The organism is Pseudoalteromonas rhizosphaerae (assembly GCF_028885455.1).
In the GTDB taxonomy this organism is placed as follows: domain Bacteria; phylum Pseudomonadota; class Gammaproteobacteria; order Enterobacterales; family Alteromonadaceae; genus Pseudoalteromonas; species Pseudoalteromonas rhizosphaerae.
This window is the reverse complement of record NZ_CP118496.1, coordinates 4,786,323-4,901,665: the sequence shown is the minus strand read 5'-3', so window position 1 is coordinate 4,901,665 and position 115,343 is coordinate 4,786,323. Positions and strand designations below refer to the sequence as shown.

Here is a 115,343-nt window from a genome sequence, read left to right as displayed (position 1 = left end):
GTATGCGCCATGATGATGCCTACACGCCCGGTAATGTGGGTGGCAAGCGTCCTGATCGTGCGGTGATGATTTACTCACAACGATGCCGCGAAGCCTACAAAGGTGTGCCAATTGTAATAGGTGGTATCGAAGCCAGCTTACGTCGAATTGCCCATTATGATTACTGGCAAGAAAAAGTTCGCCGTAGTATTTTATTTGATGCCAAAGCCGATATTCTTATTTACGGTAATGCTGAGCGACCATTAATAGAAGTTGCTCATCGTATTGCCGCCGGCGAAACGATGGATACCATTCAAGATATCCGTGGTACGGCGGTTATTCGTAAAGAGCCATTACCGGGCTGGCGTGGTAGTGATTCTACCGCGATTGATAAAATTGGTAAAATTGACCCAATTCCAAACCCATATGGTGCGGATGATGTGGGTTGTAGCAAAAGCGAATTTAAAAAAGCGGGTATTGATTTACAAGCTGAAGCGGCAAAACCAATTACCATTCAGCCAGCGCGTCCTAAACCTTGGGAAAAAACCTACGTTAAGCTACCTGCGTTTGAGCAAGTGAGTGTTAATAAACCACTGTACGCTCATGCATCACGTATTTTACATCAAGAAACGAACCCAGGTTGTGCTCGAGCGTTATTCCAACGCCATGGCGATCGCTCTATTTGGGTTAACCCACCTGCGTATCCGCTTGAAACACATGAAATGGATGCGGTGTTTGGATTGCCTTATCAGCGAGTTCCGCATCCAAGTTATGGTACTGCAAAAATCCCCGCTTACGACATGATCAAAACCTCAGTTAATATTATGCGAGGTTGTTTTGGTGGCTGTAGTTTCTGTTCAATTACTGAGCATGAAGGACGGATAATTCAAAGTCGTTCACAAGAATCGATTATTGAAGAAATCGAACAAATTCGTGACAAAGTACCAGGGTTTACTGGGGTTATTTCGGACCTTGGTGGGCCAACTGCTAACATGTATAAACTGCGTTGTAAGAGCAAAAAAGCTGAGAGTACCTGCCGACGTTTATCGTGTGTATATCCTGATATTTGTAAGCATATGGATACCGACCATACACCGACTATCGAGTTGTATAAAAAGGCCCGTGAAGTTAAGGGGATTAAAAAAATCCTAATAGCCTCTGGTGTTCGCTACGATTTAGCTGTGCAAGACCCTCGTTACGTCAAAGAACTCGTAACCCATCATGTTGGTGGTTATTTAAAAATTGCGCCTGAGCATACCGAAGACGGGCCATTATCTAAGATGATGAAACCAGGCATGGGCGCATATGATCAGTTTAAAGAGCTTTTTGATAAATACTCAAAAGAAGCAGGGAAAAAGCAGTACCTGATCCCTTATTTTATTTCTGCGCATCCTGGCACTAAAGACGAAGACATGGTGAACATGGCGTTGTGGTTAAAGTCGAATGATTTTAAATTAGATCAAGTGCAAAATTTTTATCCGTCACCAATGGCTAATGCCACCACGATTTATCACACTGGGATGAACTCGCTGCGTAATATTAAAAATAATACCGAGCAAGTGCCGGTGCCAAAAGGCGCGCGTCAACGTCGTTTACATAAAGCGATATTGCGTTATCACGACCCAGCAGGTTGGCCGATGATCCGTGAAGCACTGCGTAGTATGGGCAAAGCCAAGTTGATTGGTAAAGGTCCAAACTGCTTAGTGCCAGAAGAAACCCGTGACGAAAAATCGCTTAAAGCAGGTAAAGGCGGGCGTCCAGCGCTTAGCCGCCACACCGGCTTTAGCCAGTTTAAAAAAGCCAATACCAAACCTAAGGTTGGCGGTAATCGTCAGCGGGCTAGGTAATTTTAGGTAAATAAAAAACGCCCAGCATTTGCTGGGCGTTTTAGTTTATGGCTGCTTATTCTTCAATGAAAGCTTCGCCTTCGTTCATCCACTTAGCGGCAGGCTTGCCTTTTAAGTAGTGATCAAAGTACTGCATCATCCGAATTGAAAAATCCACTTGGTTAGGGAATTTCTTTAAGTGGTGTGGTTCACCTTCATACTGCAAAAACGTCGCATCTTTGCCTGCACGGCGCAGCGCTAAATAATACTGTACGCCTTCGTGCCATGGTACAGCATCATCTTTATCGCCAAACATAATTAAGATTGGTGTATTTACTTTATCAGCGAAGAATACCGGTGAGTTTTCGATGTAAAGCTCTGGCGCTTCAAACAAGGTTTTACCAATACGGCTTTGCCCAGTTTCATATTGGAACTGACGCGCTAATCCTGATTTTAAGCGAATACCGCTGTAAGCGCTGGTCATGTTTGATACGGGCGCACCCGATACTACCGCTTTGAACATATCAGTTTGGGTGATCATAAAGGCACTTTGATAGCCCGCCCATGAATGCCCTTGTAAGCCAATTTTATCAGGGTCAGCGATACCTAAATCAATCAGCTTTTGGGTGGCGTTGATCATGGTTTGCGTTGATGATTTACCAGGGTGACCAATTTCAAAGCGAATATCAGGTAAGAAAATTGCGTAACCGTTCGAAGTAAACATTGGGAAGTTAGGGCGATGGTTTAATTCCATTTTAGGGAAATCAAACATGCGTTGACTCATATAACGGTAAAAATACACCACCACTGGCACTTTATCGCCCTTTTTATAGCCCGCAGGCTTTATCAATACGCCTTGCAAGTCTTCGCCATCAAAGCCTTTATAGTTAATTAGCTCCGGTTTTTGCCCCCACGCAAAGTCGTTAACTTGTGGGTTTAAGTTAGTAACGCGTTGTGGATTTTTAAAGCTAAAATCAGTTTGATAAAAATCAGGGAACTGCTGATAAGTTTGCTCAGTGAATAGGTATTTAGCGGCATTTTTAGCTTTTTTTACCACGTCAAAACGTTTTTTACCGCTTAATACTTTGCTGATCGAGTTATCAGCAAGATTGAGTTTTGTGATTTCAGTTTGCTTTTGCTGTAAGTTTGTAGCGCTAAGTAGTAAAGTTTCATCTTGTTTAAAGCCAACTTGGTCTTTATCAAGTTTGATGACTCGATATTGCGTGTTGTTTTCTTTGCCTTGTGTAAGGCGTGTGGCTTTGAGGGTTTTAACGTCAAATGCCCAGATATCGTATTTGCTATATACCAGCACTTGGCTGCTATCAGCTAACCAACCGGCAAAACCATAACCCGGTTGAGTTGAAGGGTAATCGTGCTGATCATCGGCGAACGTTGCTTTAATCGCTGTTGTTAAGGTACTGACTTTATTGTTACCTAAGTCTTTAAGCTGTACTTGGCTATTTTCAAAGTAAGCTGCAAATTGTCCACTGGGTGATAGGCTGGGTCTAAACGGATAATCACTGATAATTGCTTTACGCTCACCATTTTTCACATTGACTGCATAGTAGTCAGCAAAAAAACCGCCATACATAATACGTTTGAGATAAGGTAAATTTGAAGAACCAAGTAACGCAGTGCGATTGTTGGTATTGATTGCCAAATCTGGCATGTCAGTGTTACTTAGTTGCGCAACTTGTTTGCCATTAAGATGGTAAACGGCTTGATAATGGCGGTTTTTATTGATTTCTTTCCATTGTTGCTCTTCGCGGGGTTTAATTTCGGCATCGTTATTATGCCAAACGTGGAGGCCTTTTTGGTCGCGTATCGTATCGTAATCAAATAACGAGGCTTGATCGGTGTATTTCTTTTCTTTAATTTTTGCCGCTAACTTAGGGCGATTTTCAAAGTACAAGCGTTCACCGTCTTCAGACCAGCTCAATTTTGCTGTTTTACCAATAGTCCAATCTTTTTCAGGAGCAGCAATATTTGTAAGCTGTTCGTTTTGCCACAGTTTTAGCTGATGATCGCGACGGCGTACATCGTCATTCACATAATTACCCAGTGTGAATGCGGCAATGTTTTTAGTTGGATGCCACACTATTTTGTTTGCAACAACGCCTGGTTCATCAATTAATACACTCGTATCAAATGTTTGGTTTAATGTAATTAATGCTACTTGGTTATCGTTACCGTCAGGATAGCTTTGGCTGACAAGAAGCTCGCTGCCAAATGTATTGATTGCGTAACTAAATACGCTATTTACTGTATGAGTTGTTTTGTCTTTTAAATTTACAACAATGAGCTCAAACGCTTTGTCTTTCTTATCTGGTTTGATTTCACTGGTTTTAGCGGTGTTTTTTGTGTCATCAATATCTTTACTATCAGCGTCTTTATCTGCTTTTTCATCAAAGCGATAAGCTAACCAGTTACCATCATCAGAGAGCTGGTAATCTTTTACGTTCTCAAAAACTTGTTGTTCCCCCGTTATTGTATTAACGAGTACTAGATTGTTTTTTAAGGTGTCTTTCTTTTTTGTGGTTTCTTTTTCAAGCAAAGTAGGGACTTGGGTGAATGCTACCCAGTTAGCTGCTTTGTTGATCTGAGGTTTAGTGCCGCGCTCAATTTCTGCAAGTAATTTATTATTGTTTAAGGTATAGACTTGGCCTGTTGCATCGCCACGATATGGGGTTGCACTAAAGCTCAGTACTTCACCATTTTCAGATAATTGCGTTGTTTTAGCTGCTTTGAAATCGAATACATCTTTAAATTGTAGCGGCTCTTTTGCGGATGCCGTGGCACTACCAAGGCTTGCAACCAGTGCTACGCTGAGTAGGGAAAGTTGTGCTTTCATTGTTACTTCTCGTTTTGTTTCATCTGCATCATCATAACTAGTTTGTTCAACAATTCGAGTAGAAACGATAAGCGGTCGAAAATAAAGGTTGAAAGTAACATTTATAAAAAAACCTTGTAGGAAAACCGACAAGGTTAATAATTTTAGGAGCTAGGAGCTAAAGCCATATTTTTTGTAATTCTAACCACTGTTTTTCAAATTGCGCGCTAGGTTTTGCTTTAAAGTCACTGCGGACAAATTGGTTCATCTTGCCTTCAATGTAGGCAAGTAAAAAGTTGGCAATGGTTAACTCATCACTTTGAAAGGTTTTACCTTCGCGAAGTTTACGCTCGCGTAGTACTTGTTTTAGTTGTGTTTCAAGCTTTTCAAACAAGCTTTGTACACGCTCACGCAAGCGTTCTTGCTCTCCTTGCAAGGCGTCGCCGGTCAAAATACGAGTGATCCCCGGATTTTTCTCAGCAAATGCCAGTAGTAGCAATAAAATATTATAGATACGGCTTTGAGTTTCTTTTTCGTTTTCAAGAATGAGATTTATGCGCGACAACAAAGTGTCTTCAATAAACTCTATTAAGCCTTCAAACATCCGTGCTTTACTCGGGAAATGACGATAAAGCGCAGCTTCAGAAACACCTACCTCAGCAGCTAATTTTGCTGTGGTGATACGTTGACCTGGGCTGGTTTCTAACATTTGTGCGAGTGCTTGTAGTATTTGCTCTTTGCGATTACTTCTTTTTGTCGCAGGCATGAACATTCCTTTCTTTATAATTATTTACTTAGCTTTTGGCGGCTACTTATCACTCACTTTTTGAGCAAGCGATAAGGGCTATGTTAATGTTTTATTCAGTTTCTTTCCAGCCTTTTTACAATCGTTTAGCAAGCTCACTCATTACACTCAGTGCTAATGCGCTTTTGGTATCGACGGGCAGTTCTTTTTGTTCATTATGCCAGAACAGTGTTAAAGCATTATGATCTGAATTAAAACCAAGGCCCGTTTGTGATACATCGTTAGCGCAGATCATATCGAGGTTTTTATTGCTGAGTTTGCCTTTCGCATAGCTTGCGACATCTTGAGTTTCTGCGGCAAAGCCAACTGTATATGGGCGACCCTCTGTAAGGCTAGCAACTGCGGCAATTACATCTGGATTTTTAACTAAAGTGAGTGTCAGTTCATCGCCTTGTTTTTTCATTTTTTGCTCGGCAATCGCTGCGGCGCGATAATCGGCAACCGCGGCGCAACCAATAAAAGCATCCGACTTTGGAGCAAAAATAAGCGATTGTTCAAGTAGTTGCTCAGCGGTCTCAATGTTAATTAGGTTAACATCTGGTGGTGGCGCAATTGTTACCGGACCTGAAATCAGGTTAACCGTTGCTCCTAAACTAACTGCCGCATGTGCAAGCCCAAAGCCCATTTTCCCAGAGCTGTGATTAGATATAAAACGCACCGGATCAAGTGGCTCACGAGTTGGCCCTGCGGTGATTGTAATTGTTTTACCAGCTAGTAGTTGCGGTTGCGAAGGTTGCGTGCATAGTGCCACTAACTGATGTGGTTCAAGCATTCGCCCTGCACCTACATCACCACATGCTTGTTCACCCTTACCTGGGCCCCAAATTGCAATGCCACGCTGTTTTAAAGTTGCTAAGTTAGCTTGAGTTGCTGGGTGGGCATACATTTGTTGATTCATTGCAGGCGCCACTGCTACTTTTGCGGGTGTTGCCAGCAATAAAGTGGTGAGTAAATCATCTGCAATGCCGACTGCCATTTTTGCGATGATATTAGATGTGGCAGGAGCGACTAATATTAAATCAGCCCATTTAGCAAATTCAATATGGCCCATAGCGGCTTCAGCAGATGGATCGAGCAAAGAGTCTGAGACCATTTCACCACTTACGGCCTGCATGGTAAGCGGAGTAATAAAGTGCTTAGCTGACTCAGTCATCACCACTTTGACATCACAACCATGATCTTTTAAACGTCTAACAAGTTCGGCGCATTTGTAGGCGGCAATACCACCGCTGATACCAAGTACAATTTTTTTATTTACTAATTCTGTCGCTAAATTGGTCATTAACTTTGTCATACTCTGATAAAACTGTTTGTCGATATGCGCTAACGATAGCAAATCTTTGCCTTGGGGACGAAGTTTTAATATGGAATTTATTCGCAGTTTTACAGGCGAAATTTTATTTTTGCATTACAGTTAAATTATAAATCATTTTTCAGGGACGAAATAATGCAGCTCACCTCTTTACCAAGTAGCCAGCGACCACGCGAAAAGTTATTGGCGAAAGGGGCTAAGTCGTTAAGTGATGCCGAGTTATTAGCGATATTTTTGCGAACGGGTTTACCGGGCATGAATGTAGTTGAGTTAGCACAACATTTAATGACACAAAATCAAACACTGCATAACTTATTTAATGCATCAATCGATGATTTTTGTGCACAAAAAGGACTGGGCACAGCAAAATTTGTGCAACTTCAAGCAGTACTGGAATTAAGTCGTCGTTATATGATGGAGCAATGCCAGCGCGAAGCAGTATTTAATTCACCGCAATCAGTATATGACTATTTAACGATTGAGCTGCGAGGCTTGCAGCAAGAAGTGTTTATGGTGTTGTATTTAGATAGTCAGAATCGCTTAATTAAAGAAGAAACACTTTTTTATGGCACTATTAATGCAGCATCTGTTTACCCAAGAGAAGTCGTCAAAGCGGCTTTAAAAAATAACGCTGCGGCACTTATTCTGGCTCATAATCATCCATCAGGTATTGCTGAACCAAGCCAAGCTGATAAATTAATTACCGCTAAATTGCAGCAAGCTTTGCAATTAGTCGATATAAATATTTTAGATCACATCGTTGTTGGGGGAGATAATTGTGTTTCGTTTGCAGAACGAGGCTTGATTTAAGCGTATTCAAATCACTAAGCGTGTTAAAAATGAGCGGTTTAGTGCTTATTTGCAAATTAGTTTAATTTAAATGCAGTTTTTACTTTCCCTAAGGGCATTCGATCTTTATAATTAGCCGCTATCAAATTTACACATGAGCTGGTTGGATTAGATCAATCACTTGATCTTTGCCTGTATAAGCTGTATAAAGAGCGCCCTTCGATTTATCCCTGGGGCACAAAATACATAGCCTAGGGGACAAATTAAGCTCGAGCGAAGTTATTGGAGATATATAGACATGTCTAAAGTATGTCAAGTTACAGGTAAGCGTCCTGCGGTTGGTAATCACCGTTCACACGCGAGAAACGCGACTAGACGTCGTTTCCTACCTAACCTACAAACACACCGTTTTTGGGTTGAAAGTGAAAAACGTTTTGTAACATTACGCACTACTACTAAAGGTATGCGTATTATCGATAAAAAAGGCATCGACACGGTTCTTACTGAAATCCGTGCTCGCGGCGTAAAAGTTTAAGGACCTGAGTCATGCGTGATAAGATCCGTTTAGTTTCTACAGCTGGTACTGGTTTTTTCTACACTACCGACAAGAACAAGCGTAACATGCCGGAAAAAATGGAAATCAAAAAGTTTGATCCAAAAATCCGTAAACATGTTCTTTTCAAAGAAGCTAAAATCAAGTAATTTTAGTTTTCTATGAATATCAAAAACCCAGCTTAGGCTGGGTTTTTTGTTTTTGGAAAACAGTTAGCGAGAGTAAAGTTTTGCAGGTTAAAAATATAACCTTACCGATAAACCCATAAGGTTATATTTTTACAGCTTACAGCCTGTCTCTTGAGCACAAGTCGAATTCTTTCATCAGTGCATAGGACTCGACTAACAGTATCAATTTGAGCCATTCACCCCACATCGCTTTGCCCCGTTTGTTTGCAGTCATGTCATCCTTCATATCTCGCCATTGCATTGTAAGCCCATTTTCAAGAAGAGGCTTCGCTTGGAAGTAGTTTATCTGTAACTTTAAATAATAACTTCCACTTAATTTGTCTAAATAGGTTTCATACCAATCTGCCAAATTATGTGATCTAATTAGCACACTGATACTTATCTACTTTTACTAAATTGAACTTAGAAAAATCCAAGCAACTTTTAGCTTTATCACGTAAAGAGCCTAATGCAAGAAAGCGCATACGCCTGCTTGCTGTTTCATTATTCTTTGAGGGTGAAAACAGAACGAATATTGCTAAGCGCCTAAATACAGCGCGCGGCAGTCTCAATAAATGGGTTTCAAACTACCTTAACAATGGCGTTGCTGGCTTGAACAACAAACCGATTAAAGGTCGTCCAGCTAAATTAACCTCACAACAACTAAATACACTGTCAGATTATGTAAAACAGTCAGCAAGTTCTTCAGAAGGAGGCAGACTAATGGGGGAAGATATTGCTCAGTATATTTATGACCAGTTCAACATAAGATATCACACCGATCATATTTACAAACTGCTCAAGAAGCGTGGGTTTAGCTGGATCACAAGCCGTTCTAAGCACCCAAAGCAGTCAAAAGAAAGCCAAGAGGCTTTTAAAAAAGTTCCAAGTGGAAACGATCCTTCACACCCCAGGACATCTCCCTTTAGAGCGCATTGATGTTTGGTTTCAAGATGAAGCACGGTTTGGACAACAGAATCAAACAACACGCTTATGGGCTGAAACAGGCTCGAGGCCTCGCGCAACAAAACAACAGCAGTTTGAGTATGGATACTTATTTGGTGCAGTCTGCCCAAGTAATGGTAAAACAGAAGCGCTGATCAGCCCTATCGTCAATAAAGAGGTCATGACGCAACACATGGAATTAATATCAAAAGCCACGGAGGCAGGACGTCATGCGGTCGTGATCGTTGATGGCGCTGGTTGGCATACTATTGATACGGTACAACCATTCAATAATGTCACACTAATAAAACTTCCGCCTTACTCCCCGGAGTTAAATCCAATAGAGCAAGTATGGAGTTGGATACGGCAACACTGTCTATCTAATCGTGTGTTTAGTGGTTATGAAGAAATAGTCGAACAGGTTTCGCAAGCGTGGAATAAATTCATTTCCGTTCCTTCACTTTTACACATTTTATGGAATTGTTCTATCCGCCATTTAAGCTCTTAATATCGTTGAAGTAGTCCTAGCTTCTTATGTGTTAGTTACTTGCTCTGTTATATAAAAACCACTTTAGCTAACTGCTACTGCTATTATCTTGCTCTGTGCAAATCACGAAATTAATTGATAGTTCTTTTTCATCTTTTGCACGTTGCGGCTTTTTAAATATTCAATGTGTAGCTAATATTGGTTTCATATTGACCTGCTGAGCTGAGTGTCGATAAAACATTTTTTAATTGAGGAACATTTAACTTGGCTTTGCCAAAAGTAGTTCTGCCTATTCAGGCGTATCGGTTGTAAGCATATTTATAACCTAATTATTTACTATTAGATCATGAATAATATAGAAATGAAATTTGCATATAAGAGATAAGCTCACAGCTATCATTTTTTTTATAAATCCTTTAGCATAATCAACAAAGTGACATAACGGTTTTATAGTATGCAGATTGATGATGAGGGCAAAGTGCAGGGAGTCAATCAACGACCAAGTACGCATTTTGATGAGCGCCCACTAGGTGAGGAAATATCTTTATTAGTGATTCATAATATTTCCTTGCCTGCAGGGCAGTTTGCCACGCCGTTTGTGGATGATTTGTTTATGGGGTGTATTGATTGCCAAGCACACCCTAGCTTTGCTGATTTAAAGGGGTTGAGAGTTTCAGCACATTGCTTTATTAAACGCAGCGGTGAAATAGTTCAGTATGTGCCTTTTAGTAAACGTGCATGGCATGCTGGGCAGTCTGATTTTTTAGGACGTAGTCAGTGTAATGATTTTAGTATTGGTATTGAGCTTGAAGGTACAGATACAACGGCGTATACCCAAAATCAATATAATGCATTACAATCCTTAACTAAGACATTGATATATAAATACCCAGCTATCACACGCGAGCGTGTTGTTGGCCATTGTCACATTGCACCAGGGCGAAAAACAGACCCTGGAGACAGTTTTGATTGGAATCATTATTTTGCTGCTATATTTTAACTAGCGCCCATTTGGAAAGAGAAAAGTATGATCTTAATTTCTATAATAATAGCTCTGATATTAGAGCGTTTAGGTGCCCGATCTGATTATTGGCAAATAAGCTATTACGCGCAAGGCTATTTAACACGTTCAAAAAAACAGCTTGGCGAGCAAGGTCTATTCAATTCGCCTGCGGGATTTATTATTTGGTTGTGTTTGCCGGTATTACTTGTGGCGGTTATTTTTACCTTATCTGATTTTGTATTATGGCAGTTAGCTATTAATGTGGCTGTGCTGCTGGTTTGCTTTGGCTGTGCTAAACAACGTGCTTTATATAAGTCCTATTTAAATGCGCTAACCCGTGATGATCAGCAAGCGGCAACCTTATATGCACTGCAAATGGGGCAAAAGAAAACGGAAGAGCAAAAAGGCGGTGAAACCTTTGGACAAACGTTGGCTTGGGTAAACTTTCGTTTTTATTGTGCAGTTATTTTTTGGTTTGTAATATTAGGCGTACCTGGCGCGACCTTGTATGCATTAGTACGTACTTTTGCTGATTTAGTGCAGAACGACCATAAAGTTGTGTATGCCAAACGTTTTAAACTTATTCATTCATTATTATTTTGGCTTGATTGGTTACCAGCCAGAATCGCCAGCTTTGGTTATCTAGTAATAGGTAACTTTAATAAAGGCACTAGTTGCTGGCTGCATTATGTACTCGATTTTACGGTGAGTAACCGTAAAGTGGTTACTAATACCGCGCTTGCCGCAGAGCAGATAGAACAGCAACATTTTGGTTGCGCGTATGAAGCAACTTGTATGATGAAGCTTGTAAAACGAAATGTGTTATTTTACTTGGTGTTGATTGCCTTGTTTACTTTATTTGGTGGTTTAGCGTAAATAAACAGGTGCTAGGTTTTAGGGAAGTAACTAGGTGCTAGGGAAGTTATGGTTAAAACCTAGAACCTAGTACTTCGTCACACAAATTTTGACTAGTTGAGAGCACCGTAAGCTCTCTCTAGTTTTTCACGTGCTGAATCAACATTAAACATCCAATTTATACTGGCGCCTTCTTTATTTCGGCGCCATTCCCACGCCGTGAGCTCTGTCTTTAACTCTTCCATACTTGCTATGCGCCGATCTAAGCATTGCTTATTCATATTGCCAATTTCTATCTCGACCATATTCAACCAACTCGCATGTTTAGGTGTGTAATGGAACTCTATTTTATTTAAAATACGTCGTGCTTCTTGCGGTGAAAATGCTTTATATAACGCACCTTCCGTATGAGTCGATAAGTTATCTAGCACGACACGAATTTTATTCGCATGTGGGTAGTGTTCATCGACTAAGTCCTTCATACAGTGTGCAAAATCAACTTTCGTTTTCCTCTGTGTTGCTTTAACGTGCCGCCAACCCCGATGACGGTCAAAGAATACAAATAAGTTAGCCACGCCAACCCGTTTATATTCATAATCTAGGCGTTTTACCTGTCCCTTTTTCATCGGTTGTACTGGCCGTGTATCATCAACAAGTTGCTTCATCGCCTTATCAAAATTAATAATAGGATTGAGCTCATCCGCTGGCTCAGCATATAATTCAAGTACATGCTCCATTCTTGCAATATACTCAGCGTCCATTGTTGCCACACACCACATCTTTTTTGCCATGGCTTTAACGCATTTTCTTTAAGGCGTCTACGAACCGTTTCATATGAAATACTGTCTAAATCCGTTAATGTTATTAATCGCTCGCCAAGTAACGCTAATGTCCATCGGCAGTGTCCTGTTGGCGGCTCAGAACAGGCTGTGGCTATTAAAGTTACTTCATCTTTCGCGGAGGTTTTTCTCATAGCACTACTTCGTGCACCTTCATTTAAAGCGGCTTCTAAACCGTCTTCGACAAACTGACGTTTGACTCGAAATACAGTTGAAGAGCTCACTTGAACCGCTTCACATATTTGATCTGTTGTATATCGACAACGGTCCGCTTTTAATAAAATGGCGGCTCGTTTGTACTTTCGAACATTGACCATGCCTTTTTTGCAGTAGTTAACTAATTCGCATTTTTCTTCTGCTGATAATTCAACAATATACTTTCGGTTCATAACAATATTAAATGAGTAAATATGAGTTAAAGGATCGTCAATTAGGATAAAAGTTCATTATGAATAAAGAAGAGTTGCCGTCGTTCACTGTGAAACAAGGGCAGTATTTGGCATTTATTTATTACTACACAAAAGTGAATGGTGTTGCACCTGCTGAAAATGATTTTGAGCGTTATTTTGGAACTGCATCATCAAGTGTTCATGCAATGATTTTAACGCTTAAAAAGAAAGGGTTCATCACTTCAACTGCTGGAAAAAGCCGAACGATAAAGCTATTGATAGGAATAAATCAGTTGCCTGAATTTAAGTAAGGCAACTGATCAGAACTTCTGTGAACGAGTACTAGTACTTCGTCACACAAATTTTGACTAGTTGAGAGCACCGTAAGCTCTCTCTAGTTTTTCACGTGCTGAATCAACATTAAACATCCAATTTATACTGGCGCCTTCTTTATTTCGGCGCCATTCCCACGCCGTGAGCTCTGTCTTTAACTCTTCCATACTTGCTATGCGCCGATCTAAGCATTGCTTATTCATATTGCCAATTTCTATCTCGACCATATTCAACCAACTCGCATGTTTAGGTGTGTAATGGAACTCTATTTTATTTAAAATACGTCGTGCTTCTTGCGGTGAAAATGCTTTATATAACGCACCTTCCGTATGAGTCGATAAGTTATCTAGCACGACACGAATTTTATTCGCATGTGGGTAGTGTTCATCGACTAAGTCCTTCATACAGTGTGCAAAATCAACTTTCGTTTTCCTCTGTGTTGCTTTAACGTGTCGCCAACCCCGATGACGGTCAAAGAATACAAATAAGTTAGCCACGCCAACCCGTTTATATTCATAATCTAGGCGTTTTACCTGTCCCTTTTTCATCGGTTGTACTGGCCGTGTATCATCAACAAGTTGCTTCATCGCCTCATCAAAATTAATAATGGGATTGAGCTCATCCGCTGGCTCAGCATATAATTCAAGTACATGCTCCATTCTTGCAATATACTCAGCGTCCATTGTTGCCACACACCACATCTTTTTTTGCCATGGCTTTAACGCATTTTCTTTAAGGCGTCTACGAACCGTTTCATATGAAATACTGTCTAAATCCGTTAATGTTATTAATCGCTCGCCAAGTAACGCTAATGTCCATCGGCAGTGTCCTGTTGGCGGCTCAGAACAGGCTGTGGCTATTAAAGTTACTTCATCTTTCGCGGAGGTTTTTCTCATAGCACCACTTCGTGCACCTTCATTTAAAGCGGCTTCTAAACCGTCTTCGACAAACTGACGTTTGACTCGAAATACAGTTGAAGAGCTCACTTGAACCGCTTCACATATTTGATCTGTTGTATATCGACAACGGTCCGCTTTTAATAAAATGGCGGCTCGTTTGTACTTTCGAACATTGACCATGCCTTTTTTGCAGTAGTTAACTAATTCGCATTTTTCTTCTGCTGATAATTCAACAATATACTTTCGGTTCATAACAATATTAAATGAGTAAATATGAGTTAAAGGATCGTCAATTAGGATAAAAGTTCATTATGAATAAAGAAGAGTTGCCGTCGTTCACTGTGAAACAAGGGCAGTATTTGGCATTTATTTATTACTACACAAAAGTGAATGGTGTTGCACCTGCTGAAAATGATTTTGAGCGTTATTTTGGAACTGCATCATCAAGTGTTCATGCAATGATTTTAACGCTTAAAAAGAAAGGGTTCATCACTTCAACTGCTGGAAAAAGCCGAACGATAAAGCTATTGATAGGAATAAATCAGTTGCCTGAATTTAAGTAAGGCAACTGATCAGAACTTCTGTGAACGAGTACTAGGACCTAAAACTTAAAACTTAAAACTTAAAACCTCATCTCCCAACCATCTGGTCAGACCATTGTGTTTTTCTATAAAACTCCTTCCTAAACACAGGCTTTATCTCATACTGTTTGATCTTTGTGCAAAATACGTTAGGGTGTTTTTTAAGGTGCGTCGCAGCGAAATTGACAGCAAACTTGCTTTTTGATAACGTATGGCTCAAATTTGGTATGACCAATTTACCTTTTGGTCTAGTCTCTGGGCACAAACTTGGATTTTTCAGGTTACATTTCCACTACAATGCGGACGTTGATTAATGTCTTTAAAGATTAAAGCAGCAAAACTATCGGATGTTATTTTACAGCAACTTGAGAACATGATTCTTGAGGGCTCATTAGCACCGGGTGAGAAACTGCCGCCAGAGCGTGAATTAGCCAAACAATTTGAAGTGTCTCGCCCTTCATTACGTGAAGCCATTCAAAAGCTAGAGGCAAAAGGCTTAGTAACGCGACGTCAAGGTGGCGGGACGTTTGTAAAAAATCAGCTAGAAGAAGGGCTCACTGATCCGTTATTTGACTTGATCAGTAAACATCCTGAATCACAGTTTGATTTACTAGAGTTTCGTCATGCTCTCGAAGGGATTGCAGCTTATTATGCTGCGCTTCGTGGTACTAGCACTGACTTTGCTAAAGTTAAGCAAAGCTTTGAATGCATTGCATTGGCTCATGATGATTTACTACAAAAAGCCAAAGCAATTAACGCGTTTCACTTTAGTGTGGCAGAAGCCTCGCATAATGTGGTGTTACTGCATTTAGTGCGCGGTATGCGGGCATTGCTTGAGCAAAATGTTTTACAAAATTTAACGGTATTGTTAGAGAAGCCGCATATTAGTTCGCGCTTAGCTGAGCACCGCCGTTTATTGATGGATGCAGTGATTGAAGGGAATCCAGAGCAGGCGCGACTTGCCAGTAATGCTCACTTAGCTTTCATTGAAGAAGCGTTATTGGAAGCAGGTAAAGAGCATTCACGAATTGAGCGTAGTTTAAGACGCACAAAGCAAAATTAAGTAACAAAAAACTAAGTTAAAGATAAATAATTTAAGCAAGTGCTGTATATGGCAACACGATTACCACAGTGCTAATTAAGAACATTCGTATTTTAAACATAAGGAAACCTCCATATGTCTGAAGTCAATAAAATTGACGTAGACGCGCTAGAAACACAAGAGTGGTTACAAGCTCTTGAATCAGTTGTGCGTGAAGAAGGTGTTGAACGTGCTCAGTTTTTACTTGAGCAAGTATTAGAGCAAGCCCGTTTAGACGGTGTTGATATGCCAACAGGTATCAACACAAACTACGTTAATACGATCCCGGTAGATCAAGAACCTGCTTACCCAGGGGACGTAAACCTTGAGCGCCGTATTCGTTCTATTATTCGTTGGAACGCAATCATGATTGTATTGCGTGCTTCGAAAAAAGACCTCGACCTAGGCGGCCATATGGCGTCTTACCAGTCATCAGCGGCGTTTTATGAAGTATGTTTTAACCATTTCTTCAAAGCCCCAAATGATGTAGACGGCGGTGACTTAGTTTATTATCAAGGTCACATTTCTCCGGGTATTTATGCACGTGCATTTGTTGAAGGTCGTTTATCTGCTGCGCAGCTTGATAACTTCCGTCAAGAAGTTGATGGCGAAGGTTTACCATCTTACCCACACCCTAAATTAATGCCTGAATTCTGGCAGTTCCCTACGGTATCTATGGGTCTTGGTCCTATCGCGTCTATTTACCAAGCGCGCTTCTTAAAGTACCTAGATGGTCGTGGCTTAAAAGACACTAAAAACCAACGTGTATACGCGTTTTTAGGCGATGGCGAAATGGATGAGCCAGAATCACGTGGCGCTATTTCTTTTGCTGCTCGTGAAAAACTAGACAACCTTTGTTACTTAATTAACTGTAACTTACAGCGCCTGGATGGCCCTGTAATGGGTAATGGTAAAATCATTCAAGAGCTTGAAGGTCTATTCAAAGGCGCTGGCTGGAATGTGATCAAGCTAGTGTGGGGCAGCGGCTGGGATATCCTACTAGCTAAAGACACCACTGGTAAGTTATTGCAATTGATGAACGAAACAGTCGATGGCGATTACCAAACTTATAAAGCTAAAAATGGCGCGTACGTACGTGAACATTTCTTTGGTCGTTATCCTGAAACAGCAGCACTTGTTGCTGATATGACAGATGACGAAATCTTCGCGCTTAAGCGTGGTGGTCATGAACCATCAAAATTATTCGCTGCATTCAAAAAAGCAGAAGAGACCAAAGGTCGCCCAACAGTTATCCTAGCTAAAACTGTAAAAGGTTACGGCATGGGTGAAGCGGCTGAAGGTAAGAATATTGCTCACCAAGTGAAAAAAATGGACATGTCACATGTTGCCCATTTACGTTCACGTTTAGGTCTTGATGATTTAGTATCTGAAGAGCAACTTGCAGAACTTCCTTATTTAACACTTGAAGAAGGTTCGGCTGAGCACAAGTACTTACATGCTCGCCGTGATGCACTTAAAGGTTATACGCCAAAACGTATTCCTAACTTTACTGAAAAGTTAGTACTGCCAGAAGTAGAAGCATTCAAGCCACTACTTGAAGAGCAAAAGCGTGATATCTCTACCACTATGGGCTTTGTTCGTGCACTTAATATCTTATTGAAAGATAAAGGTATTGGTAAAAACATCGTACCAATTATTGCCGATGAAGCGCGTACGTTTGGTATGGAAGGTTTATTCCGTCAAATCGGTATTTATAACCCGCATGGCCAAAACTATACGCCGCAAGACCGTGATATCGTTTCTTACTACAAAGAAGCAACATCGGGTCAAGTATTGCAAGAAGGTATCAACGAGTTAGGTGCAATGTCATCGTGGGTTGCTGCGGCAACATCATACAGCACTAACGATTTACCAATGATCCCATTCTATATCTACTATTCAATGTTCGGTTTCCAACGTGTTGGCGACATGGCATGGATGGCGGGTGACCAACAAGCACGTGGTTTCTTATTAGGTGCTACTGCTGGTCGTACAACATTAAATGGTGAAGGTCTACAGCACGAAGATGGTCACAGCCATATTCTTGCTAACACAGTACCTAACTGTATCTCTTACGATCCAACATACGCTTACGAAGTAGCGGTTATTGTTCAAGATGGTATTCGTCGTATGTACGGTGAAGATCAAGAAAACATTTACTACTACCTAACGCTTATGAACGAAAACTATGCACAACCTGCTATGCCAGAAGGTGCTGAAGAAGGTATTCGCAAAGGTATCTACAAGCTAGAAAGCTACGCAGGCAAAAAAGCCAACGTACAGCTATTAAGCTCAGGTACTATCATGACTGAAGTGCGTAAAGCCGCCGCGATTTTAAGTGATGAGTACGGTATTGCATCTGATGTGTATTCAGTAACGTCGTTTAACGAATTAACTCGTGAAGGGCAAGATGTTGAGCGTTTCAATATGCTTAACCCTGAAAGCGAGCAGAAGACTGCCTACATCACCAGTGTATTAAATGACTCAGTGACTGTTGCCGCAACGGATTACATGAAAAACTACGCAGAACAAGCGCGTTCATTCATTCCAAGCAGCAACTACAAAGTATTAGGTACCGATGGTTACGGTCGTTCTGATAGCCGTGAAAACCTTCGTCGTCACTTTGAAGTTAACGCCAGCTACGTAGTAGTTGCGACGTTATCTGAACTTGCTAAACGTGGTGAAGTTGAGAAGTCAGTTGTGGTTGAAGCACTTAAAAAGTTCAACATCGACACTAACAAACTTAATCCACTGTACGCATAAGAGGTTTGCAATGAGTATTGAAATTAAAGTACCAGATATCGGTGGCGATGAAGTCGAAGTAACCGAAATTCTAGTGAGCGTTGGTGACAAAGTTGACGTTGACCAATCATTACTAACTGTTGAGGGTGATAAAGCCTCAATGGAAGTACCTGCGGCACAAGCCGGTACTGTAAAAGAAATCAAAGTAAACGTGGGCGACACGGTTACTACGGGTTCTTTAGTATTCTTGTTTGAAGGTGAAGAGCAAGCATCTAGCGAAGCGCCTGCAGAACCAGCAAAATCTGAAGCTGCAGCACCTGCTGCGTCTTCAGGTTCAACAACTAAAGAAGTCACGGTACCAGATATCGGCGATGATGAAGTTGAAGTAACGGAAATCATGGTTGCTGTTGGCGACACTGTTGAAGAAGAACAATCTATCTTAAACGTTGAAGGCGACAAAGCGGCAATGGAAGTACCAGCGCCGTTTGCAGGTACTGTTAAAGAAATTAAAGTTGCCGCTGGCGATAAAGTAAAAACAGGCTCTTTAGTGTTTGTTTTTGAAGTGGCTGGTAGTGAGCCAGCAGCTGCGAAAGCAGAAACAGCGCCAGCTCAAGAGTCTGCGCCGGCACAAAGTTCAGCGCCAAGCAGTAAAGAAGTAAACGTGCCTGATATCGGCGGTGATGAGGTTGAAGTCACTGAAGTGATGGTTGCAGTAGGCGATAAGGTTACTGAAGATCAGTCAATCTTAAACGTTGAAGGCGACAAAGCGGCAATGGAAGTACCAGCACCGTTTGCCGGTACTGTTAAAGAGATTAAAGTTGCTGCGGGCGATAAAGTATCGACCGGTTCACTTATCTTTGTATTTGAAGTGCAAGGCAGTGCACCTGCAGCTACCGCTGAAAAAGCGGCTTCTGAATCTGCACCAGCAGCGAAAGCAGAATCAGCTCCTGCTCCACAAGCAGCGCCTACAAAAGCGAGCAATGAAAGCTTTGAAAACAATAGTGCGTATGCTCATGCATCGCCAGTTGTTCGCCGCTTAGCACGTGAGTTTGGTATTAACCTTGCGAATGTAAAAGGCTCAGGTCGTAAAAATCGCGTTGTGAAAGAAGACGTGCAAGACTATGTGAAGAACTTAGTTAAGCAAGTTGAGTCAGGCCAATTAGCGACAGCTTCTGGCAATGCTGGCGGTAGTGAGCTTGGTTTAATTCCATGGCCAAAAGTTGATTTTGCTAAGTTTGGTGAAATCGAAGAGAAAAAACTATCTCGTATTCAAAAGCTATCGGGTAAAAACTTACACCGTAACTGGGTGCAAATTCCACATGTTACGCAGTTTGATGAAGCTGATATCACAACTCTTGAAGAGTTCCGTAAAGAGCAAAATGCCCTTAGCGAGAAGAAAAAGCTAGGTGTTAAAATCACCCCGCTGGTATTTGTAATGAAAGCAGCAGCGAAAGCACTTGCTGAGTTCCCTACATTTAACTCATCACTATCTAACGACGGTGAAAGCTTAATTCTTAAGAAGTACATCAATATCGGTGTTGCAGTTGATACGCCAAACGGTTTGGTTGTGCCAGTATTTAAAGATGTTGATAAGAAAGGCATCATTGAATTATCGCGTGAATTAATGGAAGTATCTGTTAAAGCGCGTGACGGCAAACTTACCTCGTCTGATATGCAAGGTGGTTGTTTTACAATTTCAAGCCTTGGTGGTATTGGCGGTACAGCCTTTACGCCAATCGTAAATGCCCCAGAAGTTGCTATTTTAGGTGTCTCTAAGTCTGAAATTAAACCTAAGTGGAATGGCAAAGAGTTTGAACCAAAACTAATGGTTCCACTTTCTATGTCTTACGACCATAGGGTGATTGACGGTGCACTAGCGGCACGCTTTACTGTAACTTTAGCAAGTTACATGAGCGATATTCGCCAATTAGTAATGTAAGCAATTGCTGAATGTAGCGAAATAAATAGAATCAAATCCCAGCCAGTTGTTTTTTGCTGGGATTTTTACCATTTGCAATGATACAATCTTTGTATATTTTGCATAAATTTTTGATCTGCTCTCCCTTTCTGCCTTGCAGAAACATGGCAGTTAAACTTTAGGGCAGTGTCCCGTTCAAACAATTAAGGTAAAAGCATGAGCAACGAATTAAAAACTCAAGTTGTTGTACTAGGCGGTGGTCCTGGTGGTTATTCTGCGGCTTTCCGTGCTGCTGACTTGGGCTTAGAAGTAACAGTAGTAGAATCTCGCGACACATTAGGCGGTGTATGTCTTAATGTTGGTTGTATTCCTTCGAAAGCACTTTTACACGTAGCTAAAGTAATTGATGATGCAGCAGAAATGTCATCTCATGGTGTTACTTTTGGCGCACCACAAATTGATTTAGATAAAATTCGTTCGTGGAAAGAGTCAGTTGTTAGCCAACTTACTGGTGGCCTAGACGGCATGGCTAAAATGCGTAAAGTTAAAGTGGTTTACGGTTACGGTAAATTCACAGGTAGCAACACGCTTGATGTTGAAGGCGCTGACGGTAAAACAACAATTACTTTTGATAACGCTATCATTGCTGCTGGTTCTAAACCGGTAAACTTACCTTTCATTCCTGAAGATGACCGCGTAATTGATTCAACCGGTGCACTAGAGCTTAAAGACATCCCTGAAAAGCTATTAGTATTAGGTGGTGGTATTATCGGTCTTGAAATGGGTACTGTGTATCGCGCACTAGGTTCTGCAATCGACGTAGTTGAATTTGCTGACCAACTAGTACCAGCTGCTGATAAAGACATCATCAAGATTTACCAAAAATACGTAAGTGATAAATTTAACGTTATGCTATCAACTAAAGTTGTTGGCGTAGAAGCGAAAGATGACGGCTTATACGTTACATTTGAAGGTAAAAACGCACCAGCTGAACCAGTACGTTATGACAAAGTATTAGTTGCTGTTGGTCGTACACCAAACGGTAACTTATTAGATGCTGACAAAGCGGGTGTTAATGTTGATGAGCGTGGCTTCATTAATGTTGATAAGCAACTTAAAACTAACGTTGACCACATCTTCGCGATTGGTGACTTAGTTGGTCAACCTATGCTTGCGCACAAAGCGGTTCATGAAGGTCACGTTGCTGCTGAAGTTATCTCTGGTCAAAAACATTACTTTGATCCGAAATGTATTCCTTCAATTGCCTATACTGACCCAGAAATCGCTTGGGTTGGCGTAACTGAGAAAGAAGCAAAAGAGCAAGGCTTAAGCATTGAAACAGCTGTATTCCCATGGGCTGCATCAGGTCGTGCAATTGCATCTTCTCGTACTGAAGGTTCTACTAAACTGATCTTTGATAAAGAAAGTGGCCGTATTATCGGTGGTGCTATGATTGGTATTAACGCAGGTGAAATGCTGGGCGAAATCGGTCTAGGTATCGAAATGGGCGCTGACGCTGAAGATTTAGCATTAACTATTCATGCTCACCCAACATTGAACGAATCAATCGGCCTTGCAGCTGAAATATTTGAAGGTTCAATCACTGATTTACCAAACAAAAAAGCAGTTAAAAAGAAGAAGTAAGTTCTTTTAGTTAATTGTTTAAAAACCCAAGCCACGGCTTGGGTTTTTTGTTTTGTAGGCGCGGGTGTGTAATACGTAATACCTTGTAGGCGCGGTTTTACCCCGCGCAATTAGATTAAAGTTCGTTTAGTGATTAATTCACCACCGAGAACACAGAGAAGAAATAAGTGATTTTTTACTTTGGTTTCTCTGTGTAGCGCGAAGCGCCTTTGTGCCCTCAGTGGTAAATAATGGGCTTTATCGCGAGGTAAACTCGCTGCTACGAATGGGCAATATCTCGTAGGCGCGGGTTTACCCCGCGCAAATGAATAGTGTAAGCTCGGGGGGAAATTAGCCGCGGAACAAGCTCTGTCGCGATATAAAATCGCTGCTACAAATGTGTTATAATACGCGCCGATCAAATTTAGGTACTATTTTAGGTAATAAACCACGTGAATAAACGCTCTTCTAATTCAGTACTTACTTTGCGTGCCCAGCAAATTAGTGAATCTCGCCGTGAGTTTAATGCTCGTGGCGGTAAAATGGATCGCTGTGAGCGATGCTTAATCGCGAAACATTACTGTATTTGTGACGGTGTGGAGCCGGCTGATAGTAAGGCGGCGGTATGCTTACTTATGTATCACAACGAGAGTTTTAAACCCTCTAATACAGGGCGATTAATTGCTGAAATTATTCCTGATAATCATGCTTTTCGTTGGGACAGGACTGATCCTGACGATAAACTATTAGCCTTATTAAATGACCCGCAATATCAACCTATGGTGATCTTTCCTGCTACAGATGTTGAAGATACCGCACGCGTTATTACTGATGTACAACACCAGTCTAATAAACGTCCCTTGTTTATCTTTTTAGATGGCACATGGCGTGAAGCGAAAAAAATGATCCGCAAAAGCCCGTATTTAGACGAGTTGCCAGTCCTCTCAATTACCGCAGAAAAACTGTCAGATTATCGCTTACGTGTAGCCCCTCACGCACACCAACTTGGCACCGCTGAAGTGGCCATTATGGTTTTAGCACTAGCTGGGGAGGTTGATGCAGCAACTAAGCTTGAACAGCATTTTATGAAGTTTCGCGACGCGTATTTATTAGGTAAGCGCAATAAAGGCAGACCTGAGTAATTTGGTTTCCCCATGTTGTACCTCGAAAAATCGCGATATAAAATCGCTGCTACGGGATGTGCAATATCTCGTAGGCGCGGGTTTACCCCGCGCAATTAGATTAAAGTTCGTTCAGTGATGAATTCACCACCGAGAACACAGAGAAGAAATAAGTGATTTTTTACTTTGGTTTCTCTGTGTAGCGCGAAGCGCCTTTGTGCCCTCAGTGGTAAATAATGGGCTTTATCGCGAGGTAAACTCGCTGCTACCAATATGTAGGCGTGGGTGGTTTACCCCGCGCAAATGAAAAGTGTAAGCTCGGGGTAAAATTAGCCGCGAAACAACTCCTGTCGCGATATAAAATCGCCAGGGCAGGATCATACTTTGTAAGCATTTATAGTTTATGATCTAATACTATAAATATCATCACTTTAGATTCCTTATGTCCTTATTCTCCCATTTAGAACTCGTAAAAGATAACCGCTCAACTATCAACCAGCATCATAACCTTGTCGATGTTCTTTTCCTTATTATTAGTGCAGTAACATCTGGATGCGAAGGATGGCAAGATATTGAAGTATATGGAGAAAGCAAGATGAACTGGTTGAAAAAGTTTCGTCCTTTCAATAATGGCATACCGACACGACACAGCATTGCTAGAATATTTCGAACGGTCGATACTGACTCATTGCTACTGAGCATGTACAGCTGGGTCAACCAACATCGTATTAAATCCAATCAACCTATCATTGCGTTTGACGGTAAAACGATTCGCGGGGCAAGCAATCATATGGCGGATAAGCTACATCTTGTTTCTGCATTCGACTGTGAAACAGGATTAACTTTATTTCATCAAACGGTAGGAAGTAAGACAAATGAAATACCCGCAGTAAGAGAGTTACTGCAAACCCTTGATATTAATGACACTCTCATCACGTTAGATGCTCTACATTGTCAAAAAGAGACATTGAAGCAATTAATCAGTCGAAATGCTGATTACCTTGTGCAGGTTAAAGGTAATCAAAAGAAGCTGTATAGCGCTATTAATGATTTATTTATGCAGCACTACGAGTCTGAAAATTCAGGCATTATAAGCCATGTAACAAAAAATAAAGGGCATGGGCGTCAAGAAGTAAGAACGGTGGACTGCCTTGATGCTTCATTTTTACCTGTTGAAATAAAAGAGAATTGGCCGTCAATTAAAACAATCATTGCGGTACAAAGGGAAAGGAAAAAAGGAGTTAGAACGAGTATTGACACTCATTTTTACCTAACATCAGTCACAGATAACGCGCTAATTAGTAAAGCGATTAGGCATCATTGGTTGATAGAAAACCAACAACACTGGATATTGGATGTCGTGTTTAAAGAAGATGCATCTCAAATACACGATCCGTTAAGTGCACAACATATGGCGTTATTTCGTCGAGTGGTTAGAAACATGGTAAAACAACATACGAAAAGTAAGAACTCAATAAGAAGTAAGTGCGTAAGAGCGTGTTATGACGATGATTTTAGAGAAGAATTGTTATTCGGTTAACATCGTTAACAAAGTGTGCTCGCGCCCTGATAAAATCGCTGCTACAAATTTGTAATATCTTGTAGGCGCGGGTTTACCGCGCGTAAATGCAAAGTGTAAATACGGGATAAAATTCAGCCTCGAAACAACCTCTGTCGCGATATAAAATCGCTGCTACGGCATGTGCAATATCTCGTAGGCGCGTGTTTATCCCGCGCAAATGCAAAGTGTAAGTACGGGATAACATTCAGCCTCGAAACAACCTCTGTCGTGATATAAAATCGCTGCTACGAATAGGCAATATCTTGTAGGCGTGGGTTTTCAGCGTAACATGTAATAAAAAAGCGCGCTGTAACTTAATACACCGCGCTTTTTTAAACTTAAAACTTACAGCTTATAACTTAAAGCTCAGCTCTCAAATCAATGTGATACCACAATTAAGCGAATGGCATCTAGTTGCAGCTGGGCTTTGCCAATATAAGTTGTTAGTTCAGTGCGTTGCTTGTCGTAGAAGGTAAGCTCTTCTTCACGAATATTTGGGTTTATCTGTTTTAAAGCAGCTAAACGCGCCTGCTCTTCACTGAGCGATTGTTGCATTTGCTCAAGCGCCGCAGTGCGAATGACTTCTAACTTAGTTTGCGCCATTTCTTGTGCTGTTTTAAGCATTGGGTGAATCGCACTTTGTAGTGCTCCAGCAAGTTTACTGGCTGTTTGACGGCCTACCGCAGAAAGCTGCTGATTAAAGCCATCAAAACCTACATTATCGCCTAGGTTATTACTGGCTTTGTCGAGCAAAATACGAATCGGCGTCGGCGGTAAAAAGCGGCCAACTTGCAGCGCTTTTGGTGCCATGGCTGCTGCTACGTAAATTAGCTCAACAAAAAAGGTGCCTGGTGGTAATTTTTTGTTTTTAAGTAATGCGACTGACGCAGTACCAAAGTCATCATCACAGATCATGTCTAAGGTGCCTTGCACCATAGGGTGATCCCAGCTGATGAAATGCACATCTTCTTGTGCAAGTGCAGTGTCACGGTCAAATGTGACTGTCATGCCGTCATCTTTTAAACTTGGGAATGACGGATTTAGCATATGCTCAGTTGGCTTTAAGATAATAGTATTTTCACCTTTGTCTTCTTGGCTAACGCCAAAGGTATCAAACACGTTGATCATATAACTTGGTAGTTCAAACTGGTTGTCTAGTTTTTCAATATCAACAACCAGCGAGTCTGCTGCACCTTGGCCTGATGAGTGTAACTCAAGCAAACGGTCACGGCCGCTTTCCATTTGTTTACGCAGGACTGCGTTTTGACCGGCTACTTGCTCTAGTAATGGCTCTAGCTCGTCTTCATCACAGTTATGGGCGGCAATAAACTCAAGTAGCTCATCTTTAAACTCTTTATACAAAAGTTGTCCGGTGCTTGAGGTGGTTTCAAAGGCATCTAAGCCTTCGTTATACCAACGCAGTAATACTTCTTGTGCGCTGTTTTCAAAGTACGGTACATGGATGTTGATATCTTGAGTTTGGCCAATACGGTCAAGGCGACCGATACGTTGCTCAAGTAAATCTGGGTTCAGTGGTAAATCAAATAACACTAAGTGATGAGCAAATTGGAAGTTACGACCTTCTGAACCAATTTCAGAGCACAATAATATTTGTGCATTGTCGTATTCATCAGCAAAGAATGCGGCGGCGCGATCTCGCTCAATAATTGTCATGCCTTCATGGAACACTGAGGCTTTAATCGCTTCGCGTTCACGCAGGATTTGCTCAAGGCTGATAGCGGTTTCGGCTTTAGCACAAATAAGCAGGACTTTTTCCCGTTTAAGGGTTTTTAGGGTGTCGATCAACCATTCTACGCGAGGATCAAATTGTCCCCAGCTAGCGCTTTCGCCTTCAAACTCTTGGAATATTTTTTCAGGGAATAGGGCGCGTTGCGCGCTAAGCTCTGCATTTTTAATGCCGCTCATATTGCCCAATACTGAAATTGCCGTTTTATATTGTTTCGGCATCGCCATCGGGTAGGCGTGTAGTTTGCGACTAGGGTAGCCGTCAATGCCGCTACGGCTATTTCTAAACAAAATACGGCCTGTGCCATGGCGATCTAATAACATCGCCAAAATCTCTTTACGGGCCGCTGCATCGCCATTTTGCGCTTGTTCAAGCACCTTACTGATGTCGGTTTCTTTTAACAGCTCAATTAGCGTGGCTTTGGCGTTGTCATCAAGGGCTTGCTGTTGTAATAATTGATTAGCAGCCTCTGCCACATGCTTATAGTTACTTTCTTCAGCAACAAAGGCATCGTAGTCATAAAAGCGATCAGGATCGAGTAACTGTAGGCGCGCAAAGTGGCTGCGGTGACCAAGTTGATCCGGTGTTGCTGTTAATAGTATCAGCCCTGGAATATCTTGGCTAAGCTCAGCCATACGTTGATATTCAGTGCTTGGTTTACCGTTGGTAATACTTAAATGATGCGCTTCATCAACAATCAGTAAATCCCAATCAGCCATTGTTGCTTGTTCAAACCAGCGTTTTTTCTTGGTTAAAAACTCAAGGCTAGTTAGTACTAACTGTTCAGTGTCGAATACATTTGGTGAGTCGGCAAATGCTTCATCGCAACGCTCTTCATCAAAAATTGAAAAGTGTAAATTAAAGCGACGCAGCATTTCAACTAACCACTGATGCTGCAAGTTCTCCGGCACTACGATGAGCACTCGGCTTGCGCGACCACTGATAATTTGTTGATGTAAAATCATCCCTGCTTCAATGGTTTTACCAAGGCCTACTTCATCAGACAATAATACTCGAGGAGCAAACCGTTTACCGACCTCTTGTGCAATATAAAGCTGATGCGGAATTAAGCTTGCGCGCTGACCAATCAAACCCTTAATAGGTGATTGTTGGCGTTCAAACTGGTGTTGCCATGTTTGATAGCGCAATGTATAGCGATCAAAACGGTCAACTTGACCGGCAAATAAGCGGTCTTGTGGTTTATTAAATTTGATGAAGTGATCTAAAAACGTTTCTTTTAATTTTGCTTTTTCACCGTTATCAATACGAGTGCCGTGATAACAAAGTAAATCACCGATAGGTTCAATTGACTCGACTTCAAGTTCCCATTCTTCAACGCTTTTGATCACATCACCAGGATTAAATGCCACACGGGTAACCGGTGCTTCTAGCATTGAGTAAACACGGTTTTCGCCACTGGCGGGAAATAAAATGCTGACCTGACGGCCCTCAAGGGCAACCACTGTGCCTAATCCTAAATCTGACTCTGTATCACTGATCCAACGCTGACCTAAGGAAAAATTCATGTATGTCTCGTCTATGAAGAAAAAGGCGGCTATGTTACCTGTTACCTAACACCACTGCAAGGCACGAACCAGCTGACTTTTAATTAATTTAATAACTGTGAATTATTCCTATTAAAGCTGCTGCAATAAGGATTAATTCAAAACAAAAAAAGGTTTGTCATAAAACAGACTTTTATGACATCTAAGCTAAACTTAGAATATACCTAGCAATTAAGTTTTTCAGGGTGAGCGTTCACCCGTTTTACTTGATTAGTTGTGTATAGCATAAAAATCATAAAACGTAAGGAAAGTGCTATGGAAAAAGCTTCGAACCTTGATAGTAAAATGTATGTGCTAGATACCAATGTATTACTTCACGAACCCCTCGCGTATTTATCATTCCAAGAACACGATGTTGTAATTCCCATGACAGTTTTAGAGGAACTGGATCATATAAAAGATCGTAAGCATGATGTCAGCCGTGATGCCCGTGTGGCCATTCGTGGTTTGGATGAAGTACTCAAAGATGCCACACCAGAACAAATGCTCAAAGGTGTCGCTCTACCTAGTAATAAAAAGGCCAAAGCATCTTCGGCTGGCACACTTATTATTGTTAATGATCATTTATTTGCCGATTCTATCTCAGGTTTACCTGGCAACGAAAATGACCACCGTATTATCAATTGTGCCGTGCACCTACAAAAACAACATCCTAATAGCAAAGTGGTGTTAGTTACCAAAGATATTAATATGCGTTTGAAGGCCAAAGGCGCAGGGCTTAAATTTGTTGAAGATTATCGTACCGATCAGCTGATTGATGATATTGCTTTGCTCTCCAGTGGTTATAAAAAAATTGCTGGCGATTTTTGGCAGCATGTGGGCGAATGTGAAACACAACAACATGGTCGTGATGCGTTTCATAAAGTGGCAAAAAGTTTGATCCCCGATGTATTTTGCAATGAATATTTACTTGATGACAGCGGTCAGTTTGCCGCACGAGTCAAATCTTATGATGAGCAGCATATTATGCTCAAAGATATCGGTGTTGAGCGTTTAATGCATCAGTCGGCATGGGGAGTAAAGCCAAAAAATATTTATCAAGGCATGGCAATGGATGCGTTACTCGATACCGGTATTGAATTAGTTATTTTAACAGGTCCTGCAGGATGCGGAAAAACATTACTAGCGCTTGCCTGTGCTTTGGAAATGGTGGTTGAAAAAGGTATTTACGATAAGGTAATTGTCACCCGAAATACTCCTGAAATTGCTGAGTCGATCGGTTTTTTACCAGGTACCGAAGAGGAAAAAATGGCACCATGGTTAGCTGCGATCACCGATACCTTAGAGGTATTACACAAAGGTGACGAAAATCCTATTTCAAGCCGTAACTATATTATGGAAAAGGCCAACATACAGTTTAAATCAGTTAACTTTATGCGTGGTCGCAGCATTCAAAATGCCGTGGTCATTTTACAACCCCGAATTGGAAAGATTTTAAAGTTTTTACCCCCTTGTTTTTATTGGCCTGTAGAAAAAGTAAAAAGAATTTCTCTAAACATGGATTTTTGTAACGACTTTAAGCATTCCCACAATAGCCAATCTTTACAGAGTATTTGTTATTTGGGATGTAAGTACAACACGCATTCTAGCAACGATGCAAACTTTTGGAGGGCTGCGTCATGAAAAGCTCTGTTGAAAACCGAAACCCTCGTGTTCTTGACACGTCTGCGTTGGTTCATGATCCAAAAAGTATCCTGTCATATCAAGATGATATTTACATCTGTCTAACAGTTCTAGAAGAATTAGATAACTTAAAAGAAAGAACTAACAAATCGGTTAGTGCTGATGCTCGTGTATGTATTCGTATGCTTGAAGATATAATAAATGGGCACAGTGCAGAAGAGATGGAAGCTGGTATTCCACTGCCTTCTACTGAAACAGCTAAACGAGGAAAACTGTTTATTGGAATTGATACCCAGCTCGATATGGCTAAAGAGTTAAAGCACGGTATTGGAAGTGACGCTGACAATAGAATAATTAACTATGCACTGTATCTTCAGAAGGACTTAGATAAAGACGTAGTAATTGTTAGCCGTGACATTAATATGCGCTTGAAAGCTCGAACCGTAGGGGTCATGGCAGAAGACGTTGCCGTAGATAATCAAATATCAGATATTGATCTTTTATACACAGGGGTACAAGCCTTTAAAGGAGATCTTTTTGATCGAATTAAATCAGACAAAGACTTCAAGGTTTCAGGAGAAGTTTATACTTTCCCAATAAGTCTATTTAATGATGAAGTTCAGCCAAACATGTATTGGTACGATGAAGCTGGACACATTGGGCGAATTTCAGAAGTAACAGATACTGAGGTATTCACAAAGTTATTGCCTCGTAAACAAGAAAAAGTATGGGGCATTTTGCCTAAAAATCAGCGTCAGGCAGTAGCTTTAAGCCAATTAACAGATCCATATTATGACTTAAATATCATCCTTGGCCCTGCTGGCTCCGGAAAAACTTTTTTAGCAGTTGCTTCGGCGCTGCATCAAGTATTGGAGTTAAAAAAGTACAAAAAAATCGTTGTGGTGCGCTCCAGAGACTTTATGGACGATGATCCGGGGTTTTTACCCGGTGACCTGACAGAGAAATCAATGCCGTTATTAGCAGGTATAACAGATGCGCTTATATCAATGCATTCAGGTGATAACAATGAAGGTAATATTAGTGCAACTGTTGAGCATGTGATCGAAAAAGCCAATATAGAATTTACTAGTATGGCTTACTTCCGAGGTCGTTCAATAGACGATGCTGTTTTAATCATTGATGAAGCTCAAAACATGACTAGAGCGCAAATTAAGGGCATGTTAAGCCGTGGTGGCAAAAATTGTCGCACAATCGTGTTGGGCAACTTAGCCCAGATTGATGATAAGTTTGTCACACCCGCATCTTCAGGTGCTAGCGCGGCTGTTAACGTGTATAGAAACTATGAAAAAGGCTCAGTATTGATATTTGATGAAGTAGAGCGTAGTAGCTTGGCTGAATTCACTGAAAAGAACATGTAGGCATCAAACTACAATTCACATTTCCTTATAATATTGCGACAATAGCCACTGCTTTTTGCAGTGGCTTTTCAGAGAAGCCCGTTCCCACGAAAACAGGACGAAATGGATTTACTCTGAACTAAAAGATTAAATATTCACAAAAACTGAGTGACATAGGTGCGTGGCCTAGCGTTGCCGTTTTTTGGTGTATTGATGTCTTTTAATAAAGAAGACCTGCTAGTAAATATAAAAAGGCAGGCAAAACGATTATCTAAATTATTAACTATTCCCCTTGGACAAGCCCAAGAAGCCCTAGCTATTTGTCTGTATGACTGTAACAGTTACAGCGATTTACTAGTAAAAATAAAAGCTGAATCCTTTGACAACCCATTGATAGCACTGTCTGCTCTCTCACCAAACTCGGAAATATTTTTAGTAAAAATATTAGCTAGCCACCTAGATAGCATCATTGGAAATTTTGAAAAAAAATTTCCCGGTTCCAATATAAATGAAGAATTAGTCATATCCCTTTTCGGACTTAGCTTTGATGAGTTCAAAGCCAAAATTTCTGACTGATTTTGTACAAATCCGTAAGTTGCCATTTAAAAATTTAGCGATATTATGAGTGAAAGGTTGTGCGGACAGCCTACGCCTACACATGTTTTTCGCCTTGAAAAACGTGAACAGTGAAGCGGAGCATCCGTAAAAATTTGGTTATTTGAACAATAAATAAAGCAATGTGTTGGTAGGCCATTGTTTATTGGAAAGTTGTTTGGAGAACTAAGTGATCTCACTTTATCAATTAAAGAATAAGCTCAATAAACAAGCAAAAGAGTTTGCTGAGTTATTAGAGTTTCCTGATCTTTACGCCCAAGGCCTGTGGGCTAGAGGTGTTTATAACTGCCCTCATTTTTCTGATACCCATAAATATCTCTCTGAAGTATTTGAAAAGAAAAAGCTGGACTCAATTCTAAAGCACGATTCCCTGAAATATTTAATGATCAACGAATACGATGATCAAGAAATTATTGAATCGCTTCATAAAGAAATTGAGTCAATGGCAAACCGTATTGAAAGCCTGATGCTGGTAGATATCGAAACATTAGAGTTAGTTTCAGTGATATACCAAGTTTTAGGGTTGCCTGAAAATGCCAAGTTTATTGTAAATACAGGTGCAGACTTCCGCTTAGAGTGGCGACCATACTTTGATGCCTTTGATGATCCGTTGATAGTTCAATATGCAGATTTAAAAGTTCATGGTTGTTATTTCAGGCTAATCGCTTGCAAGTTTCCGTTTGAAAAGCTTTCCTTGGATGACATTAGAAAATACATGTACATCAATCATGTAAACCATAATGGTGAGTTTGAAGGCTGTATTTCTGAAGGAAATACATTTTCTAAGCATGTGCACTGGCTGGTGTTGACACTTGAATTATTCAGTAGCGGCAAAGTAAATAAGGCTCAGTTCAATCCAACAACCTTCAAAATCGAAGGTATGCGCTATTTGGTATATGGCTTCCCATTGATTCCTTCCTTTGTATCTGATTGGCACAAACCTGATTTATGTCTACGAGTCAAAAATCTAGATGGCGATCAGAAGTTCATTGTTCGTATCGAACAGCAAGATCTTGTTTTTTATGCGAGGCGCGTTGATACCAACTTTTTTAACACAATCGATTATGAAAAATACATTTCGTTGTATCAATCTAGTGTTCTGTCACATTTTGATGCTGACAACAATTTGCTTAAAGTTGATGGGGTTAAATATCTAAGTTTTTTTCGTCCTTTTTCTGTAGAAGATATGAAAGGAGTTCAAGCATGAGACCTAGAGTAAAACTAACCAACGCAAAACTTATCTCAATTCAATCTGATACAGAGGAAAAAGTTGAACGGGTGCTTTACGGCACATTTGCTGACGAAAATGAAAATGGTAAAGAAGGAGATGCTTTATTCACGATAAAGGTTTTGGAAATCAATGGTCTAGAAAGTAAGTGCTTTGGTGTTGACTTTTATATCTTAGATGCTGAATCTAAAGAGTTTGATGTAAATGCATTTGAGTTTAATTTAATGCATGAGTGTATGTATTCTCCTAATGAGTTATTAGAGCTGCGAGATATGCTCCCGGCTAGTTATTAGTAAGGGAATACGTTGGATAGAATATATTTAAAGGATGCCTACATAGTATCTGTTTACGACTATAAAGAATTTGAAAAAATATTTCTTGGCGAGTTTTTATCAGGGGGGGTTATTGAAGATGAAACATTCAGGTTTCGGCCATTTCAGCAAATCGTGACTTCAAAGATTGTTAGCAAATCTGCTGATGAGGATAAGTTAGAAATATACACACATAGTGGGAGTTGTTATGTGATTGATGCTGACCATAAGTTAATTGATATTTCATTTGTTGAACTGGTTGTTATGAGAGCAGGAGCTTATTCGGCAGATCGAGTTTTAGAAATGAGAGAGCAACTTAAGTCTCAAAATAAAAGCCATTGAATAGCGAAGATAAGAAGTCTGATGAGATTATTATTTGTCACTTACCTCTTTGAAAAATTTGACGATAATCAAATATTCATAAATGTTTATACAGCATCAATTGACTTAGTCAAAAATTTGCATTAGTATTAGAGATGTATATTTGTAAGAGAATTTTATGTCTAAAGCATTTTCAAAAGTCTTAGTAATGACGCTTATGCTGGTTGCCTTTGTAGGGCAAGCATTTGCGTATTCTGCTATGCCTTGCGAAATGTCATCAGGTTCTCACGAATCACACATGAACATGAACATGAACATGGATCATGGTGATATGAATAAAAGCAGTAATGGTCAATCAGAAGATTGTTGTGACGTTGAATGTATTTGTCCTGCAAATGCTTGCTCATCTACGACAGTCCTAAATTCCAGTATTGATTCGACAGATATTCAAATATTCAGTGAATCTGTAGCTGCTCTGCAATCTAAACAACCTCATTCAATTTCCACTTCCCTTTATCGTCCACCAATTTTTGCCTAATACAGGATTAGTGCGTCCAAATTTCTCGCACATGTAATTAATTTTTCTGTTAGTCAATATAGCGTCGTAGCGCTATAGATATTTTCCAGCGATGTCTGGGGGCAAAAATGATCAATAAGTATTTAAAAATAGCAGTAGTAATGCTGCTTTCACCTGCGTTTGCAAACGCCAACGAACATAACCATGCACACAATAACGACGTAACACCTTTGGAGTTAATCGTTTATAAAACCCCTACTTGTGGGTGTTGTAAAAAATGGATAACTCATATTGAAGACAAAGGGATCGTTGCGCATTCCAAAGATTTCCGAAACATCGGCAACATCAAAACTAAGTATGGTATCAAACCTAATTACCGTTCATGCCACACGGCAGTGAGTAGAAATGGATTTGCCTTTGAAGGTCATATACCTGCTAAATTTATTCAGCAGTTCTTATCAGAAGAACATCCCAATGCGATTGGGCTTTCAGTTCCAGCAATGCCAGTTGGCTCTCCCGGTATGGAAGTCGATGACCGCTTTATGCCATACAACGTGTTAATTCTATTTAAAGATGGAACGAGCAAAGTCTATGCAAAAGTTAAGACATACGAGGAGCAATTCTAATGAAATTGAACTCTTCAAACCTTACTTCACTTTCAACTGCATTAATACTCGGCTTATCTGTATTCTCAGCTCAAGCTGAGAAAGTAGTGTCGCTTGAACAAGCTATCACCTTAGCTCAGCAAAATGATCCTTGGCTTCATGGTAGCCGATTGAAACAAAGTGCAGTTGAAAATAGAAGTATTGCTTCAGGTACTTTGCCTGATCCGAAAGTATCGCTAGGGATAATGAATTTACCAACAGATACTTGGGATTTAGATCAGGAAGGAATGACTCAGCTAAAGGTTGGCGTCTCTCAAATGTTTCCGAGAGGCGACAGTCTAGAGATCAAGAAAGACCAGTTACAAATTGAGTCCACGAAATTTCCACTGTTACGAGAGGATCGTAAAGCTAAGTTGAAAAGCCAAGTGTCACAACTTTGGTTAGATGCTTACTTAGCCCAACAAACTATTAAATTGATTGAAGATGATTGGTCTCTCTTTGAGCAGATGGCGGAAGTGGCTAAAGCTAGCTATTCAAACGTTGTTGGTAAAACTAGACAGCAAGATGTTATTCGTGCTCAGTTGGAAATCGTGCAGTTAGATGACAGATTAACTTCGCAAAAGCAGAAACTAGAAACGACAATCGCTCGTCTCAATGAGTGGCTTCATATTTACGATGCGGATCGTTTGAATGAATCATTCAACTTTGACGCGCAACCATTAGAGTTTAGCGTCTCAAAAGAATTGCCTTCGATTCAATTGAATAATCCAACAGTCCTAAAAGCATCTAATTACTCAAGAAATCTATTGGCTCAGGAGCTTTCGAATCACCCAGCCATACTTGCGATTGATATAAAACGCAAAGCTTCAGAAAAAGGAATTGAGTTAGCCAAACAGCAATATGAGCCGCAATGGGGTGTTAATGCTAGTTATGCCTATCGCGACAATATGCCCTCTGGTGATAGCCGAGCTGATTTATTTTCTGTTGGGGTAACGTTTGATTTACCCTTGTTTACCGAGAACAGACAAGATAAGCAAGTTGCAGCTTCTATTGCAGATTCAGAGACTATTAAAACCGAGAAACTATTACTGACAAAGCAAATGATCAGTGTTTTAGAAAAAGAACTAAGACAGCTTAAACGCTTATCAGATAGACAATCTATCTATCAAGAACAACTCCTTAAACAAACTCATGACCAAGCAGAAGCGTCATTGACAGCCTACACAAATGATGATGGCGATTTTGCCGAAGTTGTTCGAGCAAGAATTGCCGAATTAAATACCAGAATATCAGCTTTAAGAATTGATGTTGACGCACTTAAAACAGTTGCTCGTATCAACTATTTCTTTGCGCATTCTCAATCTAACTCAAATGCTGAACATAAGTCGATGCAAACTTCACACAAAACTAATCAGCACTTATCCAGTCAGCAATTTGGAGAAAAATAATGTCAACGAATACAAAAACAATTATTGCCATCATCATTGGGGCAGCACTTGGTGCTGGAGCATTGAGTTTATATCAAGGTACTGGCTCAAACAGTAATAGTAATGAAGCAACATCAGGAGAAAAAAAGCCTCTGTATTGGGTTGCACCGATGGATTCTAATTACCGCCGGGACAAGCCCGGTAAGTCGCCTATGGGGATGGATTTAATTCCAGTGTATGAGGAAGGATCATCTGGTGATGACTTTGGCCCCGGAGCAGTAAAAATTGCGCCTCATGTAGTGAATAACCTTGGGGTTCGCACTGCACCTGTTGAACTGAAAAATATGCATACTGAAATCTCAACGGTAGGTTATGTTCAATATGATGAAGATAAGCTAATTCATATCCACCCACGGGTTGATGGCTGGATTGATAAACTTTACATCAAAGCAGCAGGTAACCCTGTAGAGAAAGGGCAGCCTCTTTATACACTGTATTCTCCTCAGTTAGTTAACGCGCAAGAAGAACTTTTAATAGCTTTAAAGCGCAACAATAGTTCTTTAATTTCAGCAGCCAAAGATCGCCTAAAAGCGTTACAGCTTTCAGCAGACTTTGTTCAAAAGCTAGAAAAGACACGAAAGGTTCAGCAAACAATTACCTTTTATTCACCACAAGCAGGTGTTGTCGATGGTTTGAAGGTTAGAGAAGGTTTTTATGTAAAGCCGGGAAACACCTTATTAAGCATTGGCCAGCTAGATCAAGTTTGGGTTGAAGCAGAAGTGTTTGAACGTGACGCAGCCTTAATTAAAAAAGGACTTCCTGTATCAATGACACTGGATTATTTACCCGGTGAGGACTGGGCTGGTGTCGTTGATTATGTTTATCCAACATTGAACAGTAAAACACGCACACTCAGAGTGAGATTGAAATTTGATAACACAGACTATCAATTAAAACCAAATATGTTTGCACAAGTCTCTATTCACGCTAATCAAGCTGATAGCACCATCCTCGTGCCTAAAGAAGCCGTTATTAGAACAGGTAAACAGGACAGAGTAGTACTTGCGTTAGGTGATGGGCAATTTAAATCTATTGAAGTGACTATTGGCCGGGTTGATATCGACAGCATCGAAATATTAGACGGCTTAAATGAAGATGATGTTGTGGTGACATCTGCTCAATTCTTGATTGATTCTGAATCAAGTAAAAGCTCTGACTTTAAACGAATGACTCATGATGAAGTGCCTAACTCTGTTTGGATGCAAGGGGATGTTAATAGTGTTATGGCAGGGCACCGCATGGTTAATATTTCACATGGCCCTGCTGAAGCTTGGGATTGGCCTGAAATGGTTATGGATTTTACTGTGGCTGAAAAAGTCGATATTGACTCATTAAAGTCAGGTCAATCTTTGCACTTTGAAGTGAGCAAAACCGAAGAGGGTGGATATGAAGTTACTGGAATTCATATCATGAGTGAGCCTGCTGATATGAGTGAAGAAGTATCATCAGCAACAGTATCAGGTTTAATTAATGCGATTGATATTGATACACGGATTCTAAATATTAGCCGAGGCCCAATAGAGAAGTGGGATAGACCTGCTGCGACGATGGATTTTATCGTCGCGGACAATATAGAAATAGTTGATTTCAATGTTGGTGATAATGTCACTTTCACTTTTGAGGTTAGGGATGACTTAGTTATCACTGACATTTCTCTTGAATCAGATGAACAACACGGCAAGGAAAATAAGCCGGTCGTTGATCACTCGAATCATTAAGTTGGGAGAAAAATAATGATTGAATCAATTATTAGATGGTCAATTGGCAATCGCTTCTTTGTTATCTTAGCTACCTTAATTTTGATTGGTGGTGGGCTATTTTCAATAAAGAATACGCCTGTTGATGCACTACCAGATTTATCTGACGTTCAAGTAATAATTAAAACGAATTACCCCGGTCAGGCACCGCAAGTTGTTCAAGATCAGGTTACTTATCCACTGACAACTGCAATGTTGTCTGTTCCCGGCGCTGTTACTGTTCGTGGCTATTCATTTTTTGGTGACTCATTTGTTTACGTCATCTTTGACGAAGACACTGACTTATATTGGGCAAGGAGCAGAGTACTTGAATATTTAAGTCAAGTAGCCCCTTCACTACCCGCTAGTGCGCGTCCACAACTAGGGCCAGATGCGACAGGTGTTGGCTGGGTTTACCTATATTCTCTTGTAGATAAAACGGGCAACTTGGATATTAGCCAATTGCGTAGTATTCAAGATTGGTTCTTAAAATATGAATTGCAAACTGTCCCCGGAGTGTCAGAGGTTGCTGCCGTTGGTGGAATGGTTAAACAATATCAAATACAAGTCGATCCCGATAAGTTAAGAGCCTACGGTATACCACTTAGTCACATTCAAATGGCCCTTAAGCGTGGTAACCAAGAAACAGGTGCCTCTGTTGTTGAAATGGCTGAAGCAGAGTACATGGTTACCGCTACTGGCTATATCAAAAGTATTTCAGATATAGAGTTGATCCCTCTCGGTGTGAACGAACAAGGAACGCCGCTTACTATTGGCGATGTGGCAGAAGTTAACTTAGGTCCACAAATGAGACGGGGCATCGCGGAACTTAATGGTGAAGGAGAAGTTGTTGGTGGTGTGGTTGTTATGCGCTTTGGTGAAAACGCACAAAAAACCATTGATGGAGTAAAAGCCAAATTAGAAGAGTTAAAAAAAGGTTTACCCGAAGGAGTTGAAATAGTTACGGTTTATGATCGCTCTGGCTTAATAGGAGAGGCGGTAGAAAACCTATGGAGTAAATTGCTCGAAGAGCTTGCTGTCGTCGCGATTGTATGTGTTGCATTTCTGTTTCATTTGCGATCTTCGATTGTTGCAGTTGTCACTCTACCTATTGGCATCTTAGCTTCATTTATCATCATGCATATGCAAGGTATCAATGCGAATATTATGTCATTAGGTGGTATCGCTATTGCAATTGGTGCGATGACAGATGGCGCAATAGTGATGATTGAAAATATGCATAAACATATGGAAAAGACACCGCTAACAGATGAAAATCGTTGGCAAATAGTCTCAAAGGCGGCAAGTGAAGTCGGTCCTGCATTATTCTTTAGTTTGCTCATCATTACAGTCTCATTCTTGCCTGTATTTATTTTGGAAGCGCAAGAAGGAAGAATGTTCTCTCCTCTTGCTTACACAAAAACATATGCAATGGCTGCATCAGCAGGCTTAGCGATAACATTGGTGCCTGTATTAATGGGGTACTTTATTCGAGGCAAAATTGTTTCAGAAAAGAAAAATCCGTTAAACCGATTGCTAATTGCTATTTACATGCCTGTTTTAAAGCAAGTAATGAAGTTTCCAAAATCGACAATTGTAGCAGCAATATTAGTGACTATCGTCGGTTTTTGGCCTGTTGATAAGATTGGTAGCGAGTTTATTCCTCCTCTAGATGAAGGAGATTTAATGTACATGCCGACTACATATCCGGGGATCTCTATTGGTAAGGCAAGAGAAATTCTACAGCAGACAGACAAGCTAATTAAAACAGTGCCAGAAGTTGAAACAGTATTTGGTAAAGTAGGAAGAGCTGAAACTGCAACTGATCCCGCGCCTCTAACTATGATTGAGACCTTCATTCAGTTGAAGCCTCAAGAAGAGTGGCGTGAGGGAGTTACAACAGAATCTTTAAAAGCTGAGTTTGATAAGTTGGTTAAGTTTCCGGGCTTGACGAATGCTTGGGTTATGCCAATCAAAACTCGTATTGATATGTTGGCAACAGGTATTAAAACGCCTGTGGGTATTAAAGTCGCCGGACCAGAGCTTGATGTGATTCAGGAAATCGGCCAACAAATAGAGCAAATTTTACCCGAAGTTACAGGCACAGCATCAGTTTACTCAGAGCGAGTTGCAGGTGGACGATATATCAAGGTTGATATTTCACGCGATAAGGCAAGTCGCTTTGGGTTAAACATCGAAGATGTTCAACAAGTGGTTTCTACAGCTATTGGTGGTATGAACGTTACCCAAACGGTAGAAGGTCAAGAGCGTTACCCTGTTAACTTACGCTATCCGCAAGACTATCGAGACTCTCCTGAGCAGCTATCACGATTACCTGTTGTAACACCAAGTGGTCAACGCATTGCACTAGGTGATGTCGCAGATATTCGAGTTGAGAACGGTCCGCCGGGGATTAAGAGTGAAAATGCTCGTTTAAATGGCTGGACGTTTATCGATATAGACGGTGTTGACGTAGGTACTTATGTTGAAAGTGCAAAAATACACTTGGCTAATAATCTAAAACTACCAGCAGGTTATTCAATTACTTGGGCTGGGCAATACGAATATATGGAAAGAGCGAAAGAAAAGCTCACCTATGTATTGCCTTTAACACTCGCCATTATTGTTATTCTACTTTACTTAAACTTCAGAGCGTTTAGTGAGGTGGCTATCATTATCGTTACCTTGCCGATGGCGATGATTGGTGGCTTATGGTTGATGTATCTGGAAGGGTTTAACTTCTCTGTGGCTGTTGGCGTGGGCTTTATTGCTCTAGCTGGGGTAGCGGTTGAGATTGGTGTGATAATGTTGGTCTATCTCAATCAGGCACTTGCTGAGCTTAAGGAAAAAGCGAAAGAGCGAGCAGAACTCATCTCAGAAGATGAATATCAAGATGCCTTATTGCACGGTGCTGGATTACGTGTTCGTCCTGTAATGATGACAGTAGCGACAATCATTATCGGCCTAATGCCTATTTTATATGGTACAGGAACAGGCTCTGAGGTAATGAGTCGTATTGCTGCACCAATGGTAGGTGGGATGACAAGTGCAGTCCTGCTAACTCTAATTGTTTTACCCGCGATTTATTCAATCGTTAAAAAGCCCGAAGTAAACGCCTTTAACAAGGAACTTTCTAACTCGGAGCTAAAAAACAATGCTTAGAAAAGCTAGGAAGTACCATAAATGGCTAATGGCATTTGTAGGGATACAATTCCTTTTCTGGTCGATTACTGGTGTGTATATGGTGACTATGGATATTCACTATATACACGGCGAAACCTTGGCTAAGAGTGAGGAAGCCAAAATAGATTTAGCAAGTATGGATTACTCCATTGTAAAGCTAGCTGCGGATTATCCTAAAGCTAGCCAAGTTACACTTACTCAAAGTATGGGCCGTCCTTTGTATTCTTTTATTAATGGAGAAAATGGAAAAGTAGCAATAGATGCTAAAACTGGAGCTGTTCAGGCCCTTGTAGATGAAACCAAGGCTAAAGAAATCGCACAATACCATTATGTGCTGAATCATCAAATCGACAGCATAAGGTTGATTAAGTCAGCGACAAACTTGCCTGCTGAGTTGTCCCCAAGGCATTTACCTGTTTGGAGAGTGACGTTTGAGCAATTCTCCACACCGACATTTTATATAAGTCAACAAACAGGATCACTTGTTGCCAAGCGTCATGATTACTGGCGATTGTTTGATTGGATGTGGCGGTTCCACATTATGGATTACTATGATGGAGAAAACGTATCTAACTGGTTTTTGTTCTTGGTCGCAACTCTAGGTCTAATGGGAGCAATTACTGGCGCAGTATTGACTTATTACCGAGTGCTTTCCCCAAATAAAAAGAGAGTCATTTGATGCGACTATTTAAGTTAAATACAACGATACACAAGTGGCTTTCTTTATTTGTTGGTTTACAACTGCTTATTTGGTTGGGAACGGGCCTTTACTTCAATTTGATGGATCACAGTAAAGCCAGTGGTAATGAACTTAGAGTTCATTCTCATCATGAAGGTAGCATTACAGGCTTTGACCTATTCCCTATTAAAGACATTACTAGTAATGCTCCGCAGGAAGTAAACCTTATATGGGTTTTACATCAGCCTTACTATCATTTTGTGTTCGATAAGGGGCAGCATAGCTATCAAGAACGCCACTCAAAGCTATTTGATGCTGTAACAGGAAAGCCATTTAATTTGTCTGAAGAACAAGTACTAACTTTGGCAAAAAACTCCTACTCAGGACAGGGTAAGTTAACTACTCCAGTGTTATCTCAACCTCCGTTTTCTGATCACGTAAGGCAGCAAAATCCTATGTGGCAAGTTGCCGTTGAGGATGAGAACAATACAACTATTTATTTAGATAGTATTACAGGTCAAGTACTTCGCCATGCCAATGATGATTTCAGATTGAAAGATCTGATGATGAAGCTTCACTTTATGGACTATGGCAATTCTGGAGGATTTAACCATTGGTTGATCATTGCATTTGCTTTTGCAACGCTATTCCTTTCAATTACTGGTGTTACTTGGCTGATACAACAGTATCGAAGTGGTTTACTGAAGCTAGGTTGGGGCACTAACAGGCAAAAAGTGGCAGTGACGTTTTCCAATGAAAATACTATTACTGACATCTCAGCAGTTGGTCGCTCAACTGTACTAGAAGGGCTAGCTAGTTCACATGTATACCTTCCTTCAGGTTGCGGTGGTGGCGGTACTTGTGGCAAATGCGTGTTCTTAAGTTCAACTAAATTACCTATCACACTATCTGAACAGGAACATTTATCTCAGGAGCAACTTAAGGAAGGTTATCGGCTTGGATGTCAGCATAGGTTCTCTGAAATTAGTTCGATTGAAGTTAATACTGATCGCAATATTGAAAATCATGAGCTAGTTGTGGTTGCGACTAATTTCATTACTCCTTTTATCAAGGAAGTGAAATTTAAGCTGAAATCAGGCAAACAGTTGGCATTTAAAGCTGGTGCATATATGCAATTTCATGTGCCAGCAGGGATGAATAGCTTACGTCCAGATGATATGCCAGAGTGCTATGAAAAATACTGGGATAGCTACTATCATGGAAAATTTTCTCATAACGGTGTAACTCGCCACTACTCATTAGTTAACTTTGACGAGGAGTCTGATGAGTTAATGTTTAATATCCGTTGGCAGACCGCAAAGAATGGTTTTAAAGCAGGAATAGGTTCAAGTTATTTAGGTTCACTCCAAGTAGGTGAAACGATAACTGCAAAAGGCCCTTTTTCTGATTTTTATGCCACTTCAAATAAAAAAGTTAGTCGCGTGTTTATTGGTGCGGGTTCAGGACTTGCACCACTGAGGTCTATTATTTTTGAACAGTTGAAAAAGCATAAAGATAAAAGTGGTTTGACTCTTATCTATGGTGCGCGAACTGAAGATGACTTGCTATACCATAATGAATTGAAGTCACTGAGTGAGAAGCATAAAAACTTCTCTTATATTCCTACTCTTTCTAATCCTTCAGAAGAATGGCAAGGGCACTCAGGCTATGTTCAAAAAGTACTTCTGCCGTATATGAACCAAAAATCAGAACTGCTTTTGGCTGAGTTTTACTTGTGCGGTCCAGAAGCAATGATGAGTGAAGTGGAAAAAATAATTACAGATGCTGGGATTCCAAGTAATCAAATTTTCAAAGATAAATTTAGTCGTTAATCCATTAAATAAATAGAGGTAAATATGAAAAAACTAATTAAATTTTTAACCGTAATCAGTGTCGTTTTTAGTAGTGCGGTATTTGCGCATGTGCATCTTGAAAAAAGTGTGCCTGCTGATAATGCAATGCTAATGAATCCTCCAGAAGAGTTAACTTTGGTGTTCACCAAAGAGGTACGTGTTGTAAAAGTTTCATTGGCCAATAAACAAGGCGAAGAATTTAAATTTGGATTCGAGCCTTCTAAAGTCGCTACTAGCAAATTTACATGGAAACTACCTAAATTAGCTCCTGCAAACTATACTGTGGATGTAACCTTCTTAGGTAACGATGGTCATAAAATGAAACATAGCTTCGGCTTTATGGTTCACTAAAATAGGCGGTGTGATTGATATGGAAATGTATATCTGGAATACAGTCATTGTACTGTCAAAAATTGTATTTTACGTCGGCTTTGCCTGTATTGCAGGTTATACATTTTTCAGGCAAATATTTGAGAATAATGAATCTCATACTAATACTGTAATAGCGAATTTAACGTGGACAAGAACTTATATAGTTATGGCTTTGATCGCTAATATTACTTGGTTCTTTGCCAGTACTGGTGCAATGGCAGAAGAGGGAATTCAGGGGGCGATAGACGCTGATATATTGGCTATTATGTGGGACTCCTCTGTCGGCACTGGAGCTTTGCTTCGAGCGCTTGGGCTAGTTACCGCAATAATCGCTTTAGCTTTAAGGTTCAAACTCGCTGTGAACTCGTACTTAAAACAAAGCGCTTTAATGTTGAGTTTATTAATCCTTGCATACTCATTCACGTTACTGGGTCATATTTCTGAGTTAGGCACAATTGAAAAAGGCTTGCTTATTTTGCATGTGCTCGTTATGGCATGGTGGTTTGGGGCGTTATTGCCACTAAAACAGGCTTGCCATCAGCTAAGTTATGCAGAACTTCATTTGCTGATGGAAAGCTTTGGCAAACAAGCAAGTTTTACATTGAGCCTATTGTTGGTAGCAGGCCTCTGGCTCGTGATTCAATTGGTCGGAAGTCTTGATGCACTAATAAGCTCAAGTTACGGACAAACACTGTTGTTTAAATTGGCCCTTGTAGTGTCTATTTTGGCACTTGCTGCTAAACATAAACTAATACTCGTTCCACAACTTAAAAATAGTCAAGGCAGAGAGGCTTTATCTAAATCTATCTCGATAGAAATGGTAGTAGCTTTTGCCATTTTATCTGTAACTGCTGGGCTTACTAGTGTTGTTGGTCCTGCAAATTAAAACCTAAAAGAGAAAAAGAAAATGAAAACAATAAATATCCTACTCGTTTTATTAATGACGTTTAGTTTCGCAGCAAACGCTCATGGTGATAAGAATAAAGACAAAGGATTGTTTAAAGGTGTAGATACACCAGCCGCAAAAGTTGTTTTGGCATTTCATCAAGCACTTGAAACTGGCAATCAAAAACAGGCTAGAGCGCAGTTAGCGGATGATGTCACCATTTTCGAGGGAGGCCGCGTTGAAAGGAGCGCTGATGAATATGCTCATCATCATATGTTGTCGGATATGAAGTATTTAGCAGCGATGAAGAGCGACACACTTGAACATCAAGTGACGATACTTGGAAATACCGCTATCTCTGCGTCGCGTAGTCAAACTACAGGTACTCATAAAGGTGTTGAACGCGATTATCAAGGCATGGAAACGATGGTGCTGGAAAAACAAAATGGTGAATGGAAGATTAAGCACATTCATTGGTCACATTAATTTATTGGTTAAATAACGGAGTACAAAATGAGAATTAAAAATCCATTACATCAAGTTTCTACGCCACGTAGACGCTTTGTACAAGGTGTAATTGCTGGCGGTGTATTAGCTGCTTTTCCAAGTGTTCTTCATGCAGCTTCATCTTTGATTGCTGGAACTTCAACAGGTACTGCGCCCGAACTAAGTGGAGAAGTAATAGATTTAGTGATAGATGAGTCACCCGTAAACTTCACAGGTGTTGTAAGAATGGCTACAACAATCAATGGCTCAATACCAGCTCCTACCTTGCGCCTCAGAGAAGGTGATGACGTTACTATCAGGGTAACTAATAAATTATCAGTGCCGAGTTCAATTCATTGGCATGGGATCATTCTTCCGTATCAAATGGATGGCGTACCGGGTATTAGCTTTAAAGGTATAATGCCGGGTGAAACCTTTGTTTATAAATTTAAGCTGCAACAAAGCGGCACATATTGGTATCACTCACACAGTGGCTTTCAAGAAATGACAGGTATGTACGGCGCATTAATTATTGAGCCAAGAGAAAAGGATATTATTAGTGCTGACAATGAGCATGTCATCCAATTGTCTGATTGGACTGATGATGACCCAATGGATTTGTTCCGCAAGTTAAAAGTACAAAGCGATGTATTTAACTTTAATCAACCTACTGTTCCAGAGTTTTTTGATGACATTTCAAATAGCAGCGTTTCAAATGCGCTACAACGCCGGGAAATGTGGAATAAAATGAGAATGAACCCTACAGATCTTGCAGACTTATCAGCATCTGCAATGACTTTTTTAATGAATGGTTGTGCGCCTTTGACAAACTGGCGTGGAATGTTTAAAGCTGGCGAAAAGGTTAGGCTTAGATTTATTAACGGTTCTAGCAATACGTTTTTTGATGTAAGAATACCTGAGCTGAAGTTAACAGTTGTACAAGCTGATGGACAAAATGTTGAACCTGTGACAGTAGATGAATTTAGATTTGGTCCCGGTGAAACTTATGATGTACTTGTCGAGCCAAAAAATGATGCATATACGATTTTTGCACAAAGCATGGATCGCTCAGGTTATGCTAAAGGTACTTTATCAATGGCACCTAATATTGATGCACCAGTACCTGCTCTAGATCCCGTTGAATGGTTAACGATGACAGATATGATGGGGAATATGGCCCAAGGTGGTGAGCATTCCGCGATGGCAGGTATGGCAGACATGTCGGGCATGAATTCTAATAAAATGGATCATAGTGCAATGGGTCATGGAGCGATGGCAATGGATCATAGTAAACATGGAATGACTAAAAACCCATTAGCTGTTGCTAGCACTAAAGTGCGTCATGCAAAAACAGAGTATGGAGCTTCTGTTGATATGCGTGTTGATATGCCTAGAACAAACCTTGATGATCCCGGTATAGGTTTACGTAAAAATGGACGCCGTGTTTTAACACTTGCAGATTTACATTCTCTTGAGGGAATTACAAACCAGCAAGAGCCAGAGGCTGAAATTGAATTACATTTAACTGGAAACATGGAGCGTTATAGCTGGTCATTTGATGGCTTGGAATTTGGAAAAAGCACGCCAGTTCACATGAAGCATAATCAACGTTTAAGAGTTATTTTACAAAACGATACAATGATGACACATCCCATGCACCTGCATGGTATGTGGAGCGATTTGGAGAATGAAAAAGGTGATGTACAGGTTCGTCGCCATACTATCCCTGTACAACCAGCGCAAAGAATTAGTTTTTTAACAACACCTCATGACGTAGGTCGCTGGGCATGGCATTGCCATTTATTATTCCACATGGATGCAGGTATGTTTAGAGAGGTAGTTGTATCATGAAAAAATTAATACTAACCAATACGTTAAGACTATTATTAATAGGTTTGCCCCTTATAAGTGTATCTGTATCTGCAAAAGATGAGATGACTGAGATGGGTGATTCTAAAATGCAAGCACAAGGTGGAGATGCACCTAAAGATGCTAGAGACCCCCATGCTTATGCAGCAGGTACAACTTTGACTGAAGGTCCTTATGCACTCAGTAGCGACAAACGACTGACTTTGGCAGATGAGCATTCATTTTACGCGCTACTAGGGGATCGTCTTGAATATAATGAGCAAACAAACGCAGGTGTTTTTGACTTTCAGGCATGGTATGGCACTACTTTTGACAGGTTAGTCATAAAAACCGAGGGTGATTTTAGCAAAGGAAATCTAGAGGAGAACCAAACAGATATTTTATGGGGCCATGCTGTTTCAACATATTGGGATACACAAGCAGGGATTCGGTTTGATTACAATAAAGACGGTGAAAACCGACAGTGGCTAGCTTTTGGCCTTAGGGGGCTTGCTCCATATTGGTTTGATCTCGACATGACTGGCTACTTGGGCGAAAAAGGCAATACAGCACTATCGCTTAGAGCGGAATATGAGCTATTACTCACACAAAAGTTAATTGTTCAACCACGTGCAGAGTTAACGCTTTACGGTAAGGACGACGTCCAAAATAACCTTGGTAGTGGTTTATCGAGCAGTACTATTGGTTTTCGGGTTCGTTATGAGTTTACCCGCCAGTTTGCTCCCTATGTTGGCGTTGAGTGGACAAATAAATTTGGTAATACAGCCGACTTTGCGAAGTTAAATGGGCAAAGTACTCGTGATACTGCTTTTGTTGCAGGTATCAAGTTCTGGCTCTGATGTGAAGAAATACTATATTGACTTGATGAGAGCTACCGCAACTATATTGATGGTAGCTTTCGTTTTTTGGGATTTAAACCATTTTAGTTATGTTAGGAAAGGCCTAGCTAATAGTTTTTTTGGAAAGAACTAAGAGCAGTAATAGTAAGCTACTTCTTATTTTCAGTCGGTGCCAGTCTGGTGTATACCGGAATATCAGCTAAGAAGTAAAGTTGGCGAATGGTTAAGGTTAAAGAGTCAAGGCAAAAAACATCGCCATTGAAAGACGTACAATAGGCCATTTTATCACTTTTGATGAACGGGAATTGGGTGTGCCCGGGATAGAACCGATTGTTGCAAAGTACTGCGCTTAAAGCTGAACAATTGGAAAAATGATCCCTTACTCAATACCTAGTTATGAGCGTAGGGTTTTTATTTCTTTTAATGGTGCTCATGCTTGGCTTCAATCTCATGAGTATAAATTAGACACCCCTTTATACTTGTGAAGTTTAAGCTGTTTAAAAAAGTAAAAAGTAAAAAGTAAAAAGTTTAGGTTTTAGTTCAAAGGTTGATCAAGATCATAAAATTATTTTTATAAAGTGGCTAATATTGTAGGTGCTAAAGAAGGAATGATAATGTTTGGACTTTTCAGGTGGTTTAAAATAGTGATAATAACTGTGTTGCTTACGCAGCATAGTTTTGCTATTGCTAAACCAATGAATTGTGAAGAGCATCATAATGGCTCATCCGACACGCATATTATACAACCAAGCAAAAATATGCATCATCAATCAATGATTGACAATAGTCACTATCACACTGAAAATTCGCAAGACTCTAAACACCTTCATGGTGATGAAGACTGTGAAAAATGTAAAGCTGGTGATTGTGTTTGTTGTGAAGGCGGTTTTTGTACAAGCTTTCATTTAAATGCCTATCTTGTGGAAGCGCAAGACGAAGGTATTTGCAATATTCATTCTGAGCTAATTCTACAGCGTATACCCCTACCAAAATCTGGTATCCATCTCTTACTTTATCGTCCACCAATTATTGGCTAATCACGGGATCAGTGCGCCTTTTTTTCGCCACTCCCATCAAAATAGAATGATTTTTTCATTGGTTTAAATAACCAATTGTTTTGAACGATTAGTACGATATTTGGAAAGGCATTATGAAAATGCTCAAACTATTGCTATTTACAGTACTTAATGCTGTCGATTTTGACCGAGATTTCTCTTTTACCAAAAAATTAGTTTTTAGCTTTTGCATTATTAATCACGAATAATCACTTGACCTGTGTCTTAGACACAGGTCTAAGCTGTAGGTGAGATTACAAACTTAGGTGAAGAACTAAGGAGTGAACATGAAAGTTGCAGAGCTGGCAAAAAGCCTTGGAACGACTGCTGATACGGTGCGCTATTACACCAGATTAGGATTGTTAAAACCAGCTAAGTCAGTGAACGGCTACAAGTCATACTCGAATAAAGAAGTATCGAGACTTAAATTCATTTTAAGTGCCAGAAACCTTGGTTTTTCCGTTGCAGATATCAAGGAAATTATTAATGAATCTGAAGATGGTAAAAGTGCGTGCCCATTAGTCAGAAGCCTGATCAAAGAGCGGCTTGAAGAAACAGAAAAGCAGTTTCAAGCAATGTTGGCACTTCGAGGAAAAATGTCTTCTGCGCTTTCTCAATGGGAAGAAATGGAAGACAAAGCACCGACTGCAAACATGGTTTGTCATCTCATCGAAAACTTTGAGCAAATTAAAAAAGCATAGGAGGAAAAAGGGTGGCTACTAACACAAATATAAAAACTGAATCAGGCTGTTGCTGTAAGGCAAAAGCTCAATCCTCTTCGTGTAAAAGTAAGGAGAATACGTTGGAGAAAGTATCACATAACCAACAGCTTATCATTGAAGGCGCTGGGTGTGCTAGCTGTGTAGGCAAAATTGAAGGGGCGTTGAAGGCAACTCTTGGAGTCGTCAGTGCGGAAATGAATTTTGCTGATAGGACAGTAACAGTTTATGGGACAGCTAAAACAGAAGAATTGATCAAAGCTGTTGAGTCAGTGGGGTATAACGCGAAGCCAATTGATGATAGCTCAGCAACAGATGCGCTTGATGAGAAAGAGGCGGCGGATTGGGCATATTACAAAAAGCTAATGCGCGATACGTTTATTGCCCTTTCACTCGGCGTTCCTTTGATGATCTACAGCATTGTAGTTGGAGAAATGACAGTTGAAACAAACCTTGAACGCATGTCTTGGCTGGTTGTCGGTATTTTAACTTTTGGTGTTATGTATTTTTCAGGTAAGCATTTTTATGTTGGCGCTTGGAAAAGCTTTAAAAACCACTCCGCTAATATGGACACACTAATAGCTTTGGGAACAGGTACAGCTTGGGTGTACTCAATGGTTGTTGTGTTTGCACCTGACGCCGTTCCATTGATGGCTCGGCATGTTTATTTTGAAGCGACCGCCATGATCATTGGCTTGATTGATTTAGGTTTAGCATTAGAAATAAAAGCCAGAGGTAAAACCTCTGAGGCCATTAAACGTCTTATCGGCTTGCAGGCCAAAACGGCAACCGTGGTTCGTGATAGCAAAGAAGTTCAGATTGGTATTGAGCAGGTTTTACTTAACGATATTGTAAAGGTAAAACCGGGCGAAAAAATTCCCGTCGATGGTGTGGTATTGGAAGGGCACACCTCTATTGATGAGTCCATGCTGACAGGCGAGCCTATGCCTGTTGAAAAAGCCGAAGAAGATGAGGTTGTCGCTGGTACTTTGAACAAATCAGGCATGATTATGTTTAAAGCCACACGTGTTGGAAAAGACACGGCGCTTGCGCAAATCATCAATATGGTGAAACGAGCACAAAATTCTAAACCGCCGATTGGCCGCTTGGCTGATGTTATTTCAGCTTTTTTCGTTCCTGTTGTCATGATCATCTCTGTGTTAAGTGCGCTAGCATGGCTTAACTTTGGACCTGAGCCAGCAATTGCTTTTGCCATCGTATCAGCAACTACTGTACTCATTATTGCCTGCCCATGTGCTTTGGGCTTGGCAACGCCCATGTCTGTCATGGTCGGAGTAGGAAAGGCCGCAGAAGCAGGCGTGCTAATTCGCAACGGTGAAGCACTGCAAACCGCCTCTAAAATCACTGCCATGATTTTAGATAAAACGGGCACTATTACTGAAGGGGCACCTAAGGTAACCGATATTGTTTTAGCAAAAGCTACGGACGAAAAAGACGTACTACAGCTTGCTGCAAGTTTAGAGAGCGGCTCAGAGCACCCTTTAGCGCAAGCGATTGTTGAAAGTGCGTTAGATAAGGATATTGAGTTACTAAAAATTGAAGCGTTTAACGCCATTACGGGTTTTGGTGTAGAAGCAAACTGCAACAATAAAGCCCTGCTTTTCGGAAACGATAAACTAATGAAGTTAAAAGGCATAGACCTCACAGGCTTTGTTGAACAAGCGCAGTCTTTAGCCAAAGAAGCCAAAACACCTATGTACTTTGCTGTAGATGGTGAACTTGCAGCAATCATTGCTGTTGCAGATCCTATCAAGTCAGACTCAATCTCTGCTATCAAACGACTTCAGGCTAATGGTATACGCGTCATCATGTTAACGGGTGATAACAAGGAAACCGCTGCTGCTGTTGCCAAAAAAGCGGGTATTAGTGAGTTTCTTGCTGAAGTGCTGCCAGAAGATAAAGCCAACAAGGTGAAAGAGCTACAAGAAGGCGGCGAAATTGTTGGTATGACAGGAGATGGCATCAACGATGCTCCTGCGCTAGCGTTAGCCGATGTTGGCTTCGCCATAGGCACAGGGACTGATGTAGCTATCGAAAGTGCTGACATTACCCTAATGCGTGGTTCACTTCATGGCCTAGCTGATGCCATAGCGGTAAGCAAAGCTACTTTACGAAATATAAAACAAAACTTGTTTGGCGCGTTTGTCTATAACGTAGCCGGGATTCCTTTTGCTGCGGGGGTTCTATATCCCTTCTTTGGCATTCTGCTTAGCCCTGTAATTGCAGGTGCTGCAATGGCGTTTTCGTCATTGACTGTAGTGTCAAATGCAAATCGACTTCGCTTGTTTAAAGCAAAAGAGCATTAAGGAGAAACACGATGATGTTAATTAACTTATTAGGCTTAGTGTTAATCGCACTGATTGTTTGGTGGTTTTGGCTATACAAACCCAATAAAACAATTGTTCAAGGTAATGAAGTACTCATTGAAGTGAGGGATGGCGTGTATTCACCATCCTCAATCCAAGTGTCTGCTAGTCAACCTGTCACTCTGAAGTTTATGCGCAAAGATCAATCCCCCTGCGCTGAAACAATGCTTATTCCTTCATTGGATATAAGCGAACAGCTTAAATTAAATGAAATTACTCAAATTACCCTATTGAACTTATCACCGGGAGAGCATGAGTTTCACTGTCAGATGCAAATGTATCGCGGTGTCTTAAAAGTCGTTTAGGAGGGCAATATGAAAAATCAACACCCTAATTTTTGGTCAACACCTACAGGCTGGGCTGCACTGGCACTTATTGCCGCAGTGACCTACTTCTTAGTGCTTGAGCATGGTCAACATATGCTGCAATTTCTTCCCTACTTGATTTTATTGCTATGCCCCTTGATGCACGTATTTATGCATGGCAGTCATGGTAAACATGGTCACGATCATTCACATGCGCCTGATGAAAAAAAGGAAGAGAGCTTTCAAGAACTCACGGATAAAAATGCAGCCTATCGCGATGGCTACATACAAGGGTTAGAAAAGGCACGTAAGGAATCACATAAAAAGGAGAGCAGTGATGAATGAAACATATGATTATGACTTATGGTCAATGGTGATACTGAACTCAGCAATTTTTATCTTTTTTGCCTTTAGTTTTGTCAAACCAAAAACATCAACTGATTGGAGAAGTCTAAGCGCGTTCTCTGCCTTTATTGTTGCCCTATTTACTGAAATGTATGGCTTTCCTTTAACTATCTATTTTCTGTCGGGGTGGCTGACGGAGACCTATCCAGAAGTAAATTTCTTTGCGCATGAAAATGGGCATTTATTACATACTTTCTTTGGATTTCAAGGTGATGCCCATTGGGACCCATTTCATATAGTGAGTATGGTGTTAATTGTTGCAGGTTTCTTTATGTTGTCTTCAGCATGGAATGTATTGCATCACGCGCAAAAACATCATCAATTGGCTACAACTGGATGGTATGCAAGGTGTCGCCACCCACAGTATGTAGCTTTCATTCTAATCATGTTCGGCTTTTTATTGCAGTGGCCGACAATCCCAACACTTGCGATGTTTCCGATCTTAGTCGTTGTTTACGTCAAGCTAGCGAAACGCGAAGAAGCACAAGCGATTGCTGAGTTTGGTTCGGAGTACCACAGGTATATGGAATCGACACCAAGTTGGATCCCAAATTTTAATAAAAGTGTAGAAGGTAAAAATCATGAAAACGTTAACTAAATCAATTTTATTTATTAGTTCACTACTTATAACCACTAGCTCATTTGCCCAAAACAATGAGCATAAGCATGAAGGTGCGAACAAAGCTGATATGCATCAAGGCATGGCAATACCACATGAGAACATGGGAGAAATGCACAAAAAGATGATGGAAATGAAAAAGGAAGTCCATGCCATTAAAACTGAAAAAGATCCTGAAAAGCAACAGCAGATGATGGTTGAACATCACCGTTCAATGATGAAGATGATGCAATCCATGCACAAAAACATGGAAGAAATGCCAATGCATCAACAAATCAAGATGGCTGAACATCATTTAGAAATGATGGGGAACATGATGCCGCAGATGAACCGTAAAATGGAAGAAATGAAAGATAGCAATCAACAGCATTCACACAAACATTAGGAGAAAAATTATGAGCGATTTAAATCATAGAGTTGGCGTTAAAGAGCAAAATTTAGTTGTTCGAAACCTAAAGCTTAGCAATGTCACAGAAGAAAGCTGTGACGAGTTAGTAAAAGAAATAGATCAGCTTTTTGGTATAGATGAAGTTAGTTACAACATCAAAGAAGGTGAAATACACCTTGCCTATGATGCCGCAAACGTAAGCCTTGATGGGATTGAGGAGGTAATCCGTAAGTATGGCGCAGATGTTCATGATGATTGGTGGACACATACTAAAGAAAGTTACTATAAATTTGTTGATCAGAACATCAAAGATAACTCTGTTCATAAGCCTTGGAGTTGTCATCAAGCACCTTCGGGGGCTGGCCGGAAAAACAAATGAATTCATAAAAAAGTGTATAGATAATTAGTTAGTCAAATGAGGTAACAGTGATGAAAACACCCTATATAAAAGCTCTTTTATTGCTTACATTCGGTTTATATTTAGTGGGTTGTTCCAATACCACTTTTTATCATAAATACATGATGAGAGGTCAGGTAGTAGAAAGTTCTGATAATCGAACTCTAATCTGTATTGGTGCTAAGCATGGCGCAGAGGTTGGGCAAAAATACAGTGTTATTAGATTCCATGAAAGAATAGTATTGAGTGAAGGTGAAGATCCCTACACTATCGAAAAGGTAGGAACGGTACAAATTACTAAAATTGTGAATGATCATTTCGCAACTGTAAAGCTAGTGTCTGGTGACATTGCAGCGAAAGATATGGTGGAACTTGAAAACTAATAAAGTGGTGGCGAAAGCCACCACAAGAGCATAACAATAAAACTTAATGAAAAAACTTTAGTGTTATTTTGTACAACCTTTGAGATTGTTTGCTCAGTTCTGGTTATCTTGATGCCAGTACGACAGAAAAAATGTTACATATGAATTAGAAAGGTGTGGGCTGGCATCCTAGGTCTAATCTTAACAGTTAAGGGGCCGCCGAATAGAGCTATACCTTTACATCAGCAGCATAATCAATGCTCCCGCGATCATAAATAAGTTTTCAGATAGCGATACAAATCCAAGTGGCACACTGCTATCGCCGCCTACACAGGCACACTTTAACTGGCGTTTGTCGATGTAAACGGCTTTGAAAACTGAAATTGCTCCAACTGTGCCGATAAACAATGAAAATGGTGCCACTGCGAGAGGCTGTAGTTGGGCAACCATACCAATACCTGCATATGCTTCAATGAAGGGATAAATATAACCATATCTTATCCATCTCATCGCTAGTAAATCATAAGTAATAAACGAATTTGTGAAACTGTATAGGTCTTTCAGTTTTTGCACCGCTAAGAGCGTCATTGAAAAAGCTATAAATAGCATCAGTGTTCTGATGGAGATAAATGAGCCGGAAGCAAAATGTTGAGATGCGACAGCAAGAAGTGCAGCTATCGAGAAAATGGCTACAACGGGCGTGTAGGTTGTGCCAGTTTGACCTGCTTCATCTTTACCAAAATACTCTCTTAAGTCATCGTATCCTCCGACACGCTTTCCTTCAATAAAGGTTTGTGGCGTAGTTTTGACATCATGCTTAGCTTTGAAGTCATCAGCTTGTTGTCTTGACGTGAGCTTATGATCTTCTACATCATACCCTTGCCTCTCCAGCAAATCTTTCGACCTTAAACCATAGGGGCAGATATGTTCGTCAGTGACCATTCTGTACAGGGTAGCTGTCTTAGTCATCTTAGTCTCCTTTGTTCAGTGTGCCTTCAAACTTTGGGAGCGGTCGTTGCTCAGCCTGAGCTTGTGAGCTGACCTTTCCATTTTCAGAAATATCTTTAATCAGCCATTCCATTTCTTTTATTTCTTTTCGTTGGGCTTTAATAATACCATTTGCCAATTCACGCACGCGTACATCCTCCAAAGTTGAATGCTCACTAGTAAGAATAGCAATGGAGTGATGAGGAATCATCGCTTTCATGTAAGCAGTGTCAGAAATTGTGCTTTGAGAGCGAACAAGATAAAGACATATGGCAAACAGTATTGTCGCCAATAGAAAAATAGCCATGTTGAGCTTCTTGTTACTGTACATGCCAAGCATAAAGGCCAGCATGATCATTGCCATACCTGCTCCCATATACAACGCCATATAGATACGCGTTTCACTAAACCATATATGTGATACTGCGTAAGTGTTGAGATACATCATGACAAACATAGCAATGGTTGAGGTGATGATCATTGCAGCAAATCTTGAGTATTTCATAAGTAATCCTTACATTGATAGTGTAAATATTTCCCACTGTTAGCCTATTATTCTCTACATGTGGTCATGTTCTCGAAAAAGTGCAAGTAATGAGCCAGTATCAATAAGAGTATTTGTAATACGATTGACTCAATTTCAGCTTATATCTAAAGTTTAAGTTTTGAACTTATGATAGACACAGGCTAAATTGGCTTTAGTTAACAATCTAATGGGAGAACTCAAAGCACTACAAGCTGAGCTTCAACAAATGGCAAGCTCGTGTACAAGTGAAGCGTGTGAAATAATTAAGTCACTTTATAGTTAGAATTGTCATTCATTTTCTATCCGTAGTGTACGAATTTCTATTTTTTATTACGTTCATGTACGAAATTTATTTAATATACTTTCGTTCATTTAATTGTTAAGGTGTGCGAAAGTTACAGGTTTCGTATATATGAAAGTTGGTTTTGCAAGAGTTTCAACTAAAGAACAAGATTTAAATGTTCAACTGTCCAAGTTGGACGCTCAGGGCTGTGAAAAAATATTCCAAGGCAAACAGTCTGGTGCTTCGATTCGAAATGAAGAAAAGCTTTAGGAACTCATCGACTTTATCAGGGAAGGTGATGAAGTTATTGTTACTCGCCTCGACCGTTTGGGACGGTCGTTAAAATCTATTCTTGAGGCAATTGAAAGCATCCATAAGAAAGGTGCTTGTTTGAATATTATCGACGGCTCTCTCAATACCAAAAATGATAATCCGTTTGCCACTGCCATGATCAACCTATGTGGAGTATTTGTGACTGTGCATAATGATTGAGATTGATCTCATTTTAGACTGAAAGGTTTTAAAGGGATGCCGCCAATCTCTCTTTTTATGAAAGTATGATTTTTTAATCATAATATCTGAGACTCAATCAGTTATATTACGATAATTTGATGCTATTTGCTAACGGCAGCTCCTCCGACATTGCGGACATTAGCATCAATGAATACCTTATGACTTCACTTAGCCAAAAGCGGAAGTTAGCTTTTGAGTTATTAACGAAAATTCAGAGTGTAAAGCAGACGTTGAAGAGTCAATAATAAACTTCAATTTAAACACTCTAGTGCATTAACGGCTGCAACTAATTTTGTCGTTCTAGAATTGGCGGAATTTTGCTGTTCCATATGAGAAGTAAACACACCAGTCACCATTCAATAGTTTGGCAAAACCTTGTGTGACTCATACTTGTGATACCGCTGACATGAATTTGTCAGCATTTCTTCCGTTTTTATCTGTCCACATTTAGGACATGCAGTAGTCGATTAATGTTCTATATTCTGCCCGTATGCCTCTAACAGAGTTAACTATCTAGTGACTTAATGATCCCGCATGCTTCAATAGTATTGTTCGAACCACAAGCACTAGCCATCTGTTGTAATTCAGCTTTAAGCGCCCTTAATTCTTTCATGCGTTTATTCACTAGTGCAAGTTGCTGATCAATTAATGCATTAACGCTAGAGCAGCTTTCTTCTGGCTTATTTTTTAATTCGATAAGACGTTTAATATCATTGAGTGATATATCTAGGCTGCGACAATGTTTTACGAACTCCAATTGTTTAAGTGCTTTACTATCATACAGCCTGAAATTACCTTCTGAACGGTTTGGATTTAACAGTAATCCTTCTCTTTCATAATATCTAATTGTTTGTATAGAACAGCCCGATTTTTTAGACAATTCGCCTATTTTCATCAATTTCCCCCAGACATTTGATTCTATAGTTACTATAGAGTCTGTAGTATAAGTATGCAACGAAAAGGATATATAAAAAATGACCGAGAAATATTTAAACAATACGAATATCGTTAATTTTGAACACAAAGATATCCAATCCCTGATCGATCAGCGAGGATGGCAAAGCTTAGACGATTTCAACAAAATTGGAGCAGCATACCAATTTGTGAAAGATGAAATAATGTTTGGCTATAACAAGAGTGATGATATAGCAGCAAGCGATGTACTAGCAGATGGTTATGGGCAATGTAATACTAAGGGTAATCTGTTAATGGCGCTATTGCGTGGACTAGGTATCCAGTGTCGTTTCCATGGTTTTACCATTGATCAGCAATTACAAAAAGGGGCTATACCTAGCTATGTATTTTGGTTAGCACCTAAATACATCATTCATAGTTGGGTAGAAGTTTATTTCGATGGACGCTGGATAAACTTAGAGGGCTTTATATTGGATGAGCAATACTTAAGCTCACTACAGCAGAAATTTAGCCAAGCAAAAGATGACTTTTGTGTCTATGGTGTTGCAACAAAGTGTTTCTCTTCACCAAACACAAATTGGTGCGGCCAAGATACCTATATTCAAAAAGAAGGTATTCATGACGACTTTGGGCTTTATGATTCCCCTGATGAGTTTTATCTTGAAAAGGGTACTAATTTGTCGGGAGTAAAACGTTGGATGTATCAAGGTGTGATTCGCCATTTGATTAATATGAATGTATCAAAAATTAGAAATACAAAAGCACTGGAGGTACAAAATGCACAACCATAGTCACAGTCATCAGCATTCTAAAGATGATCGTATTGGTTGGGCATTTTTTCTGAATGTGACATTTACTATTATCGAATTTATAGGTGGTTGGCTCACTAACAGTACTGCGATAATGGCAGATGCAGTTCACGATCTTGGTGATAGTCTTTCAATAGGTTTTGCGTGGATTTTAAGTCGTTTTTCAGATAAAGAAGCATCAGATAAGTTTAGTTATGGTTATCGTAGACTTACTCTCTTTGGCGCATTGATAAACAGTATTGTTTTAATCATTGGCTCAATTTGGATTTTATTTGAAGCAATTCCAAGGCTGTCCAATCCTGAAATGCCTGTAGTCGAGGGGATGTTAGGGCTAGCGATACTCGGCGTTGCCGTTAACGGATATGCGGTATTAAAATTAAAAGCGGGTGAAACATTAAATGAGAAAGTGCTGACATGGCACCTTCTTGAAGATGTACTTGGATGGGTTGCCGTTCTTATAGTCTCTATCGTACTGTTGTTCGCTGAACTGCCGATATTAGATCCCCTTTTATCAATAGGGTTCACGCTGTTCATCTTGTTTAATGTTTTCAAAAACCTGAAATCAACACTCGTTTTATTTCTTCAAGCTGCACCCGATAAAGAGACTCAAAAGCGTATTAAACTATCACTAATGGAATTTCCTGAAGTTAATGGTATCCACCACATGCACTTTTGGTCACTAGATGGTGAAAGTCACGTTTTAACAGCGCACCTTGAGCTGAGTGACAACTTTGACGTTAAAGAATTAATTAGGCTTAAACAAGAAGTTGCAGCTAAATTATCTTCCTATCATTTATCGCATACAACGATAGAGTTTGAGTTTTTAAATGAAAATTGTCGGGATGAAGCGCAGTAAGCTTTATCAATAAAATGTTGGGCATACAATATAAAAAGCAGCTTAATTAGGCATAACCTATTAATTAAGCTGCTTTTTGGGCTTTAAATTTCGTCAGATTACTGTTTGTTACTCTCAGAGCCATGCGCCCATTGATATAAAACAGGTAATACAAACAAAGTTAAAATGGTAGAAGATACAATACCGCCGATAACGACTGTTGCTAGTGGTCGTTGTACTTCTGCACCAATTCCAGTGTTTAGCGCCATTGGAATAAAACCTAAACTAGCAACCAGTGCCGTCATTAAAATAGGTCTTAAACGAATGATGGCACCTTCAATGATCGCTACGTAAAGGTCGCCTTTTTCATGCCAAAGATCTCGAATAAAAGCCAACATAACCAAGCCATTTAATACGGCGACACCTGACAATGCTATGAAGCCGACACCTGCCGAAATTGATAAGGGCATGTCTCTTAAATAAAGTGAAAATACGCCCCCAGTTAATGCTAAAGGCACGCCACTGAAAATGATTAATGCATCTTTTAATGAACCAAATGCGATAACCAAAATACCTAAGATTACAACTAATGTGATCGGCACAACTAAGCTTAATCTTTTACTCGCTGACTCTAGTTGTTCAAACGTTCCACCATAATCAAGCCAGTATCCTGCTGGGATTTCTCCTTCCTGATTAATTTTAGCTTTCACTTCTTTTACAAAGCCGCCTAAATCTCTGCCACGAACATTGACGGTAACCACAACTCTTCTTTTTCCGTTCTCACGGCTAATTTGAGCAGGTAAAGACTCTGATTTAAGCTCTGCAACTTCTTCAAGTGGCACATAGTTACCACCCTCAAGTGGAAGCGGCAGGTGCTTCAAGCCATTGATATCTGTTCTTGTTTGCTCTGGTAGGCGAACAACTAACTCAAACCGTCTGTCACCTTCATAAATGATCCCCGCAGATTCTCCACCAATTGCAGTAGCAACCCAGTCTTGCAGTTCTGAAACGCTCAAACCGTATCGACCAAGCGCTTCTCGTTTAGGAATTACTGATAAAGATGGAACACCTGTGACCTGTTCCATTCGGGCATCAGCAGCACCGTCCACGGTTTTCACAATATTTAGAATATCTTTTGCGGTAAGTAATAATCGATCTAAGTCATCACCAAATATTTTGATGCCGACATCAGCTCTAACGCCAGAAATCAATTCATTGAAACGCATTTGAATAGGCTGAGTGAATTCATAGTTGTTGCCCGGAATGTTTTTCAGTACTTCTTCCATTTCTTCAACTAATTCACTCTTTGGCTTTGAAGGTTCGGCCCATTCTTTACGTGGTTTTAAAATAACAAAGATATCAGCAATACTCGGTGGCATTGGATCAGTTGCTACTTCTGATGTGCCGATGCGCGAGAATACTTTATCAACTTCAGGAAACGCTTTAATACGTTGCTCAAGTACTTCTTGCATTTCTACTGATTGCTCTAGGCCGGTAGAAGGTATTCTTAGCGCTTGGACTGTTATATCCCCTTCATTTAGCTGTGGAACAAATTCACTACCCAGCGTTGTTGCTAACCAAAGGCTATACCCCATTAACAGCGTTGAGAATGAAACAATAACCCAACGAAATTTCAACGCCATTTTTAACAATGGTTCATAAATAGACTTGGTTGAACGAATAACTACACTTTCTTTTTCGCTGATTTTACCTTTCATAAACACAGCTACAGCAGCAGGAACCAGTGTAACTGAAAGGATCATTGCGGAAATTAACGCCATAACGACAGTTGCCGCCATAGGGTGGAACATTTTCCCTTCAACGCCAGTTAGCGTGAAAATGGGGATGTAAACAACAGTGATAATTGCCACACCAAACAAGCTTGGACGTATCACTTCTGAAGTGGCTTCAAAAACGGTATTTAGGCGTTCTCTTAAGTCTTGCCTATGACCGTTGTGTTGGGCCTGTGCTAACCTACGGACAGAGTTTTCAACGATGATTACAGCCCCGTCCACTATCAAGCCAAAGTCCAATGCGCCGAGACTCATTAAATTGGCAGATACTCCTGCTTGCGCCATACCTGTGATTGTCATTAACATGGAAATAGGGATAACAGCAGCGGTAATGAGAGCTGCACGTAAATTTCCAAGTAGAATAAATAACACAACAATAACTAAAAGCGCACCTTCAACGAGGTTTTTGGTAACGGTTGCAATCGCTTTATCTACTAACGTTGTTCTGTCGTAAACAGGCTCTGCGGTAATGCCCTTTGGCAGAGATTTTTGTATTTCGCTGAGCTTATGTTCCACTTCTAAAGCAACGGTGCGAGAATTCTCACCAATCAGCATCATGGTTGTACCAAGCACTGTCTCAATGCCATTACGAGTAGCAGCCCCTGTTCTAAGTTCTTTGCCTATAGCAACATTGGCAACATCACTTATTTTTACAGGAATACCATCGTTCTTTTTGATGATGACATTGAGGATCTCATCTATTGTCGCTAGTTGCCCAATGGAGCGTACTAAAACTTGCTGTCCGTTTTGTTCGATATAACCTGCGCCACGGTTGTCATTGTTTTTACGTAATGCATCAGATATTTCTTCAAAGGTTACCTGATGAAAAAGTAATTTTTCGGGTTTAGGCGTTATGTGATATTGCTTGTTGTAGCCGCCGATACTGTTGACCTCAATGACGCCTTTAACTTGAGCCAATTGCGGTTTAATGATCCAGTCTTGTATTTCTCTTAAGGCAATAGCGGTATAAGGCTCTCCATTAGGCATTTTAGCGTCAGGAGAAGCTTGTACGGTATACATAAATATTTCGCCAAGCCCTGTCGAAATAGGACCCATTTCTGGCTCTAAGCCAGAGGGAATAACGCCTTTTATCGCAGCTAATCTTGCATTGATTAAGTTGCGAGCAAAATAAATATCGGTTCCCTCTTCAAAGATAACGGTTACTTGAGATAATCCATATCTTGACAGGGAGCGGGTGTGAGACAGCTTTGGCAATCCGGCTAAGGCGGTTTCTACAGGAAAGGTCACCCTTTGTTCCGCTTCCAAAGGTGAATAACCGGGGGCAGAAGTGTTTATTTGTACCTGCACGTTTGTTATATCTGGAACAGCATCAATGGGAAGTTTTTGATAACTCCACATGCCAACGCCGATGATTACCATCAGCAGACTTAATACTAAATAGCGTCTATTTATTGCAAGACGCAAAATTGATTCAATCATATTGCGTCTCCTAATCGTCGTCTTCTACTTCAGATTTCAAAATATCCGCTTTTATCAGATAACTGTTTTTGTTTACATATTCAGCGTCTTTACTGAGGCCATCAATGACCTCGATATAGTTTTTGTCTGAACGTCCGAGCACAAGTGGCGCAAACTCGTACTCTTCATCTTCTTTTACAAAGACACCAAATTGTCCTCCCAGTTCTTGTATCGCAACTTTCTCGACGGCTAAATCCACCTCAAATCGGTTTATCTTTACGCTGCCCATTAATAATTGGCCTGAGGTTAGGTTTAGCTCAGTGTTATTTAAACGTACACGTGCTAAAACATAAGACTGATCTTTAGCTGGAATTATATTGGTGATGGTTGAGTTGAATGCCTGTTCACCATGCTCAATATCAACAGGTTGACCGACTTTGATTTGATTATATTGGCTGGTAAACACCTTAAATTCAGCCCACAAGGTGTCAAAATTGACGATTTCAAACAAGCTAGTGTTTTGCGTGATACCGCCAATATTTCCATTTCGCTGTAAAACAGTCCCAGAAACAGGGGATGTTATTTTATAGGTATTTAAGCTTTCATTAGATTCAATAACGGCTAATAGATCTCCTTTTTTTACCTTATCACCAACAGTGGAGTTTATTGTCTTTATAACGCCGTTATATCTAGCGCCAACTTGAAATAATTGTTCAGCGCCTATCGTCGTAGCGCCGTATACAGGGATAGTTTGGTTCAACGTTTTTGAAGCTAAATAGGCTGTTTCAACACCAAGCCTTTTTGCCATGTTATTGTTTATTTTGCTAATGCCTTCTTCGCCTTCATGTTCATCTTCACTAGCGATAACACTTTGAATGGGTGATAGATACCCAATAAAAATCAATAGTGCGAGTAAATAGTTTTTCATTTTGAATTCCTAAACGATTCAGTTAATAACTGAATCAATAAATTGTTATTAAACTTAAAGTGATGTTTATTTAGAGTGACAGCGCTTCGTTTGTTAGTTTTTCTATCTCTGCGCCATAAATTAGGGCAGCAGATGCCGCATCAATGAGGGTTCGCCGAGCATTTAACAGCTCTTGTCTAGCCGATACATAATCAAGATATCCATATCGACCTTTTTGATAGGCGTCTTGAGTATCTTCCAGTGCATCTTCAAGCATTGGGATAACCGACTGCTTTAATGAATTAGCTGTTAATATGGCTTGTTTTCTATTGGAGTATGCTCGTAGTAAGTGATTTCTAAACCTCAACTTAGTCGCCTCTTTCTCTATGGCAACTTGGTCACGCTCTGCTAGCGCACTAGCGATTGCACCAGAATTTCGCTTTTCAGCAAACAAAGGTAAGCTAAAGCCAGCGACCAGTGCCGTATCATTGGCTTCTTGAGAGCGCCTAACACCAACAGACCATTTGATATTGGCCGTTGACTCTGTTTTAGCCAACTGTAATTCGGCCTCTTTTAGTCGCTGCTCACTTGCATAAACTTGAATAGCAGGGTTTTTCTCTAACTTCGCAAAAAGGCTGTTAAAGTCACTATCATTGCCAAACTGAAAAAGATCCCCTTGTACTTCAGAGAAGGTTACAGAGTTTTCCCCCCAGTAGGCTGCTAATGAGAGCTTCAAATATTCCAAGCGCTTTTGTTCAGATTGAAGGGTGAGGTTAGCCTGAGCAATAACTGCTTTTGAGCGTTTCACTTCAGCCTCAGGAGTAGCACCTGCGCGGTTACGCTGAGATACAATCTCTAACGTTTCTTGTGCTAAGCTCAAAGCATTTTCTGCCAATATAACTCTTTGTTGGGCTGCAAGTACTTCCACGTACTTCTCAGTGACTTGAGCCATTAAATTAAGCGCAGAGACTTCTTTCTCAGCATTGAGTAGTGCTCTTGATTTTGAAACAAGTCCAATCCGCGCTGAGCGTTTATCTCCCATTTCGATAACCGAAGATAGAGCGACTGTTAATTCAGCACTGTCGAATGCATTAAATTCACCTGAGCCTGCAAAGTTCTCAGCTTCAACTTCTAGTTCATAAGCAGGATTTAAACTTGCTGTTTGTTCTTGTCCTGTTAATGCGGTTTGTTTGAAATCAAATATTTTAAGTTCTGGATTTTGTTTAAGCGTCCACTGAATTGCCTCTTGAAGATTTAACTGCTTTTCAAAGGCATAAACATTAAATGTAAAAAGTGACAACGCGAGAAACGCGATATATTTAAGCCGAGGTGTTACACACCTCAAAATTGCTATCTTGCGATGCACACAGGTATTAAGTGCCATGTATACTTTCCTATAAATTTATATGTTTTTTTCGGTCATTAACATTTGACCTTTCATAATTTTCTATAAAATTTAGGCGTATTTAGGTGGGCGGAATGGCACCGAGATATAGCCTTTTAGCTCAGGAGAAACTAAGGCGTAGGTAAGGAAATATTCTATTGCTTGGAAAATGTTACAGGAAGAATCAGCATTTAAAAATAAGTGACAACAGCAACAAAAATTACAATTATCAATTGAAGAGTTGCTATTATTCACCTCAAGCATATTGGAGTCTTCTGGAGCTTTTAGCGGGGTAATAGACTTAGTTAGTGATGAACTAAAAGAACTTTCACTTAAGTTTATTTCAAGCTCTTCTAGCGAAAAAAACACAGACTGCACCGCGATTAAAATCATTATCACGTATGATATATTTGATTTGATATACGATGAGTGCATTATTTTCATTTCTCTGCTTAATACTTTAGCTGTAAGATGCGGCGAGCACCGTTTAAAACGACAAGAGCAATTATCAAACCAATCACTAAATCTGGATAACGGCTGCTAGTTACTGTAACTAATAAGCCAGCTAAGATTACCCCAACATTTGCAATAACGTCATTTGCGGAAAAAATCCAGCTTGCTTTCATATGAGCGCCGTCTTCTTTATTACCAAATATTAAAAATAGACAAGCAATGTTAGCGATTAGTGCTATTCCACCAAATATCATCATTAAAGAAGAGATCGGTTCACTACCGTAAACAAAGCGTCTTACGACTTCGCTCAAAGCACTTAGCGCTAGAATAACTTGAAGCACACCAGATATATGTGCCGCTCTAAGTTTCATGCTTATGCTTTTACCGACAGCATATATAGCTAAACCATAAACAGCAGCATCAGCAAACATATCTAATGAGTCTGCAATTAGGCCAGCAGACTGTGCAATCAACCCAGCAATTACTTCTATAAAAAACATGACTCCATTAATGGCTAACAACCATTTTAGGGTTGATGCTTCTTTCATCTCATTTTTTTGGGCTAGATCTTTTGCTTTTGCAGCTTCGGTGCTGCAACTTTCTTTAGTTGATGCCAACTCTGCACCGAGATTGAGTTGTTGTAATTTTTTTGTTATCTCATCTAAATTTTCATCATGAAAAACCTTGACTAAACGGCTAGGAATATCAAATTGCAACCCAACTGAAGGCTCAATTGAGTCAAGTGCTAACCTAATCAATCTCTCTTCTGAAGGACAGTCCATTTGAGGTACTTTAAATGTACTGACAAACGCGCCACTATAGTTATCTAATTGTGTATCAATTTTTACATCTTCATTGGTAGAAGATGATTGACACTGACCACTACATTTTTCTGACATATTTAACATTCCGTAATAATATTAAAATAAGTATAAAATCTATAGTGGCTATAGAGTCAAATAAAAAATTATTTAATTTGAAAAGATTGGGAAGTAACTCAAATAGCTATTCCAAGAAAATAATTGTTGGGGGGTAGTGACAGCAAACACTGCTAACATTATTTGGACTGCCCGTTTTATACCGATGTTTATCAAAGATAAAAAATAGAAGAGCTATCTAGATAGAATAAATTAACCGATGATCCTAATTCCACATTAAAGTCGCGTTGGTGTGTTACTAATTGTACAGAGGATCTAAAACAAGATTTAAATTTAAAAGTAAGAGCAACGACTATATTGTTGGAACACTTGTCATGAGATACGCTAAGCCTAATGTCCGGTTTCGTATCAAAGTGAATTTTAGCTGAAGTAATTTTGTACCATCGTTTACGACTGCTTCAGGCTCAAATCTGACGAAGATTTCCTAGTACTCACCCAATCTGGCTTGATGAGAAATAATCTCAAACATTATGCGTAGCCACATATTCGCTCAACTTGAGCGGGATCTTATAAAAGCCAGAACCACAGAAGGTCGTGAAGAGGCTAAAGCTAAAGGCAAACACATGGGCAGATTGCCTGCTTTATCAGACAAACAAGCGAAAGAATTATATAAAGATAAATTAAATGGTGAATCGATCTCTGCATTAGCGAAGAAATATTCTGTTAGCCGCCCCACGGTTCACCGAATTATTGAAAGAATGGAACAAAAGAAATAATAAATAAAAGGAGACGTTATGTGGTCTGATAAAGAATCAAAAATTGATTTCTTAAATTTTAATGAAACGGCTGAGTCAATAAAAGATCTTATAACAGAAAAGGAGTTAATGCCTATTAGTATAGGCGTTTTTGGTGATTGGGGCGCTGGAAAATCGACGATTCTTGAACTTACTAAGGCTTCTCTGGAAAGTGATGAACAAGAATATATCCAAGTACATTTCGATGCATGGACTTTCCAAGGGTATGATGACGCTAAAGCGGCGTTACTAGAAACAATTGCATCTACTTTAGTTAAAAAAGCAGCAGACGATAAAAATCTCAGTGCAAAAGCAAAAGAGTTTGCTGGACGAATAGATAAGATCAGACTGATGGGATTGCTAATGGATGGTGGTGCAGCATTAGCTGGTATACCAACTATGGGTGGTATACAGAAGATCATGGGACTATTCAGTGGTGGTGACGATGGTGAACTGGATGTTGATGATGTAAAAGGTGCTGTCGATGGCGCTAAGGATGTCGCGAAGAAAAACAAAGGTTTGATCAAAGATAATAAATCATTTTCACCTCCTAAAGAAATTAAAGAATTCCGAAAAGCATATTCTGATCTGTTAAAGGAGTTTGATAAGCCACTTATTGTCTATGTCGATAATTTAGATCGCTGCTCTCCATTTAATGCTATTTCGACCCTTGAGGCGATCAGGTTATTTCTATTTTTACCCAATACTGCATTTGTTATTGCCGCCGATGAGGACATGATCCGCTTGGCAGTGCCTGAGTATCACAAAGGTGCATCTCAACGACATCAAACTGATTATTTAGACAAGCTTATTCAAATTCCTGTGCATGTACCAAGACCCGGCGTTCTGGAGATAAGGGCATATTTAATGATGCTTACTGCTCAAGATCACGGCGTTACCGATGCGCAATTAGAAACGATAAGATGTGCCCTTGAAGAGTCATTAAGGCTGTCGTGGAAACAACCACAAATTACCGTTGACGAGCTACTTCAAGATCACGAGATTGAAAAGCATTCCGAACTCAGAAGTAAATTTGTGGTTGCTGAACAGTTAGCTCCACTATTAGCTGAATCCACAAACATTAACGGCAACCCTCGCATAGTTAAGCGATTACTCAATCAGGTTAAGATGAGAAAGAAAACCGCTCATCGCAGAGGAATGCAGCTTGATGAAAAAACTATCACTAAGCTGGTAATTTTTGAGAGGTGCTTAGGCACTCAGGCTACCAACAAGCTTTATGAATTAATTGATAAGGAAAACGGATATCCAAAAGTATTAGCGGATCTTGAAAATTCAGAAGTCGAATTTGACGAAATTAATTTACCTGAAGAGTGGAAACTCGACCTAGCTTTTATTGATAAATGGTCGAAATTACCTCCCATGTTCACTGAAATGGATTTGACACCAGCGGCATATCTGAGCAGAGAAAGCATTCCAATGGGGGCTGTTAATTCGGTAATGTCTGGAGCCGCTCAAAAACTCGTAGAAGAATTAATGAAGCAAAAGGTAAGGGTCAGTGGCGTTAACTCTACTGCGATTACCACAACTCCGAAGGAAGAATACATGTCAGTCATGGATGGTTTGATTGAAAACTTTAAGTTGATTGGTGATTGGACCGAAAGACCAACAGGCATTTATGGGGCTGTGTTACTTGCCAAGCAGGATGATAAATGTAGCTTAAGTCTTCTTACATTTTTAAAAAGCTTGCCCCGCCAAAGATGGCTTAATCCAATTTTAAAAGAACTAGAGGGAACTAAGTAATATGGGTACGTCCGCATCGTCAACAGGACCAAATAATAAGAGTCCACTTATTCCATCTTGGGCAGAGCAAGGAGATCCTGTCACAATAGAACCTGCATCAGGTACTGATGGGGATGAGCAAGCTGGCTCTGATAATAATCAAGCTGATGATCAGAATGACAATAGCAATGATATTGACAATGACAAGGTTCAACAAGAAATCGGTGGTTCACCTACAGCAACACCGCCTCCAAATAGGTTTGCCAGTGCCAGAAGAGCATTTGGTAAATATGCGCAAACAGGTGGCTCAACCTCAGATCTAAGGCGTTCATTAAAAAGTTACTCTAGAAAAGGCTCTGGCGGAGGTAAAAGCACAAGCAGGAGACTATCAAGCGGCATAACTGCTGGTTCTGGATTGCTTGGTGTCATGCGTGGCGACACCGTAACGGTTAATAATCAAAGCTTATCATTAGGTGATCTAACTGGGCTATCGACTGATCAAGCAATCGACAAAATTGCTAGCCATTTAGCGCCTGATAATGCCGATTCGGATGCTGTAAGAGTTGCGTTGGATTACGCACTAGAAGAAGCACTCCCCGATACAGAAGAATTTGACCCAAACAGTTTTACTGACGAAGTTATCCAAGAAGCCATAGGCTGTTATTTAACAGACCTTATTTTTCAGGATGTGGTTGAAGGCATGGGCAGAGCTTGGTTTCATGTTGAGCCAGCAAGCAAGCATCATCAAATGGAAGTTGAATTAAGGGAACTAATAAAAGTGATTACACAAGAGCAGTTAGACAAAGTAACTAATGGCAACCCCAGTACTATTAGCAAAGAAAATATTACTAAAATTCAAGCCGATGCTATTGCTATGACGGTTGATGAATGGGAGAGCTTTAATGACTAATTTTTACTTTAACCATGACCCTGCTAACTTGCCTGACTTTTCTGATGATTGTCATCCTGTCCAAATGTTTCATACGCATCAAAATGACATCACTAAGCACAGCTTGGTGTCAAAACAACTACTACAAACAGTTCGTGATTTAGGATTGAATGTAGATGCTGATTCAATAGATCTGATAACAATTGCTACCGCCGTTACCGCTGCTGATACATTTGAATTAAGGGATAATGCAGAAAATGCATGGGCTAGAAAAATGCATTTGCATGTTCCTGTAACTGATGAGGATATGTGGAATTTTGTAGAACCTGAACTGAGTTCTTTGCTCAACTTTCTTACAGGCGATCAATGGCTGTTTACTTTTGAAAAAACAACTATGCCGATGCCGACTCCTAAAACAAGTGAGCAAGCGAAAGCAAAAGCAAAATCATTAATTGGACTCAACTCTGTTTGCCTTTTTTCTGGTGGTCTTGATAGCGCAGTTGGTGCAATTGATATTTTGAACGGAGAATCAGATTTAAAGCCTCTCTTGGTTAGTCACGCTTATCGTGGTGATGGCGCTAAGCAAGAAGACATTAAGCAATTATTATCCCCGCCATTCGGCGAATTGTCCTATTCAATGTCTCCCCATATTATTAAGCACTTAGAAGGTAAAACTGACATTAGTATGAGGGGAAGAAGCTTTAACTTCCTAGCTATGGCGGTACTTGGTATATCAGCCTTAAGAAATGCTAATTGCGATAGCAGTATTGAAACTATTGTCGTCCCAGAGAATGGCTATATTTCTATAAATCCGCCGCTTACCAGAAGACGGATTGGTAGCCATAGCACTAGAACTACTCATCCTAATTTTCTAAGCAGGCTTGAATCTTTGCTTAGAGACACTGGGTTTCATGTCAAATTTGTAAACCCCTATCAATTCAAAACTAAAGGTGAAATGTTAGCGGAATGTGTTGATCAAGACGCAATTAGAAAAGCAGTTCCCCTAAGTGTTTCATGCAGTCATTGGCACAGAGAACATAAACAGTGTGGGCATTGTGTACCTTGCCTTATTCGAAGAGCGTCAGTTTTTCATGCTGGTTTTACACAAGATGCGCCATACAAGACAAAGCGGTTGAGAGATCTTATCAAAGAAAAAGATACTCGCGATGATCTCCAAGCGGTTCAAACTGCCATTATTAGATTGAAACAATCCGATAACTATCGTTCTTGGCTTCGAAGTTCAGGGCCAATACCACAAGAAAAAGATATACGAGAAAAATTAGAATCAACTATTAAGCGAGGATTGGCAGAGGTTGAATTATTTCTCCAAGCGGATAAATCGTCATGATGGATCTTCATTGCCACGTTGATTTATATCCAGATCATCAAGAGGTATTGAACGACATAAAAAGCAGTAATTATTACGTGCTATCAGTAACTACGGTGCCTTCAGCTTTTGAAGGTACTGTCCAGTTAACAAGTGGCATAAAACACTGTAAGACGGCCTTGGGGCTTCACCCTCAACTTGCTCATCTAAGAAAAAATGAATTAGCACTATTCGATAAGCTAGTTGATAGAACTAGATATATTGGAGAAATTGGACTGGATGGCTCAAAAGGTTACGCTGATTACTTTGATGATCAATTAGAGGTTTTCACGCATATTCTAAAAAAATGTGAAGGCTTTGATGACAAAATACTAACTATCCATAGTCTTAACGCGACTGGTGAAGTTCTTGAACAACTTAAGTTACATCCCAATGCTGGTACTTCTATTCTTCATTGGTTTTTAGGTACTAAGAAGCAAGTTCTAGAAGCCGTCGAGCTAGGCTGTTTCTTCTCTATTGGGCCAGCCATGCTAACTTCAGCCAGAGCTAAAAAAGTAATATCGTGGATACCTCAAGATAGAGTTCTACTCGAAACTGATGGACCTTTCGCCAAAGTGGCGGGGAATATTCTGTTTCCTTCAAGTGTTGGCACTGTTACTGAATATCTGGCTGAAATTTGGTGTAAAAATAAGGCTTTGATAATAGAAAAATTGTCAGTAAATCTTAGGTGTTTAACATCAATCAAGTAACTAATTATACGTCACGTAATCTTATAACAATTTTATTCAGGTTTAATCGGTTTGTTTGAAGTATTTGTATTAGCTATAGCACTCAGTATGGACGCGTTTGCAGTATCCATAGGCTTAGGTTCTAAAAAAGTAGTAAATGCTGAAAAGCTCTTTATTAAAGCCGCTGCTTATTTTGGTTTTTTCCAAGGCTTTATGCCTCTTTTAGGCTATTACAGCGGTAAAGGTTTATCATCTTGGATTGAAGATTATGCACCTTGGATAGCTTTTATTTTGCTAGTATTTATCGGTGGCAAAATGATTTATGAGTCCCAATCTGAAGGAATTGAAGAAGATATTGCTAATGTTACTCATCGTGTACTATTTGTTCTTGCTATTGCCACCAGTATTGATGCAATGGCGGCAGGTTATGCAATCACATTGCTTGAGGTAGATATAGCCGTAGCTTGCTTGATAATAGGCGTCACGACGTTTGCCTTTAGCTGGATTGGTGTGAATATCGGCGAAAGAAGTGGCGTATGGCTGGAATCTAAAGCTGAACTATTTGGTGGTTTAGTGTTAATCGCAATCGCATTTAAGATATTACTTGGTTGACACAGAACCACCGAATACTAGGCTACTTACCTGAGCAACATGCATTGCCTTCTTGAATAGGAGGACACTTAACTGTTCCATAAGAGCAATAAACGCAACAATCACCTTTTAACGGTTTAAGTAGTGCTTTACAGCTTTCGCATTCGTAATACCATTGGCAAGCGTTTGTAGGCATGGTTTCAACTTTGCTAAATCCACATTCAGGGCAAGTGATTTTAGATTCTAGTTCTATACCTTGCATACTGGTTCCTTAATGGGCTTAACAATATCTAAAATAGACATTACGACCATCCAAATGATCCCAAAGTAAAATAAGTAAGTGCTCCAGTCGTATTGCCATAAAGGATAAAGGGTCAGCAATACTGCAATTGGGCCAATGACACTTAAAACGCCTCTCAATGAATCTCGATGTTGATACCAATTATAGAAATTAACTAACAACGCTAGTGAAGCAAATAATGGCAATAAGGTGTTCACCGCTATCCCTTCAAAATGTGAAAGAAAACCTAACCCAAGAGCAGATGCCAATGAGCCGAGTGCAGGAAAACATGCTGTGCAGCTAAGGGCGGCTAGCCAAACGCCACCAGAACCTACTTTATCTAGAATTTTATTGATCATAACTATCTACCTCAATTTTTAAGGTAGTATAAACTCCGTACATAAGTACGGGGTCAATAGCTATTTAAGTGAATTTATTACCGGGCAGGATTGAGGGTCTTGATTGGCCTTGCAAGAATCTGTCATATCTTGAATTACTTTCTCTAATCGCTGTAAATCAGCAATTTTATTACGAATGAGATTAAGTTTTTGCAACCCCATCGACTCAATATCAGCGCAACTGTCACTTAGTGACATAAGCGATTCAATTTCTTTCAGCGTAAACCCTAATGCTTTAGCTTTCAGAATAAATTTGAGTTGACTGGTAAGGGCATCGCCATACATTCTGTAACCAGACTCTGGTTTTAAAGGTTGCTCTATCAGACCTTGGCGCTCATAGAAACGGATTGTTTCAACATTGATATCTAAATCTTTTGCCAGTTTTCCAATGGTTCTCATAAACATACTCTTTAGAAGCAGAAATATCATTATACAATTAATGCGGATTGCCTAAACTCAATTTTATTGCATGAACGGGGTCGCTAAGCGTCCTCTTTGTAGAATTAAGTTCACATATCCAGATCACTCTGACCGTCTCTTGTTCGCTCTTGCTGCCTGTCAGGTGAAGTCTAAGCCTAATCAACAAAACTGTAAGTTGAGATATGAGCTACTACATCTAATCTATTGTTTCGTTGAAACTAATTCAATAATTTCACCAGTAGACGTATCCACTCTTATTTCTGTATGTTGCCCTGAATGCTGAAGTTGATTTTGTAAATCGGCATTAATCAGTTTGAGCTTATCTATTTCTGCGTACATTTCACTCAACAACACTAATAACTTTGTATCTTTATTATCGATTTCCTTAGTGCCGATATTATTTTTTTGCTTTTCTTTAGCAAGCTTGCTTTTTAGTTCGGCTACCTTTGTTCTGAGTTGTTTTATTAAATTATCTTTATTTTTTTCTTCCCAAGTTAATTGAGCTTTTTCAATACTTTCTCGTAACTTTACCCATTTTTCTTCTTCTTTAGATAGATTCGCAATATTTCTTTTAGCTCTCGTTGCTACTGCATTTTTGGTTATCTTGCTGCCATCAGATTTCATCTCTTCAAAAGCACGTTTTATATCATCATATGCGCTACTCATGCTTGTTCTCCTTGGTTTGTATGCGCTTTGCCTTCATCTAATACATAGTCAGCTGCTGCTATATTATTTTTCCAGTGAATAGCAAATAGCTCGTAATCTTCTTGCTCTTCTGTGGTTGATGCTGCATATGCCTCTAGTTTCTGGGTCGCATCTTTTTTTATCACTTGCCAATTGACCTTGTGGCGTTTGGTAATGATTTTACTACCACAATACACACAGCCACTAGGGATTCCTGCTCCTTTTATCTTGCAAGCTTCTCCCGCAGTGCAGTACCCCGTAGGCAAGCCACGTATGTTTTTAATATTTTTGACGAGAAATTTTTTCAGTTCTTCAATTGAACTGAAATGGATCTGCTTAATCACAGTCGAATCTTTACTTTGACTATCAGTAATACCTATTATCAGATCTTTAGATGTTTTATTAATTTGCTCACCAGCACCACCTTTAAGTGATTGTGACTCGGCTTCATCTATTAACTCTTCTGCAACACGGTCAATTAAAATCTCATTAAACTCTTCAGTAGTTTTAATTAAAGTTGTTGAGGCCAAAAATGCTCTTCGAGTATAAACAAACGTCATTAGGCTGGTTAAATGTTTAAATTGATATCTAATATCATCAAGCTCACCTAATTTATTGGCAATGACAAAGTAGGCCAACGTATGTCGAAACATGTGAGCGGTTAATCTAAACGTATCGCCTTCTTCGTATGGGACACCTCTATTCTCTCCTCTAACTTCTTTGTAGTTAGATTCAAGGCGTTCAAGCTCTGCTATATCATCATCGTCTAGAGTTAAGTCAAAAAGCTCAATGTTTTCACTGTTTTTAACCTCAAATTTTGTGAATCGCCCAGCATCGCTAAAACTAACACTACAGCTACTATGTGAAACCCCGAAAAGACGGTTTCTTTCTAACCCTTCTTTCAAGTTGTGTGCTTGACTACTTGTTATATTGGCTCTGCATGAAGAAAGTACAGCTTTTGCCCTTTCTTGCATACCGAACACATATTTTTCGTAAATACCAACACACTCATGTACTTCAGCGTTTGAAAACCATTCCATCTCAACCTTACTGTTGTCGGTTTTGGTCATGATTGCCGTAATGTAATAAATATCATCTTTGTAATTGGCACAGCCAACCTTGCATGTAAGTACTTCGTTATATCTCATGCCTGTATAGGCCAAGATATTAATGTATGTGGCTAATTTTAAATCTTCTAATTCTTCGGATAATTGAATGAATTCCACTTCATCGGGTAAGTTTCTTACATGTTTTGCTATTAGCTCACCTGTACTAATTTTGGGCGGTGGTTCAACGGAGCCTTCATTTAAACTATCTATTAAGCGTGCATTTAATTCTAGCCATCGTTCTATCTTATCCTTAGAGTTTTCAACTATTTTTTCTGCAAACTTCAGAATTTTTTTCATTACTTTAGTAGGAATGACAGGGTGCGAATAAGTGACTGGTCTCGGATGGTGTAACTCGTTTAGTTGGTTAAGTACATCAATAAAAACACTACACACCTTAGGGCCAAAAAGACGAAAGCTGCGCTGCACGTCAAATAGTTTAGTAAATGAGTGTGATTGTCTGTAAATAGCTATTTTCCTGACTTCATATAAATAGTCTTTTATGAGATTCCTAATAACTAAGTCAGATTTGAACTCCAACTCATGAAATGAGTGATAACCTCTTTGTCTTAAGAAGGCTGCAAATAAATTTAGATACGTTACATCATTTTGAAGTGTAGAGATTTTTAGAGGTTTACCGCCTACAACATCACCATGTGTGAGTTTAATTAGTGAATAAATTCGAATTTGATATGCTAATTCATCAACACCTTTAAAATTCACATTTCTTTGCGTTTCTTCATAGCTTATCCAAGTGTCATCGCCAAAGTGAATAGTGCCATGTTTAGCAATATTCAATGCTCTGTTTTCCCACAAAGCAATCGAATTAAAAGCGCTAGTATCATCAACTTTAAAATCTTCTAACACCTGAACCAAAGGTTTTATAGTGATTTGACCTGTATGTGTTTTTACAACAGCGATATCAAGTAGTTTTGTTTTAGTTATCTCTTTGGTCATAGCAAACCTGTGTTTTTCCAATGAGGATGAATACCCTCTGTTCTCAATAGTTCTTTTCCATCAGTCACAGCTTGAGCATTAAGCTTGGCAATATCAGCTAATATTTCGTTAACCCTATTTTTCAACTGCTCTATGTTTTCCAGTTGCTCTGTTATAGAGTCAAATGTTGCGGCTGAGTTTTCCATATCAGCAACAACAAAATCCCGGTATGACAAAAGTTTCCAAACATGCAATGCGTCAGCAACACAGCGATAGAACGGACACCACAAGCATGCGTTAAAGTCGGCACATGCATGCTCGTTTGTATCTCGCTGGTCTAATAATTTCCTGTTTTGTGATTCGAATGCCACTACTGCGGATTTATCTTTTGAGTTAATGCATGTGCCATTCGGGACTTTTTTACCGTCTTCTGGTGGAGTCTGCAAAATGATTACTTTGTCGGTAACATCGCGAACAAAATAGTCTGCCATTGTTTTTGTCGCTCTGTTGATTGTCATTGCAACATCTTTGTTATCTTGCATTAAATAATGACGCAAGAACGTTTCATAAGAGTGCTTGCCAGCTTTTTGATACCACTTAAATTCTTTGGCAACTTTTCGGTAAATGTAGTTAAGCCCTGATTTTCTGATCTTTTGCGAATTAAATACGATATCACACCCAAGCTCAGTCAATATCCTATCTATAGTGGTCTTGAAACGTGATGCTGTTAATAATTGAATCTTTACTTCTCCAATACTATTTACTTTGGGAAAAACAAAAATTCTTTTTGATAGGTTCTCAATAGAAGGGCGGTAAATAGACGTAAGTTTAGTCGCAGCCTTAATATCAAATATTACTGGTTCGACAACGTCGCCGTATAAGACGCCTTCTTTTTCTAGATCTTCGGCTTTAATTTCAAATTTATGCCATTGTGTTTGATAATTAGCTCGGCGTTTAAATAAACGAAGAGCAGGAGTTTTACTTGAATGTAATGGCGTGTTAAAGAAAAATAAGTCGTCAGTATCAAGCTCTAGCGTAGGAGTTGAATTCCAACCAGTTTTCAATATGACTTTTGCTGCATAAAGTGTAACTTTGTCTTTAATTGTGAGTAAGGTCTCAGAAAGCCCTTTTTCTATGTAATATGCTAATTCTACTACTTCTCTATATGAGTAGAGCTTATCTTGATTCTGAGAGAGTTGCTCTTGATGTTGTGCAGTTAATTCGGTGTTGACCGGAAAGCTTTTAATAGTATCTAGACCATAAAACGATAGTAATTTGTCGATAGCGCTCTGATATTGATTACCAACAAAAACCGACAAATCGCCTTGTTTTGATTTTAGTTGAATTGCCTCTCTTATAGCCTTTAGTATCTCACAGTTATTTTCAACAAAAGCATGAACCCCATGATTGGCAATAAGCTTCATTTGTTCATCTGTTAATGATGATGCATTTTCTTTCAATGCTCTAGCCATACTACCTATGTAACCTTTGAGAGTGACGATGCCTATGCTCTCGCCATCAATTCGCTTTGTAAAAACTTTATGGTATTCGACTAGGTTTTGATAAAATTTATAGGCATTGTCATATACCCACTCATGCTTCTGCCATTCGGTAGTGTCACTTTCTTTAAGGTAATAGCCCAATGAGTAGGGTAATAAACTTTCCTTTGCGATTTTTTCACCCGTAACAAAGTGGTAAAGGTCCAATGCAGCGTTTAGTAGCAGTAAAAACTGCTGGTTATTTTGAGTTTCTTCTTGGTAATGCTTATAAAGGTATTTAAATCCCTGAAGGCCATTTTCTGCAAACCCTTGAATTCCACGCTCACTAAGCAGCTTAATTATTGGTGATGCTACGCTACCAGCACTATTCAACCACCTTGGAAATGATAAAGTTGAGGATCTAACTCTTGTTGTATTAGCTTCCGAAGCGCTTGCTATCTGATTTTTCAAAAAAGCATCAACTTCATTGCCAAATTTGGATGATATGCTTTGTGCATACCCTATCACTTCGGCTTCAGTTTTAAATTGATTGACTCTAGCTTTACCCCACACATCGGGTAGTATAAATTTTAAAAAAGTACGGAAGTTGTGATTGCATATAAATGATGAAACGAATTCCCTATCCTTTAATGTTGCCAATAATGGCAGTTTGACGCGTTCAGTATTCTTAAAAGTATCATGTAGACAAATATTTATAATAGCAGTCGCAGTTTTGAGGATGTTGTCTCTAATAGAAGAATCTTTGAGGCTTAATTCTGGAAGGACGAGATAGTCCAGATATTTTTTTAGTAATTTACGAGTCTCTTTTACTTGATGGAATTCAAGTTCGAATAATTTAGTTATGTCGATTGAAGTAGCCCCATTTACTAGCCTAAAAGGAGCGTTGATAGCGTTATCATAAAAATGAAACTTAGCTATGTTTTCTAAAGCTTCTTCTATACGAGTAGCATAACTAGGTAGCTTGACATCATTTATTTCATTAATGCAAAAGTATTCCAGTTCTTGCCAAATTTCAAAGTCTGATAGAGCATTTAATCCCGAAGTTTGAATTGATGTCGCAGTATCTGCACTAACCTTATTAAGGGCTAGAGGAAGAATGTGCTGTAAACTGACACAAGCATTCCGCAAGCGACTCATTGAAATAGCAGTGTCGTCACCTGTGCTAATATTGCTTTCTTTGTCATATGCCCTGTTAAATAAAACGTCTAACTGTTCGGCTAGAACAATTGAATGAGGTTTAAATCTAGCAGGAATACGATTGGACTTCCGCGTTTTAACTTGCTGTAGCATCTTCAGCCTCACGCATAAGCAATTCGTTAACATCACCGTAGATATCTTTTACCCACTCTGACATCGCTCCGTATGCATCCACTGATACACTTTTGGCAAAGTCGATGTAACGTTTGGTTGTTTTAAAGCTTTCGTGACTCATCAAAGTCATTAGTGTTTGTCGGATGGAACTTTCTGATTCACCTTTGTCAATTAGGTATTTAGCGACATAAGTAGCAAAGGTAGCGCGTAAGTCATGGAATGTGCGTAATAGTATTTCTAATCCCTGCTTCCTTTGTTCTTTTCTAACTATGGAAATAGTATTCCCCGGTGTATCTTCGCTTATCCGCGATCCTGAACTATTCATAAACAAAGGAAGCGGATGTTCGCTATTGTCCATACCATGATTAGTCGTAAGCGTCTAGCAAAGTGCACCTGCCAATAGCTCATCAAACCGATTAAGCTATTTCCGAATTTCAATGAGGAGATAGTCATGAGAAAAACACGTAGCCTTGAGCAGTGGCGTAACATTATCGAAGAACAACAAGCCTGTGACTTAACTATTACTGAGTTTTGTCAGCAACATGCGTTATCTAAAACAAGCTTTTATGCCGCACGAAGTAAGCTTAATGAATCATCAGGCAGCTTTGTACGCGCTAAAGTAGCTAAACACGTTGACGCCACCGAACAGCAACTGTCGATTACCCTCGAAGTCGGTAAAGTAAATGTCAGTTTGCCTCCCACAACGCCTGCATCTTTTCTAGGCCAATTACTACGCGAGCTTGCCTGATGAAAATGTTTGTTGAACCCGCGCATATTTACTTGCATCGTGACGCCGTGGATTTTCGAAAGTCCATTGATGGTCTGGTCGCACTCGTTGAAAGCGAGCTTGAACGTGATGCTTACACTGGCGCATTATTTTTGTTCTGCAATAAAGCGAAAGATAAACTCAAGCTGGTTTACTGGGATAAAACGGGGTTTGCTTTGTGGTACAAGCGATTAGAAAAGCAAAAGTTCAAATGGCCAAGCAAAGTCAGTCTGCAAGAATTTGAACTCAGCGCTCAACAATTGGCGTGGTTATTGTCTGGGTATGATGTACTTGGCCATGAAGAATTGCAGTATCAATCGATGATCTAATCGATCATATTAACAGTAAATGATCGTTGCCACACCGTCTGTTTTATCTTTGCGTCAAGCAAGAAAACAGCGTCAAATTCTGTTAAATTGCGAACATGAAAATTGATGCACACTCACTTCCTGACGACCCAGAACAACTCAAGCGCATGCTGCTTGAGTTGCAACAAGTCGTTGTTAAAAAAGATAAAGAGTTAGCTGAAAAAGATGCGCAAATTCACGAATTGCTGCAAGCTTATAACGCTAAGCTTGCCAAAGAGTACGCAAAGAAATCTGAAAAGATGCCCGGTGCAGGCGAAGTATTCAATGAAGCAGAAGACATTCTTGATAAACATGATAAAGCGCTATTGGCCACATCGGCCTCAGTAAAGACAGAAAAAGCCAAACCGAAACGCCGCCCACTGCCGGCTCAGTTACCTCGAGTTGAGGTCGTTGTTGACCTTGATGAAGGTGATAAAAAGTGTGATTGCTGTCAAAGCCCCCTTCACAAAATGGGTGAAAGCAGCAGTGAAGCACTCGAGTTTGTGCCAGCGCATATCAAAGTAATCAAAACGATTCGTCCAAAATACGCATGCCGTCATTGTGAGCGAGAAGGGATTGAAAGTGTAGTAAAAACCGCCCTAATGCCCGCAACAGTCATTCCAAAAAGCATTGCAACGCCCAGCCTGCTGAGCCAAATAATCATGTGTAAATACCAGTTTGGTTTACCGCTTTATCGCCAAGAAACGCTATTTGCTGATATCGGTATTGAGTTGAGTCGGCAAACCATGTCGAGCTGGATGTTGCGCTGCGCAGACCTGTTGTCCCCTCTGTATCAACGCTTAAAAGACGTGTTGTTATCTCAACCGGTTATTCATGGCGATGAAACCCCGCTCAACGTTATTAACGCAGAGAAAGCGACCAGCTATATGTGGCTGTATTGTTGTGGCGATGATAAACCGGGTAAAGGCACTAATATTGTCCTGTTTGATTACCATAACAGTCGCGCAGGCCAATGTGCGGTTGATTTCCTTGATGGTTACGAAGGCTACATGCATGTTGACGGCTACAAGGCTTACGAGCAAACGAATGCAACACTGGTCGCGTGCTTAGCCCATATACGCCGTAAATTCATTGAGGCCAAAGGCAATAATAAAAAAACCGTCAAAGCAGATGTAGCACTTAACCTTATTCGCAAGCTCTACGGTATTGAGCAAGCCATCAAAGATAAAACGGCCGATGAAAAATTCAAGATTAGGCAGAGAAAAGCCAAACCAATTGTTGATGAATTGTATCAATGGTTACTCAAGCACAAAGATAAAATCCCTCCCCAAATGGCGCTAGGTAAAGCAATTACCTATGCGATAAATCAGTTTGAGAAATTTCGGCGTTACCTAGATGATGGCAGGCTCAGTATTGATAATAACCGAGCAGAGCGAGCCATAAAACCGTTCGTAATAGGGCGAAAAAACTGGCTGTTCTCAAATACCTGCAATGGCGCGCATGCCAGCGCCATACTCTATAGTCTTGTTGAAACCGCAAAGGCAAATGACCTTGTGGTGCATGACTATATCACTACTAGCTTACAACATATTGCGGAGCAGCCAGATAACCTTGAGCCACTGCTACCTTGGAACATTAAGCAAGCTAGGTGTCGTTAGCCATACGCTTACGATTAGTCTCATGTTTGGTACGTCGCTTCATATTTTGAATTGTCAAAGTGTGATTGTACAAAAGCTTCATTAGAACTCGCGCTATTGTTAATCTCACTGGCTTATGTCCTTTTCGTACAATGTTCAATTTTGGAATACGTTTCTCGTTTTCTTTTTCATCAGGGTTAAAGAGGTCTTTCTGGTCGATGGCCGAAATTTCAAAAGATCGAAGTCCACCTAACAAGGCACACTGCAAATAAAGTTTATAAGTCTCTTTTTGAGCTGTATTCGTCTCCAGTAACTGTTTAAGTTCTTTTGGAGAATATGGTTGTAGACCTTTGTCTGGTGAGTCTTCTTTTTGTTTCAATGTATTTGGAATGCTCAAATTACTGACCCATTTCCATAAGCCCCCAGAACGATTGTTGCTGGTAGGTAATTGAAACAACGAACTGACACCTGATTTAGCTTTCGATTTAATACGTACCTGTTTGTATTCAAGTGAGAAGGGGAGGCTATCTATAGCTCCGCGCTTATGGCTCCATATATAGAATGCTTTAACAGCTCTAATTCGTTCTTGAGCGCTGTTAAAGCTTATGCGTTTAGACTTATCTTTGGTTTCGACTCTTTCACATAAATGTTTGTGATATCTCCACACAGGTAACCTAGAAATATCATCATCTACAGATTGTTTTGAAAGTGGTGCAGCTATTACTTCAAAATAGGATGCATCATCTTTATCCAACCAATCTAAGAAAGCTTTTAAGTGCTTAGCTATACTGCGAACAGACTTAACATCTAATGGCTTTCCCGGTTGGCTGGCATGATAAGCGTCACTAAAAGCCTCATTGTCTATTTGATTCTTTTTGAGACTGAAATGACCTTCAAAGCGGTGCATTAAAAATAAGTTCATTTCTTGGCATTCGGTGAAGCGAGTCGGGTGATATAGCACTGGAAAATTAGGTTCTATTTTATCGTGCCTATATGAGTGAGTTCTGATGCCTTTTTCAGTCTTAATAGGTTGCCCTGATTTATCGAGGTGAAAAGACATTCCTTTTCCAAAGTTGACTGATGTTTTAATTATTTTAGTTTTTGTTGTATTTCGAAGTATCATTTTCGTTCACCTTTGATTCTTAGCTAGAGTATGTGTGTAAAAACTTTTTTGTTCAAGTTTATTGAGGGTATGATAGTATTATATCAATTCGGGGGTGATTTTAGATGAAAGCCAAAACCTTACCGCCTCACAGCTGAAAACTATTATTACCCGTTGTGGTGAAGGTACTAAGTTAATTTGCTCTGGTAACCTTGCGCAAATAGATAGTAACTACTTAACTCCAGTTACTTCTGGTTTAACTTATATTGTGGAGCGCTTTAAAGATTTTGAAGGCAGCGCCACAGTTAACTTAAATGGTGTGGTGAGAAGCCGTTTAGCATCGTTTGCGGAAGAAAATTTATAACTTGCGCAGTCCCACTTGGCTCGCTAACCTTGTTGACAAATTTAGCGCCAAGCATCGGATTGTAGATTGAATTTTCTACCTTTAAAACATTACTATCGTTCACTGGCTGTGGCACTTATTGTGCCGCTGCTGGTGGCTTTTCTATTATGTTTACACTTATATAATATTAAATTAGATCGCGCCGTTGCTAAACGTGAAGGGGATTTTGCCAATATAGCAGCGCAAGTTGAGCATGCTATGAATGGTGCTGATGGCTTGATCAACACACTGTTCTCTTTATACGAGCAACCTTTGTCGTATCAATTTGAGCCGCAATGGCTTGAAGATATTAATCAGCAAGAGAATTATTATTACCGAAAAATCCCTGATGGAGGCGGTGAAATTGTCGGGCAAGGTAAGTTTTCGACCACTCCTAATGCGATAGCTCAATGGCAGCAAGTGATCGCCTTGGGGCCTGCTTTTAATACCGCATTATCGTTAATTCAATCCTTATCGGCAGTTGCTTATGTTAATGAGCAAGGCTTTGTTTATATAAAACGTCGTCGTGACGAAGATAGCCTAATGTTAACTCAAGTATTGGATGGCCAGTTGCGCCCAGCACTGGCTGACAATTCACTGACATCAAGTGCGATAGTAGAGGTGGCTGGTAAAAACTACTTATCAATAGGGCGTGCGCGTGAGCAGGGCGGTGAAGAGTATATTATTTTGATTTATGACTTATCGGCAGTATCGCAATGGCTAAAAAAAATATCGCCGCGCAGTGGCGAATATATATTTTTAAATAGTGCGCAGCACGTCATTATCAGCTCACTTTACGATATTGAAGAAGACACGCCATTAGCGGAGTATTGGCCTTCAGCTAAAGCGTCATTAGCAGAATTAGATAATCAGGGTAATCTCACTCTTTTACAAGCGCAAAAGCAGCTACCAATTTATGCGGGTTATTTTGCATCACATGATGAATTAGCCTCACCGATTGTAACTGATGTATTAATTGAACTTACTTTTTTGAGTATGTTTTTAGTGATGATGTTCAGTACCTTGTTATGGTTAAGCCAGCGTATTTTTGTGAAACCCATGACATATTTAATGGCGTATCTTGAACAAAATGAGGAGCACTATAAAGATTATTCAAATTATCATATACCAGCAAACTGGCAGCCGTGGTTTAGCCGAATCAAGTGGGTACTTAACAAAAATCAGCAGTTGGTAAACTCATTGCAGCAGGCAAATAGTGAACTTGATGACCAAGTAAAAATAAAGACCCGTGAACTCGCACGCAGTTATGAGGCTAAAGAACGCCATTTAGCATTATTGAATACTATGCTCAATAGTGTGCCAGATCTTATTTATTTTAAAAACATTGATGGCTCATTCTTAGGATGTAATCGTGCTTATGAACAATACATAGGTATTGAGCAAGGGCAGTTAGTTGGTCAGCAGTTATGTGATATTAGTGATGATAATGGCCAGATCAGTGAATTAGAGCAACAAGTTTTAACAACCAAAATGAAGGCTGAGCAACGACTTGAAACCCAGCTACAAACCTTTCAATTAACCATCGCGCCATTTTATAACGATCAAAATCAGTTACTAGGTTCAATGGGAATTGGCCGGGATATAACCGCCCAACAACAAGCTCTTTTGGCATTAAAAGCGTCAGAGTCTAAGTTTCGCAGCGCCATAGAGTATGCAGCTAATGGGGTGATTTTACTTTCACTTGAACAGACAGTATTACAACTTAATCGAACTGCGCGAAAGATTTTTAAGATTGATAAAACTGAGCAGGATTTATTATTAGTGGATTTATTTCCACGGCAACAGTGGCAAGAAATAGCAACGCTTTTAGCTTTATTGCTGAGTGAGAAAAAGAAAGTTTACCATCTTACTTTAGGACAAGAAGAGCTAAATTGCTGGTGGCAGCTGAGTGTCTCTTTAGTATGGGATGAGCAACAAGCACCTTACTATTATGTTATTCATATTCAAGATGTCAGTGCATTGACTCAGGCCAAACAAGATGCCGAGCGGGCAACCGAGGCCAAAAGCCGATTTATTGCTAACTTAAGCCATGAAATACGCACGCCACTGCATGCTGTGACAGGCCTTATTGATATGGTAACTCAGCAAGGCTTAACAGCGCAGCAGCAACAGCATGCAGTTCAAGCAAAAAATGCTGCGCAAAGTTTATTAACCATGCTTAATCGAATGCTTGATTTTGCGCGAATCGAAAATAACCAAGTGCAATTAGATTTAGTTGATTTTGCTGTAGTTGCACTTGTTGACAGCTGCGAGAGTGTATTAATAGGGCTCTGCCAGCAAAAAGAGTTGGCTTTTAATATCGATATTGATCCGCTAATTGCTCCGCAGTTAGTCGGCGATTACATTCGCTTACAGCAAGTGCTCGGTAATTTACTAACCAATGCCGTGAAATTTACTGAACATGGCAGTATCACTTTGAAAATAACAGCCGTTGAATTGACGCCAACACAACAAACCCTGTGTTTTAAAGTGATCGACACCGGGATCGGTATTGATAAAGCTGATCAGAGTCGATTATTTGACGCATTTACGCAAGGCGACGAATCACTCACTCGTACCCACCAAGGCGTTGGTTTAGGGCTTGCTATAGTCAAACACGAAGTGGCATTAATGGGAGCTGAAATTAAAGTTGTCAGCAATAAAGGCCAAGGCAGTGAGTTTTTCTTTACTATAACCTTTAATATTGCCGCTCAAATCGATCCTATCGTCTGGCACAATACTTTAGTGATTCATTCTGAGCGGGGAATTAATTTACCTACCGCATTAGCGCCATTAAAACAGCTAGAATTTTCTGAGTTAGCTGAATTAACAGACCACGCTGTATTAGCAGATTATCAGCGGATCATCATTAATGACGTTGATCTACCGAGAGTAATAACGCGAGACAATATAAAAACAGCATTGATGAGTAATAACACGCAGCTTTATGTTGTTAAAAATGCTCCAAATACTCCGCTGCCTACTCTTAAAGGTATGCAAATGTGCAGCGTGAAAAGTTCTGCATTAGTACAACGAATACAGCAAGTTGAGCCGATATCTAAACGCCCTGATGTAAATCTGACAACGGCAGAGAGTAAACTCAACGTTGCGGGCTTACTAGTGTTAGTTATTGATGATAATCAGCTTAATTTAGATATTATTAGTAATATTTTAAGTCAAGCACATATTAATGTAATGACAGCAACTTCGGCGATGGCAGGGATAGATTTGGTTGCACAAGTCATGCCTGATTTGATCTTAATGGATATTCAAATGCCAGAAGTCGATGGGTTACAAGCAACCGCTTTATTGCGACAACGTTATGAACAACAGCAATTACCTATTTTTGCGCTAACTGCGCATTGTGAAGCAGCTGACGAGCAACGCTCACTTGCCGTAGGTATGAATAAACATTTAACAAAACCAGTGGTTGCAGCAACGTTATTAGCGGCGATCAATGAACTACAAATTACCGGCGCTGTTTTTTATAATCATTCTTTTGCATTAGAACAATTCTCGGGTAATAATGATTTATTGCAGATTATGTTGGATAAACTTGCTAAGTTGTGTGTAAGTCATCTGCAGCAATTAAAAGTACCGATGCAAGCAAAAGCTTTGGAACGGTTAGTGCATAGTATTAAAGGTGTGTCAGGAAATCTTGGCTTTAATCGCCTAAGTGCTACCGCTCAGCAATTAGAAAGTAGACTACGCAAGACACCAGACGTAGGGCAAATATCCCTGAGTCAGTTAGAGTTCGAACTAGCACAAGTAAATAGATATATTCAAATACAAGGCTCAGTAAATGTTGAAGAAAGCCAAAATACTGATCGTTGATGATGACCCATTAAATCGATTGGTGTTGGAAAAAACATTAGCGAATGATCACGAAATATTTTTAGTTGAAAGTGGTGAAAAAGCCCTGACATTTGTTAAATCAACTGCGGTTGACTTAATTATACTCGATATTGTAATGCCTGGCATTAATGGCTATGAGGTATTAATTCAGTTAAAAGAAAATTCAACTACGCACGCTATTCCAGTTATCTTTATTTCAGCTAATACAAGCCATGATGATGAAGCAAAAGGGTTTGAATTAGGCGCAATGGACTATATTGCTAAGCCATTTAGTCCCGCAATAGTACGTGCACGAGTGCGAAATCAATTATTGATTAAGCAAAAAAATGATTTGTTAGAAATGCTCGCCTCCATTGATGGGCTGACAGAAATACCCAATCGGCGTTATTTAGATGAAAGCTTATCGCGAGAATGGCGTCGCAGCCGTCGAGCTGGTACACCGTTATCGGTGCTATTAATAGATATAGACCATTTTAAGCGTTATAACGATTGTTACGGTCACCGTGCCGGGGATGACTGCCTTAAACGTGTTGCACATGCATTAGTTGCAGCGTGTGAGCGTGGCACTGACTTTGTTGCGCGCTACGGTGGAGAAGAATTTGCCGCAGTGTTACCCGATACCAACCAACACGAGGCATTAAAATTTGCTAATAAACTCAGAGATGCTGTTAATACGCTAGCTATCCCGCATAAAGCATCACTCAATGCCGCTCACATTACGATAAGTATTGGGGTTGCTACAACTGAGTTTGGTCAAGTTTATTCTGAGCATATATTACTTGAAGAAGCCGATTTAGGTTTATATCAAGCTAAAGATAGTGGCCGCGATAAAATTATCGCTCGAGTTATTGACGCAAGTTAGTAAAGTCAGTTACTACAGCAAATAAAGAGTGAATATGCTCCACTCTTTACTGCTTTAGTTTTGTGTCTAAATGGCGCTAAGTGAATTATAAATACTATCACCCACACCAATCAGTTTCTCGTTTTTAAAGACCAGTGGAGTACATTCATCTTTTGTCATTTTTCCGTCAGAGTGAATACTGTGGGTGGCATAAAATAGTACTTGGTATACATCACCGTCTTTTTTTAATAATTCTGTAAAGTCGGGAGTTTTTAATTTATTTAATGCATTTTGATAGCTGGTATCTAAAGTGAGCCCTGAGATGCTTTCACGATTAAATTGATGATGTTCTTCCCAGCTTGAACTATTACCAGCCCAGTGTGTTTGTGCTTCACCATCGGATACTGCAATTACACAACCAGTAAGAAGAGGGGCTGCAAGCGCGGCAATTAAAAGTACTTTTTTCATTATTTTATCCTGGATACTAAATATTGATTTTAATTTATCTATTAGCTAGCAAAGAACTAGCCAATATTTTATGTTATTTAAAATCAATGAATTAGATTTTTTTTGTAAGGTGGTGCATTATATTTAACCACCTTTTATAGCGTGACTAACTAAAAGTTAGTTGATTAGACCAGTCTATTTAAACTTTCACCTTGGCTAAATGCGCTAATATTTAAGCTGACTTGCTTTACTAAGCGAATGATTGACTCTTCACTGGCCCATGCAATATGTGGAGTCAGTATTAAATTATCACCACGATAAGCGGCCAATGGATTATCCTTCGCAGCTGGTTCTTTACTTAATACGTCAAATCCCGCTCCTGCAATTTGGTTATTGCTCAGTGCGTTGGCTAAATCAGCTTCATTAACGATACCACCGCGCGCGGTGTTAATTAAAATGGCATTGGGTTTCATCATAGCAAGTTCAGCAGCACCAATCAGATCACGACTTTCATCGGTTAAAGGGCAGTGTACACTAATAATATCAGCTGTTTTTATTGCTTGGTAAAATTCTGTTCGGCCCTCTCTAGTTACTTGGTTTTTACGCTCACTGATAACTACATTGGCACCAAAAGCACGTGCAACATCCGCAACAGCTTTACCAAGCGAACCATAACCGATAATTGCCAGAGTTTTACCTCCTATATCATTAAAACGGTAATCAAGGCGGCAGAACATCTCGCTTTGTTGCCATAACCCTTGTTGGCAATCAGCAATGTAGCGGTGAGTATTACCCAGTAAATTGGTGATCAGTGCAAAGGTATGTTGTACAACCGAAGGTGTTGAATACCCGGCCACATTGGTAACGGCAATGCCAAACTCTTTAGCGGCGACTAAATCAACATTGTTAGTGCCAGTTGCGGCTACACATATGAGCTTTAATTCAGGGAGTTTTGCCAGTGTTTCGCGATTAAGTACCACTTTATTGGTGATCAAGACATCAGCGCCTGCACTATGCGCTAATACTTGTGCTGGACTGGTTAGTGAATAACTAGTGAAGTTGCCAAGTTTTTGAAAAGGTTCAAGGGATGTGCCTGCAAGCGTAGCAGTATCGAGAAGAGTAATATTCATGAGCTTTCCTTCATAATAAAAATTTATAAATGCTTGACCTTGGTGTGTACTCTAAGGTTTATACTCAGCATCAGTTGATAATATGTTAATTGGAGACGGTGATGAAAATAGGCGAATTTGCCAGTCAATTAGGTGTCTCTACAGATACCCTAAGGTACTATGAAAAGCATGCTTTGTTAACGCCTTCAGCGCGAACGCAAGCAGGTTATCGAGATTATAGCCAAACCGATCTTAAGCAAATGATGTTTATTTTGCGCGCTAAAAATGTTGGCTTTAGCTTGGCTGAGATCAAAGAACTATTACAAATTAAATTTAAAAAACATCAGCATTCTTGCCATGAAGTTAAAAACTTAACAATACAAAAGCGTGACTTAGTCGCAGAGCGTATTGCTGAATTAACACGTTTTCATCAATCATTATCCGTGTTAGCTGATAAGTGCTGCGGAGGCAAAGAGCCCGCAGATAACTGTTCGATATTAACCACTTTGGAGGACATTGATGGACTTAATCAATAATTTTTGGCAGTTATTTTTATTATCTGCACCTTGGTTAATGCTCGGTTTATTAATAGCTGGGTTATTAAATGTGTACTTACCGGCTGATTTCTTAAATAAACACTTGGGAAAAGAAGGTTTTTGGACGACTGTTAAAGCTGCTTTAATTGGCGCACCAATGCCATTATGTTCGTGCGGTGTAATACCTGCTGCAATTGGTTTAAGACGTGCAGGCGCTTCAAAAAGTGCTACCACTGCGTTTTTAGTATCGACGCCAGAAACAGGGGTTGATTCGGTGTCGGTATCGTATGTGTTACTAGGTCCTTTTATGGCAATAATTCGTCCAATAGCGGCGATTTGCAGTGCTATTGTCGCTGGTGTCTTAGTGGGGCGTGATGCTGAAAAAACGCAAACTACAGATCACATCAGTGAAGTTAATAATGAGCAAAAGCGAGCAACGACAATAAGTTGTTGCTCAACGAAATCAGCAGTGGTCGAAGAGAAGGTTAGTTGCTGTTCAACGAAACCAGCAGCGGTCGAAGAGAAGGTTAGTTGTTGTTCAACTAAACCAGCAGCGGTTGAAGAGAAGATAAGTTGTTGTTCAACTAAATTAGCAGCAGTTGAAGAGAAGATAAGTTGTTGCTCAACGAAATCAGCTGTGGTCGAAGAGAAGGTTAGTTGCTGTTCAACGAAACCAGCAGCGGTTAAAGAGAAGGCAAGTTGTTGCGATACATCAAGTGCAGCACCAGCCAGCCAATGGCAAAAGATGAAACAGGCAGTGAGTTTTAGCTGTAACAAATTGCTATCAGACACTATGAAGTGGTTAATGATTGGTTTGTTCTTTGCAGCCTTAGTGCAAACTTATGTACCAGAATCATTTTTAACCCAATGGGGCCGTGGTATTTTGGCTATGCTGGTGGTGATCGTGATTAGTATTCCCATGTATATTTGTGCGACCGCATCAACGCCGATTGCAGCTGGTTTGTTATTAAGTGGCGTAGCACCTGGCGCTGTTTTAGTCTTTATGTTGGCAGGTCCTGCCACTAATGTCGCGACGCTTGGCGTGGTTGCCAATGAGCTTGGTAAGCGTGCAGTGGTTGCTTATTTAGTTGGTGTAATAGGTGTCGCTTTGATATTTGGTTTTTTAACCGATTATTTAGTGGCTGAATTTGGCTTTGTTGTTACACCATTATTAGGTGATGAACATCAAGTGCTACCACATTGGTTAACCCTTCTCTGTGGTACTATTTTAGCACTGTTAATGGCGCGTTTAGTTCTTAAAGGAGCGTTTAGTAAATACCGCAGCACTGGTAAGAGCATTGCATAATTGAATGTTATTAAAAAGATTTTTAGCTGTTATAAAATATAAACAATGGACCAAATTAATGACTTAGTTCGCATTTTAGGTTGTCTGAGTTATAATCGCCTATAGAATATAAACGGTGCGCACGAGCGCACCGTTTTTTTAACTTTAAAGATGCAGTAATGAGTGAACCAGTGGACAAGTACGCAGATATAAGACCTTACAATGATGATGAAGTAGCCGCTTCGGTTGCACGCTTGATTGATGATAATGCGTTTATTGATGTAGTTGCAAAATATAACTTACCGCGTTTTTTATCAGCTGTACCCTTTTTATCTAGAACATTGGTAAAGTATCAGTTACGTAAAAAGTGGGGCGCTATCAACAGTGTTGAGCAAGTTCAACAAATCGTTGCTAAGTATTTAGCACAGCTGGTAAAACGCACCACAACTGAGGTGACCTTTTCTGGTTTGGATCAACTCGATCCAAAGCAAGCGTATTTGTTTATCTCAAATCATCGCGATATCGTACTTGATCCTGCTTTAATTAATTGGGGCTTATTCAGTCACAAAATGAAGACAGTCCGTATCGCCATCGGTGATAACTTACTGCAAATCCCTTATATCACCGAACTGATGCGTTTAAATAAAAGCTTTATTGTTAAGCGCTCAGTTAAAGCGCCAAAAGAAATGCTTAGAGCACTATCGCAGCTTTCAGCTTATATTTACGATTCGCTTGCTGGTGGTGATTCAATTTGGATTGCACAAAAAGAAGGCCGCGCTAAAGATGGCTTTGATCAAACAGATCCTGCGCTACTTAAAATGTTGCAGCTTAATGGTCGTAAGCAAAAGAAAGAGTTTGCTGAGTATGTACGTGAGCTAAAAATTGTACCAGTATCAATTTCATATCAATATGAACCTTGTGCAACAGCCAAAGCCAGAGAGCTTTATCATAAGCAGCATCATGGTAAATATGTAAAGTCAGCGGGTGAAGATATTGCCAGTATTGTTGAAGGTTTTAGTACCGCCAAAGGGCATGTTCATTTAGCATTTGGGCAACCAATTGAAGACGGGTGTGAATCACCAGAGCAGCTGGCAAAAACCATCGATGAGCAAATTATTGATTCGTTCTTTTTACACCCAGGAAATTATATCGCTGGTGGCTGTAAACAGGCGGTGATTAATAAAGCCGATGCTCAGGCATTTGAGATGCGTATGGCGCGTGTTCCAGATGAATTAAAACCTCTGGTGTTAGCTATGTACGCTAAGCCATTTCATCGTAAGGTTGAGTTTAATAGTAGCGAAAGCGGCCAATAACTAATGTAAAACATCTTCAAAAAAACCGTAATTAAGTTACGGTTTTTTTTCGTTTAAAAAACGGGCTATACTAAAGTTGTGTTTATTGGCCGATGTTTGTTATGCAACAAATTGAAATTTTTGAAATTCCAAGTCCTTGCAAAGGCATTTGCGAGGTAAATAACCGAGGCTATTGCAAAGGCTGCTATCGAAGTCGGGAGGAACGCTTTGGTTGGAATTCATTTTCAAACGTAGAAAAAAAGCAAGTCATTAGTTTGTGTCAACAGCGTTATAAACGTTACTTGCAAAAGCGCCAAGCACTTATCGCTAAGTCAGCACCATCGGAGCAGGGGGATTTTGGTTTTTAATCAAGATTATGTTTAGCCCTGAGTAAACGAACTGTGCCATTTTCATTGAGTTTATGCAGTTCTTTTTCAAGCTTAGGAATTAATGCGCTATGGCGTGAATGCAAAAAGTGATAGCTTTCTATTGGTGCCAGTATTTCAGTTTGAAATTGCTTAACATTAAACTGAGGGTGTTTAGTAGACAATAAAAAGTCGAGTAAAATCACACCTTGTACTTTACCTTGAGTGAGTAAATTAAGTTGAGCAGTGACGCTTTTCACCTTAATAATGTCACCAATAAAAGGGTGTTCGTTAAGGTAACTCTGCGCTGCAGGATAACCAACTTGAATGGCGATATTGTCTAGCTGCTCAAATGTACATTGTTGGCAGTTTTTTAATAGCACAAGGTTAAACTCAAATAGCGCAAAGTTAACCGGATGCAAGTTTTGATATTGTTGACTGATACTGGCCACTCGCCCTAATTGGCCATCAAGCGTGCCATTGTTCGCTGCAGATAAAGCGCTTTGGTGATTAAAGTCAATAATATGTACATCATAGCCAAGTTCCTTATATGCAAGGGTCATCAGCTCAATCACATAGCGAGCCTGTGGGGTATCGGCTGGGCGATTAAACAGCATATGTTGCGTGTTCGCTATAGTGCTCAGTGGCGTTAGTGAATAACAGAGCAATATGAGATAAAAAAAGCACTTAATCACAGCGTTTCCATATTAGGACTAAAAACGCCACCAATCTACGTTTAAAAGCTAAAAAGCGCAAGTTTAGCCGTGACTCTTTTAGGCAAATGTTTGTTATACTCTGGGCATTAATATGATTAGTAATAACTGGTAATTTATGTCGTTTAACTTATGCTTACTACCTCGTGAACAAAAATATCAAATTCAATTGGATTACGAGGCATCGTTTTGGGCTTATCAAATAAAGCGTGGTAAGAGTACTCGTGAGCAAATATACAATACAATTCATAGTCGGCCAGTGGCAGAGCAGATGTTTTTGAAGCAGCAATTTGAACAATATTTAGCGACGATGCAAAGTTAATGACGGCATTGCGTTTTGAATGCCTAGAGCCAATTAAAACCCCTTTAGTGAATAAGTTTTACGATCAATATAAAGCCCGAGGTCGGGCAACCAGACAAGATCAAGTGTGGGTTGTTTATAATGACTTAGTTATTGTCGCGGCATGCAGAATTCAAAATCGCAGTGATTATTTGTTTTTGTCTACCTTGCTGGTTGCACCTGCTTGGCGCGGTCAAGGAATTGCAAAAAAACTACTAATTCATACCTTGTCTAATCAAAATTCACTCGTTTATACATTTGCTTATAACTATTTAGCTGATTTTTATCAATCAATTGGCTTTAACTTTGTGTTAACATTGCCACCACCTTTAGATACACTCTTTACTGTCTATCAGCAACGAAATATCGTAGCTATGCAGTGCTAGTAAAAATAATTTGTTAAAACAACCACGTGGAAATTTAGATGGGTCAATGGTTTAAGGCTAGTGTGTTCTTTTTGTTAGCCGCCTTTGTTGTTGCTAGCCAAGCTACTATGGCGCAGGTAAAACGCTTATCGCCAAGTGAAGGTTTATCACAAAGCTATGTCAATACCATGTTGATAGATAAAAGCGGCTATCTTTGGTTGGCGACTGAAGGAGGCTTAAATCGTTACGATGGCTATCAGGTAGTACATATTGCAGGGCCAAACGGGGAATTAGATGAAGCAATTATTGACCTTATATATCAAGACCCGGATGGTTATATTTGGATTGCATCGTTAGTTGCAGGGCTGTTTCGCTATGATCCAAGTACCGATAGTTATCAACAATTTTTATCAAAACCCACCAGTGAAGAACAAGTCTTAAGTCAGTCTGTATTTAGTATGGTTGCCACCGATAATAAGTCATTATGGATTGGCCGTGGTTGGGACTTTGCTCGCCTTGATTTAGCGACGGGCCAAATTGAGACTATTTTTGAATTACCAGAGCGCACTCGTAATACCGTGATCCGCGATTTATTACATTACAAAGGTTATATCTTCATTGCCGCCAGTACTGGCGCATATGTCTATCATATAGCAACTGGGCAATACCGAAAATTAGAGCATTTAAGCACCGAGCCAGACCATGTGTATCAAAATTATATAAAGTCGTTTGCAATAGGCGAAAATGAGCAACTGTTAGTGGGGGCCGTACGTGGTTTATATCAAGTTGATATTAGTGATTTACCGAGTATGTTTGAGCGCCCAGATGTGCCTTTTAAAAATAAAACCATATTGAACGATCTTAATATTTGGAAAATAATAAATGACCATGGGGTGCTTGATTTAGGCACCGATAAAGGTTTATTTAGTCTCGGTTTGAATAGCGGTGAGCTGACTAAAAATAATAGAGTAAAAGAAAGTAAATACTCACTGGCAGATCCAAGTGTTATCGATATTGTCAAAGATAGTAACGGCGCTATGTGGACAGCTACTAAAAGTGATGGGGCATTTTATTTACCTTATGATAATTATCATTTTGAAAATGTTAATGCCAGCATGCTCTCCGGTGATGGTTTATCGCACCCTTCTATTTGGGGCATAACCGAGTATGAAGATAAACTCTGGCTAGCAACTCATAATGGTTTAACTGCGGTTGATTTAAAAACTAATCAAGGGCAAGTGTTTTTAAAAGATTATCAAGCTGATTTGTTTACCACTGAATTTAATATCTACGCTATTTCTCCTTATAAAGATAAATTGTGGCTGCGTACTAATCGCGGGATTTTTAGTTTTGATCCGCATAGCTATGAAATTTTTCCTGCAACAACAGCCGACCCAAGCCAGCAACACCTGATCACAGGGTGGATACATGGCTCAGTATTGATGCCAAATGGTGAATTATTTTATGTTCATTCTGATCATGGCATGTTTGTTTATAATATCGACAGCCAAAAGATCACTCCTTTAGGTGGTGAATTTGAAAAGTTTGAACCGTTTTTAGCTTATGGTTTCTTACCGCCTTTATCTACCAAACCTGACTCCCCGTTATTTTATAATGCAGGGGTGCTTTATCAGGTTGATCCAAACTCATTTGCTTTAACAAAAATCTATACCGTGCCACAGCAACACGAAAATGTAGCCGTTAATGTAATGTCTTATATTGTTGATAATAATAATGTGCTGTGGATCACGTTATCGAATTTTGGCTTAATTGGTCTTGATGCATCGAATTACAAGCTGTTGTATACCATAGATTTAGATAAAAATAAGCTCGGCACCTTATTGTACGATATGGTGTTAGATGATGCTGGAATGATCTGGATGAGTAGTCATAAAGGGATCTGGCGATTAAATCCAGAAAACAAACATTTTCAGCAATTTACGACATCAGAAGGACTGGTCTCTACCGAGTTTAATAGTGGTGCATTTACGCGTTTAAAAACCGGCCAAATAGTCTATGGTACGTTAAAGGGATTTAGCTATTTTTACCCAAATGATAATCAACCTAGGCATGGTTTAATTGATCATGTAAATATAACCAGCATTGATTTGATGTCTCGTGAATTATCTACGGATCTTAAGCAACCAATAAAAACAATCACCTTAGAGCACGACGATATAGGTCTTGAAGTGGCTTTTTCGGCAATGGCATTTAACTACCAAGAACGTATTATTTATGAGTATCAACTCTCTGATGGGCAAAAGTCTTATACCCGTAATAATAACCGAGTGCTATTTCCAAAACTTAATCCCGGCAAATACCAACTAAAAATTTGGGCTAAAGATCCGCTTACTGGCGACTACACACAACCGGCAGTATTGGACATTGTGGTAAAATACCCGCTATGGCGCGCGCCTCAGTTTATAGTGCTTTACGCACTGGTGTTTTTTGGATTAGTTGCGGCTTGGATTATGCGTCGTAATCGAATTCAGCAATTATTATTAGCAGCCCATAGAGAAAGCCAAGAAAGTGAAGCGCGCTTAAAGTTAGCATTAGAGGGCAGTCGTTCAGGGGTTTGGGATTGGCAATCTTCAAGTCCAATCATTTATCAACCACGACTTAAAAATGAGCTGGGTTATGATGTTGAATCGGTTAATTTGGATGATTATTTAGCAAAAATACATCCTAAAGATAAACAACATTTTCGTATCGAATGGTTAGAATTTTTATCCACCGAGAAAGGCTATTTTAACTGCACCTATCGTTTACGCCATAAATTAGGCTATTGGCGCTGGTATAAAGACTTTGGCAAAGTGGTTGCTTGGCAAGGAAGTACACCCGAGAAAGTGGCCGGCACTTATACTAATATGACTCGTGAATTAGTGTTTGAAGAACATGCCCGTTTATTTGGCGCAGCATTTGAGCAAACCCGCGATTGGGTCTTTATTCTGGATAAAAGTTTACGTATTTTAGCTACCAACAAAGCACTGCAGAGCGCATTTAACTTTCCTGTTGATTATCGTTCTAGCTGCTCATTACACTTAGGGTTAAGTCGTGTTGTAAGGGTTAACTATTTACGTGTAATGAAGGAATTGCAAGCTGGTGAACATTTTTCTGCAGAAGATACCGTTTACTTAGCTAATGGTGAATCTCGCCATGTATTAATTAAAGTCAGTGCTGTGGCAGATACTGAACAACGCTTAGAAAGCTATGTGGTCATCCTCACTGATATTAATGCGCAAAAGTTAGCTGAAAATGAATTGTTTTTATTAGCAAATTACGACAGTTTAACGGGGTTACCAAATCGTACTTTATTTAATGACCGAGTTGAACACGCACTTGAACAGGCAAAAGGCCAAAATTCAAAAGTAGCGTTACTCAATATTAATATCAAACGTTTTAAGTATTTTAATGACTCGCTAGGGCATGAAGCTGCCGATGAGATAATAAAGGCGGTGGCACTGCGGATCAAATCGCGTGTACAGGCCAAAGATAGTGTAGCCCGTTTTAGCGGTGATGAATTTATGTTGTTAGTCGAGGGCATTCAACAAATCGAAGAGGTTGTTTTACTGTGCGTTAAGTTGATGGCCAGCTTGAATGACAACATCATTATTAACAACCAAGCGATTAGTGTCAGTTTAAGTATTGGCGTGGCGATTTCGCCTGATGATGCACTCAGTGCTAAAAGTTTAATTAAAGCGGCTGATATTGCACTGTATCATTCGAAAAAGAGCTTGGAAGGTTGTTATCAATTTTATAAACAAGAAATGAATCAGCATGTACAACGCTCTCTGCATTTAGAATCACAATTAACTCAAGCCTACCAAAATCATGCGTTTTGTAATCATTACCAAGTGATTGTTAATGCTAAAACTCATCAGGCCGAAGGGCTGGAAGTATTGCTGCGTTGGCCAGAAAATAACAGCTATGAAACGCAAGAGTTTGCGCTTGCTGCTGAGAGTATCGGTTTGATCACAAAAATTATGTTGCAAACCTTAGCTAGAGCGTTGATTGAACTTAAACAGTGGCAGTTACAAAAGCCTGACTTGTATGTGTCTATTAACCTGTCTGCACTGGATTTTGAGTATAAAAATTTAGTTGATGAAATTCGCAGTGCGCTAATTAATGCTGATGTATCAGCCAGCTCTGTGGTGTTTGAAATTACAGAATCAGTGCTGATGCATGATTCACCGCAAGCGTTAAATAGCATGTCAAAGTTGAAGCAACTAGGTTGTCGCTTATATATGGATGACTTTGGTACAGGTTATGCTTCACTCACTTATTTAAAGCGCTTTCCGATCGATGTACTGAAAATTGATCGCAGTTTTGTAACTGATATTGGTATAGATAGTGACGATGAAGCGATTATTCAGTCAACGCTTGCATTGGCGAAAAGCTTAGGTAAAGAATGCGTCGCAGAAGGCGTTGAAACTAAGCAGCAGCTTACCTTTTTGCGCAACTTAGGCTGTAATTTATTTCAGGGCTATTTATTCAGTAAACCAATCCCAGGTGATGATGTAAGCGCATTATTAAATAAAGACTGGCAGTCGTTGTTGAATGAAGACTAATGCTAGCTAGAGTTTTATTAAATGGTGAAAATATCAGTGCCGAGTTTATAAATGGTTACTTTTTTGAATTTTTAAGCTTAACTTGTTTTAGCAAAAAAATAACTATTATGAATCAAGGAAGTTATGAAGCCTGAGAAGCCTACTATTATGGATATGTCCGAATTTAAGCCATCAGCGAGATGTCCTAATTGTAATTTGATTATGTACTTAGGAAACAGGTGCCCGCATTGTGATTATTTGCTCAGTCATACGGAGCAAAAAACTCAAAGAGAATTTTGGCTTAAAGTTCGAAATACTGGCTATATAAAAGGTATGGTCTTCTTTGCTTTCTTCTTTTTTATAGCTTGGGTTTTATTTGCTGAGTCATAACGTTTTTGAGACTCAACACTACAATTAAACCAATCGCGGTGTTGATGCCCTAAACAGTTGAAATTTTAACTAGAAGCTATATCTAGTCTTGGCGTTCACCGCAGTGACGACAATAAAGGTTTTTAGTGCGTGCACTAAGTTGAGACTTAATTGCTTTGTTTGCTTCTTGCTTACTTAAACCAAGCTTACAGCGCAAATTCTCTAGGTGCTCCAGTTGCGCATCATCTAGTTTGCCATCTAGCTCGCCATCATGCAGACATTCATGCACCGCATCACTAAACATGATCCTACGCTTACGTAGCTGTTCAGAGAAACTCGAAGCTAATAAGCCGGTGGGTATTGCTACCATTCCCATACTCAGTAACGTGATCACGCCGCCAAAAAAACGCCCTAGCGGTGTTACTGGCACAACGTCACCATAACCTACAGTGGTCAGCGTTGCCATTGCCCACCACATTGCCGCAGGAATGGAGCCAAATTTATCCGGTTGTATATCGTGTTCAATTAAATAAATTCCGCAGGAAGCTAAAATTAGCACCACTGCCATTATAAAGAATGCGGCCAAAAGCGAACTGCTTTCATCACGAAATGATTGTAAAAGTAGCTGCATTGCTCGTGAGTAACGAGTGAGCTTAAAAACACGTAGGAGTCTGAGCACTCTTAAAAAACGTAAATCAAAGGTGATAAACATCATTAATAGCGTGGGCAGGATTGCCATGAGATCAATTAAGGCTAAAGGAGAGAGTAAATATTTTAAACGGCGTTGAAAATTACCACAGTCTAGACTTTTGTACTCGGCACGTTCTACGCATGACCAAAGGCGAAGTAAATACTCGATGGCAAAAATACTAACCGAGACAAGCTCAAGTATTAAAAATTCATACTTATATTGCTGAGCCAAACTGACCACGGATTCAAGCACAATTGCAATCACATTAATCATTATCAGCGATATTAGAAATATATCGATGTAATGACCAGTCTTACGGTACTCCCCATTACCTTCAAAAAATAGCGCTGTGCGTTTACGTAAATTATTCAAATTAAATCCGTGTTCTTTTAAAAATAATACTGGTTTAGAGTTTAGCTTATAGCGACTATTCAAAGGCTATAAATATGGTTATGTCAGATTGTACATTGTCGTATTGAGTGTGCATATAAGCGGTAAAAACTTGTAATGTAGAATTAAAACGTGCATTACAAACTATCGGAATAAGATGTGATTATTTTTTTCTTAATACCCGAGCTCGAAATATTAGGTGTTTGTGGTGCAAACATGACATCAATATCGTACGCTTGTAATGCATCAGCGGCTTCATTCCAGCGCTCACTATTTTGCCATTGCCCGCCAACAACCACCTTATTTACTCCCCATGCTTGTATCCATTTACAAGTGCTCTGAGTCTTTACTATTGGACTTGGCACTAAGGCAACGTGATCCACGATCGCCAGTGCGCTTATAATCGCCATTCTTTCATGCTGATTAATGATCGGAAACGTATTTTTATTTTCAAAGCATAAGTCATCTGACGCAACCGCAACAAACAGTTCGCTTCCTTGTGCTTTAGCAAATTTTAAATAATTTAAATGACCAATATGAAATAAGTCAAATACACCAAGAGCCAAACAGCGCGTATTATGACTGCTTTTATTATCTGAATTTAAGCTATGTATTTGTGAGTTTAGAGTCATGTAGGCATACTTTCGGCTTTATCGGTTAATTTTTTTATTAATTCGTCGTTATTATCAAAAAAAGTAAGTTGGTTTAATATGTGTTTTAATTTCCCCCATTCACTCATTAAGCATAACTTATAAAGCCTTGAATACACAAAGCACTGTGTTAATAACGAGAATGAGCGAATATTTTTTGCGCATAAAATAGTATCAAAAAGAGGGTCGGGTGTTTGCCAATCTCCATAAAGCGCACTTAATATCAGTTCAGGTTGTGCTAGTACTTCGTCACACAAATTTTGACTAGTTGAGAGCACCGTAAGCTCTCTCTAGTTTTTCACGTGCTGAATCAACATTAAACATCCAATTTATACTGGCGCCTTCTTTATTTCGGCGCCATTCCCACGCCGTGAGCTCTGTCTTTAACTCTTCCATACTTGCTATGCGCCGATCTAAGCATTGCTTATTCATATTGCCAATTTCTATCTCGACCATATTCAACCAACTCGCATGTTTAGGTGTGTAATGGAACTCTATTTTATTTAAAATACGTCGTGCTTCTTGCGGTGAAAATGCTTTATATAACGCACCTTCCGTATGAGTCGATAAGTTATCTAGCACGACACGAATTTTATTCGCATGTGGGTAGTGTTCATCGACTAAGTCCTTCATACAGTGTGCAAAATCAACTTTCGTTTTCCTCTGTGTTGCTTTAACGTGTCGCCAACCCCGATGACGGTCAAAGAATACAAATAAGTTAGCCACGCCAACCCGTTTATATTCATAATCTAGGCGTTTTACCTGTCCCTTTTTCATCGGTTGTACTGGCCGTGTATCATCAACAAGTTGCTTCATCGCCTCATCAAAATTAATAATGGGATTGAGCTCATCCGCTGGCTCAGCATATAATTCAAGTACATGCTCCATTCTTGCAATATACTCAGCGTCCATTGTTGCCACACACCACATCTTTTTTTGCCATGGCTTTAACGCATTTTCTTTAAGGCGTCTACGAACCGTTTCATATGAAATACTGTCTAAATCCGTTAATGTTATTAATCGCTCGCCAAGTAACGCTAATGTCCATCGGCAGTGTCCTGTTGGCGGCTCAGAACAGGCTGTGGCTATTAAAGTTACTTCATCTTTCGCGGAGGTTTTTCTCATAGCACCACTTCGTGCACCTTCATTTAAAGCGGCTTCTAAACCGTCTTCGACAAACTGACGTTTGACTCGAAATACAGTTGAAGAGCTCACTTGAACCGCTTCACATATTTGATCTGTTGTATATCGACAACGGTCCGCTTTTAATAAAATGGCGGCTCGTTTGTACTTTCGAACATTGACCATGCCTTTTTTGCAGTAGTTAACTAATTCGCATTTTTCTTCTGCTGATAATTCAACAATATACTTTCGGTTCATAACAATATTAAATGAGTAAATATGAGTTAAAGGATCGTCAATTAGGATAAAAGTTCATTATGAATAAAGAAGAGTTGCCGTCGTTCACTGTGAAACAAGGGCAGTATTTGGCATTTATTTATTACTACACAAAAGTGAATGGTGTTGCACCTGCTGAAAATGATTTTGAGCGTTATTTTGGAACTGCATCATCAAGTGTTCATGCAATGATTTTAACGCTTAAAAAGAAAGGGTTCATCACTTCAACTGCTGGAAAAAGCCGAACGATAAAGCTATTGATAGGAATAAATCAGTTGCCTGAATTTAAGTAAGGCAACTGATCAGAACTTCTGTGAACGAGTACTAGCAAAGTGCACCTGCCAGTAACTCGTCAAACCGATTAAACTATTTCTGAATTTCAATTAGGAGATAGCCATGAGAAAAATGCGTAGCCTTGAGCAGTGGCGCAACATTATCGAAGAACAACAAGCCAGCGATTTAACTATTACTGAGTTTTGCCAGCAACATGCCTTATCAAAAACAAGCTTTTATGCGGCACGAAGTAAGCTTACTGCTGCATCTGGTAGTTTTGTTCGCGCAAAAGTTACTAAACACGTTGATCCCACTGAACAGCAACAGCCGATCATTCTTGCTATCGGTAACGTGAAAGTCAGCTTGCCATCCACAATGCCTGCCACTTATCTGAGTCAACTGTTACGCGAGCTTGCCTAATGAAAATGTTCGTTGAACCTGCACATATTTACCTCTATCGCGATGCCGTGGATTTTCGAAAATCCATTGATGGTCTGGTCGCACTGGTTGAAGGCGAGCTTGAACGTGATGCTTACACTGGTGCATTATTTTTGTTCTGCAATAAAGCGAAAGACAAACTCAAGCTGGTTTACTGGGATAAAACGGGGTTTGCTTTTTGGTACAAGCGGTTAGAAAAACAAAAGTTCAAATGGCCAAACAAAGCCAATCTGCAAGAATTTGAACTCAGTCCTCAGCAATTGGATTGGTTGTTGTCGGGATATGATGTGCTTGGTCATGAAGAGTTGCGGTATCAATCGATGCTCTAATCGATCATATTGGCAGTAAATGATCGTTGCCACACCGTCTGTTTTATCTTTGCGTCAAGCAAGAAAACACCGTCAAATTCTGTTAAATTGCGAACATGAAAATTGATGCACACTCACTTCCTGACGACCCAGAACAACTCAAGCGCATGTTGCTTGAGTTGCAACAGCATATGGATGAAAAGTTAGCTGAAAAAGACGCGCAAATTCACGAATTGCTACAAGCTTATAACGCGAAACTAGCCAAAGAGTACGCCAAGAAATCTGAAAAGATGCCGGGTGCAGGCGAAGTATTCAATGAAGCAGAAGATATTCTCGATGAACATGATAAAGCGCTATTGGCCACATCGGCCTCAGTAAAGAAAGAAAAAGCCAAACCGAAACGCCGGCCACTGCCAGCGCAGTTGCCGCGAATTGAGGTGGTTGTTGACCTCGAAGAGGGTGACAAAATGTGTGATTGCTGTCAAAGCCCCCTTCACAAAATGGGTGAAAGCAGCAGTGAAGCACTCGAGTTTGTGCCAGCGAATATCAAAGTAATCAAAACTATTCGTCCAAAATACACATGCCGTCACTGTGAGCGTGAAGGGATTGAAAGTGTGGTAAAAACCGCCCTCATGCCCGCAACAGCCATTCCAAAAAGTATTGCAACGCCCAGCCTGCTGAGCCAAATAATCATGTGTAAATACCAGTTTGGCTTACCGCTTTATCGCCAAGAAACATTGTTTGCCGATATCGGTATTGAGTTGAGCAGGCAAACCATGTCGAGCTGGATGCTACGCAGCGCTGAATTGTTGTCACCACTCTATCAGCGCTTAAAAGACGTGTTGCTATCTCAACCGGTTATTCACGGCGATGAAACCCCGTTAAACGTCATTAATGCAGATAAAGCAACCAGCTATATGTGGCTGTATTGTTGCGGCGATGATAAACCGAGTAAAGGCACCAATATTGTCTTGTTTGATTACCATAACAGTCGCGCAGGCCAATGTGCGGTTGATTTCCTTGATGGTTACGAAGGCTACATGCACGTTGACGGCTACAAGGCTTACGAGCAAACGAATGCAACACTGGTTGCGTGCTTAGCCCATATGCGCCGTAAATTCATCGAGGCCAAAGGCAATAATAAAAAAACCGTCAAAGCAGATGTAGCACTAAACCTTATTCGCAAGCTCTACGGTATTGAGCAAGCCATCAAAGGAAAAGCGGCCGATGAAAAATTCACCGTTAGGCAGCAAAAAGCCAAACCAATCGTTGATGAATTGTATCAATGGTTACTCAAACACAAAGACAAAATCCCTCCCCAAATGGCGCTAGGTAAAGCCATTAACTACGCGATAAATCAGTTTGAGAAATTCAGGCGTTACCTCGATGATGGCAGGCTCAGTATTGACAATAACCGTGCAGAGCGAGCTATAAAACCGTTCGTAATAGGGCGAAAAAACTGGTTGTTCTCAAATACCTGCAATGGTGCTCATGCCAGCGCTATACTTTATAGTCTTATTGAAACCGCAAAGGCAAATGACCTTGTGGTGCATGACTATATCTCTACTTGCTTACAGCGCCTTGCTGAGCAGCCAGATAACCTTGAGCCACTGCTACCTTGGAACATTAAGCAAAGCTAGGTGTCGTTAGCTATACGCTTACGGTTCAAGGTTAAAAAACAATCAAATAAAATGTGTAGAACCAGTTCCTAAAAAGAGTAATTCTACAACTTCAACAGCTTATTCAAAGGATCTAAACCCACAAGTTGCAGACAGAAAATCCTTTGAGTTTTTTAATACTTTCAGTCTAACTCTGTATCTAAATGTAAATCAAGGGATTTATATTTGTTGTTTTTTTGTTGTTGTAAAATACAAGAAATAACCCCGCGAGTTGTTGAAAAACCCAAATACAACGACTGTTTATATATGGCTATGTTGTAGTTAAGTGTGGCTAGGCGATAATTCATTTTATAAAGCCTCTTTTATCCATGTTTGATCTGAGAACTCCGTGTTATCTTCCATGGTTCTAAACCAACTCAGATAATTCTCAATATAGTCAGTACCTAATTCGTGTGAATCGCAATGTGGACAATGAGATATTGTTTCTTCATGGTCAGCAATGGCTTGATCCAGTTGGTTATTAGCAATATTAGATTCAAATTCATGACGGAGTTTTTTAGTTGGGAGTAGTTTAAGTTAATAACGTGACGTAATACATTTTGAAACTGCTTTGAAGCCATACAGCATCTGCCGTTGTTGGGTTTCAGTACATTAAGTATAGTTCACCAACAAATCTTGACTTCAGATATCAAAATTCTTAACTGTCCGCTTCACGCTTAATCCCGCCTCTCAGATCGTCACGGACAACTAATTAAATACCACTACATACGACTAAGTACCACTCATACCTTAGTTCTTAAGGAACATTGATCGCGTGACTTCCTATTTTAAAACGGCAAATGTCACTTTCTTTTTCAATGGATTGACGCTTACAATTTACCGCTAGTAGCTTTAGTACACGGTGTATCTTGTGGCTGCACCGTGTTTGCTCTATGCAATCCAAAACATCATCCAACCAAAGATAACTGCACTTGCTCGCTCTAAATGTCGAGATCGCACACTTAAATATCGTCGCTGCACTATGGCAGATAAAACGCTTGATAAGTGTTTGCAGTATGCTCAGCCAAACCAGCGATTCTGCAATGTGTGGGTCTCTTGTGATGAATCCCTTAAGGTTATTCCATGACTTTAGCTCTTTGAAAAGTAACTCGATTTGCCAACGAGTCGCGTATATATCGAGTAACTCATCAAAGTTAAACTGTGTTTCTTTTAAATTAGTAACAAGGAAAACAGGGCGCTTTTCATCGGGTAGATAAATAAGCCTGTACTCGGGTCCATTTTTCTTCCAGCGTACTGTTAACTCAAGTGGCTGACTAGCACGCTTTTTGAGCAAGGTTTTGAGTTTAATATGCTTTTCTTTAAGCTCTACGCCCGCGCAATAAGCAGATGTGACGGTTGGGTTGATGTTTTTATTCGCTCTGACCAAAAAGTAGCCGCCATCTTGAGATACTTGTTCAAAGTAATCTAAGTCAAAATACCCTGCATCAGCAAGTAATAACGTATCTTCAAGTGTGTGACTACCCGGTAAAAAGGCTCGCTCGGTTTCAACATCAGGACGGATATCTATTTCACAAGGCTGTTCGTTAAATAGGTCATAAGTAAGATGTAACTCAATTGCGGCAGGACTTATCGCAGTAAAGCGACCAGCAAAAACCTGCGCTAATTCATAATGTAGAGCAAATGAAGAGCCATCTTGCAATAACACTCGCTGTATTCCTCGCTGGGTAAAAAAGGTTTTATCCAGCGTGTTTACAGTCAATTTAGACATCGCTTGAATAACGAGTTCACGGACTAGCTCAGTCAAGGCTGGTTTTCGAATTTGATTATGAAAGGGTTTATAACTTATCGTGCAATTGGCCTGCGTTCGCAGGTTCTGATGGATATCTGACAAGTTAGCGTCTTGCAGGCAAGATAAGCTTTTGAACACAGCTTTGAGCAGAGAAACGATCGACAGGCAACGGTGTCGAACTTGAAATCCGGAGGTTTTTGCAAGCTCAATGAGGTGTTTTTCTGAGATAAGGGCTTTTAATTGATTTGAAACTTGGTTAATCTGCATGTGAACTCTGTTTTTGGTCATGTTTTTATTGGCGTAACTATTTGATCATTAACAGAGTTCAACTTCAAGTTTCTTAAGATCCAACCTATGAGTATTTGTTCAATTCCAGATTTTAATATTGTAATGACTTTAAATAGCTTTTAAGGCTAATATAAAATACGCCATTGATAAAAATGAAATAAAGTTGTTTCCATTTGTTTGTTAATAAATAACGGGTAACTCTAAAGGCTCGTTATGTACCTATAGTTTTATTTAAAGGAGTTTTATTTTGATTATTAGGGCTGCGGGGATAGATGATCTTGCACAATTACTTGAACTTGAGCAGTTTGTTGTAGATGCTGAAAGGCCCTATAATGCTTCTTTAAAGGAGGGAGCTGTATTTTATTATGATATAGAAAAGCTTATCTTATGCCCTGATTCACACCTATTAGTTGTTGAGGTAGAGAATGAAATTGTTGCCACTGGATACGCTCAAATAAGAGATTCTAAGTTATCGTTAGAGCACACAAAGCACGCTTATCTGGGTTTTATGTATGTATCTCCAAGCTACCGAGGTCAGAGTCTTAACTCTAAATTAATAATAGAATTAGTAAATTGGAGCAAGAGCCGAGGTATATTTGATTTTTATCTTGATGTATATGCAGAGAATGATTCAGCAATTAAAGCATACGAAAAAGTAGGTTTTAAACCCGCGCTACTAGAAATGAAGCTTTGTTTGGATCAGTTAAATACATAGTTAGTTTGACGTATACTCCAACCGACTCCACTTTCAAAACGAGTATTCTTTTAGATTCGCTAATAAACCAAGGTAACTAATGAAGTACAAAATTAGGGTTTTTGCTGCACTTTTCGTATGCTTTACGACAACAGCGACCGCCGAAAGTAACCCCGATGATTTTTTCAAGACTATATTAAATTAGGTGAGAGTTTAGATCCGAAAGTCGCGCAACCCTATGATGATGGGGCAAAAATACATGCGTATCGAGTTTATCCTCATGGTTTGGAAAGAAGTATGAGTTTTACTGGAGCTCAATGGAAACAGATTGTCCAGAAGATCATGCTATTAGCAAATGCAAATAATGATAAGAATACATTTTCTGAGATAAGAATCTCTAAAGTTGAGGGTGGCTATAAAATCAAAGCTAAAAGATACTCTGATAGCAAATGCTATACAGATACTAGCTACTACATGATCCTGAAGCGACAAGAGGGCAGTGAGTTGGCAATACTAGTGAAATCCATGGAGATCAAACCATTGTCAAATTGCTAAGTGCAAAATACGGTGGTAAGCAACTCGTCTGCAAAACATTTGAAAAAGATAAGAGCATGATAAATGAATTGAGTTGTCGGGATTAAATCCCCGACCTACACAAGATCTAACATCTAGTACCCGTTCACATAAGTTCTGATTAGTTCCCTTACTTAAATTCGGGCAACTGATTTATTCCAATTAATAATTTTATAGTTTGGCTTTTTCCTGCAGTTGAAGTGATGAGTATTTTCTTTTTAAGCGTTAAAATCATTGCATGAACACTCAATGATGCAGTCCCAAAACCACTTGTAGCAGGTGCAATACTATTCACTTTTGTGTAGTAATAAATGCCAAATACAGCCTTTTTTCACAGTAAACGACAGCAACTCTTCTTTATTGATAATGAAAATTTTATCCTAATTGACGATCCTTTAACTCATATTTACTCATTTAATATTGTTATGAACTGAAAGTATGCTATTGAATTATAATAAAAATTAGATCTAGTAACCTACTGCAAAAAAGGCATGGTTAATGTTCGAAAGTACAAACGAGCCGCTATTTAATTAAAAGCTGACCGTTGTCGATATACAACAGAGCAAATATGTTAGGCGATTCAAGTTAGTTCTTCAACTGCATTTCGGGTCAAACGTCAGTGTGTCGAAGAGAGTTTAGACGCTGTTTTAAATGAAGATGCACGAAATTGTGCTATGAGAAAAATATCTGCGAAGGAGGAAGCAACTTTAATAGCCACAGCCTGTACTGAGCAGCCAACGGGATATTGCCGATGGACATTAGCGTCATTAGGTGAGCGATTAATTACATTAACGGATTGGCGTGGATAACTTATTTGTATTTTTTGACCGTCGTCGAGGTTGGCGGCATGTTAAAGCAACATAGGAGAAAACGAAGGTTGATTGTGCTCATTATATGAACGACTTAGTCGATGAACAGTATCCACATGCGAATAAAATTCGTGTAGTGCTAGATAACTATCGACTGATACTGAAGGTGTGTTATTTAAAGCATTTTCACCTCAAGATGCGCGACGTATTTTAAATAAAATAGAGTTCCATTACACACCAAAACATGCGAGCTGGTTGAATATGGTCGAGATAGAAATTGGCAATATGAATAAGCAATGCTTAGATCTTCGCATAGCAAGTACGGAAGAGTTGAAGGCAGATCTCGCGGCGTGGGAATGGCGCCGAAATACAAAAGGCAGTGGTATAAATTAGATTTCTAATATTAATTCTGCACGTGAAAAACTAGAGAGAGCTTACGATGCTCTCAACTAGTCAAAATTTGTGTGATGAAGTACTAGATGCCATACGTTGCCAAAGGGAGTTGTTTTTTCTACTAAATTTAAGGTTGGATATTGTGTAATTCTATTCCACTCAAAGGGAATATCACTCATCCAAAGCCCACAAATAGTTTGTTGGTTGGCGGTATCAACACCAAAGCCACAAATGTCCAAGGTCACTCCATCTGGGTGAGCAAAGCATCGTGGGTTAATTAAGTCATAAGAGCGCATATGTTCATGCCAGCCTTGGCTTTTTAAAAGTGTAATAGCCTGCTCCATTTGCCCCCAATCAACTCCAATATCAATATCTTTATCAAAAGGGAGAATTGCACCTTCGCGTATGATGCCCAATAAGCTACCTGCTGTGGCAAAGGATTTAATGTTTTCTTGGCGTAAAAGGGCAAGGGTTTTCCATAGCAAGGCCTCATGTATTTTGGTATCGAATTCAACTTTTGGTTGTTGTTTGTAGCTATGGATGGGTGGAGTGTCTAAAAACATCTCTAATGCATGGCGATATTGTGCAACCGCTAAGGGAAGCTCACGTGCTTGTTGGTAGCACATACCTAAGGTATAACTAAGCTCACTTGAAGCTGGGTGTGCTGCCATGCAAGCTATTAATGGCGCTATGTGATTTTTTGCTGTGCCCTCTATCAGTGCTATTTCGGTCAAATAACGATGTGCAATCAAAGATGAGTGGTCTTTGCTCAGTACATATTTAAATTTTGCCTGCGCTAATTGGTATTGGTTTTTTTGGTATAACTCAATGCCTTTTATTAACTCTGTATGTATTATGCTCAATTGATTATTTTCCGTAGATATAAATAAAAATCACAGTTCTTTCACAATAGAACATGTTCTTAATAATGTATTGTTTTTAATGCTTACAGGTAGAGTGCAGCTTGGGGCAATAATGACTCTATTAAGGTCTAAGTTGCGGCGGCAGTATAATAAAAATTGTTCAATTTCTTCCGTTTTAAGTGGGCGCGGTAATAATAATTTATCCAATAGCCCTACAAATGTAATATCAGGGAAGCTAGTGAGCAAAGCTTTTATAGATACCACATCGTGGCAGTCATCAATTGATAGTAAAGAGAACCTGTTACTATCTAGGTAATCAAAATAAATGGAAGAACTGCAATGATAGTGAAGAAGGTGGTTCTGATGTGTTAACTGCGCTATGCATTGTTCATCATAAGGCGCTACAAGTGTTTTAAATTGCTGATAACTGCAAAATGCACCACAAGCATGAAAGCTGCAGTAGTAAATTCTAACATTTTTAATTAATAGTAAAGCTTCAATATATTGTGCTGTTATATCACTTAATAAAGATAACATCTTTTTGTAAGGTGCGCGCTCTAACTCGGCTGCAGTTAATGTACCCGCAAGCATTGAATTTAAATGATAAAGCGGAGAGTAAACCGTTGCAAAACACAGTTTATTCTCATTGCTAAAGTGCTCGCTAACACGTTTATGTGCTTCAATATTTATGAGTAGTTGCGGACAATCGTTTAATTCTTTAGGGCTTTTTTTATCATCTAACAAAGCTGATAAACTATGGGGGTAGCTGTTTTTTTCAACTGTTCCTAATGGGTTATGTTTGAAGTGCCGTTTAATGCCAAATGCGCTACATACACTATTACTATTACAGCTCAGTTTTATAAAGCAATGATCATGAATATCTTGGTATCTAATAACTGACTTTGCTAGTAAGTCAGCATCTAAGTCGATATTAGGCCAGTGCTTCCAGCTCGTTACTTTCAACTATAGTCCCTTATAACTTCAGTACCATGTTTATACTGCCTTCTTCAAAGTCGCGGCTGATCTTAAAGCCTAGTTTTCGGGCTAATTCAATCATTCCGGTATTTTCCGGCAGGGTGATACCCTCAATAAATTGTACGCCTTGGCTTTGACAATACTCAATAGCGGCGCGCATTAATAAGCCACCTAAGCCAAGGCCTTGGCAGTTTGAGCGTACTACTATAGCAAATTCGGCATGCACTTTATCTGGGTCCATTAACACCCGAGAGACGCCAAGCGTGGCGTTGTCTTGAGTGATAATAAACGCCATTTCACGATCGTAGTCAATTTGCGTCATTTTAGCGAGTTGATCGTGGTTAAATTGCGGCAGCTCACCAAAAAAGCGCTTGTAGCGATCTTCTTTGCTGAGAGATTGATCAAACTCTTGGTGCGCTTGTTCATCTTCTGGCTTTATTGGTCTGAGTGTCGCAAGGGTATTATTTTTAAGCGTCACTTGTTTAACCAGCTCAATTGGGTAAGGGCGAATAGATAAGCGTTTACGATGTGATTGTACTTGGTAGTGACTCAGGGTCATGGTGGCATCAAGCACCAAAAACTGGCCATTACTGGCTAAAATAGGATTTAACTCAAGCGAAGTTATATCGGGTTGATCAATTACCAGTTGTGAAATTCGCGTAAGCAATGCACACAGGCGATACTTATCAACTTTCTCAGGCAAAATGCGATCTTTAAGCACGCCTTTATCATGCGCCGCAGCAATTAAATATTTTGCTAAGTTCATATTCAAAGGTGGTAAAGCAACCGCTGCTTGAGCAAACTCTAGACCTGTGCCGGCTTCTCCTAGAAGTATTACAGGACCAAAATTAGACTCAGTTTTTACGGCAATGCGTAGTTCATTGGCCCCCGCTCTGGGAGCCATTTTTTGTAGCGAAAAACCTTCAATAATCGCATCAGGGTAGGTGTTTCTTATTCTTAATAACATTGCAAAAGCGGTTTGCTCAACTTCTTGTGCGTCATTGAGATTAAGTACTACACCACCGACTTCTGATTTAGATGGAATGCTAGGGCTGATCAGTTTCAGTGCCACAGGAAAGCCTAGCTCTATGGCTTGCTCTTTTGCTTCTGTCGGCGTGTATGCGACCTCGGTTTGAATACATTCAACGCCATAGTGAGCGAGTATTTGGCTGGCTTGATGGGTGGATAGATAGCTTTGCTGCTCTGCTAAAAACTCATTCACGAGCGCTTTTGCTGCGTGTTTATTGATTTTAGCGTCATCTGTGTTTGACTCTGGAGTTTGGGTTAAATGTTTTTGATTACGGCGATAACTTACTAAGTGCATAAAGGCACGAACTGCGCCCTCTGGGGTGCGATAAGTAGGAATGCCGTAGTTGCTACATACACGACGGGCGGCATAGGCGGCATCTTCGCCCATAAAATTTGTGATCACATAAGGACGCGCCATTTTCGGTAGTTTATTCAACGTTTCAGCGATAATTAATGCATAGTCTTCACTTGGCGCAAGGGCCGATGGCGTGTGAATGATCAGTAGATTTTTTACTTCCTTAGCATGCAATAAAATTTCCAGTGCTTGTTGGTAGCGTGCCGGAACTGAGTCACCAAAAATGTCCACCGGATTAGAGGTCATATCCGATTGTGGGATCACTTTATTGAGCGCCGCACGGGTTTCTTCACTTAATTGTGTCAGCTTACCAGAACTTTGTAATAAGCTATCAACGGCCATTACGCCGGGGCCGCCGCCATTGGTTAAAATGGTGAGTTGTTCCACCTTTAATAATTTAGGATGCATGGCCAGTGTTTGTGTAGCAGCAAACAGTTCAGTTAAATCATTTACCCGTAACATACCTGCGCGTTGGAAGAGGGCGTCATACACCGCATCTGAACTTTGCTTGCCGCCAGTGTGAATTTCGGCAGCAAGTGCTCCAGCCGCTGTTTTACCGGTTTTAATGGCGATCACCGGTTTACTAAACGCAGCGGCACGAGCAGCTGAAATAAAGCTGCGGATATTCTCAATGTTGTCAATGTACAGCAAAATAGCCTTCGTTTTTGCATCGCGACCTAAAAAGTCGAGTAGTTCAGCAAAGTCGATATCTAAACAATCTCCCACAGAGACAAAGTATGAAAAGCCAATTTCTTTATGTTTTGCCCAATCTAAAATAGTGGAGCACACAGCAGCTGACTGTGAAATAAACGCTAATTTACCAGGGCTTGCGATAGTGTGAGAAAAACTCGCATTGAGGCCAATATGGGGGATCAATAAACCCAAACAATTAGGGCCAAGTAACGATACTTTGGCATGTTTAGCGGCTTCTTGCAGTGCTGTTTTTTGTTCATGATTGAGTCCGGCTGCGATCACAATCGCATTTTTACAGCCAAACTCTCCCAGCTCTGCAATGATATTAAGTAGAGTGTGTTTGTTCGTACAAATAACTGCAAGGTCCGGTATTTTCGGTAGCGCCGCAATAGACGGGTAGGCCAACACGCCATGTACGGCGCTATTAGTCGGGCTTACTGGCATGATAGGGCCGTTAAATCCGCCTTGTAATAAGTTGCGCATTACTACAAATCCTGCTCGGGAAACGTTATTCGATGCACCAATCACGGCAACCGAAGTCGGATTGAAAAACTGACTAATGCGTTTTACACTCATGGTCTTTCCTTGCGGGTTATTTGTTTTTTAGCACGACGATGCAATAGAATCTTTTTGCTAACGACGCTCGCATCTTGAGGTGGTTTGGGTATATGCTCAATGTAACCTGTTTAAGTTGATTTTTCGAGCATCAAACCAACTTAACATTGATAATTATCAAAGGAACCTAAATGAATAAGCCAAATGGATATTACCAGTTGCTTGGCGCAGCTGTATTGAGTGTCGCTATACTTGGCTGCGGATGGATTTTAAAATCAGCAGCGCTTGATGTAAAAAATATGGAACGCACGGTTGAGGTTAAAGGATTAGCAGAGCGTGAAGTAACTGCTGATACAGTGATCTGGCCGGTACAATTTAGTGATGCGGACAATAACCTCGAAAAGTTAGTTGAACGAGTTGAGCAGAAAAATGCCGCAGTGATCGCTTTTTTAAAACTGCATGGCTTTGATGAACAAGAGATCAGCCAAGGTAGGCAATCAATTGTTGATAAACAAGCGCGCGAATATGGCGCTGATAATCAACAGTTTCGCTATATTGCCCGCGCAAATATTACCGTGTATTCGCAGCAGCCTGATAAAGTACAAAACGCTTTAACTAAGGTGGGCCAGCTAGCCAAACAGGGTATTGCGATTGTGCAAGATAACTATGAAACCCGCATTGAATATTTGTTCTCTGGGCTAAACGATATAAAACCAGCAATGGTGCAAGAAGCAACCGAAAAAGCTCGCGAAGTGGCATTAAAATTTGCCAAGGACTCACAGTCAAAACTCGGTAAAATTCGCACCGCAAGACAAGGGCAGTTTAGTATAATCGACCGAGATTCAAACACTCCGCAGATAAAAAAAGTGCGAGTTGTAACCAGCGTTGAATATTATTTATCTGATTAATTTTATTTATGTTGTACAAGGTAGCGCTCAACTTGTTCTGTTTTACAGCGTAAGTAAGCGCCACTGAGCAGTATTTTATAGTCACTGAGTGGCTTGTCTGGGCTTGTTTGAGATAACGTGAGTAAGGCTTTTAAGAATGCGGTAGTGTTTATATTGCCCTGATTTTGTTTAAACTCAACTTCCATTAATGCCAGCAAGGCCGAAAATTCATGCTTTGGTAAGCTGTGTTGAGCTGGGTTGTTTGCAATGTAACTAGCAACTGGGGTCAGCCCGATATCATTAACTTGCGCTAATGCTTGCAGCAAGTTTTCGTTACTTTCAAATAGCATCAGTGAACGTACATAATTAAACGGTAATTTAGCCTCACTACACTCGCTAAATAAGCGGTGCAATACATTTTGCTGCTGTTGGTTTTGTTGTGTAAAACCATGAT

At 39.9% G+C, this 115,343-nt stretch carries 104 protein-coding genes and 3 pseudogenes (2 of these 107 cut by a window edge); 73 read left to right on the top strand and 34 right to left on the bottom strand.

The features are described 5' to 3' along the window. A protein-coding gene (locus PVK79_RS21225; RefSeq protein WP_145234682.1) for a YgiQ family radical SAM protein crosses the window boundary here: on the top strand, positions 1-1,826 show its 3' portion. It extends 349 nt beyond the left edge of the window; 1,826 of the gene's 2,175 nt are visible here — the last part of the coding sequence; its start codon lies beyond the left edge, outside the window; its stop codon occupies positions 1,824-1,826. A gap of 55 nt (positions 1,827-1,881) precedes the next feature. On the opposite strand, the gene PVK79_RS21220 is transcribed toward PVK79_RS21225, so the two are convergent. The 3 genes from PVK79_RS21220 to coaBC all read right to left on the bottom strand — a co-directional run bounded on the left by PVK79_RS21220 (position 1,882) and on the right by coaBC (position 6,734). Continuing rightward, positions 1,882-4,656 (bottom strand): S9 family peptidase, encoded by a 2,775-nt coding sequence (locus PVK79_RS21220; RefSeq protein WP_257324643.1) that lies wholly within the window; start codon positions 4,654-4,656, stop codon positions 1,882-1,884. Between the two features lie 157 nt (positions 4,657-4,813). Beyond that, complete coding sequence (gene slmA, locus PVK79_RS21215; RefSeq protein ID WP_145234700.1) at positions 4,814-5,401, bottom strand: nucleoid occlusion factor SlmA; 588 nt, start codon at positions 5,399-5,401, stop codon at positions 4,814-4,816. 115 nt (positions 5,402-5,516) lie between these two features. Continuing rightward, a complete protein-coding gene (coaBC, locus tag PVK79_RS21210) occupies positions 5,517-6,734 on the bottom strand; it encodes a bifunctional phosphopantothenoylcysteine decarboxylase/phosphopantothenate--cysteine ligase CoaBC (protein WP_257326408.1) in 1,218 nt (405 codons plus the stop codon). Positions 6,735-6,887: 153 nt separating this feature from the next. Here coaBC and radC point away from each other — a divergent pair, with 153 nt between their 5' ends. The 6 genes from radC to ampE all read left to right on the top strand — a co-directional run bounded on the left by radC (position 6,888) and on the right by ampE (position 11,572). After that, positions 6,888-7,562 (top strand): RadC family protein, encoded by a 675-nt coding sequence (radC, locus tag PVK79_RS21205; protein ID WP_145234702.1) that lies wholly within the window; start codon positions 6,888-6,890, stop codon positions 7,560-7,562. Positions 7,563-7,839: 277 nt separating this feature from the next. Continuing rightward, positions 7,840-8,076, top strand: coding sequence for a 50S ribosomal protein L28 (gene rpmB, locus PVK79_RS21200; protein ID WP_004335549.1), 237 nt, complete (start codon positions 7,840-7,842; stop codon positions 8,074-8,076). An 11-nt stretch (positions 8,077-8,087) separates the two neighbouring features. Next, positions 8,088-8,243 (top strand): 50S ribosomal protein L33, encoded by a 156-nt coding sequence (rpmG, locus tag PVK79_RS21195; RefSeq protein WP_004335545.1) that lies wholly within the window; start codon positions 8,088-8,090, stop codon positions 8,241-8,243. A gap of 435 nt (positions 8,244-8,678) precedes the next feature. Then, positions 8,679-9,714 (top strand): IS630 family transposase gene (locus PVK79_RS21190; protein WP_257324622.1). Its coding sequence is split into 2 segments (ribosomal slippage): positions 8,679-9,137 and positions 9,139-9,714, totalling 1,035 coding nucleotides; the frame shifts between segments, so codons are not numbered across the junction. Between the two features lie 433 nt (positions 9,715-10,147). After that, positions 10,148-10,693: a 1,6-anhydro-N-acetylmuramyl-L-alanine amidase AmpD gene (gene ampD / locus PVK79_RS21185; protein ID WP_257324621.1), complete on the top strand. Its 546-nt coding sequence runs from the start codon at positions 10,148-10,150 to the stop codon at positions 10,691-10,693. A gap of 27 nt (positions 10,694-10,720) precedes the next feature. Beyond that, a complete protein-coding gene (gene ampE, locus PVK79_RS21180; RefSeq protein WP_257324619.1) occupies positions 10,721-11,572 on the top strand; it encodes a beta-lactamase regulator AmpE in 852 nt (283 codons plus the stop codon). Positions 11,573-11,664: 92 nt separating this feature from the next. Here ampE and PVK79_RS21175 read toward each other — a convergent pair. Then, positions 11,665-12,779 (bottom strand): annotated as a pseudogene (locus PVK79_RS21175) (IS630 family transposase). A gap of 59 nt (positions 12,780-12,838) precedes the next feature. On the opposite strand from PVK79_RS21175, the gene PVK79_RS21170 reads away from it, so the two are divergent. Next, positions 12,839-13,090, top strand: a complete 252-nt coding sequence (locus PVK79_RS21170; RefSeq protein ID WP_149983453.1) for a LexA family protein — start codon at positions 12,839-12,841, stop codon at positions 13,088-13,090. A 57-nt stretch (positions 13,091-13,147) separates the two neighbouring features. Here PVK79_RS21170 and PVK79_RS21165 read toward each other — a convergent pair whose 3' ends face one another. After that, positions 13,148-14,263 carry an IS630 family transposase gene (locus PVK79_RS21165; RefSeq protein ID WP_257324033.1) on the bottom strand — a complete coding sequence of 372 codons (1,116 nt, stop codon included), beginning with the start codon at positions 14,261-14,263 and terminating at the stop codon, positions 13,148-13,150. A 59-nt stretch (positions 14,264-14,322) separates the two neighbouring features. On the opposite strand from PVK79_RS21165, the gene PVK79_RS21160 reads away from it, so the two are divergent. The 7 genes from PVK79_RS21160 (at position 14,323) to PVK79_RS21130 (ending at position 24,617) form a co-directional block, all read left to right on the top strand. Next, a complete protein-coding gene (locus PVK79_RS21160; RefSeq protein WP_149983453.1) occupies positions 14,323-14,574 on the top strand; it encodes a LexA family protein in 252 nt (83 codons plus the stop codon). A gap of 331 nt (positions 14,575-14,905) precedes the next feature. Then, positions 14,906-15,655, top strand: a complete 750-nt coding sequence (gene pdhR / locus PVK79_RS21155; RefSeq protein ID WP_145235214.1) for a pyruvate dehydrogenase complex transcriptional repressor PdhR — start codon at positions 14,906-14,908, stop codon at positions 15,653-15,655. 114 nt (positions 15,656-15,769) lie between these two features. Next, positions 15,770-18,436 (top strand): pyruvate dehydrogenase (acetyl-transferring), homodimeric type, encoded by a 2,667-nt coding sequence (gene aceE, locus PVK79_RS21150; RefSeq protein WP_257324618.1) that lies wholly within the window; start codon positions 15,770-15,772, stop codon positions 18,434-18,436. A 10-nt stretch (positions 18,437-18,446) separates the two neighbouring features. After that, a complete protein-coding gene (gene aceF, locus PVK79_RS21145) occupies positions 18,447-20,354 on the top strand; it encodes a pyruvate dehydrogenase complex dihydrolipoyllysine-residue acetyltransferase (RefSeq protein ID WP_257324616.1) in 1,908 nt (635 codons plus the stop codon). Positions 20,355-20,549: 195 nt separating this feature from the next. Next, positions 20,550-21,977: a dihydrolipoyl dehydrogenase gene (gene lpdA, locus PVK79_RS21140; RefSeq protein WP_257324615.1), complete on the top strand. Its 1,428-nt coding sequence runs from the start codon at positions 20,550-20,552 to the stop codon at positions 21,975-21,977. Between the two features lie 431 nt (positions 21,978-22,408). Continuing rightward, positions 22,409-23,098 carry a tRNA-uridine aminocarboxypropyltransferase gene (locus PVK79_RS21135; protein WP_257324614.1) on the top strand — a complete coding sequence of 230 codons (690 nt, stop codon included), beginning with the start codon at positions 22,409-22,411 and terminating at the stop codon, positions 23,096-23,098. Positions 23,099-23,519: 421 nt separating this feature from the next. Then, a complete protein-coding gene (locus PVK79_RS21130) occupies positions 23,520-24,617 on the top strand; it encodes an ISAs1 family transposase (protein ID WP_257324612.1) in 1,098 nt (365 codons plus the stop codon). A 399-nt stretch (positions 24,618-25,016) separates the two neighbouring features. On the opposite strand, the gene rapA is transcribed toward PVK79_RS21130, so the two are convergent. After that, complete coding sequence (gene rapA / locus PVK79_RS21125; RefSeq protein ID WP_182731326.1) at positions 25,017-27,911, bottom strand: RNA polymerase-associated protein RapA; 2,895 nt, start codon at positions 27,909-27,911, stop codon at positions 25,017-25,019. A gap of 294 nt (positions 27,912-28,205) precedes the next feature. Between rapA and PVK79_RS21120 the strand changes: the two genes are divergently transcribed. The 27 genes from PVK79_RS21120 to PVK79_RS20990 all read left to right on the top strand — a co-directional run bounded on the left by PVK79_RS21120 (position 28,206) and on the right by PVK79_RS20990 (position 54,576). Then, entirely contained in the window at positions 28,206-29,573 is a 1,368-nt protein-coding gene (locus PVK79_RS21120; protein ID WP_257324610.1) for a PhoH family protein, read from the top strand. Beyond that, positions 29,570-30,952, top strand: a complete 1,383-nt coding sequence (locus PVK79_RS21115) for a PhoH family protein (protein WP_008464132.1) — start codon at positions 29,570-29,572, stop codon at positions 30,950-30,952. The genes PVK79_RS21120 and PVK79_RS21115 overlap by 4 nt, the downstream gene beginning before the upstream one ends. A 192-nt stretch (positions 30,953-31,144) precedes the next feature. After that, positions 31,145-31,507, top strand: coding sequence for a hypothetical protein (locus PVK79_RS21110; RefSeq protein WP_024595179.1), 363 nt, complete (start codon positions 31,145-31,147; stop codon positions 31,505-31,507). Between the two features lie 208 nt (positions 31,508-31,715). Continuing rightward, complete coding sequence (locus PVK79_RS21105; RefSeq protein WP_013465892.1) at positions 31,716-32,753, top strand: hypothetical protein; 1,038 nt, start codon at positions 31,716-31,718, stop codon at positions 32,751-32,753. Further along, entirely contained in the window at positions 32,750-33,067 is a 318-nt protein-coding gene (locus tag PVK79_RS21100; protein WP_008109627.1) for a hypothetical protein, read from the top strand. Before PVK79_RS21105 ends, PVK79_RS21100 begins: the two co-directional genes overlap by 4 nt. A 12-nt stretch (positions 33,068-33,079) precedes the next feature. Further along, the gene (locus PVK79_RS21095; RefSeq protein WP_016899198.1) at positions 33,080-33,427 is read left to right on the top strand and encodes a hypothetical protein; all 348 of its coding nucleotides are present in this window, start codon (positions 33,080-33,082) and stop codon (positions 33,425-33,427) included. Between the two features lie 157 nt (positions 33,428-33,584). Next, positions 33,585-33,944: a hypothetical protein gene (locus PVK79_RS21090; RefSeq protein ID WP_004589251.1), complete on the top strand. Its 360-nt coding sequence runs from the start codon at positions 33,585-33,587 to the stop codon at positions 33,942-33,944. A gap of 107 nt (positions 33,945-34,051) precedes the next feature. Next, positions 34,052-34,549, top strand: a complete 498-nt coding sequence (locus PVK79_RS21085) for a DUF411 domain-containing protein (protein WP_004589252.1) — start codon at positions 34,052-34,054, stop codon at positions 34,547-34,549. Further along, a complete protein-coding gene (locus tag PVK79_RS21080) occupies positions 34,549-35,976 on the top strand; it encodes a TolC family protein (protein ID WP_004589253.1) in 1,428 nt (475 codons plus the stop codon). Before PVK79_RS21085 ends, PVK79_RS21080 begins: the two co-directional genes overlap by 1 nt. Then, positions 35,976-37,733: an efflux RND transporter periplasmic adaptor subunit gene (locus PVK79_RS21075; protein ID WP_076923063.1), complete on the top strand. Its 1,758-nt coding sequence runs from the start codon at positions 35,976-35,978 to the stop codon at positions 37,731-37,733. The genes PVK79_RS21080 and PVK79_RS21075 overlap by 1 nt, the downstream gene beginning before the upstream one ends. A 15-nt stretch (positions 37,734-37,748) precedes the next feature. After that, the gene (locus PVK79_RS21070) at positions 37,749-40,913 is read left to right on the top strand and encodes an efflux RND transporter permease subunit (protein WP_076923062.1); all 3,165 of its coding nucleotides are present in this window, start codon (positions 37,749-37,751) and stop codon (positions 40,911-40,913) included. Beyond that, positions 40,906-41,613, top strand: coding sequence for a hypothetical protein (locus PVK79_RS21065; RefSeq protein WP_008109638.1), 708 nt, complete (start codon positions 40,906-40,908; stop codon positions 41,611-41,613). Before PVK79_RS21070 ends, PVK79_RS21065 begins: the two co-directional genes overlap by 8 nt. Continuing rightward, positions 41,613-43,445: a 2Fe-2S iron-sulfur cluster-binding protein gene (locus PVK79_RS21060; protein ID WP_138611622.1), complete on the top strand. Its 1,833-nt coding sequence runs from the start codon at positions 41,613-41,615 to the stop codon at positions 43,443-43,445. Before PVK79_RS21065 ends, PVK79_RS21060 begins: the two co-directional genes overlap by 1 nt. A gap of 24 nt (positions 43,446-43,469) precedes the next feature. Then, a complete protein-coding gene (locus tag PVK79_RS21055) occupies positions 43,470-43,817 on the top strand; it encodes a copper resistance CopC family protein (protein WP_008132134.1) in 348 nt (115 codons plus the stop codon). A gap of 19 nt (positions 43,818-43,836) precedes the next feature. Beyond that, entirely contained in the window at positions 43,837-44,724 is an 888-nt protein-coding gene (locus PVK79_RS21050; protein WP_016899202.1) for a copper resistance D family protein, read from the top strand. Between the two features lie 21 nt (positions 44,725-44,745). Beyond that, positions 44,746-45,210, top strand: coding sequence for a YybH family protein (locus PVK79_RS21045; RefSeq protein WP_257324587.1), 465 nt, complete (start codon positions 44,746-44,748; stop codon positions 45,208-45,210). 27 nt (positions 45,211-45,237) lie between these two features. Then, a complete protein-coding gene (locus tag PVK79_RS21040) occupies positions 45,238-47,061 on the top strand; it encodes a copper resistance system multicopper oxidase (RefSeq protein WP_257324585.1) in 1,824 nt (607 codons plus the stop codon). Continuing rightward, on the top strand, positions 47,058-47,918 hold the full coding sequence (locus tag PVK79_RS21035) for a copper resistance protein B (RefSeq protein ID WP_016899204.1): 861 nt from the start codon (positions 47,058-47,060) through the stop codon (positions 47,916-47,918). Before PVK79_RS21040 ends, PVK79_RS21035 begins: the two co-directional genes overlap by 4 nt. 614 nt (positions 47,919-48,532) lie before the next feature. Further along, positions 48,533-48,955 (top strand): hypothetical protein, encoded by a 423-nt coding sequence (locus tag PVK79_RS21030; RefSeq protein WP_016899206.1) that lies wholly within the window; start codon positions 48,533-48,535, stop codon positions 48,953-48,955. Between the two features lie 305 nt (positions 48,956-49,260). After that, the gene (locus PVK79_RS21025; RefSeq protein ID WP_016708244.1) at positions 49,261-49,674 is read left to right on the top strand and encodes a MerR family transcriptional regulator; all 414 of its coding nucleotides are present in this window, start codon (positions 49,261-49,263) and stop codon (positions 49,672-49,674) included. A gap of 101 nt (positions 49,675-49,775) precedes the next feature. After that, positions 49,776-52,019 (top strand): heavy metal translocating P-type ATPase, encoded by a 2,244-nt coding sequence (locus tag PVK79_RS21020; RefSeq protein ID WP_257324581.1) that lies wholly within the window; start codon positions 49,776-49,778, stop codon positions 52,017-52,019. Between the two features lie 11 nt (positions 52,020-52,030). Continuing rightward, positions 52,031-52,384 (top strand): cupredoxin domain-containing protein, encoded by a 354-nt coding sequence (locus tag PVK79_RS21015; protein WP_134057859.1) that lies wholly within the window; start codon positions 52,031-52,033, stop codon positions 52,382-52,384. A 9-nt stretch (positions 52,385-52,393) separates the two neighbouring features. Further along, positions 52,394-52,729: a DUF2933 domain-containing protein gene (locus tag PVK79_RS21010; protein WP_008467859.1), complete on the top strand. Its 336-nt coding sequence runs from the start codon at positions 52,394-52,396 to the stop codon at positions 52,727-52,729. After that, positions 52,722-53,387: a methyltransferase family protein gene (locus tag PVK79_RS21005; protein WP_010558024.1), complete on the top strand. Its 666-nt coding sequence runs from the start codon at positions 52,722-52,724 to the stop codon at positions 53,385-53,387. The genes PVK79_RS21010 and PVK79_RS21005 overlap by 8 nt, the downstream gene beginning before the upstream one ends. Then, positions 53,371-53,793: a hypothetical protein gene (locus PVK79_RS21000; RefSeq protein WP_008467863.1), complete on the top strand. Its 423-nt coding sequence runs from the start codon at positions 53,371-53,373 to the stop codon at positions 53,791-53,793. Before PVK79_RS21005 ends, PVK79_RS21000 begins: the two co-directional genes overlap by 17 nt. A gap of 10 nt (positions 53,794-53,803) precedes the next feature. Beyond that, positions 53,804-54,175: a hypothetical protein gene (locus tag PVK79_RS20995; protein WP_008467865.1), complete on the top strand. Its 372-nt coding sequence runs from the start codon at positions 53,804-53,806 to the stop codon at positions 54,173-54,175. A gap of 50 nt (positions 54,176-54,225) precedes the next feature. Beyond that, a complete protein-coding gene (locus tag PVK79_RS20990) occupies positions 54,226-54,576 on the top strand; it encodes a hypothetical protein (RefSeq protein ID WP_004589646.1) in 351 nt (116 codons plus the stop codon). Between the two features lie 216 nt (positions 54,577-54,792). Here the strand turns inward: PVK79_RS20990 and PVK79_RS20985 are convergent, their stop codons facing one another. Next, entirely contained in the window at positions 54,793-55,524 is a 732-nt protein-coding gene (locus tag PVK79_RS20985) for a MauE/DoxX family redox-associated membrane protein (RefSeq protein WP_008109669.1), read from the bottom strand. Between the two features lies 1 nt (position 55,525). After that, entirely contained in the window at positions 55,526-56,047 is a 522-nt protein-coding gene (locus PVK79_RS20980) for a DUF305 domain-containing protein (protein ID WP_008109672.1), read from the bottom strand. Positions 56,048-56,480: 433 nt separating this feature from the next. On the opposite strand from PVK79_RS20980, the pseudogene PVK79_RS20975 reads away from it, so the two are divergent. Further along, positions 56,481-56,843, top strand: a pseudogene (locus PVK79_RS20975) (recombinase family protein). Between the two features lie 526 nt (positions 56,844-57,369). Here the strand turns inward: PVK79_RS20975 and cadR are convergent. Next, complete coding sequence (cadR, locus tag PVK79_RS20970) at positions 57,370-57,759, bottom strand: Cd(II)/Pb(II)-responsive transcriptional regulator (RefSeq protein WP_008109677.1); 390 nt, start codon at positions 57,757-57,759, stop codon at positions 57,370-57,372. Between the two features lie 79 nt (positions 57,760-57,838). Between cadR and PVK79_RS20965 the strand changes: the two genes are divergently transcribed. Together PVK79_RS20965 and PVK79_RS20960 are read left to right on the top strand one after the other, a co-directional pair. Beyond that, positions 57,839-58,570 (top strand): transglutaminase-like domain-containing protein, encoded by a 732-nt coding sequence (locus tag PVK79_RS20965; RefSeq protein ID WP_008464145.1) that lies wholly within the window; start codon positions 57,839-57,841, stop codon positions 58,568-58,570. Continuing rightward, a complete protein-coding gene (locus PVK79_RS20960; protein WP_008464143.1) occupies positions 58,557-59,444 on the top strand; it encodes a cation diffusion facilitator family transporter in 888 nt (295 codons plus the stop codon). Before PVK79_RS20965 ends, PVK79_RS20960 begins: the two co-directional genes overlap by 14 nt. Positions 59,445-59,542: 98 nt before the next feature. Here the strand turns inward: PVK79_RS20960 and PVK79_RS20955 are convergent, their stop codons facing one another. The 5 genes from PVK79_RS20955 to PVK79_RS20935 form a co-directional block, all read right to left on the bottom strand. Beyond that, complete coding sequence (locus tag PVK79_RS20955) at positions 59,543-62,656, bottom strand: efflux RND transporter permease subunit (protein ID WP_138627003.1); 3,114 nt, start codon at positions 62,654-62,656, stop codon at positions 59,543-59,545. Positions 62,657-62,666: 10 nt separating this feature from the next. Beyond that, a complete protein-coding gene (locus PVK79_RS20950) occupies positions 62,667-63,563 on the bottom strand; it encodes an efflux RND transporter periplasmic adaptor subunit (protein WP_008109684.1) in 897 nt (298 codons plus the stop codon). A 70-nt stretch (positions 63,564-63,633) separates the two neighbouring features. Continuing rightward, positions 63,634-64,926 (bottom strand): TolC family protein, encoded by a 1,293-nt coding sequence (locus tag PVK79_RS20945; protein ID WP_033103104.1) that lies wholly within the window; start codon positions 64,924-64,926, stop codon positions 63,634-63,636. Between the two features lie 72 nt (positions 64,927-64,998). Continuing rightward, entirely contained in the window at positions 64,999-65,370 is a 372-nt protein-coding gene (locus tag PVK79_RS20940) for a hypothetical protein (protein ID WP_016899211.1), read from the bottom strand. Between the two features lie 8 nt (positions 65,371-65,378). Continuing rightward, complete coding sequence (locus PVK79_RS20935) at positions 65,379-66,278, bottom strand: cation efflux transmembrane domain-containing protein (protein WP_257324538.1); 900 nt, start codon at positions 66,276-66,278, stop codon at positions 65,379-65,381. Positions 66,279-66,787: 509 nt separating this feature from the next. On the opposite strand from PVK79_RS20935, the gene PVK79_RS20930 reads away from it, so the two are divergent. The 6 genes from PVK79_RS20930 to PVK79_RS20905 are packed head-to-tail and all read left to right on the top strand — an operon-like array spanning position 66,788 to position 72,347. After that, on the top strand, positions 66,788-67,033 hold the full coding sequence (locus PVK79_RS20930; RefSeq protein WP_016899212.1) for a helix-turn-helix domain-containing protein: 246 nt from the start codon (positions 66,788-66,790) through the stop codon (positions 67,031-67,033). 18 nt (positions 67,034-67,051) lie between these two features. After that, complete coding sequence (locus PVK79_RS20925; protein ID WP_024596196.1) at positions 67,052-68,812, top strand: KAP family P-loop NTPase fold protein; 1,761 nt, start codon at positions 67,052-67,054, stop codon at positions 68,810-68,812. 1 nt (position 68,813) lies between these two features. Continuing rightward, a complete protein-coding gene (locus tag PVK79_RS20920; protein WP_008109702.1) occupies positions 68,814-69,701 on the top strand; it encodes a hypothetical protein in 888 nt (295 codons plus the stop codon). Further along, positions 69,694-71,028 carry a Qat anti-phage system QueC-like protein QatC gene (gene qatC / locus PVK79_RS20915; RefSeq protein WP_008109704.1) on the top strand — a complete coding sequence of 445 codons (1,335 nt, stop codon included), beginning with the start codon at positions 69,694-69,696 and terminating at the stop codon, positions 71,026-71,028. Before PVK79_RS20920 ends, qatC begins: the two co-directional genes overlap by 8 nt. Further along, a complete protein-coding gene (gene qatD / locus PVK79_RS20910; protein WP_128583154.1) occupies positions 71,025-71,756 on the top strand; it encodes a Qat anti-phage system TatD family nuclease QatD in 732 nt (243 codons plus the stop codon). The genes qatC and qatD overlap by 4 nt, the downstream gene beginning before the upstream one ends. A 51-nt stretch (positions 71,757-71,807) precedes the next feature. After that, on the top strand, positions 71,808-72,347 hold the full coding sequence (locus PVK79_RS20905) for a manganese efflux pump MntP (protein WP_008109708.1): 540 nt from the start codon (positions 71,808-71,810) through the stop codon (positions 72,345-72,347). A 22-nt stretch (positions 72,348-72,369) separates the two neighbouring features. On the opposite strand, the gene PVK79_RS20900 is transcribed toward PVK79_RS20905, so the two are convergent. From PVK79_RS20900 to PVK79_RS20870, 7 genes are all read right to left on the bottom strand, one after another. Next, positions 72,370-72,522: a GDCCVxC domain-containing (seleno)protein gene (locus PVK79_RS20900; RefSeq protein WP_486660050.1), complete on the bottom strand. Its 153-nt coding sequence runs from the start codon at positions 72,520-72,522 to the stop codon at positions 72,370-72,372. 53 nt (positions 72,523-72,575) lie between these two features. After that, on the bottom strand, positions 72,576-72,965 hold the full coding sequence (gene merC, locus PVK79_RS20895; RefSeq protein WP_008109712.1) for an organomercurial transporter MerC: 390 nt from the start codon (positions 72,963-72,965) through the stop codon (positions 72,576-72,578). A gap of 60 nt (positions 72,966-73,025) precedes the next feature. Next, positions 73,026-73,403 carry a MerR family transcriptional regulator gene (locus PVK79_RS20890; RefSeq protein ID WP_008464133.1) on the bottom strand — a complete coding sequence of 126 codons (378 nt, stop codon included), beginning with the start codon at positions 73,401-73,403 and terminating at the stop codon, positions 73,026-73,028. A gap of 222 nt (positions 73,404-73,625) precedes the next feature. Then, positions 73,626-74,090, bottom strand: coding sequence for a hypothetical protein (locus PVK79_RS20885; protein ID WP_008113385.1), 465 nt, complete (start codon positions 74,088-74,090; stop codon positions 73,626-73,628). Then, positions 74,087-76,171 (bottom strand): site-specific integrase, encoded by a 2,085-nt coding sequence (locus tag PVK79_RS20880; RefSeq protein WP_008113384.1) that lies wholly within the window; start codon positions 76,169-76,171, stop codon positions 74,087-74,089. Before PVK79_RS20880 ends, PVK79_RS20885 begins: the two co-directional genes overlap by 4 nt. Next, a complete protein-coding gene (locus PVK79_RS20875; RefSeq protein ID WP_013465872.1) occupies positions 76,168-78,939 on the bottom strand; it encodes a hypothetical protein in 2,772 nt (923 codons plus the stop codon). The genes PVK79_RS20880 and PVK79_RS20875 overlap by 4 nt, the downstream gene beginning before the upstream one ends. Then, positions 78,923-79,285, bottom strand: coding sequence for a site-specific integrase (locus PVK79_RS20870; RefSeq protein ID WP_257324488.1), 363 nt, complete (start codon positions 79,283-79,285; stop codon positions 78,923-78,925). The genes PVK79_RS20875 and PVK79_RS20870 overlap by 17 nt, the downstream gene beginning before the upstream one ends. 126 nt (positions 79,286-79,411) lie before the next feature. Here PVK79_RS20870 and tnpA (PVK79_RS20865) point away from each other — a divergent pair, with 126 nt between their 5' ends. From tnpA (PVK79_RS20865) to tnpC (PVK79_RS20855), 3 genes are all read left to right on the top strand, one after another. Further along, positions 79,412-79,708, top strand: a complete 297-nt coding sequence (gene tnpA / locus PVK79_RS20865; RefSeq protein WP_257324133.1) for an IS66 family insertion sequence element accessory protein TnpA — start codon at positions 79,412-79,414, stop codon at positions 79,706-79,708. After that, a complete protein-coding gene (gene tnpB / locus PVK79_RS20860; protein WP_257324134.1) occupies positions 79,708-80,055 on the top strand; it encodes an IS66 family insertion sequence element accessory protein TnpB in 348 nt (115 codons plus the stop codon). Before tnpA (PVK79_RS20865) ends, tnpB (PVK79_RS20860) begins: the two co-directional genes overlap by 1 nt. Positions 80,056-80,150: 95 nt before the next feature. Further along, a complete protein-coding gene (gene tnpC, locus PVK79_RS20855) occupies positions 80,151-81,692 on the top strand; it encodes an IS66 family transposase (RefSeq protein ID WP_257324135.1) in 1,542 nt (513 codons plus the stop codon). Here the strand turns inward: tnpC (PVK79_RS20855) and PVK79_RS20850 are convergent. Continuing rightward, positions 81,679-82,794: a site-specific integrase gene (locus PVK79_RS20850; RefSeq protein ID WP_257324481.1), complete on the bottom strand. Its 1,116-nt coding sequence runs from the start codon at positions 82,792-82,794 to the stop codon at positions 81,679-81,681. The genes tnpC (PVK79_RS20855) and PVK79_RS20850 overlap by 14 nt on opposite strands. 85 nt (positions 82,795-82,879) lie before the next feature. Between PVK79_RS20850 and PVK79_RS20845 the strand changes: the two are divergent. The 3 genes and pseudogenes from PVK79_RS20845 to PVK79_RS20835 all read left to right on the top strand — a co-directional run. Beyond that, a pseudogene (locus PVK79_RS20845) lies at positions 82,880-83,137 on the top strand (PhoH family protein); the annotation flags it as partial. A gap of 66 nt (positions 83,138-83,203) precedes the next feature. Continuing rightward, a complete protein-coding gene (locus PVK79_RS20840) occupies positions 83,204-86,989 on the top strand; it encodes a PAS domain-containing hybrid sensor histidine kinase/response regulator (protein WP_257324474.1) in 3,786 nt (1,261 codons plus the stop codon). Continuing rightward, entirely contained in the window at positions 86,958-87,872 is a 915-nt protein-coding gene (locus PVK79_RS20835; RefSeq protein ID WP_182731329.1) for a diguanylate cyclase, read from the top strand. The genes PVK79_RS20840 and PVK79_RS20835 overlap by 32 nt, the downstream gene beginning before the upstream one ends. 66 nt (positions 87,873-87,938) lie before the next feature. Here PVK79_RS20835 and PVK79_RS20830 read toward each other — a convergent pair whose 3' ends face one another. Together PVK79_RS20830 and PVK79_RS20825 are read right to left on the bottom strand one after the other, a co-directional pair. Further along, the gene (locus tag PVK79_RS20830; protein ID WP_257324470.1) at positions 87,939-88,319 is read right to left on the bottom strand and encodes a DUF3192 domain-containing protein; all 381 of its coding nucleotides are present in this window, start codon (positions 88,317-88,319) and stop codon (positions 87,939-87,941) included. 164 nt (positions 88,320-88,483) lie between these two features. Then, positions 88,484-89,428 carry a D-2-hydroxyacid dehydrogenase gene (locus PVK79_RS20825; protein WP_182734551.1) on the bottom strand — a complete coding sequence of 315 codons (945 nt, stop codon included), beginning with the start codon at positions 89,426-89,428 and terminating at the stop codon, positions 88,484-88,486. 101 nt (positions 89,429-89,529) lie between these two features. Here PVK79_RS20825 and zntR point away from each other — a divergent pair, with 101 nt between their 5' ends. The 4 genes from zntR (at position 89,530) to PVK79_RS20805 (ending at position 92,888) form a co-directional block, all read left to right on the top strand. Next, positions 89,530-89,943, top strand: coding sequence for a Zn(2+)-responsive transcriptional regulator (zntR, locus tag PVK79_RS20820; protein WP_145234897.1), 414 nt, complete (start codon positions 89,530-89,532; stop codon positions 89,941-89,943). Then, on the top strand, positions 89,927-91,249 hold the full coding sequence (locus PVK79_RS20815) for an SO_0444 family Cu/Zn efflux transporter (RefSeq protein WP_257324469.1): 1,323 nt from the start codon (positions 89,927-89,929) through the stop codon (positions 91,247-91,249). The genes zntR and PVK79_RS20815 overlap by 17 nt, the downstream gene beginning before the upstream one ends. 158 nt (positions 91,250-91,407) lie before the next feature. Continuing rightward, a complete protein-coding gene (locus PVK79_RS20810) occupies positions 91,408-92,541 on the top strand; it encodes a 1-acyl-sn-glycerol-3-phosphate acyltransferase (protein WP_145234899.1) in 1,134 nt (377 codons plus the stop codon). A gap of 101 nt (positions 92,542-92,642) precedes the next feature. Beyond that, a complete protein-coding gene (locus PVK79_RS20805) occupies positions 92,643-92,888 on the top strand; it encodes a DUF1289 domain-containing protein (RefSeq protein ID WP_145234900.1) in 246 nt (81 codons plus the stop codon). Here the strand turns inward: PVK79_RS20805 and PVK79_RS20800 are convergent. After that, on the bottom strand, positions 92,885-93,502 hold the full coding sequence (locus tag PVK79_RS20800; protein WP_257324467.1) for a transporter substrate-binding domain-containing protein: 618 nt from the start codon (positions 93,500-93,502) through the stop codon (positions 92,885-92,887). The two genes, PVK79_RS20805 and PVK79_RS20800, sit on opposite strands and share 4 nt — an antisense overlap. Positions 93,503-93,716: 214 nt before the next feature. On the opposite strand from PVK79_RS20800, the gene PVK79_RS20795 reads away from it, so the two are divergent. From PVK79_RS20795 to PVK79_RS20785, 3 genes are read left to right on the top strand one after another with little or no spacing between them, the layout of a single operon-like run. Next, entirely contained in the window at positions 93,717-93,920 is a 204-nt protein-coding gene (locus tag PVK79_RS20795; protein ID WP_064667173.1) for a DUF3283 family protein, read from the top strand. Then, complete coding sequence (locus PVK79_RS20790) at positions 93,920-94,324, top strand: GNAT family N-acetyltransferase (protein ID WP_182731333.1); 405 nt, start codon at positions 93,920-93,922, stop codon at positions 94,322-94,324. The genes PVK79_RS20795 and PVK79_RS20790 overlap by 1 nt, the downstream gene beginning before the upstream one ends. 38 nt (positions 94,325-94,362) lie before the next feature. Further along, on the top strand, positions 94,363-98,871 hold the full coding sequence (locus tag PVK79_RS20785) for an EAL domain-containing protein (RefSeq protein WP_257324462.1): 4,509 nt from the start codon (positions 94,363-94,365) through the stop codon (positions 98,869-98,871). A 451-nt stretch (positions 98,872-99,322) separates the two neighbouring features. On the opposite strand, the gene PVK79_RS20780 is transcribed toward PVK79_RS20785, so the two are convergent. From PVK79_RS20780 to PVK79_RS20765, 4 genes are all read right to left on the bottom strand, one after another. Then, positions 99,323-100,282, bottom strand: coding sequence for an ion transporter (locus tag PVK79_RS20780; protein WP_145234904.1), 960 nt, complete (start codon positions 100,280-100,282; stop codon positions 99,323-99,325). 155 nt (positions 100,283-100,437) lie between these two features. Next, the gene (locus PVK79_RS20775) at positions 100,438-100,932 is read right to left on the bottom strand and encodes an FAD synthase family protein (protein ID WP_182734555.1); all 495 of its coding nucleotides are present in this window, start codon (positions 100,930-100,932) and stop codon (positions 100,438-100,440) included. Beyond that, positions 100,929-101,228, bottom strand: a complete 300-nt coding sequence (locus PVK79_RS20770) for a hypothetical protein (RefSeq protein WP_257324460.1) — start codon at positions 101,226-101,228, stop codon at positions 100,929-100,931. The genes PVK79_RS20775 and PVK79_RS20770 overlap by 4 nt, the downstream gene beginning before the upstream one ends. Next, complete coding sequence (locus PVK79_RS20765) at positions 101,215-102,330, bottom strand: IS630 family transposase (RefSeq protein ID WP_257324033.1); 1,116 nt, start codon at positions 102,328-102,330, stop codon at positions 101,215-101,217. Before PVK79_RS20765 ends, PVK79_RS20770 begins: the two co-directional genes overlap by 14 nt. A gap of 59 nt (positions 102,331-102,389) precedes the next feature. On the opposite strand from PVK79_RS20765, the gene PVK79_RS20760 reads away from it, so the two are divergent. From PVK79_RS20760 to tnpC (PVK79_RS20745), 4 genes are all read left to right on the top strand, one after another. Then, positions 102,390-102,641, top strand: a complete 252-nt coding sequence (locus tag PVK79_RS20760) for a LexA family protein (protein ID WP_149983453.1) — start codon at positions 102,390-102,392, stop codon at positions 102,639-102,641. A 103-nt stretch (positions 102,642-102,744) separates the two neighbouring features. Further along, complete coding sequence (gene tnpA, locus PVK79_RS20755) at positions 102,745-103,041, top strand: IS66 family insertion sequence element accessory protein TnpA (RefSeq protein WP_182762792.1); 297 nt, start codon at positions 102,745-102,747, stop codon at positions 103,039-103,041. Continuing rightward, a complete protein-coding gene (gene tnpB / locus PVK79_RS20750; RefSeq protein ID WP_257324457.1) occupies positions 103,041-103,388 on the top strand; it encodes an IS66 family insertion sequence element accessory protein TnpB in 348 nt (115 codons plus the stop codon). Before tnpA (PVK79_RS20755) ends, tnpB (PVK79_RS20750) begins: the two co-directional genes overlap by 1 nt. Before the next feature lie 95 nt (positions 103,389-103,483). Continuing rightward, a complete protein-coding gene (tnpC, locus tag PVK79_RS20745; RefSeq protein ID WP_257324456.1) occupies positions 103,484-105,007 on the top strand; it encodes an IS66 family transposase in 1,524 nt (507 codons plus the stop codon). A 775-nt stretch (positions 105,008-105,782) separates the two neighbouring features. On the opposite strand, the gene PVK79_RS20740 is transcribed toward tnpC (PVK79_RS20745), so the two are convergent. Beyond that, entirely contained in the window at positions 105,783-107,042 is a 1,260-nt protein-coding gene (locus PVK79_RS20740; protein WP_257324454.1) for an IS4 family transposase, read from the bottom strand. Between the two features lie 268 nt (positions 107,043-107,310). Between PVK79_RS20740 and PVK79_RS20735 the strand changes: the two genes are divergently transcribed. The 4 genes from PVK79_RS20735 (at position 107,311) to PVK79_RS20720 (ending at position 109,532) form a co-directional block, all read left to right on the top strand. Further along, entirely contained in the window at positions 107,311-107,778 is a 468-nt protein-coding gene (locus PVK79_RS20735) for a GNAT family N-acetyltransferase (protein ID WP_257324452.1), read from the top strand. A 276-nt stretch (positions 107,779-108,054) separates the two neighbouring features. Further along, the gene (locus tag PVK79_RS20730; protein ID WP_257324446.1) at positions 108,055-108,312 is read left to right on the top strand and encodes a hypothetical protein; all 258 of its coding nucleotides are present in this window, start codon (positions 108,055-108,057) and stop codon (positions 108,310-108,312) included. Positions 108,313-109,004: 692 nt separating this feature from the next. Further along, positions 109,005-109,139: a hypothetical protein gene (locus tag PVK79_RS20725; RefSeq protein WP_257324444.1), complete on the top strand. Its 135-nt coding sequence runs from the start codon at positions 109,005-109,007 to the stop codon at positions 109,137-109,139. 168 nt (positions 109,140-109,307) lie between these two features. After that, positions 109,308-109,532 carry a transposase gene (locus tag PVK79_RS20720; RefSeq protein WP_257324442.1) on the top strand — a complete coding sequence of 75 codons (225 nt, stop codon included), beginning with the start codon at positions 109,308-109,310 and terminating at the stop codon, positions 109,530-109,532. Positions 109,533-109,588: 56 nt separating this feature from the next. On the opposite strand, the gene PVK79_RS20715 is transcribed toward PVK79_RS20720, so the two are convergent. From PVK79_RS20715 to PVK79_RS20705, 3 genes are read right to left on the bottom strand one after another with little or no spacing between them, the layout of a single operon-like run. Beyond that, the gene (locus PVK79_RS20715; RefSeq protein ID WP_257324441.1) at positions 109,589-110,395 is read right to left on the bottom strand and encodes a tetratricopeptide repeat protein; all 807 of its coding nucleotides are present in this window, start codon (positions 110,393-110,395) and stop codon (positions 109,589-109,591) included. 30 nt (positions 110,396-110,425) lie between these two features. Beyond that, entirely contained in the window at positions 110,426-111,358 is a 933-nt protein-coding gene (locus PVK79_RS20710; protein WP_182758124.1) for a uroporphyrinogen decarboxylase family protein, read from the bottom strand. A gap of 10 nt (positions 111,359-111,368) precedes the next feature. Further along, a complete protein-coding gene (locus PVK79_RS20705; RefSeq protein ID WP_182731337.1) occupies positions 111,369-114,023 on the bottom strand; it encodes a bifunctional acetate--CoA ligase family protein/GNAT family N-acetyltransferase in 2,655 nt (884 codons plus the stop codon). 170 nt (positions 114,024-114,193) lie between these two features. Between PVK79_RS20705 and PVK79_RS20700 the strand changes: the two genes are divergently transcribed. Beyond that, complete coding sequence (locus tag PVK79_RS20700) at positions 114,194-114,910, top strand: SIMPL domain-containing protein (protein ID WP_182731338.1); 717 nt, start codon at positions 114,194-114,196, stop codon at positions 114,908-114,910. A gap of 2 nt (positions 114,911-114,912) precedes the next feature. Here the strand turns inward: PVK79_RS20700 and PVK79_RS20695 are convergent, their stop codons facing one another. Then, on the bottom strand, positions 114,913-115,343 hold the 3' portion of the coding sequence (locus tag PVK79_RS20695; RefSeq protein WP_257324437.1) for a hypothetical protein. It continues 268 nt past the right edge of the window; the window shows 431 of its 699 coding nt (coding positions 269-699); its start codon lies off the right edge, out of view; its stop codon occupies positions 114,913-114,915.

Bases quoted from the DNA above. Each gene is read 5' to 3' on its own strand.
- tnpA (WP_182762792.1), top strand. From the start codon at position 102,745: ATGAGAAAAATGCGTAGCCTTGAGCAGTGGCGCAACATTATCGAAGAA.
- PVK79_RS20885 (WP_008113385.1), bottom strand. From the start codon at position 74,090: ATGAGTAGCGCATATGATGATATAAAACGTGCTTTTGAAGAGATGAAA.
- merC (WP_008109712.1), bottom strand. From the start codon at position 72,965: ATGATCAATAAAATTCTAGATAAAGTAGGTTCTGGTGGCGTTTGGCTA.
- PVK79_RS21010 (WP_008467859.1), top strand. From the start codon at position 52,394: ATGAAAAATCAACACCCTAATTTTTGGTCAACACCTACAGGCTGGGCT.
- tnpA (WP_257324133.1), top strand. From the start codon at position 79,412: ATGAGAAAAACACGTAGCCTTGAGCAGTGGCGTAACATTATCGAAGAA.
- cadR (WP_008109677.1), bottom strand. From the start codon at position 57,759: ATGAAAATAGGCGAATTGTCTAAAAAATCGGGCTGTTCTATACAAACA.
- PVK79_RS20725 (WP_257324444.1), top strand. From the start codon at position 109,005: ATGAGAAAAATATCTGCGAAGGAGGAAGCAACTTTAATAGCCACAGCC.
- PVK79_RS20775 (WP_182734555.1), bottom strand. From the start codon at position 100,932: ATGACTCTAAACTCACAAATACATAGCTTAAATTCAGATAATAAAAGC.
- PVK79_RS21055 (WP_008132134.1), top strand. From the start codon at position 43,470: ATGAAAAAACTAATTAAATTTTTAACCGTAATCAGTGTCGTTTTTAGT.
- PVK79_RS21080 (WP_004589253.1), top strand. From the start codon at position 34,549: ATGAAATTGAACTCTTCAAACCTTACTTCACTTTCAACTGCATTAATA.
- PVK79_RS21165 (WP_257324033.1), bottom strand. From the start codon at position 14,263: ATGAACCGAAAGTATATTGTTGAATTATCAGCAGAAGAAAAATGCGAA.
- PVK79_RS21015 (WP_134057859.1), top strand. From the start codon at position 52,031: ATGATGTTAATTAACTTATTAGGCTTAGTGTTAATCGCACTGATTGTT.
- PVK79_RS20740 (WP_257324454.1), bottom strand. From the start codon at position 107,042: ATGCAGATTAACCAAGTTTCAAATCAATTAAAAGCCCTTATCTCAGAA.
- PVK79_RS20940 (WP_016899211.1), bottom strand. From the start codon at position 65,370: ATGAAAATAATGCACTCATCGTATATCAAATCAAATATATCATACGTG.
- PVK79_RS21040 (WP_257324585.1), top strand. From the start codon at position 45,238: ATGAGAATTAAAAATCCATTACATCAAGTTTCTACGCCACGTAGACGC.
- PVK79_RS21120 (WP_257324610.1), top strand. From the start codon at position 28,206: ATGGAAAAAGCTTCGAACCTTGATAGTAAAATGTATGTGCTAGATACC.
- PVK79_RS20945 (WP_033103104.1), bottom strand. From the start codon at position 64,926: ATGGCACTTAATACCTGTGTGCATCGCAAGATAGCAATTTTGAGGTGT.
- PVK79_RS20965 (WP_008464145.1), top strand. From the start codon at position 57,839: ATGACCGAGAAATATTTAAACAATACGAATATCGTTAATTTTGAACAC.
- PVK79_RS20810 (WP_145234899.1), top strand. From the start codon at position 91,408: ATGAGTGAACCAGTGGACAAGTACGCAGATATAAGACCTTACAATGAT.
- PVK79_RS20730 (WP_257324446.1), top strand. From the start codon at position 108,055: ATGAGTTTTACTGGAGCTCAATGGAAACAGATTGTCCAGAAGATCATG.
- pdhR (WP_145235214.1), top strand. From the start codon at position 14,906: ATGTCTTTAAAGATTAAAGCAGCAAAACTATCGGATGTTATTTTACAG.
- PVK79_RS21060 (WP_138611622.1), top strand. From the start codon at position 41,613: ATGCGACTATTTAAGTTAAATACAACGATACACAAGTGGCTTTCTTTA.
- PVK79_RS21035 (WP_016899204.1), top strand. From the start codon at position 47,058: ATGAAAAAATTAATACTAACCAATACGTTAAGACTATTATTAATAGGT.
- PVK79_RS20760 (WP_149983453.1), top strand. From the start codon at position 102,390: ATGAATAAAGAAGAGTTGCCGTCGTTCACTGTGAAACAAGGGCAGTAT.
- lpdA (WP_257324615.1), top strand. From the start codon at position 20,550: ATGAGCAACGAATTAAAAACTCAAGTTGTTGTACTAGGCGGTGGTCCT.
- PVK79_RS21170 (WP_149983453.1), top strand. From the start codon at position 12,839: ATGAATAAAGAAGAGTTGCCGTCGTTCACTGTGAAACAAGGGCAGTAT.
- PVK79_RS21025 (WP_016708244.1), top strand. From the start codon at position 49,261: ATGAAAGTTGCAGAGCTGGCAAAAAGCCTTGGAACGACTGCTGATACG.
- ampE (WP_257324619.1), top strand. From the start codon at position 10,721: ATGATCTTAATTTCTATAATAATAGCTCTGATATTAGAGCGTTTAGGT.
- qatC (WP_008109704.1), top strand. From the start codon at position 69,694: ATGACTAATTTTTACTTTAACCATGACCCTGCTAACTTGCCTGACTTT.
- PVK79_RS21220 (WP_257324643.1), bottom strand. From the start codon at position 4,656: ATGAAAGCACAACTTTCCCTACTCAGCGTAGCACTGGTTGCAAGCCTT.
- PVK79_RS21085 (WP_004589252.1), top strand. From the start codon at position 34,052: ATGATCAATAAGTATTTAAAAATAGCAGTAGTAATGCTGCTTTCACCT.
- PVK79_RS21110 (WP_024595179.1), top strand. From the start codon at position 31,145: ATGTCTTTTAATAAAGAAGACCTGCTAGTAAATATAAAAAGGCAGGCA.
- rpmG (WP_004335545.1), top strand. From the start codon at position 8,088: ATGCGTGATAAGATCCGTTTAGTTTCTACAGCTGGTACTGGTTTTTTC.
- PVK79_RS20835 (WP_182731329.1), top strand. From the start codon at position 86,958: ATGTTGAAGAAAGCCAAAATACTGATCGTTGATGATGACCCATTAAAT.
- PVK79_RS21000 (WP_008467863.1), top strand. From the start codon at position 53,371: ATGAAAACGTTAACTAAATCAATTTTATTTATTAGTTCACTACTTATA.
- PVK79_RS20880 (WP_008113384.1), bottom strand. From the start codon at position 76,171: ATGACCAAAGAGATAACTAAAACAAAACTACTTGATATCGCTGTTGTA.
- PVK79_RS21160 (WP_149983453.1), top strand. From the start codon at position 14,323: ATGAATAAAGAAGAGTTGCCGTCGTTCACTGTGAAACAAGGGCAGTAT.
- PVK79_RS20875 (WP_013465872.1), bottom strand. From the start codon at position 78,939: ATGCTACAGCAAGTTAAAACGCGGAAGTCCAATCGTATTCCTGCTAGA.
- tnpC (WP_257324456.1), top strand. From the start codon at position 103,484: ATGAAAATTGATGCACACTCACTTCCTGACGACCCAGAACAACTCAAG.
- PVK79_RS21045 (WP_257324587.1), top strand. From the start codon at position 44,746: ATGAAAACAATAAATATCCTACTCGTTTTATTAATGACGTTTAGTTTC.
- PVK79_RS20705 (WP_182731337.1), bottom strand. From the start codon at position 114,023: ATGAGTGTAAAACGCATTAGTCAGTTTTTCAATCCGACTTCGGTTGCC.
- PVK79_RS21030 (WP_016899206.1), top strand. From the start codon at position 48,533: ATGTTTGGACTTTTCAGGTGGTTTAAAATAGTGATAATAACTGTGTTG.
- PVK79_RS20960 (WP_008464143.1), top strand. From the start codon at position 58,557: ATGCACAACCATAGTCACAGTCATCAGCATTCTAAAGATGATCGTATT.
- PVK79_RS20920 (WP_008109702.1), top strand. From the start codon at position 68,814: ATGGGTACGTCCGCATCGTCAACAGGACCAAATAATAAGAGTCCACTT.
- radC (WP_145234702.1), top strand. From the start codon at position 6,888: ATGCAGCTCACCTCTTTACCAAGTAGCCAGCGACCACGCGAAAAGTTA.
- coaBC (WP_257326408.1), bottom strand. From the start codon at position 6,734: ATGACAAAGTTAATGACCAATTTAGCGACAGAATTAGTAAATAAAAAA.
- slmA (WP_145234700.1), bottom strand. From the start codon at position 5,401: ATGCCTGCGACAAAAAGAAGTAATCGCAAAGAGCAAATACTACAAGCA.
- rapA (WP_182731326.1), bottom strand. From the start codon at position 27,911: ATGAATTTTTCCTTAGGTCAGCGTTGGATCAGTGATACAGAGTCAGAT.
- PVK79_RS21070 (WP_076923062.1), top strand. From the start codon at position 37,749: ATGATTGAATCAATTATTAGATGGTCAATTGGCAATCGCTTCTTTGTT.
- PVK79_RS20925 (WP_024596196.1), top strand. From the start codon at position 67,052: ATGTGGTCTGATAAAGAATCAAAAATTGATTTCTTAAATTTTAATGAA.
- PVK79_RS21090 (WP_004589251.1), top strand. From the start codon at position 33,585: ATGTCTAAAGCATTTTCAAAAGTCTTAGTAATGACGCTTATGCTGGTT.
- tnpB (WP_257324134.1), top strand. From the start codon at position 79,708: ATGAAAATGTTTGTTGAACCCGCGCATATTTACTTGCATCGTGACGCC.
- zntR (WP_145234897.1), top strand. From the start codon at position 89,530: ATGAAAATAGGCGAATTTGCCAGTCAATTAGGTGTCTCTACAGATACC.
- PVK79_RS21130 (WP_257324612.1), top strand. From the start codon at position 23,520: ATGTCCTTATTCTCCCATTTAGAACTCGTAAAAGATAACCGCTCAACT.
- PVK79_RS21065 (WP_008109638.1), top strand. From the start codon at position 40,906: ATGCTTAGAAAAGCTAGGAAGTACCATAAATGGCTAATGGCATTTGTA.
- ampD (WP_257324621.1), top strand. From the start codon at position 10,148: ATGCAGATTGATGATGAGGGCAAAGTGCAGGGAGTCAATCAACGACCA.
- PVK79_RS20805 (WP_145234900.1), top strand. From the start codon at position 92,643: ATGCAACAAATTGAAATTTTTGAAATTCCAAGTCCTTGCAAAGGCATT.
- PVK79_RS20995 (WP_008467865.1), top strand. From the start codon at position 53,804: ATGAGCGATTTAAATCATAGAGTTGGCGTTAAAGAGCAAAATTTAGTT.
- PVK79_RS21115 (WP_008464132.1), top strand. From the start codon at position 29,570: ATGAAAAGCTCTGTTGAAAACCGAAACCCTCGTGTTCTTGACACGTCT.
- aceF (WP_257324616.1), top strand. From the start codon at position 18,447: ATGAGTATTGAAATTAAAGTACCAGATATCGGTGGCGATGAAGTCGAA.
- PVK79_RS20790 (WP_182731333.1), top strand. From the start codon at position 93,920: ATGACGGCATTGCGTTTTGAATGCCTAGAGCCAATTAAAACCCCTTTA.
- PVK79_RS20815 (WP_257324469.1), top strand. From the start codon at position 89,927: ATGGACTTAATCAATAATTTTTGGCAGTTATTTTTATTATCTGCACCT.
- PVK79_RS20930 (WP_016899212.1), top strand. From the start codon at position 66,788: ATGCGTAGCCACATATTCGCTCAACTTGAGCGGGATCTTATAAAAGCC.
- tnpC (WP_257324135.1), top strand. From the start codon at position 80,151: ATGAAAATTGATGCACACTCACTTCCTGACGACCCAGAACAACTCAAG.
- PVK79_RS20785 (WP_257324462.1), top strand. From the start codon at position 94,363: ATGGGTCAATGGTTTAAGGCTAGTGTGTTCTTTTTGTTAGCCGCCTTT.
- aceE (WP_257324618.1), top strand. From the start codon at position 15,770: ATGTCTGAAGTCAATAAAATTGACGTAGACGCGCTAGAAACACAAGAG.
- PVK79_RS20950 (WP_008109684.1), bottom strand. From the start codon at position 63,563: ATGAAAAACTATTTACTCGCACTATTGATTTTTATTGGGTATCTATCA.
- PVK79_RS20980 (WP_008109672.1), bottom strand. From the start codon at position 56,047: ATGAAATACTCAAGATTTGCTGCAATGATCATCACCTCAACCATTGCT.
- PVK79_RS20985 (WP_008109669.1), bottom strand. From the start codon at position 55,524: ATGACTAAGACAGCTACCCTGTACAGAATGGTCACTGACGAACATATC.
- PVK79_RS20825 (WP_182734551.1), bottom strand. From the start codon at position 89,428: ATGAATATTACTCTTCTCGATACTGCTACGCTTGCAGGCACATCCCTT.
- PVK79_RS21075 (WP_076923063.1), top strand. From the start codon at position 35,976: ATGTCAACGAATACAAAAACAATTATTGCCATCATCATTGGGGCAGCA.
- PVK79_RS20795 (WP_064667173.1), top strand. From the start codon at position 93,717: ATGTCGTTTAACTTATGCTTACTACCTCGTGAACAAAAATATCAAATT.
- PVK79_RS20955 (WP_138627003.1), bottom strand. From the start codon at position 62,656: ATGATTGAATCAATTTTGCGTCTTGCAATAAATAGACGCTATTTAGTA.
- PVK79_RS21050 (WP_016899202.1), top strand. From the start codon at position 43,837: ATGGAAATGTATATCTGGAATACAGTCATTGTACTGTCAAAAATTGTA.
- PVK79_RS20765 (WP_257324033.1), bottom strand. From the start codon at position 102,330: ATGAACCGAAAGTATATTGTTGAATTATCAGCAGAAGAAAAATGCGAA.
- PVK79_RS20830 (WP_257324470.1), bottom strand. From the start codon at position 88,319: ATGAAAAAAGTACTTTTAATTGCCGCGCTTGCAGCCCCTCTTCTTACT.
- tnpB (WP_257324457.1), top strand. From the start codon at position 103,041: ATGAAAATGTTCGTTGAACCTGCACATATTTACCTCTATCGCGATGCC.
- qatD (WP_128583154.1), top strand. From the start codon at position 71,025: ATGATGGATCTTCATTGCCACGTTGATTTATATCCAGATCATCAAGAG.
- PVK79_RS20870 (WP_257324488.1), bottom strand. From the start codon at position 79,285: ATGAATAGTTCAGGATCGCGGATAAGCGAAGATACACCGGGGAATACT.
- PVK79_RS20935 (WP_257324538.1), bottom strand. From the start codon at position 66,278: ATGTCAGAAAAATGTAGTGGTCAGTGTCAATCATCTTCTACCAATGAA.
- PVK79_RS20800 (WP_257324467.1), bottom strand. From the start codon at position 93,502: ATGCTGTTTAATCGCCCAGCCGATACCCCACAGGCTCGCTATGTGATT.
- PVK79_RS20990 (WP_004589646.1), top strand. From the start codon at position 54,226: ATGAAAACACCCTATATAAAAGCTCTTTTATTGCTTACATTCGGTTTA.
- PVK79_RS20900 (WP_486660050.1), bottom strand. From the start codon at position 72,522: ATGCCTACAAACGCTTGCCAATGGTATTACGAATGCGAAAGCTGTAAA.
- PVK79_RS21100 (WP_008109627.1), top strand. From the start codon at position 32,750: ATGAGACCTAGAGTAAAACTAACCAACGCAAAACTTATCTCAATTCAA.
- rpmB (WP_004335549.1), top strand. From the start codon at position 7,840: ATGTCTAAAGTATGTCAAGTTACAGGTAAGCGTCCTGCGGTTGGTAAT.
- PVK79_RS20890 (WP_008464133.1), bottom strand. From the start codon at position 73,403: ATGAGAACCATTGGAAAACTGGCAAAAGATTTAGATATCAATGTTGAA.
- PVK79_RS21005 (WP_010558024.1), top strand. From the start codon at position 52,722: ATGAATGAAACATATGATTATGACTTATGGTCAATGGTGATACTGAAC.
- PVK79_RS20700 (WP_182731338.1), top strand. From the start codon at position 114,194: ATGAATAAGCCAAATGGATATTACCAGTTGCTTGGCGCAGCTGTATTG.
- PVK79_RS20850 (WP_257324481.1), bottom strand. From the start codon at position 82,794: ATGATACTTCGAAATACAACAAAAACTAAAATAATTAAAACATCAGTC.